The sequence below is a fragment of the Bacillus tequilensis KCTC 13622 genome, from assembly GCF_000507145.1.
GTDB lineage: Bacteria > Bacillota > Bacilli > Bacillales > Bacillaceae > Bacillus > Bacillus tequilensis.
On record NZ_AYTO01000034.1, the window covers coordinates 287,404 to 401,362 of the forward strand.

Annotated in this window: 130 protein-coding genes, 1 tRNA gene, 1 pseudogene and 1 riboswitch (1 of these 133 cut by a window edge); of the genes and pseudogenes, 104 read left to right on the forward strand and 28 right to left on the reverse strand. The window is 43.9% G+C overall.

Annotation, left to right across the window (positions count from 1 at the left end; all coding sequences use genetic code 11):
- The 6 genes from V756_RS0112955 to V756_RS0112985 all read left to right on the forward strand — a co-directional run.
- Positions 1-180, forward strand: partial view of a YaiI/YqxD family protein gene (locus V756_RS0112955; RefSeq protein ID WP_024715019.1) — the 3' end only. The gene continues 315 nt to the left of window position 1, outside the view; 180 of the gene's 495 nt are visible here — the last part of the coding sequence; its start codon lies off the left edge, out of view; it ends in the stop codon at positions 178-180.
- Positions 181-213: 33 nt separating this feature from the next.
- On the forward strand, positions 214-2,025 hold the full coding sequence (gene dnaG, locus V756_RS0112960) for a DNA primase (RefSeq protein ID WP_024715020.1): 1,812 nt from the start codon (positions 214-216) through the stop codon (positions 2,023-2,025).
- Between the two features lie 198 nt (positions 2,026-2,223).
- Positions 2,224-3,339, forward strand: coding sequence for an RNA polymerase sigma factor RpoD (gene rpoD, locus V756_RS0112965; protein ID WP_003226225.1), 1,116 nt, complete (start codon positions 2,224-2,226; stop codon positions 3,337-3,339).
- A 330-nt stretch (positions 3,340-3,669) separates the two neighbouring features.
- A complete protein-coding gene (gene cccA / locus V756_RS0112970) occupies positions 3,670-4,032 on the forward strand; it encodes a cytochrome c550 (RefSeq protein WP_024715021.1) in 363 nt (120 codons plus the stop codon).
- A 259-nt stretch (positions 4,033-4,291) separates the two neighbouring features.
- Complete coding sequence (gene trmK / locus V756_RS0112980; RefSeq protein WP_024715022.1) at positions 4,292-4,942, forward strand: tRNA (adenine(22)-N(1))-methyltransferase TrmK; 651 nt, start codon at positions 4,292-4,294, stop codon at positions 4,940-4,942.
- Positions 4,935-6,056, forward strand: a complete 1,122-nt coding sequence (locus tag V756_RS0112985; protein WP_024715023.1) for a Nif3-like dinuclear metal center hexameric protein — start codon at positions 4,935-4,937, stop codon at positions 6,054-6,056. Before trmK ends, V756_RS0112985 begins: the two co-directional genes overlap by 8 nt.
- Before the next feature lie 22 nt (positions 6,057-6,078).
- Here the strand turns inward: V756_RS0112985 and V756_RS0112990 are convergent, their stop codons facing one another.
- Positions 6,079-7,023 (reverse strand): 4-hydroxy-3-methylbut-2-enyl diphosphate reductase, encoded by a 945-nt coding sequence (locus V756_RS0112990; RefSeq protein ID WP_024715024.1) that lies wholly within the window; start codon positions 7,021-7,023, stop codon positions 6,079-6,081.
- Positions 7,024-7,145: 122 nt separating this feature from the next.
- Positions 7,146-7,880 carry a VrrA/YqfQ family protein gene (gene vrrA, locus V756_RS0112995; RefSeq protein ID WP_024715025.1) on the reverse strand — a complete coding sequence of 245 codons (735 nt, stop codon included), beginning with the start codon at positions 7,878-7,880 and terminating at the stop codon, positions 7,146-7,148.
- Between the two features lie 167 nt (positions 7,881-8,047).
- On the opposite strand from vrrA, the gene cshB reads away from it, so the two are divergent.
- Positions 8,048-9,364, forward strand: a complete 1,317-nt coding sequence (gene cshB, locus V756_RS0113000; protein ID WP_024715026.1) for a DEAD-box ATP-dependent RNA helicase CshB — start codon at positions 8,048-8,050, stop codon at positions 9,362-9,364.
- 9 nt (positions 9,365-9,373) lie between these two features.
- The gene (locus V756_RS0113005; protein ID WP_024715027.1) at positions 9,374-10,267 is read left to right on the forward strand and encodes a deoxyribonuclease IV; all 894 of its coding nucleotides are present in this window, start codon (positions 9,374-9,376) and stop codon (positions 10,265-10,267) included.
- A gap of 29 nt (positions 10,268-10,296) precedes the next feature.
- Here V756_RS0113005 and V756_RS0113010 read toward each other — a convergent pair whose 3' ends face one another.
- Positions 10,297-10,551, reverse strand: a complete 255-nt coding sequence (locus V756_RS0113010) for a DUF2624 domain-containing protein (RefSeq protein ID WP_024715028.1) — start codon at positions 10,549-10,551, stop codon at positions 10,297-10,299.
- A 114-nt stretch (positions 10,552-10,665) separates the two neighbouring features.
- On the opposite strand from V756_RS0113010, the gene V756_RS0113015 reads away from it, so the two are divergent.
- Together V756_RS0113015 and zur are read left to right on the forward strand one after the other, a co-directional pair.
- The gene (locus V756_RS0113015; protein WP_024715029.1) at positions 10,666-11,547 is read left to right on the forward strand and encodes a YitT family protein; all 882 of its coding nucleotides are present in this window, start codon (positions 10,666-10,668) and stop codon (positions 11,545-11,547) included.
- A 137-nt stretch (positions 11,548-11,684) separates the two neighbouring features.
- The gene (zur, locus tag V756_RS0113020) at positions 11,685-12,122 is read left to right on the forward strand and encodes a zinc uptake transcriptional repressor Zur (RefSeq protein WP_024715030.1); all 438 of its coding nucleotides are present in this window, start codon (positions 11,685-11,687) and stop codon (positions 12,120-12,122) included.
- Positions 12,123-12,176: 54 nt separating this feature from the next.
- On the opposite strand, the gene V756_RS0113025 is transcribed toward zur, so the two are convergent.
- Positions 12,177-12,758: a nucleotidase gene (locus V756_RS0113025; protein ID WP_024715031.1), complete on the reverse strand. Its 582-nt coding sequence runs from the start codon at positions 12,756-12,758 to the stop codon at positions 12,177-12,179.
- A 133-nt stretch (positions 12,759-12,891) separates the two neighbouring features.
- Here V756_RS0113025 and V756_RS0113030 point away from each other — a divergent pair, with 133 nt between their 5' ends.
- On the forward strand, positions 12,892-13,281 hold the full coding sequence (locus V756_RS0113030) for a DUF308 domain-containing protein (protein ID WP_081719858.1): 390 nt from the start codon (positions 12,892-12,894) through the stop codon (positions 13,279-13,281).
- Positions 13,282-13,305: 24 nt separating this feature from the next.
- Here V756_RS0113030 and ispG read toward each other — a convergent pair whose 3' ends face one another.
- From ispG to V756_RS0113045, 3 genes are all read right to left on the reverse strand, one after another.
- A complete protein-coding gene (gene ispG / locus V756_RS0113035) occupies positions 13,306-14,439 on the reverse strand; it encodes a flavodoxin-dependent (E)-4-hydroxy-3-methylbut-2-enyl-diphosphate synthase (protein ID WP_081719859.1) in 1,134 nt (377 codons plus the stop codon).
- Positions 14,440-14,556: 117 nt separating this feature from the next.
- Positions 14,557-14,859 carry a protein YqfZ gene (gene yqfZ / locus V756_RS0113040; RefSeq protein ID WP_024715034.1) on the reverse strand — a complete coding sequence of 101 codons (303 nt, stop codon included), beginning with the start codon at positions 14,857-14,859 and terminating at the stop codon, positions 14,557-14,559.
- Positions 14,860-14,953: 94 nt separating this feature from the next.
- Entirely contained in the window at positions 14,954-15,715 is a 762-nt protein-coding gene (locus tag V756_RS0113045) for a DUF1189 domain-containing protein (RefSeq protein WP_024715035.1), read from the reverse strand.
- 111 nt (positions 15,716-15,826) lie between these two features.
- Between V756_RS0113045 and V756_RS0113050 the strand changes: the two genes are divergently transcribed.
- The 9 genes from V756_RS0113050 (at position 15,827) to pstB (V756_RS0113090) (ending at position 25,325) form a co-directional block, all read left to right on the forward strand.
- Positions 15,827-16,309, forward strand: coding sequence for a DUF456 domain-containing protein (locus V756_RS0113050; RefSeq protein ID WP_024715036.1), 483 nt, complete (start codon positions 15,827-15,829; stop codon positions 16,307-16,309).
- Positions 16,310-16,489: 180 nt separating this feature from the next.
- A complete protein-coding gene (sodA, locus tag V756_RS0113055) occupies positions 16,490-17,098 on the forward strand; it encodes a superoxide dismutase SodA (RefSeq protein ID WP_024715037.1) in 609 nt (202 codons plus the stop codon).
- 105 nt (positions 17,099-17,203) lie between these two features.
- Positions 17,204-18,496, forward strand: a complete 1,293-nt coding sequence (locus tag V756_RS0113060) for an MFS transporter (RefSeq protein WP_024715038.1) — start codon at positions 17,204-17,206, stop codon at positions 18,494-18,496.
- Between the two features lie 112 nt (positions 18,497-18,608).
- A complete protein-coding gene (gene pbpA / locus V756_RS0113065; protein WP_024715039.1) occupies positions 18,609-20,762 on the forward strand; it encodes a penicillin-binding protein 2A in 2,154 nt (717 codons plus the stop codon).
- 154 nt (positions 20,763-20,916) lie between these two features.
- Complete coding sequence (locus V756_RS0113070) at positions 20,917-21,819, forward strand: phosphate ABC transporter substrate-binding protein (protein ID WP_024715040.1); 903 nt, start codon at positions 20,917-20,919, stop codon at positions 21,817-21,819.
- A 69-nt stretch (positions 21,820-21,888) separates the two neighbouring features.
- Positions 21,889-22,818 (forward strand): phosphate ABC transporter permease subunit PstC, encoded by a 930-nt coding sequence (pstC, locus tag V756_RS0113075; RefSeq protein WP_024715041.1) that lies wholly within the window; start codon positions 21,889-21,891, stop codon positions 22,816-22,818.
- Complete coding sequence (pstA, locus tag V756_RS0113080; protein WP_024715042.1) at positions 22,818-23,702, forward strand: phosphate ABC transporter permease PstA; 885 nt, start codon at positions 22,818-22,820, stop codon at positions 23,700-23,702. The genes pstC and pstA overlap by 1 nt, the downstream gene beginning before the upstream one ends.
- 20 nt (positions 23,703-23,722) lie before the next feature.
- Entirely contained in the window at positions 23,723-24,532 is an 810-nt protein-coding gene (gene pstB, locus V756_RS0113085; protein ID WP_024715043.1) for a phosphate ABC transporter ATP-binding protein PstB, read from the forward strand.
- Between the two features lie 10 nt (positions 24,533-24,542).
- Positions 24,543-25,325 (forward strand): phosphate ABC transporter ATP-binding protein PstB, encoded by a 783-nt coding sequence (gene pstB, locus V756_RS0113090; protein ID WP_024715044.1) that lies wholly within the window; start codon positions 24,543-24,545, stop codon positions 25,323-25,325.
- A 29-nt stretch (positions 25,326-25,354) separates the two neighbouring features.
- On the opposite strand, the gene V756_RS0113095 is transcribed toward pstB (V756_RS0113090), so the two are convergent.
- Positions 25,355-25,819: an endolytic transglycosylase MltG gene (locus V756_RS0113095; protein WP_024715045.1), complete on the reverse strand. Its 465-nt coding sequence runs from the start codon at positions 25,817-25,819 to the stop codon at positions 25,355-25,357.
- Positions 25,816-26,169 (reverse strand): hypothetical protein, encoded by a 354-nt coding sequence (locus tag V756_RS0113100; protein WP_024715046.1) that lies wholly within the window; start codon positions 26,167-26,169, stop codon positions 25,816-25,818. Before V756_RS0113100 ends, V756_RS0113095 begins: the two co-directional genes overlap by 4 nt.
- Positions 26,170-26,348: 179 nt before the next feature.
- On the opposite strand from V756_RS0113100, the gene V756_RS0113105 reads away from it, so the two are divergent.
- From V756_RS0113105 to V756_RS0113155, 12 genes and pseudogenes are all read left to right on the forward strand, one after another.
- Entirely contained in the window at positions 26,349-26,819 is a 471-nt protein-coding gene (locus tag V756_RS0113105) for a hypothetical protein (RefSeq protein WP_024715047.1), read from the forward strand.
- The gene (locus tag V756_RS0113110) at positions 26,816-27,895 is read left to right on the forward strand and encodes a glycosyltransferase family 4 protein (RefSeq protein WP_024715048.1); all 1,080 of its coding nucleotides are present in this window, start codon (positions 26,816-26,818) and stop codon (positions 27,893-27,895) included. The genes V756_RS0113105 and V756_RS0113110 overlap by 4 nt, the downstream gene beginning before the upstream one ends.
- Positions 27,896-27,978: 83 nt before the next feature.
- Positions 27,979-28,128 carry a 50S ribosomal protein L33 gene (gene rpmG / locus V756_RS01000000122385; protein WP_003153056.1) on the forward strand — a complete coding sequence of 50 codons (150 nt, stop codon included), beginning with the start codon at positions 27,979-27,981 and terminating at the stop codon, positions 28,126-28,128.
- Between the two features lie 84 nt (positions 28,129-28,212).
- Positions 28,213-28,776: a 5-formyltetrahydrofolate cyclo-ligase gene (locus tag V756_RS0113115; RefSeq protein ID WP_024715049.1), complete on the forward strand. Its 564-nt coding sequence runs from the start codon at positions 28,213-28,215 to the stop codon at positions 28,774-28,776.
- A gap of 66 nt (positions 28,777-28,842) precedes the next feature.
- Positions 28,843-29,016, forward strand: a complete 174-nt coding sequence (yqgO, locus tag V756_RS01000000122390; RefSeq protein ID WP_032682100.1) for a protein YqgO — start codon at positions 28,843-28,845, stop codon at positions 29,014-29,016.
- An 87-nt stretch (positions 29,017-29,103) separates the two neighbouring features.
- Positions 29,104-30,615, forward strand: a complete 1,512-nt coding sequence (gene yqgP, locus V756_RS0113125; protein WP_024715050.1) for a rhomboid protease YqgP — start codon at positions 29,104-29,106, stop codon at positions 30,613-30,615.
- A 109-nt stretch (positions 30,616-30,724) separates the two neighbouring features.
- A pseudogene (locus tag V756_RS0113130) lies at positions 30,725-30,941 on the forward strand (YqgQ family protein).
- Positions 30,942-30,951: 10 nt separating this feature from the next.
- Positions 30,952-31,917, forward strand: coding sequence for a glucose kinase GlcK (glcK, locus tag V756_RS0113135; RefSeq protein ID WP_024715052.1), 966 nt, complete (start codon positions 30,952-30,954; stop codon positions 31,915-31,917).
- A gap of 115 nt (positions 31,918-32,032) precedes the next feature.
- Positions 32,033-33,949, forward strand: coding sequence for an LTA synthase family protein (locus V756_RS0113140; RefSeq protein ID WP_024715053.1), 1,917 nt, complete (start codon positions 32,033-32,035; stop codon positions 33,947-33,949).
- An 82-nt stretch (positions 33,950-34,031) separates the two neighbouring features.
- Complete coding sequence (locus V756_RS0113145) at positions 34,032-35,162, forward strand: M14 family metallopeptidase (RefSeq protein ID WP_081719860.1); 1,131 nt, start codon at positions 34,032-34,034, stop codon at positions 35,160-35,162.
- A 67-nt stretch (positions 35,163-35,229) separates the two neighbouring features.
- Positions 35,230-36,282 (forward strand): YqgU-like beta propeller domain-containing protein, encoded by a 1,053-nt coding sequence (locus V756_RS0113150; protein ID WP_024715055.1) that lies wholly within the window; start codon positions 35,230-35,232, stop codon positions 36,280-36,282.
- 2 nt (positions 36,283-36,284) lie between these two features.
- A complete protein-coding gene (locus V756_RS0113155; RefSeq protein ID WP_024715056.1) occupies positions 36,285-36,599 on the forward strand; it encodes an MTH1187 family thiamine-binding protein in 315 nt (104 codons plus the stop codon).
- A gap of 30 nt (positions 36,600-36,629) precedes the next feature.
- Here the strand turns inward: V756_RS0113155 and V756_RS0113160 are convergent, their stop codons facing one another.
- Positions 36,630-36,803 (reverse strand): DUF2759 domain-containing protein, encoded by a 174-nt coding sequence (locus tag V756_RS0113160; protein WP_014114408.1) that lies wholly within the window; start codon positions 36,801-36,803, stop codon positions 36,630-36,632.
- A gap of 157 nt (positions 36,804-36,960) precedes the next feature.
- Here V756_RS0113160 and V756_RS0113165 point away from each other — a divergent pair, with 157 nt between their 5' ends.
- Positions 36,961-37,596 carry an MBL fold metallo-hydrolase gene (locus V756_RS0113165; RefSeq protein ID WP_024715057.1) on the forward strand — a complete coding sequence of 212 codons (636 nt, stop codon included), beginning with the start codon at positions 36,961-36,963 and terminating at the stop codon, positions 37,594-37,596.
- Between the two features lie 39 nt (positions 37,597-37,635).
- Here V756_RS0113165 and V756_RS0113170 read toward each other — a convergent pair whose 3' ends face one another.
- On the reverse strand, positions 37,636-37,881 hold the full coding sequence (locus V756_RS0113170) for a DUF2626 domain-containing protein (RefSeq protein WP_003226300.1): 246 nt from the start codon (positions 37,879-37,881) through the stop codon (positions 37,636-37,638).
- A gap of 220 nt (positions 37,882-38,101) precedes the next feature.
- Here V756_RS0113170 and mgsR point away from each other — a divergent pair, with 220 nt between their 5' ends.
- On the forward strand, positions 38,102-38,479 hold the full coding sequence (mgsR, locus tag V756_RS0113175) for a transcriptional regulator MgsR (protein WP_032682101.1): 378 nt from the start codon (positions 38,102-38,104) through the stop codon (positions 38,477-38,479).
- A 66-nt stretch (positions 38,480-38,545) separates the two neighbouring features.
- Here the strand turns inward: mgsR and V756_RS0113180 are convergent.
- Positions 38,546-38,616: transfer RNA gene (locus V756_RS0113180), tRNA-Gln, on the reverse strand.
- Between the two features lie 86 nt (positions 38,617-38,702).
- On the opposite strand from V756_RS0113180, the gene rsbRD reads away from it, so the two are divergent.
- Positions 38,703-39,542: an RsbT co-antagonist protein RsbRD gene (rsbRD, locus tag V756_RS0113185; RefSeq protein WP_024715059.1), complete on the forward strand. Its 840-nt coding sequence runs from the start codon at positions 38,703-38,705 to the stop codon at positions 39,540-39,542.
- A gap of 48 nt (positions 39,543-39,590) precedes the next feature.
- Here rsbRD and V756_RS0113190 read toward each other — a convergent pair whose 3' ends face one another.
- Positions 39,591-40,919 carry a hemolysin family protein gene (locus tag V756_RS0113190; RefSeq protein ID WP_024715060.1) on the reverse strand — a complete coding sequence of 443 codons (1,329 nt, stop codon included), beginning with the start codon at positions 40,917-40,919 and terminating at the stop codon, positions 39,591-39,593.
- 142 nt (positions 40,920-41,061) lie between these two features.
- Here V756_RS0113190 and corA point away from each other — a divergent pair, with 142 nt between their 5' ends.
- From corA to V756_RS0113240, 9 genes are all read left to right on the forward strand, one after another.
- A complete protein-coding gene (gene corA, locus V756_RS0113195; protein ID WP_024715061.1) occupies positions 41,062-42,015 on the forward strand; it encodes a magnesium transporter CorA in 954 nt (317 codons plus the stop codon).
- A gap of 577 nt (positions 42,016-42,592) precedes the next feature.
- A complete protein-coding gene (comGA, locus tag V756_RS0113205; protein WP_024715062.1) occupies positions 42,593-43,663 on the forward strand; it encodes a competence protein ComGA in 1,071 nt (356 codons plus the stop codon).
- The gene (comGB, locus tag V756_RS0113210) at positions 43,650-44,687 is read left to right on the forward strand and encodes a competence type IV pilus assembly protein ComGB (RefSeq protein WP_024715063.1); all 1,038 of its coding nucleotides are present in this window, start codon (positions 43,650-43,652) and stop codon (positions 44,685-44,687) included. Before comGA ends, comGB begins: the two co-directional genes overlap by 14 nt.
- A 13-nt stretch (positions 44,688-44,700) precedes the next feature.
- Positions 44,701-44,997, forward strand: coding sequence for a comG operon protein ComGC (gene comGC / locus V756_RS0113215; RefSeq protein ID WP_024715064.1), 297 nt, complete (start codon positions 44,701-44,703; stop codon positions 44,995-44,997).
- Positions 44,987-45,418, forward strand: a complete 432-nt coding sequence (comGD, locus tag V756_RS0113220) for a competence type IV pilus minor pilin ComGD (protein ID WP_024715065.1) — start codon at positions 44,987-44,989, stop codon at positions 45,416-45,418. The genes comGC and comGD overlap by 11 nt, the downstream gene beginning before the upstream one ends.
- Positions 45,402-45,749 (forward strand): competence type IV pilus minor pilin ComGE, encoded by a 348-nt coding sequence (comGE, locus tag V756_RS0113225; RefSeq protein ID WP_024715066.1) that lies wholly within the window; start codon positions 45,402-45,404, stop codon positions 45,747-45,749. Before comGD ends, comGE begins: the two co-directional genes overlap by 17 nt.
- A gap of 25 nt (positions 45,750-45,774) precedes the next feature.
- Positions 45,775-46,158 carry a competence type IV pilus minor pilin ComGF gene (gene comGF, locus V756_RS0113230; RefSeq protein ID WP_024715067.1) on the forward strand — a complete coding sequence of 128 codons (384 nt, stop codon included), beginning with the start codon at positions 45,775-45,777 and terminating at the stop codon, positions 46,156-46,158.
- Positions 46,159-46,533 carry a competence type IV pilus minor pilin ComGG gene (gene comGG / locus V756_RS0113235; protein ID WP_024715068.1) on the forward strand — a complete coding sequence of 125 codons (375 nt, stop codon included), beginning with the start codon at positions 46,159-46,161 and terminating at the stop codon, positions 46,531-46,533. It begins immediately after the preceding gene.
- Between the two features lie 71 nt (positions 46,534-46,604).
- Complete coding sequence (locus tag V756_RS0113240) at positions 46,605-46,784, forward strand: YqzE family protein (protein WP_024715069.1); 180 nt, start codon at positions 46,605-46,607, stop codon at positions 46,782-46,784.
- Between the two features lie 41 nt (positions 46,785-46,825).
- Here V756_RS0113240 and V756_RS0113245 read toward each other — a convergent pair whose 3' ends face one another.
- On the reverse strand, positions 46,826-47,152 hold the full coding sequence (locus V756_RS0113245; RefSeq protein ID WP_081719861.1) for a YqzG/YhdC family protein: 327 nt from the start codon (positions 47,150-47,152) through the stop codon (positions 46,826-46,828).
- A gap of 268 nt (positions 47,153-47,420) precedes the next feature.
- Here V756_RS0113245 and tapA point away from each other — a divergent pair, with 268 nt between their 5' ends.
- The 3 genes from tapA (at position 47,421) to tasA (ending at position 49,588) form a co-directional block, all read left to right on the forward strand.
- The gene (tapA, locus tag V756_RS0113250) at positions 47,421-48,182 is read left to right on the forward strand and encodes an amyloid fiber anchoring/assembly protein TapA (RefSeq protein WP_024715071.1); all 762 of its coding nucleotides are present in this window, start codon (positions 47,421-47,423) and stop codon (positions 48,180-48,182) included.
- Positions 48,166-48,738 (forward strand): signal peptidase I SipW, encoded by a 573-nt coding sequence (gene sipW / locus V756_RS0113255; protein ID WP_081719881.1) that lies wholly within the window; start codon positions 48,166-48,168, stop codon positions 48,736-48,738. The genes tapA and sipW overlap by 17 nt, the downstream gene beginning before the upstream one ends.
- Before the next feature lie 64 nt (positions 48,739-48,802).
- On the forward strand, positions 48,803-49,588 hold the full coding sequence (tasA, locus tag V756_RS0113260; protein ID WP_024715073.1) for a biofilm matrix protein TasA: 786 nt from the start codon (positions 48,803-48,805) through the stop codon (positions 49,586-49,588).
- Between the two features lie 94 nt (positions 49,589-49,682).
- On the opposite strand, the gene sinR is transcribed toward tasA, so the two are convergent.
- The 4 genes from sinR to V756_RS0113280 form a co-directional block, all read right to left on the reverse strand.
- The gene (gene sinR / locus V756_RS0113265) at positions 49,683-50,018 is read right to left on the reverse strand and encodes a transcriptional regulator SinR (RefSeq protein WP_024715074.1); all 336 of its coding nucleotides are present in this window, start codon (positions 50,016-50,018) and stop codon (positions 49,683-49,685) included.
- Positions 50,019-50,051: 33 nt separating this feature from the next.
- A complete protein-coding gene (gene sinI, locus V756_RS0113270; RefSeq protein WP_024715075.1) occupies positions 50,052-50,225 on the reverse strand; it encodes an anti-repressor SinI in 174 nt (57 codons plus the stop codon).
- A 184-nt stretch (positions 50,226-50,409) separates the two neighbouring features.
- Positions 50,410-51,204 (reverse strand): YqhG family protein, encoded by a 795-nt coding sequence (locus V756_RS0113275; protein ID WP_024715076.1) that lies wholly within the window; start codon positions 51,202-51,204, stop codon positions 50,410-50,412.
- 20 nt (positions 51,205-51,224) lie between these two features.
- Positions 51,225-52,898 (reverse strand): DEAD/DEAH box helicase, encoded by a 1,674-nt coding sequence (locus V756_RS0113280; RefSeq protein ID WP_024715077.1) that lies wholly within the window; start codon positions 52,896-52,898, stop codon positions 51,225-51,227.
- 166 nt (positions 52,899-53,064) lie between these two features.
- Positions 53,065-53,166, forward strand: a riboswitch (glycine riboswitch).
- Between the two features lie 172 nt (positions 53,167-53,338).
- Here V756_RS0113280 and gcvT point away from each other — a divergent pair.
- From gcvT to gcvPB, 3 genes are read left to right on the forward strand one after another with little or no spacing between them, the layout of a single operon-like run.
- A complete protein-coding gene (gcvT, locus tag V756_RS0113285) occupies positions 53,339-54,427 on the forward strand; it encodes a glycine cleavage system aminomethyltransferase GcvT (protein WP_024715078.1) in 1,089 nt (362 codons plus the stop codon).
- A gap of 29 nt (positions 54,428-54,456) precedes the next feature.
- Positions 54,457-55,803, forward strand: a complete 1,347-nt coding sequence (gcvPA, locus tag V756_RS0113290) for an aminomethyl-transferring glycine dehydrogenase subunit GcvPA (RefSeq protein ID WP_024715079.1) — start codon at positions 54,457-54,459, stop codon at positions 55,801-55,803.
- The gene (gene gcvPB, locus V756_RS0113295) at positions 55,796-57,262 is read left to right on the forward strand and encodes an aminomethyl-transferring glycine dehydrogenase subunit GcvPB (RefSeq protein WP_024715080.1); all 1,467 of its coding nucleotides are present in this window, start codon (positions 55,796-55,798) and stop codon (positions 57,260-57,262) included. The genes gcvPA and gcvPB overlap by 8 nt, the downstream gene beginning before the upstream one ends.
- Before the next feature lie 35 nt (positions 57,263-57,297).
- Here the strand turns inward: gcvPB and V756_RS0113300 are convergent, their stop codons facing one another.
- Positions 57,298-57,678 carry a rhodanese-like domain-containing protein gene (locus tag V756_RS0113300; RefSeq protein ID WP_024715081.1) on the reverse strand — a complete coding sequence of 127 codons (381 nt, stop codon included), beginning with the start codon at positions 57,676-57,678 and terminating at the stop codon, positions 57,298-57,300.
- Positions 57,679-57,868: 190 nt separating this feature from the next.
- On the opposite strand from V756_RS0113300, the gene lipM reads away from it, so the two are divergent.
- The 3 genes from lipM to V756_RS0113315 all read left to right on the forward strand — a co-directional run bounded on the left by lipM (position 57,869) and on the right by V756_RS0113315 (position 60,232).
- Positions 57,869-58,705 (forward strand): octanoyltransferase LipM, encoded by an 837-nt coding sequence (lipM, locus tag V756_RS0113305; RefSeq protein ID WP_024715082.1) that lies wholly within the window; start codon positions 57,869-57,871, stop codon positions 58,703-58,705.
- Between the two features lie 99 nt (positions 58,706-58,804).
- On the forward strand, positions 58,805-59,233 hold the full coding sequence (gene mntR, locus V756_RS0113310) for a transcriptional regulator MntR (protein WP_024715083.1): 429 nt from the start codon (positions 58,805-58,807) through the stop codon (positions 59,231-59,233).
- Between the two features lie 123 nt (positions 59,234-59,356).
- Positions 59,357-60,232: a patatin-like phospholipase family protein gene (locus tag V756_RS0113315; RefSeq protein ID WP_024715084.1), complete on the forward strand. Its 876-nt coding sequence runs from the start codon at positions 59,357-59,359 to the stop codon at positions 60,230-60,232.
- Here V756_RS0113315 and V756_RS0113320 read toward each other — a convergent pair.
- Complete coding sequence (locus V756_RS0113320; RefSeq protein ID WP_024715085.1) at positions 60,229-60,624, reverse strand: SA1362 family protein; 396 nt, start codon at positions 60,622-60,624, stop codon at positions 60,229-60,231. The genes V756_RS0113315 and V756_RS0113320 overlap by 4 nt on opposite strands.
- 39 nt (positions 60,625-60,663) lie before the next feature.
- Positions 60,664-61,620, reverse strand: a complete 957-nt coding sequence (locus V756_RS0113325; protein WP_024715086.1) for a DUF1385 domain-containing protein — start codon at positions 61,618-61,620, stop codon at positions 60,664-60,666.
- Positions 61,621-61,848: 228 nt separating this feature from the next.
- Between V756_RS0113325 and V756_RS0113330 the strand changes: the two genes are divergently transcribed.
- The 28 genes from V756_RS0113330 to V756_RS0113465 all read left to right on the forward strand — a co-directional run bounded on the left by V756_RS0113330 (position 61,849) and on the right by V756_RS0113465 (position 84,962).
- The gene (locus tag V756_RS0113330) at positions 61,849-62,382 is read left to right on the forward strand and encodes a YqhR family membrane protein (protein ID WP_024715087.1); all 534 of its coding nucleotides are present in this window, start codon (positions 61,849-61,851) and stop codon (positions 62,380-62,382) included.
- An 87-nt stretch (positions 62,383-62,469) separates the two neighbouring features.
- Entirely contained in the window at positions 62,470-62,910 is a 441-nt protein-coding gene (aroQ, locus tag V756_RS0113335) for a type II 3-dehydroquinate dehydratase (RefSeq protein ID WP_024715088.1), read from the forward strand.
- 2 nt (positions 62,911-62,912) lie between these two features.
- Positions 62,913-63,974: an aminopeptidase PapA gene (papA, locus tag V756_RS0113340; protein ID WP_024715089.1), complete on the forward strand. Its 1,062-nt coding sequence runs from the start codon at positions 62,913-62,915 to the stop codon at positions 63,972-63,974.
- Between the two features lie 24 nt (positions 63,975-63,998).
- A complete protein-coding gene (gene efp, locus V756_RS0113345; protein ID WP_024715090.1) occupies positions 63,999-64,556 on the forward strand; it encodes an elongation factor P in 558 nt (185 codons plus the stop codon).
- Positions 64,557-64,700: 144 nt separating this feature from the next.
- Positions 64,701-64,982: a YqhV family protein gene (locus V756_RS0113350; protein WP_003226379.1), complete on the forward strand. Its 282-nt coding sequence runs from the start codon at positions 64,701-64,703 to the stop codon at positions 64,980-64,982.
- A gap of 74 nt (positions 64,983-65,056) precedes the next feature.
- Positions 65,057-65,980 (forward strand): stage III sporulation protein AA, encoded by a 924-nt coding sequence (spoIIIAA, locus tag V756_RS0113355; protein WP_024715091.1) that lies wholly within the window; start codon positions 65,057-65,059, stop codon positions 65,978-65,980.
- Complete coding sequence (gene spoIIIAB, locus V756_RS0113360; protein ID WP_024715092.1) at positions 65,974-66,489, forward strand: stage III sporulation protein SpoIIIAB; 516 nt, start codon at positions 65,974-65,976, stop codon at positions 66,487-66,489. Before spoIIIAA ends, spoIIIAB begins: the two co-directional genes overlap by 7 nt.
- A 22-nt stretch (positions 66,490-66,511) precedes the next feature.
- Positions 66,512-66,718, forward strand: a complete 207-nt coding sequence (gene spoIIIAC / locus V756_RS0113365) for a stage III sporulation protein AC (protein ID WP_003153142.1) — start codon at positions 66,512-66,514, stop codon at positions 66,716-66,718.
- 6 nt (positions 66,719-66,724) lie between these two features.
- Positions 66,725-67,126, forward strand: coding sequence for a stage III sporulation protein AD (gene spoIIIAD, locus V756_RS0113370; RefSeq protein ID WP_024715093.1), 402 nt, complete (start codon positions 66,725-66,727; stop codon positions 67,124-67,126).
- An 18-nt stretch (positions 67,127-67,144) separates the two neighbouring features.
- Entirely contained in the window at positions 67,145-68,344 is a 1,200-nt protein-coding gene (gene spoIIIAE, locus V756_RS0113375; protein WP_024715094.1) for a stage III sporulation protein AE, read from the forward strand.
- Between the two features lie 13 nt (positions 68,345-68,357).
- Positions 68,358-68,978 carry a stage III sporulation protein AF gene (gene spoIIIAF / locus V756_RS0113380; RefSeq protein WP_024715095.1) on the forward strand — a complete coding sequence of 207 codons (621 nt, stop codon included), beginning with the start codon at positions 68,358-68,360 and terminating at the stop codon, positions 68,976-68,978.
- Positions 68,971-69,660: a stage III sporulation protein AG gene (gene spoIIIAG / locus V756_RS0113385; RefSeq protein WP_024715096.1), complete on the forward strand. Its 690-nt coding sequence runs from the start codon at positions 68,971-68,973 to the stop codon at positions 69,658-69,660. Before spoIIIAF ends, spoIIIAG begins: the two co-directional genes overlap by 8 nt.
- Positions 69,661-70,317, forward strand: coding sequence for a stage III sporulation ratchet engulfment protein SpoIIIAH (gene spoIIIAH / locus V756_RS0113390; RefSeq protein ID WP_024715097.1), 657 nt, complete (start codon positions 69,661-69,663; stop codon positions 70,315-70,317).
- Between the two features lie 154 nt (positions 70,318-70,471).
- Positions 70,472-70,945: an acetyl-CoA carboxylase biotin carboxyl carrier protein gene (gene accB, locus V756_RS0113395; RefSeq protein ID WP_024715098.1), complete on the forward strand. Its 474-nt coding sequence runs from the start codon at positions 70,472-70,474 to the stop codon at positions 70,943-70,945.
- Positions 70,946-70,956: 11 nt separating this feature from the next.
- Positions 70,957-72,309, forward strand: a complete 1,353-nt coding sequence (gene accC / locus V756_RS0113400; RefSeq protein WP_024715099.1) for an acetyl-CoA carboxylase biotin carboxylase subunit — start codon at positions 70,957-70,959, stop codon at positions 72,307-72,309.
- A 20-nt stretch (positions 72,310-72,329) separates the two neighbouring features.
- Positions 72,330-72,737: a fatty acid biosynthesis protein YqhY gene (gene yqhY / locus V756_RS0113405; protein ID WP_024715100.1), complete on the forward strand. Its 408-nt coding sequence runs from the start codon at positions 72,330-72,332 to the stop codon at positions 72,735-72,737.
- A 263-nt stretch (positions 72,738-73,000) separates the two neighbouring features.
- Positions 73,001-73,396, forward strand: coding sequence for a transcription antitermination factor NusB (gene nusB / locus V756_RS0113410; RefSeq protein WP_003226401.1), 396 nt, complete (start codon positions 73,001-73,003; stop codon positions 73,394-73,396).
- A gap of 11 nt (positions 73,397-73,407) precedes the next feature.
- Complete coding sequence (folD, locus tag V756_RS0113415) at positions 73,408-74,259, forward strand: bifunctional methylenetetrahydrofolate dehydrogenase/methenyltetrahydrofolate cyclohydrolase FolD (protein WP_014114365.1); 852 nt, start codon at positions 73,408-73,410, stop codon at positions 74,257-74,259.
- Positions 74,260-74,394: 135 nt separating this feature from the next.
- Entirely contained in the window at positions 74,395-75,741 is a 1,347-nt protein-coding gene (gene xseA / locus V756_RS0113420) for an exodeoxyribonuclease VII large subunit (protein WP_024715101.1), read from the forward strand.
- Positions 75,738-75,992, forward strand: a complete 255-nt coding sequence (locus V756_RS0113425) for an exodeoxyribonuclease VII small subunit (RefSeq protein ID WP_003226409.1) — start codon at positions 75,738-75,740, stop codon at positions 75,990-75,992. The genes xseA and V756_RS0113425 overlap by 4 nt, the downstream gene beginning before the upstream one ends.
- The gene (locus tag V756_RS0113430) at positions 75,982-76,872 is read left to right on the forward strand and encodes a polyprenyl synthetase family protein (protein ID WP_024715102.1); all 891 of its coding nucleotides are present in this window, start codon (positions 75,982-75,984) and stop codon (positions 76,870-76,872) included. The genes V756_RS0113425 and V756_RS0113430 overlap by 11 nt, the downstream gene beginning before the upstream one ends.
- Before the next feature lie 178 nt (positions 76,873-77,050).
- Complete coding sequence (gene dxs, locus V756_RS0113435; protein ID WP_024715103.1) at positions 77,051-78,952, forward strand: 1-deoxy-D-xylulose-5-phosphate synthase; 1,902 nt, start codon at positions 77,051-77,053, stop codon at positions 78,950-78,952.
- Positions 78,949-79,794 carry a TlyA family RNA methyltransferase gene (locus V756_RS0113440; RefSeq protein WP_024715104.1) on the forward strand — a complete coding sequence of 282 codons (846 nt, stop codon included), beginning with the start codon at positions 78,949-78,951 and terminating at the stop codon, positions 79,792-79,794. Before dxs ends, V756_RS0113440 begins: the two co-directional genes overlap by 4 nt.
- A gap of 96 nt (positions 79,795-79,890) precedes the next feature.
- Positions 79,891-80,340, forward strand: a complete 450-nt coding sequence (argR, locus tag V756_RS0113445; protein ID WP_014114358.1) for an arginine repressor ArgR — start codon at positions 79,891-79,893, stop codon at positions 80,338-80,340.
- 35 nt (positions 80,341-80,375) lie between these two features.
- Positions 80,376-82,106 carry a DNA repair protein RecN gene (gene recN, locus V756_RS0113450; RefSeq protein ID WP_024715105.1) on the forward strand — a complete coding sequence of 577 codons (1,731 nt, stop codon included), beginning with the start codon at positions 80,376-80,378 and terminating at the stop codon, positions 82,104-82,106.
- Positions 82,107-82,278: 172 nt separating this feature from the next.
- Positions 82,279-83,559, forward strand: coding sequence for a SpoIVB peptidase (spoIVB, locus tag V756_RS0113455; protein ID WP_024715106.1), 1,281 nt, complete (start codon positions 82,279-82,281; stop codon positions 83,557-83,559).
- Positions 83,560-83,835: 276 nt separating this feature from the next.
- Positions 83,836-84,639, forward strand: coding sequence for a sporulation transcription factor Spo0A (gene spo0A, locus V756_RS0113460; protein WP_003226427.1), 804 nt, complete (start codon positions 83,836-83,838; stop codon positions 84,637-84,639).
- A 137-nt stretch (positions 84,640-84,776) separates the two neighbouring features.
- Entirely contained in the window at positions 84,777-84,962 is a 186-nt protein-coding gene (locus V756_RS0113465; protein WP_255210032.1) for a hypothetical protein, read from the forward strand.
- Positions 84,963-85,176: 214 nt separating this feature from the next.
- Here the strand turns inward: V756_RS0113465 and V756_RS0113475 are convergent, their stop codons facing one another.
- On the reverse strand, positions 85,177-86,295 hold the full coding sequence (locus V756_RS0113475) for an NADH-dependent flavin oxidoreductase (protein WP_024715108.1): 1,119 nt from the start codon (positions 86,293-86,295) through the stop codon (positions 85,177-85,179).
- A gap of 71 nt (positions 86,296-86,366) precedes the next feature.
- On the reverse strand, positions 86,367-86,501 hold the full coding sequence (locus V756_RS1000000123930; protein ID WP_003236876.1) for a hypothetical protein: 135 nt from the start codon (positions 86,499-86,501) through the stop codon (positions 86,367-86,369).
- Positions 86,502-86,826: 325 nt separating this feature from the next.
- On the opposite strand from V756_RS1000000123930, the gene yqiH reads away from it, so the two are divergent.
- The 9 genes from yqiH to prpB all read left to right on the forward strand — a co-directional run bounded on the left by yqiH (position 86,827) and on the right by prpB (position 95,452).
- Complete coding sequence (gene yqiH / locus V756_RS0113490; RefSeq protein ID WP_024715109.1) at positions 86,827-87,123, forward strand: lipoprotein YqiH; 297 nt, start codon at positions 86,827-86,829, stop codon at positions 87,121-87,123.
- Between the two features lie 19 nt (positions 87,124-87,142).
- A complete protein-coding gene (locus V756_RS0113495) occupies positions 87,143-87,760 on the forward strand; it encodes an N-acetylmuramoyl-L-alanine amidase family protein (RefSeq protein ID WP_024715110.1) in 618 nt (205 codons plus the stop codon).
- Positions 87,761-87,841: 81 nt separating this feature from the next.
- Positions 87,842-88,573, forward strand: a complete 732-nt coding sequence (locus V756_RS0113500; protein WP_024715111.1) for a glycerophosphodiester phosphodiesterase — start codon at positions 87,842-87,844, stop codon at positions 88,571-88,573.
- Between the two features lie 127 nt (positions 88,574-88,700).
- On the forward strand, positions 88,701-89,882 hold the full coding sequence (locus V756_RS0113505; protein WP_024715112.1) for an acetyl-CoA C-acetyltransferase: 1,182 nt from the start codon (positions 88,701-88,703) through the stop codon (positions 89,880-89,882).
- Positions 89,883-89,906: 24 nt separating this feature from the next.
- Positions 89,907-90,770 (forward strand): 3-hydroxybutyryl-CoA dehydrogenase, encoded by an 864-nt coding sequence (locus V756_RS0113510; protein WP_024715113.1) that lies wholly within the window; start codon positions 89,907-89,909, stop codon positions 90,768-90,770.
- Between the two features lie 28 nt (positions 90,771-90,798).
- Entirely contained in the window at positions 90,799-91,938 is a 1,140-nt protein-coding gene (locus tag V756_RS0113515) for an acyl-CoA dehydrogenase (RefSeq protein ID WP_024715114.1), read from the forward strand.
- Positions 91,939-91,970: 32 nt separating this feature from the next.
- Positions 91,971-93,089: a citrate synthase gene (mmgD, locus tag V756_RS0113520; protein WP_024715115.1), complete on the forward strand. Its 1,119-nt coding sequence runs from the start codon at positions 91,971-91,973 to the stop codon at positions 93,087-93,089.
- A 21-nt stretch (positions 93,090-93,110) separates the two neighbouring features.
- The gene (locus V756_RS0113525) at positions 93,111-94,529 is read left to right on the forward strand and encodes a bifunctional 2-methylcitrate dehydratase/aconitate hydratase (protein WP_081719882.1); all 1,419 of its coding nucleotides are present in this window, start codon (positions 93,111-93,113) and stop codon (positions 94,527-94,529) included.
- Positions 94,530-94,546: 17 nt separating this feature from the next.
- Entirely contained in the window at positions 94,547-95,452 is a 906-nt protein-coding gene (gene prpB / locus V756_RS0113530) for a methylisocitrate lyase (protein ID WP_024715117.1), read from the forward strand.
- A gap of 42 nt (positions 95,453-95,494) precedes the next feature.
- On the opposite strand, the gene V756_RS0113535 is transcribed toward prpB, so the two are convergent.
- Complete coding sequence (locus tag V756_RS0113535; protein ID WP_024715118.1) at positions 95,495-95,731, reverse strand: DUF2627 domain-containing protein; 237 nt, start codon at positions 95,729-95,731, stop codon at positions 95,495-95,497.
- A 152-nt stretch (positions 95,732-95,883) separates the two neighbouring features.
- On the opposite strand from V756_RS0113535, the gene V756_RS0113540 reads away from it, so the two are divergent.
- From V756_RS0113540 to V756_RS0113575, 8 genes are all read left to right on the forward strand, one after another.
- Positions 95,884-97,962: a sigma-54 interaction domain-containing protein gene (locus V756_RS0113540; RefSeq protein WP_024715119.1), complete on the forward strand. Its 2,079-nt coding sequence runs from the start codon at positions 95,884-95,886 to the stop codon at positions 97,960-97,962.
- A gap of 123 nt (positions 97,963-98,085) precedes the next feature.
- The gene (gene yqiS / locus V756_RS0113545) at positions 98,086-98,985 is read left to right on the forward strand and encodes a phosphate butyryltransferase (protein WP_024715120.1); all 900 of its coding nucleotides are present in this window, start codon (positions 98,086-98,088) and stop codon (positions 98,983-98,985) included.
- An 11-nt stretch (positions 98,986-98,996) separates the two neighbouring features.
- Entirely contained in the window at positions 98,997-100,091 is a 1,095-nt protein-coding gene (gene bcd / locus V756_RS0113550) for a branched-chain amino acid dehydrogenase (RefSeq protein WP_024715121.1), read from the forward strand.
- 18 nt (positions 100,092-100,109) lie between these two features.
- The gene (buk, locus tag V756_RS0113555) at positions 100,110-101,201 is read left to right on the forward strand and encodes a butyrate kinase (RefSeq protein WP_024715122.1); all 1,092 of its coding nucleotides are present in this window, start codon (positions 100,110-100,112) and stop codon (positions 101,199-101,201) included.
- Between the two features lie 21 nt (positions 101,202-101,222).
- A complete protein-coding gene (gene lpdA / locus V756_RS0113560) occupies positions 101,223-102,647 on the forward strand; it encodes a dihydrolipoyl dehydrogenase (RefSeq protein ID WP_024715123.1) in 1,425 nt (474 codons plus the stop codon).
- Between the two features lie 21 nt (positions 102,648-102,668).
- Positions 102,669-103,661, forward strand: a complete 993-nt coding sequence (bfmBAA, locus tag V756_RS0113565; protein WP_024715124.1) for a 3-methyl-2-oxobutanoate dehydrogenase subunit alpha — start codon at positions 102,669-102,671, stop codon at positions 103,659-103,661.
- Positions 103,662-103,674: 13 nt separating this feature from the next.
- Positions 103,675-104,658: a 3-methyl-2-oxobutanoate dehydrogenase subunit beta gene (gene bfmBAB, locus V756_RS0113570; protein WP_024715125.1), complete on the forward strand. Its 984-nt coding sequence runs from the start codon at positions 103,675-103,677 to the stop codon at positions 104,656-104,658.
- A 21-nt stretch (positions 104,659-104,679) separates the two neighbouring features.
- Positions 104,680-105,951 (forward strand): dihydrolipoamide acetyltransferase family protein, encoded by a 1,272-nt coding sequence (locus V756_RS0113575; protein ID WP_024715126.1) that lies wholly within the window; start codon positions 104,680-104,682, stop codon positions 105,949-105,951.
- 59 nt (positions 105,952-106,010) lie between these two features.
- On the opposite strand, the gene bmrR is transcribed toward V756_RS0113575, so the two are convergent.
- The 3 genes from bmrR to V756_RS0113590 form a co-directional block, all read right to left on the reverse strand.
- Positions 106,011-106,847 (reverse strand): multidrug efflux transcriptional regulator BmrR, encoded by an 837-nt coding sequence (bmrR, locus tag V756_RS0113580; RefSeq protein ID WP_024715127.1) that lies wholly within the window; start codon positions 106,845-106,847, stop codon positions 106,011-106,013.
- A gap of 70 nt (positions 106,848-106,917) precedes the next feature.
- Entirely contained in the window at positions 106,918-108,087 is a 1,170-nt protein-coding gene (gene bmr, locus V756_RS0113585; RefSeq protein WP_024715128.1) for a multidrug efflux MFS transporter Bmr, read from the reverse strand.
- Between the two features lie 99 nt (positions 108,088-108,186).
- On the reverse strand, positions 108,187-109,080 hold the full coding sequence (locus V756_RS0113590) for a YegS/Rv2252/BmrU family lipid kinase (RefSeq protein ID WP_024715129.1): 894 nt from the start codon (positions 109,078-109,080) through the stop codon (positions 108,187-108,189).
- A gap of 160 nt (positions 109,081-109,240) precedes the next feature.
- On the opposite strand from V756_RS0113590, the gene brxB reads away from it, so the two are divergent.
- The 6 genes from brxB (at position 109,241) to V756_RS0113620 (ending at position 113,798) form a co-directional block, all read left to right on the forward strand.
- Positions 109,241-109,678, forward strand: coding sequence for a bacilliredoxin BrxB (gene brxB, locus V756_RS0113595; RefSeq protein ID WP_024715130.1), 438 nt, complete (start codon positions 109,241-109,243; stop codon positions 109,676-109,678).
- A 269-nt stretch (positions 109,679-109,947) separates the two neighbouring features.
- Positions 109,948-110,715, forward strand: a complete 768-nt coding sequence (artP, locus tag V756_RS0113600) for an arginine ABC transporter substrate-binding protein ArtP (RefSeq protein ID WP_024715131.1) — start codon at positions 109,948-109,950, stop codon at positions 110,713-110,715.
- Positions 110,716-110,797: 82 nt separating this feature from the next.
- Positions 110,798-111,457 (forward strand): arginine ABC transporter permease ArtQ, encoded by a 660-nt coding sequence (gene artQ / locus V756_RS0113605; RefSeq protein ID WP_024715132.1) that lies wholly within the window; start codon positions 110,798-110,800, stop codon positions 111,455-111,457.
- Entirely contained in the window at positions 111,450-112,172 is a 723-nt protein-coding gene (artM, locus tag V756_RS0113610) for an arginine ABC transporter ATP-binding protein ArtM (RefSeq protein WP_024715133.1), read from the forward strand. Before artQ ends, artM begins: the two co-directional genes overlap by 8 nt.
- A gap of 72 nt (positions 112,173-112,244) precedes the next feature.
- Positions 112,245-113,213, forward strand: a complete 969-nt coding sequence (locus V756_RS0113615; RefSeq protein WP_024715134.1) for an aromatic acid exporter family protein — start codon at positions 112,245-112,247, stop codon at positions 113,211-113,213.
- A 51-nt stretch (positions 113,214-113,264) separates the two neighbouring features.
- Entirely contained in the window at positions 113,265-113,798 is a 534-nt protein-coding gene (locus V756_RS0113620) for a L,D-transpeptidase (protein ID WP_024715135.1), read from the forward strand.
- Positions 113,799-113,819: 21 nt separating this feature from the next.
- Here V756_RS0113620 and prli42 read toward each other — a convergent pair whose 3' ends face one another.
- Entirely contained in the window at positions 113,820-113,912 is a 93-nt protein-coding gene (gene prli42, locus V756_RS1000000123935) for a stressosome-associated protein Prli42 (RefSeq protein WP_019258837.1), read from the reverse strand.
- Positions 113,913-113,959: the final 47 nt, after the last annotated feature.

Here is a 113,959-nt window from a genome sequence, read left to right on the forward strand (position 1 = left end):
GGGCGTCTTTACAAAGAAGACACGATTGATTTTGCGCTTGAGAGCCGTCATTTTTCCGGCAAACAAAGGAGAAAAGGCATATACGCCAAAGGGCCTAAAAAATTAAATAAAGAAGATCGAGAACGATTTATTACACTGCTGCAAAAAATCCTGTCGAACGATGAAGGGATTTTGCACTAATACATCGAATAATGTACGACGGAGTGTTATAAGATGGGAAATCGCATACCAGATGAAATTGTGGATCAGGTGCAAAAGTCGGCAGATATCGTTGAAGTCATAGGTGATTATGTTCAATTAAAGAAGCAAGGCCGAAACTACTTTGGACTCTGCCCTTTTCATGGAGAAAGCACACCTTCGTTTTCCGTATCGCCCGACAAACAGATATTTCATTGCTTTGGCTGCGGAGCGGGCGGCAATGTTTTCTCTTTTTTAAGGCAGATGGAAGGCTATTCATTTGCCGAGTCGGTTTCTCACCTTGCAGACAAATACCAAATTGATTTTCCGGATGATATAACAGTCCATTCCGGAGCCCGGCCAGAATCTTCTGCAGACCAAAAAATGGCTGAGGCCCATGAGCTCTTGAAGAAATTTTACCATCATTTGTTAATAAATACAAAAGAAGGTCAAGAAGCGCTGGACTATCTGCTTTCCAGGGGCTTTACGAAAGAGCTTATTGATGAATTTCAGATCGGCTATGCTCTTGATTCTTGGGACTTCATCACGAAATTTCTCGGGAAGCGGGGCTTTAGTGAGGCGCAAATGGAGAAAGCGGGTCTCCTGATCAGGCGCGAAGACGGGAGCGGATATTTTGACCGTTTCAGAAACCGCGTCATGTTTCCGATCCATGATCATCACGGAGCGGTTGTCGCTTTCTCAGGCAGGGCTCTTGGCAGCCAGCAGCCTAAATATATGAACAGTCCTGAAACGCCGCTTTTTCATAAAAGCAAACTGCTTTACAACTTTTACAAGGCCCGCCTTCATATCAGAAAGCAGGAAAGAGCAGTCTTGTTTGAAGGGTTTGCCGATGTCATATCGGCTGTCAGCTCGGGTGTAAAAGAAAGCATAGCCACGATGGGAACCTCTTTGACAGATGACCATGTCAAGATACTGAGAAGAAATGTCGAAGAAATCATTCTTTGCTATGATTCTGATAAAGCCGGTTATGAAGCCACTTTAAAAGCTTCTGAGCTTCTGCAAAATAAAGGCTGCAAAGTCAGAGTTGCAATGATTCCTGACGGATTAGATCCTGACGATTACATCAAAAGGTTCGGCGGGGAAAAATTTAAAAACGACATTATCGACGCCAGTGTCACCGTGATGGCCTTCAAAATGCAATATTTCCGAAAAGGAAAGAACCTGTCCGACGAAGGAGATCGCTTAGCATATATTAAAGACGTACTGAGAGAAATCAGCGCGCTTTCAGGGTCTCTTGAGCAGGAAGTTTATGTGAAACAGCTTGCTTCGGAGTTTTCGCTTTCACAGGAGTCTTTAACCGAGCAACTGTCTGTTTTCAGCAAGCAAAACAAGCCTGCTGACAATAGCGGTGAAACGAAAACGCGGCGAGCGCATCTGACGACAAAAGCAAGGCAAAAGCGTCTGCGTCCGGCGTATGAAAATGCAGAAAGGCTGTTACTCGCCCACATGCTTCGAGATCGAAGCGTCATCAAAAAAGTGATTGACCGGGTAGGCTTTCAATTTAATATTGATGAGCACCGAGCATTAGCCGCCTATCTTTACGCTTTTTATGAGGAGGGAGCCGAGCTTACGCCTCAGCATCTGATGGCTAGGGTGACGGATGATCATATAAGTCAGCTCTTGTCTGATATTTTAATGCTTCAGGTTAATCAAGAGCTCAGCGAAGCCGAATTATCAGATTATGTAAAAAAAGTGTTGAATCAAAGAAATTGGTCAATGATAAAAGAAAAAGAGGCGGAGAGAGCCGAAGCCGAAAGGCAAAAAGATTTTTTGAGAGCTGCATCTTTGGCTCAAGAAATCGTTACATTGAACCGATCTTTAAAATAACCGCAAAATTGATGAGGAGCATGTATTGGCAATGATTCCTTGCGGAGGAGCAAATAGATCGCTTGACCTCATCATGAATTGTCATATCATTATTCGCACATTGTTAAAGGCAACTCACAAAGAAAACGCCTGAATGGACCGAATAAGAATCATACCGCTTATAGAATTCGTTGCAAGCTTTGGAAGGAGGGATCCATAATGGCTGATAAACAAACCCACGAGACAGAATTAACATTTGACCAAGTAAAAGAGCAATTAACAGAGTCTGGTAAAAAACGTGGTGTTCTGACATATGAAGAAATTGCCGAGCGTATGTCCAGCTTTGAAATTGAATCAGACCAAATGGATGAGTATTATGAATTTTTAGGTGAACAAGGTGTTGAATTAATTAGTGAGAATGAAGAAACAGAAGATCCTAATATTCAGCAGCTTGCCAAAGCCGAAGAAGAATTTGACCTTAATGACCTAAGTGTACCGCCTGGCGTCAAAATCAATGACCCAGTTCGTATGTATCTAAAGGAAATCGGCCGGGTTAACCTTCTTTCTGCAAAAGAAGAAATCGCCTACGCTCAAAAGATTGAGGAAGGTGACGAAGAATCTAAACGCAGATTGGCTGAAGCGAACCTGCGGCTTGTTGTCAGTATCGCAAAACGGTATGTCGGACGCGGAATGCTGTTCCTTGACCTGATCCAGGAAGGAAACATGGGTCTGATGAAAGCCGTTGAAAAATTTGATTACCGTAAAGGTTATAAATTCAGTACGTATGCTACGTGGTGGATTAGACAGGCGATTACTCGTGCTATTGCCGATCAGGCGAGAACGATCCGGATTCCCGTTCATATGGTTGAAACCATTAATAAATTAATCCGTGTACAACGTCAGCTACTTCAAGATTTAGGCAGAGAACCAACACCTGAGGAAATTGCGGAAGATATGGATTTAACACCTGAAAAAGTGCGTGAAATCTTGAAGATTGCCCAAGAGCCGGTATCTCTGGAAACGCCGATCGGTGAAGAGGATGACTCGCATCTTGGTGATTTCATTGAAGACCAAGAAGCTACTTCACCTTCAGACCACGCCGCATATGAGCTATTGAAAGAGCAGCTGGAAGATGTACTTGATACGTTAACTGATCGTGAAGAAAATGTATTGCGTCTTCGATTCGGTCTTGATGACGGCCGTACAAGAACTTTAGAAGAGGTCGGCAAGGTATTTGGAGTAACGAGAGAGCGTATTCGACAAATCGAAGCCAAAGCGTTGCGGAAACTAAGACATCCTAGCAGAAGTAAACGTTTGAAAGATTTCCTCGAATAAGATGGAACGGGTCGTGCAGATCCGTTCTTCTTTTTTTAAAAAAAGAGATATGGATAATATGCCTTTATTTTACTGAAAAATGATGTCATTTGCAAATGAACATTGTGGTAAAAAATTTCAAAATCTGTTTCCATATTTTCTATTGTAAGCGTATACAATACAATATACAATAGTATAAAAAGGATATTAGAGAAATAGGCATGTTTCTATTCAATTTTGTATAAAGTGTGAATAAAAAACTTTTGTACAGCAATCCATTTACTTTTTGTTAAAATAAGTTAGAATTAGAAGTGTTTACATAGGGGGAAGGATCAAAAAGGGGGAAGGGAAATGAAATGGAACCCGCTTATTCCATTTTTACTGATCGCTGTTTTAGGAATTGGTCTGACTTTCTTTTTTTCAGTAAAGGGGCTTGATGACTCTCGAGAGATTGCAAGCGGCGGAGAAAGCAAATCTGCTGAAAAGAAAGATGCAAACGCTTCACCAGAGGATATATACAAGGCAAACTGCATCACATGCCACGGTGAAAATTATGAAGGTGTTTCGGGTCCGAGCTTAAAAGGTGTAGGGGATAAGAAAGATGTCGCTGAAATTAAAACAAAAATTGAAAAAGGCGGTAATGGAATGCCTTCCGGTCTTGTTCCAGCCGATAAGCTGGATGATATGGCAGAGTGGGTATCAAAAATAAAATAAAAGATTATCTTTCTCCTTATATTGTACGTTCTCAGGCCGCCGAGATGATCTCGACAGCCTTTTATTTTTGTTTACCGTATGAGAGCATTTATCAAAATAAAGTATCTGAAAATCATTCGCTCAGCTTGGATTCCTGGCTGATTTTTTATATGATAGAAAAGGAAAAAATGATTGAGAAAAGTTGTGATGACAAGTGAATGAATTAAAATTATCTAAACGGTTGCAAACAGTAGCGGAGTACATACCGAAGGGGGCGGTGATGGCTGATATCGGGTCTGACCACGCTTACCTTCCTTGCTATGCGGTGCTGAATCATAAAGCAAGCGGGGCAATTGCCGGAGAAATAACAGACGGGCCGTTGTTGTCTGCTAAGCGGCAGGTTGAAAAATCCGGCTTGAGCACACATATTTCCGTAAGGCAGGGGGACGGCCTCGAAGTGATTAAAAAAGGTGAAGCCGATGCCGTTACGATTGCAGGAATGGGCGGGTCTTTGATTGCTCACATTTTAGAAGCGGGTAAAGACAAATTAACAGGGAAGGAACGGCTTATTTTGCAGCCGAATATTCATGCTGTTCATATCAGGGAGTGGCTTTATAAAGAAGGGTATGCACTGATTGATGAGGTAATCCTTGAGGAAGACGGAAAGTGCTATGAGGTGCTTGTCGCCGAAGCGGGAGACAGAGACGCGGCTTATGCGGATATTTCGGTAGCAGCCGGAATGCTCGTCGGCCCTTTCTTAGCAAGAGAAAAGAATGCTGTCTTCTTGAAAAAATGGACACAAGAGCTTCAGCATACACAAAACATTTATGAACAGATCAGCCAAGCTGCGAGTACAGAGCAAAATAAACAGAAATTAACGGAGCTCGCCGATCGAATGGAGCTGCTAAAGGAGGTTATTGATCATGGCTAAAAGCGTAAATGGGCAGCAGATTATCCAGCTGTTTGAACAATTTTCCCCGAAAGCCTATGCGGTTGAAGGTGATAAAATCGGCCTGCAAATCGGCACCTTAAACAAACCGATTAAAAATGTGATGGTTACACTTGATGTGTTGGAGAGTGTTATTGATGAAGCGATTGAAAAAGAGGTTGATTTGATCATTGCACACCACCCTCCGATTTTCAGGCCGCTAAAGCATATTGCAACAGACCAGCCTGCCGGAAGGCTCATTGAAAAGTGTTTGAAGCATGATATCGCTGTTTATGCAGCTCATACTAATTTAGACGTTGCGGACGGCGGCGTGAATGATTTGCTTGCTGAAGCATTAGAGCTGAGTGAGACGGATGTGCTGGCGCCTACTTATACTGATCCTCTAAAAAAGCTGGCCGTATACGTACCGAAGGAATATGAAGAGCAGGTCAGGGGAGCGCTCGGAAATGCCGGAGCCGGTCATATCGGCGAATACAGCCATTGTGCGTTTTCGTTTGAGGGAATCGGCAGCTTTAAGCCATTGGACTGCGCCAAGCCGTTTATCGGTGAAGTAGGGGAGCTTGAGCTTGTTCATGAAGTAAGACTTGAGACTGTGTTTCCTAAAAGCATCGAAAAAGCTGTAATAAAAGCAATGATAAAAAGCCATCCATATGAAGAAGTCGCTTATGATATCTATCCTGTCGAGCAGTCTCCCGCCGAAAAAGGACTTGGCCGTGTGGGAACCCTTAAAAATGAGATGACGCTCAAGGAGTTTGCTTTATTTGTGAAAGACAAGCTTGACGTCAATGGTGTCAGAGTAGTGGGCGATGCTGACAGTATGGTGAAAAAGGTAGCTGTTCTTGGCGGAGACGGAAACAAGTATATTCATCAGGCGAAACGAAAGGGCGCTGATGTTTACGTCACAGGAGATTTATACTTCCATGTGGCCCATGATGCAATGATGCTTGGCCTGAATGTGGTTGACCCGGGCCATTATGCGGAAAAAATCATGAAAGAAGGCGTCACGAGAAAACTGACATCAATGTGCAACGATAAAAAGCTTGATGTAAATATCTTTGTTTCTGAAACAGATACTAATCCATTTATGTTTCTATAAAAAAACTGAGGCTTTTGCAGCCTCAGTTTTTTGCTTTTACTTTCGGAAGTATTTTTTTGAGCGGTACATTGTGTTCAGTTGTCCAAGTTGACGGATCTTCATGTTCGTACTGCTCCAAAAAGCGAATGACTTCTTTTGTGATGGGCGTTGGTGTTGAAGCCCCCGCTGTAACCGCAACGGTATTCACGCCTTTTAGCCATTCGAGCTTTAATTCGCTTAAGTCGCCGATCCGGTATGCTTTTGTGCCGGCTATTTCCTCTGATACTTGAGCAAGCCTATTAGAATTGTTGCTTTTCGGGTCGCCGACAACGATTGTTAAGTCCGCTTTTTTCGCCTGCTCTGATACAGCTTCCTGCCGCACTTGAGTAGCGAGGCAAATCTCTTGGTGATATTCGACATGGGGATATTTTTCTTTAACAAGCTCCATGATGTCGTGAACATCCCATTGAGACATTGTTGTTTGATTCGTCACGATTAACTTCTCTGCTTGGATATTCAGGTTTTTCACATCTTCTTCTTTTTCAACTAAGTGAACGATCTCCGGCGCTACGCCAACGGCTCCTTCAGGCTCTGGATGCCCTTTTTTGCCGATATAGATTACGTGATATCCTTTTTCTTTCATCTCCAGAATTAAATTGTGAGTTTTCGTCACATCCGGACATGTCGCATCAATTGCGACTAATCCTTTTTCTTCGGCGATTCTTCTGACTTCGGGAGAAACACCGTGCGCAGTGTAAATGACGGTTCCTTTGTCAACCTGCTTTAGGATGTCCAGACGGTTAGCACCGTCCAATGTGAAAATCCCTTCCTCTTCAAAGGCATCAGTAACGTGTTTATTATGAACAATCATCCCGAGTATATAGATGGGCCTTGGCAAGCTTTTATCTAGTGCTGCGTTTTTGGCAATGACCATAGCATCAACAACGCCATAGCAATAGCCGCGCGGCGAAATTTTAATTACGTCCATTTTCGGTTGTCCTCCAATACTGAAGTGAGTAAAGGCAATATAAAAAGCCGTAATCAAACGGCTTTATTCTTGCATTCTTCTGATTTCATTATAGCCAATCTCACTTCAGATATCAAAGAATGTTAAATATATAATCTTGGTTTTGAACTGCCTGATGTTCTTTTCGGAGCAGGAGAAGCAGCTTCATTTTTCTTCGGGGCAGATGTTTTTGGTTCTTGTTCTTTATTGTCAGGTGTTTTTGATTTCTTTGGCAGAGAAGAACTTTTTGCTTTTGATTTTTTGTTTCCATCTGAGGTTTTTGTTTCATCCTCACCCTCTTTCTCTTTTTCTGTTGATTCTTCTGAATCTGTTTCTTTTTCACTTTCCTCATTGCTCTCTGTCTCTGTATCATCACTTTTACTTAATTGGCTGTACAGCTTCATTAATGACGGCAGATTGCGGACTAATGGGCCGTACTGCTGGATCATAGGGGTGACTTGCTGCGCCATGCCGAGCACTTTTTGCACATTCCCGAGCATACTTGATAAAGATGCAGGATTGGCGATATTTTGAATCCCTTGCAGGCCTGCACCTCCGCTCGCTGAGGCACCTGCTCCAGGAAAGCCGGCGCCCCCAGCGCCTCCTCCGCCGGGCAAGAACTTTGACAGCATTCCTTTTAAGCCTCCGCCTGCGCCATTTCTTGCTGCGGCATTTGCCTGAGGAAGAAATTGTCTGGCTTGCTGAAAACCTTGCTGCTGTGCTCCAAATGAAGGTCCTCGCATAGTAGGAAGTCCTCTACCCATCATTCGCTGATTTGGCATGGGGCGGGGCGGTCCGGGCCGTGGGAAATTTCTCATTGGCTGCTGCGGTGAAAACATACTTGTACCTCCTTTCAGCTCTCTCTGCTATTAGAATATGCATGGGCTGTGGTATTTGCTTTACAAAACTGAATAAACAAACGCCTTCCAAACGTGGTGTTTTTAAGCAAAATCGGGTATAATGTGATGATGGACACAGAATGTGCCGCTTTAAGGAGCTGGGAAAAATGAAAGAAACAAAATTTGAACTTTATGAATTGAAACCATTTATTATAGATGCAGTACACCGCCTTGGTTTTTACGAACCGACTGATATTCAGAAAAGGCTGATTCCTGCAGTGCTAAAAAAAGAAAGCGTCATCGGCCAGTCTCAGACGGGTACAGGAAAGACGCACGCTTATTTACTGCCTTTATTAAACAAAATCGATCCTGCTAAGGATGTCGTTCAGGTTGTCATTACGGCTCCGACAAGAGAGCTTGCTAACCAGATTCATCAGGAAGCGCTTAAAATCACCCAGGGTGAAGAAGGCAGTCAGATTCGCTCGAAATGTTTTATCGGAGGCACAGATAAACAAAAATCGATTGATAAACTGAAAACACAGCCTCATCTTGTTGTCGGTACGCCCGGACGGATTGCCGATTTAATCAAAGAACAGGCGTTAAGTGTTCATAAAGCGGGAGCTCTCGTCATTGATGAAGCTGATTTAATGCTGGACATGGGATTTATTGCAGATGTAGATTACATTGGTTCCCGTATGCCTGAGGATTTGCAGATGCTGGTATTCTCTGCGACCATTCCGGAAAAGCTGAAACCATTTTTGAAGAAATATATGGAAAATCCGAAATACGCTCACGTTGAGCCAAAACAGGTGACTGCTGCGAAGATTGAGCATATCCTCATTCCTTCAAAACATCGTGATAAGGACAAGCTCCTTTTTGACATTATGTCTCACCTGAATCCATACCTGGGCATTGTGTTTGCCAATACGAAAAACACTGCTGATCATATCGCTCAATATCTGACTGAAAAAGGTATGAAAATCGGGCTGCTGCACGGCGGTTTAACGCCTCGTGAACGGAAAAAAGTCATGAAGCAGATCAATGATTTGGAATTTACTTATATCATTGCAACTGACCTTGCCGCAAGAGGGATTGACATTAAAGGTATCAGCCATGTGATCAACTATGAGCTGCCGGATGATCTCGATTTTTATGTTCACCGTGTGGGCAGAACGGCTCGCGCCGGCTCATCAGGGCAAGCGATGACCATTTACGGGCTTTCTGATGAGGATGCATTAGCCAGACTTGAGAAAATGGGCATCGAATTTGATTACTTGGAGCTTGAAAAGGGCGAGTGGAAAAAAGGCGATGACCGCCAGCGCCGCAAAAAGCGTAAAAAAACGCCAAACGAAGCGGATGAAATTGCACATCGTCTCGTGAAAAAGCCGAAGAAGGTAAAGCCTGGCTATAAAAAGAAAATGAGCTACGAGATGGAGAAAATCAAGAAAAAACAGAGAAGAAACCAATCTAAGAAAAGAAAGTAGGGGAACCTGTTGCTGAGAATAGGCTCACACGTCTCTATGAGCGGAAAACATATGCTTCTGGCTGCAAGCCAGGAAGCAGTCTCTTATGGAGCGAACACGTTTATGATCTATACAGGCGCACCGCAAAATACGCGCCGAAAGAAAATTGAAGATTTGAATATAGAAGCTGGCCGGGCACACATGCAAGAAAACGGCATTGACGAGATTATTGTACACGCGCCTTATATTATTAATATTGGCAATACGACAAATCCGTCCACTTTTGAGCTTGGTGTCGATTTTCTTCGTTCTGAAATTGAGCGGACAGCGGCCATCGGAGCGAAGCAAATTGTTCTTCACCCGGGCGCTCATGTAGGAGCGGGAGCTGAAGCATGCATCAAGAAAATTATTGAAGGCTTAAATGAAGTAATTGATCCAAACCAAAATGTCCAGATTGCATTAGAGACAATGGCAGGAAAAGGATCAGAATGCGGCAGAAGCTTTGAGGAGCTGGCCCAGATTATCGAAGGCGTTACACACAATGAGCATCTCTCAGTGTGTTTTGACACATGCCATACACATGATGCCGGATATAACATTGTCGAAGACTTTGACGGAGTGCTGAATGAGTTCGATAAAACCGTCGGCATTGACCGTATTAAAGTGCTTCATATTAATGACAGCAAAAATGTCAAAGGCGCAAGAAAAGACCGCCATGAAAACATCGGCTTTGGCGAAATCGGCTTTGACGCACTGCAATATGTCGTTCACCATGAGCAGTTAAAAGACATCCCGAAAATCCTTGAGACGCCGTATGTAGGTGAGGATAAAAAGAACAAAAAGCCGCCATACCGTTTTGAAATTGACATGCTGAAAGAAAAACAATTTGATGACACATTGCTCGAAAAAATTTTACAGCAATAAAAAAATGGGGGGATAGATCCCCCGTTTTTTTAGCTTGTAAATTGTTTGAATAGTTCATTAACGGTTTGAGCTGTTTGTTTTGATGTGATCGCCTCTACTTGTTTCAGCAGCCGCATTCGTTCACTATCATTAAAGATATTCACGTTTTTCCCGTATAACAGTTTTGCTACTTCTGTGGCTTGCGTTCTTGTCAAACTGATTCCGTATTGTTTTGAGTACTTCAGCAGGTCGTCAGCAGTAGCCTGATTTAGCCGCTGTAAAATAATTCTTTGAAATAAAATCATCGCTCGTTCCACCTCCAGACTTAATGTATGGCAACTCAGTAAAATGTGTCAGTGTTTAATGGTAAAATAGATTTATAATGTATTAAAAATAGTTATTGCAGGAAAGGAGATTTTATGACCCCAACAAAACAACATAAGAGAGAAACATTTTTCCACTTTATTTTCAGGGTAGTCATGATTTTGGCAGGAGCTGCATCTGCGGCTGTAAGTATCGAATTGTTTTTAATCCCCAACGATTTTATTGACGGCGGGATTATCGGTGTATCGCTTATTTTAGACCACCTCTTTATATCAAACCCCTTTCTGAATTTCGCTTTTTTCGTTGTCGTTTTAAATATTCCTTTTATGATCTTCGGATATAAATATATCGGTAAGACTTTCCTTGTCTCTACAATGATTGGGATTGTCGGGCTTGCTGTTATTGAATCCTCGCTGCACAATGTAGATGCCATTACAACCCAGCCCATTTTGGCCACTGTGTTCGGAGGTCTTTTACTTGGCTTTGGAGTCGGGCTCGTGATTCGAAACGGAGGTTCAATGGATGGCACAGAAATTCTCGGTATTTTACTGACAAAAAAGCTGCCATTTTCAGTAGGTGAGTTTGTGATGATCATCAATGTATTCATTTTCATTTGGGCCGGTTTTGTCTTTGGACCCGAGCAAGCGATGTACTCTTTCATGACTTATTATATTGCAATGAAAACCATTGATGCCGTGATCCAGGGGCTTGATGAAACAAAAGCTGTCATTATTGTGTCGGATCAGTATGATGAGATATCCGACGCGATTTTGCACCGTCTTGGACGGGGAACAACAAAGCTGAAAGGGAAAGGCGGATATACGGACGAGGAGAAGGACGTGATTTACGCCGTTGTCACAAGGCTCGAAGTGACCAAGCTTAAATCAATCGTGTTTGAAGTTGATATTAATGCATTCATTACGATTATGAATACCCATGAGACACGGGGCGGGAAATTCAAAAACGCAATCCATTAGGCTTTCATTTACTTTTATTCACTTTATGGGTATAATTTTATCTGCAGTAAAGAAAATGGCTTGCTGGTCAGACAGCTGCCATTTTCTTTTTCATACATGTCATACGTTCTTAAGCAAAGTGAAAAGGGGGACCCTTCATGAACGTACAAGAAGCGCTGAACCTGCTGAAAGAAAACGGATATAAATATACAAACAAACGGGAGGATATGCTGCAGCTTTTTGCTGATTCAGACAAATATCTTACTGCTAAAAACGTACTGTCTGCATTAAATGATGATTATCCCGGCTTAAGCTTTGATACAATCTACAGAAACCTTTCTTTATATGAAGAACTTGGTATTTTGGAAACAACCGAGCTGTCCGGTGAAAAGCTCTTCCGATTTAAGTGTTCATTTACCCATCATCACCATCACTTTATTTGTCTTGCCTGCGGCAAAACAAAGGAAATTGAATCATGCCCGATGGACAAGCTTTGTGATGATTTAGATGGCTATGAGGTCAGCGGGCATAAATTTGAGATTTACGGCACATGTCCTGACTGTACAGCGGAAACCCTTGAAAACACTACTGCATAATGAATTGCGTATATAAAAGAAAAAAGGGGCCCAGTTTTAAAGTGGGCTCCTTTTTCAGTTATTGACACGTATAAAATAATGTTTGTTTTTGTTTATCCATTGAACGGCTTCCAGCCAGTTGTTTACTCTGGTGATGTTTGAATCAATCGGGAGCTGATTATAAGGAGAATTGAACAAAATCACCGGTATGCCGGCTTCTTTGGCAATCATCATGGCGTTTCCGTGATGATCTTCAAAAAACAAGTCGATGTTATGATTTCTGACTGCTTCAACTTTATGATGACCGCCAACGAGTTCGATGTGGTCGTAATGAATGTTTTGTCTGTCAAACCATTCATAAGTAATGTCTGTTAAATGAGTCCGTCTCGCTGTAATATAAATAAGCTTGTGCTCCTCTTTGAGGAGGTCAAGTGACTGTTTTGCATGCTGCGCAAGCAATGCTTCCTTATATATGATTGCTTCATGTTGATTCATCCAATCCCAAAATTCTTCCTGTGTAATATGTAACAGCTTTGTTAAATCATAATCCGTCATATCATTTAATGAAATGGAAAGATTAAACGAGCGGTTCAAATAAGGGACGAATGTATCCTGAGCCGTAATTGTGCCGTCAATATCTATTCCTAAGCGTAACATGCCCACACTCCTTCAGTTTCATCCCTTCAAGTGTAACATAAACAATTAACATTAACAGAAAAGTTTAGCAAACATGAATCAGGCAAAATAGATCAAACTATAAAAGCTCCTTTAATAAAAACAGAAGGGGGAATTGAAGGTGGCAAACGATTACGAAAATCGGAATAACAACAGCTACTATGTTGACCATGGTTCTGAGGGAACGAATATTACCCGCGACAATGATGGTTTTTTTGAGGAAACAGCTGCTGAAATCGCTGAGCCTTACCGAGCTGCTGACCGCAGCAATGACCGAGATAAAGGTCGCAGCGGCGGCAATGTCAATGAAGGACGGGGAATAGGATATATCGGTTTAGCCTTGTCCATTATTTCATTGTTTGTACTGCCTGTTTTATTGGGAGCTGCCGGTATTATTGTCGGCTATATCGCAAGAAGAAGAGGCGCCCAAGGCCTTGGCGCTTGGGCGATGGGCATCGGTGTCGTCTCATTAGTGCTTGGAATATTTATTATTCCATTTTTCTAACGCAAAAAGCTTGACGGGTTCCCGTCAAGCTTTTTGTGTCTCTTCTTTTAATTTTGCTTTTTCAGCTTCAAGCTTTGCATAGTGTTCCTCAGCAAGAATGTCAATTTCTTTCTTAAGTTCCTCTACCATTGTTTCCTCTGGAACCTTACGGACAATCTTCCCTTTCCGGAATAACAATCCTTCACCGCGCGCTCCGGCAATTCCGATATCAGCTTCTCTCGCTTCTCCGGGTCCGTTTACTGCACAGCCGAGAACAGCGACTTTAATCGGCGCTTTTATTTTAGAAATATATTCTTCCACTTCATTGGCAATGCTGATCAAATCAATCTCAATACGGCCGCAAGTCGGACATGAGATGAGCGTGGCAGCATTGGAGGCTAAGCCGAAAGATTTTAGAAGCTCCCTCGCTACTTTTACCTCTTCCACAGGATCTGCACTTAATGAAATACGCATGGTGTTACCGATGCCTTTGCTTAAAATCGCGCCGAGTCCAGCCGCGCTCTTTACTGTGCCGGCAAACAGCGTTCCTGATTCGGTGATCCCGAGGTGAAGCGGGTAGTCAAATGCTTTCGCCGCTTTTTCATAAGCCTCGATCGCAAGGTTAACGTCAGATGCCTTCATGCTGACAATAATATCGTGAAAATCGAGATCCTCAAGAATTTTAATGTGATGAAGTGCGCTTTCTACCATTCCGTCAGCAGTCGGATAACCGTATTTTTCTAAAATCCGTTTTTCGAGTGAACCGGCGTTGACACCGATTCTGATCGGAATCCCTTTTTCTTTCGCCGCTTTAACGACCGCTTCGACTTTTTCGCGGCGGCCGATGTTGCCTGGGTTGATTCGGATTTTATCTGCGCCGCCTTCAATAGCTTTTAACGCAAGCTTATAATCGAAATGTATGTCAACAACGAGCGGAATGGAAATCCGTTTTTTAATATCGGCAATGGCGTTTGCCGCCCGTTCATCCGGACATGCCACCCGGACGATTTGGCATCCGGCTTCAGCCAAACGGTTAATTTCCGCAACCGTAGCTTCTACATCATGTGTTTTTGTTGTTGTCATGCTTTGGATGACAACTTCATTGTTGCCGCCTATTGTTAAAGGTCCCACTTTGACGGGACGCGTTTTTGTACGATGTGTGATTTCACTCACTTGCAATCGCTCCTTAATTGTAGTTGCCGCTTCTAGATATAACAATTCTAGTATGGTTTAAGTGAATTTATTTTACAAATTACATTGTAACAGTGTCTTCGCCGAACTGACAAGAAATTAACGCTAATTAGGGTAGACTGGGAATTTGTACGCTGTTCCAGCTTGAATGGCGTTGGCTTTCACATTCGGATTCAGCGTTTCAAAATCCTTTACAATGTCGTCCGGTGAACCTGCTGATCCGACAATCGACATAACCGTATCACCCGGCTTTACCTTCACCGTTTTAAACGCAGGTTCCTGTGCAGCTGTTTTTGCTGATGCTTCATAGACAGGGAGGTCCTGAAAAGGTATCGTTCCAATTTTAAGGTCATAAAAAAGAATAAAAAGAATAAAAACAATGCTGCATACTAAAGTGAGACGCTTCATCGCTTTTCCTCCCGCATACGAAATTTTATACTATCGTATGCTTGTCCATTTGGATTCATGACAAAAGAAAAGAGACTGCGAATGCAGTCTCGGATTATACAGCAGCTTTTTTTGACGGAATCTCTTTTAAAACAAGGAATAGAATGACAAAGTTGACAAACCAGTTCAGCAAAAATTCACTTGGAACTGTCACTTCTAACGCACGCATGATCGTAAAGAATACAGTCGATAAGGTGACGGAATAGGCAGAAAGCCTCCAGAGCTGGTGATAGGACAGATGCTTTTTCTGTGAATTCTTAATGATTACTCCGATTAGCGCCAAGAATGATACTTCAATAAATTTTCCCGCGGCTGTTACGAGAAAAATGAGAATGGAAAGAACCGTTACGATCATCGTTTGATTTTGGTTTAAACCCGCAATAACGTCTTTTTTTGCCAAATCTGACGGCATCATGGAGTAAGGCATTTCTTGGGCTTGTCCGTCAATGGCCAACACAAATTTATCCTGAAGGATGCCGATCGCGTTTTGCTTCGCTTCAATTTGTTCGGTGCCGTAGGCGTCTGTCGGATCAAACACGATCACGAAACCATTTGCCTGTGATTCTGTGGCTTTTTTTTCATCCGTTTGAAGTTTGCCGTTTGAAATTGTGAAATCAGGGAAATCTTTGTTTACAACGGTTTTAAAACCGTTGATAGAATTTACGGTCCCTGCGCTTACATAATAAGCGGTAGGGATTGCAAAAAGGACAGAGAGCAAAAATACATAAAGAATCGCTTTCCCGATTCCTTGAAATCTTGTTTTTGCAATATCACGGGGAGAGTATGTACTTTTGATGAAAAGCTGAAATACATTCACTATCTTCACTTCCTAGCTATACTTAATATATGTTGCTTATTGTATCGTTGCCTACGTGTGAATACAAGGAAGACATGAAGAAGATAGATGAAGAAAGGGAGGATGGATGCTATGGATTTGTTGTATTGGCTGTTGATTGCGGCGGTATTTATCATCGCTTTTGTCGGGCTGGTGTACCCAATTATTCCGAGTGTCGTATTTATTGTTGCCGGCTTTATCTTGTACGGATTCTTGTTTTCGTTCAGTCCGTATTCTTATATGTTCTGGCTCGTTGAAGCCGTTTTTGCCGCAGTATTATTCGCCGCGGATTACGTGTCTAATTTGCTTGGAGTAAAAAGATTCGGCGGAAGCAAAGCCGCCATATGGGGAAGCACGATCGGTTTATTAATCGGGCCTTTCGTCATTCCGGTCGCAGGGATCATATTAGGTCCGTTTATCGGGGCTGTTTGTGCAGAACTTATCGTCCATCAAAAGGACGTAAAGTCAGCGTTTAAAATCGGTCTCGGCTCACTCATTGGTTTTTTGACAGGGGTTATCGCAAAGGGTATCATACAGCTTTTGATGATCGGATATTTTTTATGGACGGTCCTATAAGAATTGAGGGAGGCAGGTTTAATGGGGCGGATTATCGGTTAAAGTGAAATATGTTTGCTGAAATGGCCAACATGTGAGCTTTTTCATTGATTACAAAGCGTTCTTTTGTTACATTGAATGAAGAAAGGCTCGCTGTGAAGCGGCATTTCAGTACATATATATACTAAGGAGGAATTTATCATGTCTTACAAACTTCCAGAACTACCTTATGCGTACGATGCTTTAGAACCGCATATTGATAAGGAAACTATGACTATTCACCATACGAAACACCATAACACATACGTGACAAATTTAAACAAAGCGGTTGAAGGAAACACTGCCCTTGCAAACAAATCAGTTGAAGAGCTTGTTGCAGATCTTGATTCTGTTCCTGAAAACATCCGCACTGCAGTTCGCAACAACGGCGGCGGACACGCAAACCACTCATTATTCTGGACGCTTTTATCTCCAAACGGCGGCGGTGAGCCAACTGGCGCGCTTGCTGATGAGATCAACAGTGTATTTGGTAGCTTTGACAAATTCAAAGAGCAGTTCGCAGCTGCAGCAGCTGGACGCTTCGGTTCTGGCTGGGCATGGCTTGTTGTAAACAACGGCAAACTTGAAATCACAAGCACGCCAAACCAAGATTCTCCGCTTTCTGAAGGCAAAACGCCTATCTTAGGTCTTGACGTTTGGGAGCATGCTTACTACCTTAACTATCAAAACCGCCGTCCTGATTACATTTCAGCTTTCTGGAATGTTGTGAACTGGGATGAAGTGGCTCGCCTATACAGCGAAGCAAAATAATGACTAAAGCAAGGCCCTCAATCAGGGCCTTGTTTTTTTATGTCTTCTTTTTACATATCTCGGTTTGAGTGAGACAGACTAAGGGATAGTAAAGGGGAGTCAATAATGAGCAAACTAAAAAAAGTGATTGGCGATGTAGAAGTGAACAAAGGATTACTCTTTCTGCTGACCATTGGCGGGCTTTACTCGCTGGGAATTGCACTGTCCAATACATTTGTTAATGTGTATCTTTGGAAGCAGTCAGGGAAATTTATTGATTTGGCGATATATAATTTATCCATTGTGACAATGCAGCCGATAACCTTTTATTTGGCTGGACGGTTAGCCAAAAAAATAGACAGGGTGTTCATTTTAAGATTCGGTGTCATTTTTTTAGCTGCCTTTTATTTAAGTGTGCTTTTAGCCGGAGAAACGGCGGCCAGCCGGCTCGTGCTGATCGGCGCGGTGCTCGGAGTGGGCTATGGTTTTTATTGGCTTGCGTTTAACGTGCTGACCTTTGAAATAACAGAGCCGGATACGCGAGACTTTTTCAATGGATTTATGGGCATTCTGTCTTCCTCTGCAGGAATGATCGGCCCGATTGTAGCGGGATTTGTGATCTCAAGGCTTGAAAATAATACGGGTTATACAGTGATTTTCAGTCTCTCCCTCAGTTTATTTGCCCTGGCTGTCGTGATGAGCTTTTTCTTAAAACGGAGAGAATCGAAGGGACGTTTTATGCTGAGCAAAGTATTTGGAGAGCGCCATAGCAATATGAATTGGCGGAGAATTACGAATGCGCATTTTTTTCAGGGTTTGAGAGAAGGGATTTTTGTCTTTTTAATCAGTGTATTTGTATTTATTGAGACAAACAGCGAACTGGCCCTCGGAACATTCGGTCTTGTCAACTCAGCTGTTTCCTTCTTTGCCTACTACTTTGCATCCAGGCTGATTAAGAAAAAGGCGAGAAAAAAATCAATTCTGCTGGGCGGACTTATTCTGTATGGCGCGCTGTTTTTAATTTTGTTTCATATGAGCTTTACAACATTATTGACGTACGGCGTTTTTATTGCCATTGGTTATCCTCTGCTGCTCGTGCCATATGTGTCCCTGACTTATGATGTGATCGGCCGGGCGAGGCACGCCAGAAAAGCAAGAATTGAATATATCGTGCTGAGGGAACTGTTTTTAAACGCCGGCAGAATTGTCTCCATATTATTCTTTCTCCTAATCGTGGTTCTTCTTAAAGAGGATGTGGGAATCCCTTTGTCACTTGCGATATTGGGCATAGGACATCCGCTGATTTATTACTTTGTCAAGGATATCCGTTTTAAGGAGAAAGAAGAGGAAAATGAGACCATGGAAGAAGACGGCCAGAAACGGGTAACTGAACCGAATCTTTTAAAAGGAGAAAGATAATTTTTTGTCAAAAAGGGGTTATCTGTAGAAAAAAGTCGAAAAAACCTTTAAAATGAAAAATGGCACTCTTACTTGAGTGTCTTTTCTTTCTGTAAATAGAAAAGGTGATGTTATGAGGAGAAATAAACCAAAAAAACAAAATCATAAAGAGAAAAAGAAGTCGCTTCCGATCCGGCTGAATATTTTATTTTTGGCGGCCTTTGTTATATTTACTTGGATCATTGTGGAACTGGGCATCAAGCAGATCGTGCAAGGCGATGATTACAAAAATCAAGCCAATAAGCAGGAACAAAGTGAAGTCAGCTCGGCGGTACCGCGCGGGAAAATTTATGATCGAAACTTTAATGCTATTGTGACAAATAAGGCCTTAAATGCCATCACATACACCAGATCTAAATCGACCACGCAAGACCAGCGCTTAAAGATCGCAAAAAAGCTGTCTGATATGATTAAAGTCGATACAAAAAAAGTAACAGAACGGGATAAAAAGGATTATTGGATGTTGACCAGGCCGAAAGAAGCCAAAAATTTGATTACCTCTGAAGAAAGACAGAAGGTAAAAGACAAAAAACTATCTGATGACGATTTATATCAGCTCCAGCTGAAGCGGATAACTGATAAGCAGCTGAATGAGCTGACGGATAAAGACATGCAGATCCTCGCCATCAAAAGACAGATGGACTCAGGATATGCGTTGACCCCTCAATATATCAAAAATGAAGATGTATCAGCGAAGGAAATGGCAGTGGTGAGTGAACATTTAGACGATCTGCCGGGTGTTGATGTCACGTCAGACTGGGAACGTCAATACCCGTATAAGAATCTTCTCCGCTCAGTGCTTGGAAGTGTTTCCAGCTCTGATGAAGGCTTGCCGTCCAACTTGCTCGACCATTATCTGTCGCTTGGCTACAGCCGAAATGACAGGGTCGGAAAAAGTTATCTGGAATACCAATACGAAAGCCTGCTGCAGGGCCAGAAAGCAAAAGTGGAAAATATCACAGATTCAAAAGGCAATGTGACAGGAACGAAAACCGTATCTGAAGGCAAACCCGGTAAAGATCTCGTCCTTACGATTGATATTGATTTACAAAAATCAGTGGAAAAAATTATTGAAAAGAAACTTAAAGCTGCTAAAGCAAAACCGAGCACTGAATTGTTAGACCGTGCATTCGTTGTCATGATGGATCCAAGAAACGGTGAAGTACTGACAATGGCGGGTAAGCAGATTAAACGAGAAAATGGAGCCTATAAGTTTGATGATTATGCGTTAGGAGCCATGACTTCATCCTACGCGATGGGATCAGCTGTAAAAGGTGCAACTGTCTTGACAGGTCTTCAAACAGGAGCCATTAACCTAAATACAGTGTTTCAGGATGAACCATTGTATATTGGTAGCCAGGATAAAAATGGTAAAAAGTCATGGAAGAACTTAGGAGCAGTAAATATTCAAAGAGCCTTAGAGCAGTCTTCTAACGTCTTTATGTTTAAAACTGCAATCGCGCTCGGAAAAGGTGAATATAAACCGCATCAAGCTTTACCGATTGATACAGCGGCCTTTGATACATTCCGTAATTACTTCAGCCAATTTGGATTGGGAGTTAAAACCGGAATTGATCTTCCGAATGAAATGACAGGCTATAAAGGAACAAACAGACTGACGGGATTCTTGCTTGACTATGCGATCGGCCAGTACGATACGTATACACCGCTGGAACTGGCGCAATACGTCTCAACGATTGCAAACGGAGGCTATCGCTTGAAGCCTCAGCTTGTAAAAGAAGTCAGACAGTCAGATGCGAAAAAAGGAATCGGAGCTGTCGTTGAATCTGTTCAGCCTGAAGTGTTGAATAAAGTTGATATGAAGAGTAGCTATATTGAAGAAGTCCAAGCTGGATTTAGACGGGTTGCCACTAAAGGGACTGCTGCAACCCAATTGGCTTCAGCATCCTATAAACCAGCTGCAAAAACAGGCACAGCCCAATCATTCTATGACGGACCGGATAAATCAAAAGCAGGCACAAGCACTTATAATACGACACTTGTCGCTTATGCACCTGCTGATAATCCTGAGGTCGCTATTTCTGTCGTAGTTCCATGGACTTACATTGATTATAATGATAGATACTCCATTACTAACGAAATCGGCAGAGAAGTATTGGATAAATATTTTGAGCTGAAATCGAAGCAGGACAAAGAAGATACCCAGCAAAAAAATAAAAACAAAATTGAAGAAAAAGCAGAAAACACAACGTCTTCTGATCACTAAAAAGAAACGCTCACATGATGTGGGCGTTTTTTTTATACAAAAAAACGCACTGATTTACAAAACCTTAACATTCGGTTCAAACCCTTTTTACATAGAACCTTTACGCTATACGTGTAGGACAAATTACACATTATACGCAGGGGGAATTCAGGAAATGAAAAAAAACAAATGGATGCTTATGCTTCTGACGGCTGCTTTTATGATGATTGCAGCTGCATGCGGAAATGCAGGAGAAAAAGAAAAATCGAATAGCGATTCTGCAAAAGGAGAAGAAAAGGCATCAGGTTCTTTAACCATTTCTGGTTCATCGGCTATGCAGCCATTAGTACTCGCGGCCGCAGAAAAATTTATGGAAGAAAACCCTGATGCTGATATACAGGTACAGGCCGGCGGCTCTGGAACAGGGCTTTCTCAAGTGTCTGAAGGAGCTGTTCAGATCGGGAATTCAGACGTTTTTGCTGAAGAAAAAGAAGGTATTGATGCAAAAGCGCTTGTCGATCATCAAGTCGCAGTGGTTGGTATGGCGGCAGCTGTAAACCCTGATGCCGGTGTAAAGGATATTTCAAAAGATGAATTGAAAAAAATCTTCACTGGCAAAATCAAAAACTGGAAAGAGCTTGGCGGCAAAGACCAAAAGATTACGCTTGTAAACCGTCCTGATTCTTCTGGCACACGTGCCACATTTGTGAAATATGCGCTTGACGGAGAAGAACCTGCTGAAGGCATTACTGAAGATTCTTCTAACACTGTGAAAAAAATCATTGCTGATACTCCAGGAGCGATTGGATATCTTGCATTCTCATATTTAACAGATAACAAAGTTACTGCTCTATCTATTGACGGCGTAAAACCTGAAGCAAAAAATGTTGCAACTGGCGAGTATCCGATCTGGGCTTATCAGCATTCTTACACAAAAGGTGAAGCGACAGACCTAGCTGAAAAATTTCTTGATTACCTAAAGAGTAAAGACATTCAAGAAAGCATTGTGACAGACCAAGGCTATATTCCGGTTACTGATATGAAAGTGACACGCGATGCTAAAGGGAAGCAAAGCTGATCTAAATAAAAAGAGGAGTGCGGGGACAGCCGTTTCTCCTCTTAACACATTCATAGGAGTGTAAAATCAATGATAAACAATAGAGAAAATATGTCTGTGAGCGAGCGTTTAATCAGCTCAAGGCAAAATCGGCAATTGGATGAAGTCCGGGGAAGGATGATAGTGACAGCTTGTGCGTTGATTATGATTGCGGCATCTGTTGCGATTACCATTTTCCTCGGCGTTAAGGGGCTGCAATCTTTTCTTGTAAATGGTGTAAGCCCAATTGAATTCTTAACGAGTCTACATTGGAATCCTACAGATGCTGATCCGAAATATGGCGTGCTGCCATTTATTTTTGGATCATTTGCAGTAACGATTCTTTCTGCTCTCATTGCTGCGCCGCTTGGCATTGCAGGTGCGATTTTTATGACAGAAATTGCGCCGAATTGGGGAAAGAAAGTGCTGCAGCCGGTAATTGAGCTTTTAGTCGGCATTCCATCTGTTGTTTATGGATTCATAGGTCTTACAGTATTGGTGCCGTTTATTGCCCAGTTCAAATCGAGCGGAACAGGGCACAGTTTATTGGCGGGAACGATTGTCCTTTCCGTCATGATTCTGCCGACCATCACATCGATCTCTGCCGATGCAATGGCTTCTCTCCCAAAGAGCTTAAGAGAAGGTTCTTACGCGTTAGGTGCGACAAGATGGCAGACGATCAGAAAAGTACTTGTGCCTGCCGCTTTTCCAACATTAATGACGGCTGTTGTGCTTGGCATGGCACGGGCATTTGGTGAAGCTTTGGCTGTTCAGATGGTCATTGGAAATACAAGAGTATTGCCGGAAAGCCTGTTTGACACTGCTGGAACACTGACAACGATCATCACGCTGAATATGGGCCACACGACATACGGCAGCGTTGAAAACAATACGCTGTGGTCAATGGGGCTTGTGCTTCTGCTTATGTCATTCTTGTTCATCCTGCTTATTCGCTACTTGTCATCTAGGAGGAAAGTGTAATGAACCGCAAACTAACAGATAAATTGGCGACTGGAATGTTTGGTTTGTGCGCAGGCATCATCGCTGCAATTCTCGTAGGCTTGTTTTCTTATATTATGATAAACGGTGTTTCTCAGCTCAGCTTTGATTTTATTACGACAAAATCGAGCGCCATTGCAGCTGGAGGAGGAATACGCGACCAGCTGTTTAACTCCTTTTACATTTTGTTTATTACGATGCTGATTACAATCCCGCTCGGTGTGGGCGGCGGAGTGTTCATGGCCGAGTACGCGCCTGATAACAAAGTGACTGATTTTATCAGAACATGTATAGAGGTGCTTTCATCTCTTCCGTCTATTGTCATTGGGATGTTCGGATTATTGATGTTTGTTAACTTAACAGGCTGGGGGTATACGATCATAGGCGGAGCGCTTGCTTTGACTGTGTTTAACCTTCCTGTCATGGTGCGTGTCACAGAAGACGCGATCCGTTCAGTCCCTAAAGATCTGAAAGAGGCTTCTCTCGCTTTAGGTGTATCACGATGGCATACCGTCAAAACGGTTTTAATTCCAAGTGCGATCCCTTCTATCATCACAGGAGCCATTTTAGCGTCAGGAAGGGTGTTCGGGGAAGCGGCGGCTTTATTATTTACTGCCGGTCTGACAACGCCGCGTCTTCATTTTACAGAGTGGAACCCGTTTTCTGAAACATCGCCGCTTAATATTTTCAGACCCGCTGAAACACTGGCGGTCCATATTTGGAACGTAAATACGCAAGGAATGATTCCGGATGCTGAGGCGATCGCCAACGGAGGTTCTGCGGTGCTGGTGATTTCTGTTCTTGTGTTTAATCTCGCAGCGAGATGGCTCGGCACGATGATCTACAAAAAGCTTACGGCAAATTAGAACAGAAAGAGGCGAAAAACATGTCTGAACAAATGGTAAAAGAAAAGCCTGAGCATGCTGTTTTCATACCGAAGCAGCACCACGTGCTCCAAGTGGAAGATTTGTCTATTTTTTATGGGAATAAACAAGCGGTTCACCACGTGAATATGGAGATTGAAAAGAATGCGGTGACCGCTTTGATTGGGCCCTCAGGCTGCGGAAAGTCTACTTTTTTGAGAAATATTAACCGAATGAATGACTTAATTCCTTCTGCAAGAGCGGAAGGTAAAATCCTTTATGAAGGATTAAATATACTGGGCGGAAATATTAACGTGGTCAGCCTGAGAAGAGAAATCGGAATGGTTTTTCAAAAACCGAATCCTTTTCCGAAATCAATCTATGCGAATATCACACATGCATTAAAATATGCGGGAGAGCGGAATAAAGCTGTTTTAGATGAGATTGTGGAAGAAAGCTTAAGAAAAGCGGCGCTCTGGGATGAGGTGAAGGATCGTTTACATTCATCTGCACTCTCGTTATCAGGGGGCCAGCAGCAGCGTCTATGCATCGCGAGAACGCTTGCGATGAAGCCCGCCGTTCTTTTGCTGGATGAACCAGCTTCAGCTCTAGATCCGATTTCAAATGCAAAAATAGAAGAATTAATGACAGAACTGAAAAGGGAATATTCGATTATTATTGTCACGCACAATATGCAGCAGGCACTACGGGTTTCTGACCGGACGGCATTCTTTTTAAATGGCCAACTTGTAGAATACGGACAGACTGAACAGATTTTCACCAGTCCGAAACAGCAAAAGACAGAGGATTATATTAACGGGAAATTCGGATAGGAGGGCGGCAATGAGTATTGCTACTGAGGCTGTAATGAAACACGAAGTCTATCAAGTCAATGGAATGAACTTATGGTATGGACAGCACCATGCGTTGAAAAATATCAACTTGAGCATTCATGAACATGAGGTCACGGCGATCATCGGGCCATCAGGATGCGGGAAATCGACATTCATCAAAACCTTAAATTTAATGATTCAAATGACGCCGAATGTAAAGCTTGCAGGTGAGCTGAACTATAATGGCTGCAATATTTTAAAGGATAAAGTGGATATCGTCGATTTGCGAAAAAATATCGGTATGGTATTCCAAAAAGGGAATCCGTTTCCGCAATCTATCTTTGATAATGTCGCTTACGGTCCGAGAGTCCACGGCACCAAAAATAAAAAGAAGCTTCAAGATATTGTGGAAAAGTCATTAAAAGACGTGGCGTTATGGGATGAGGTGAAGGATCGTCTGCATTCATCTGCACTCTCGTTATCAGGGGGCCAGCAGCAGCGTCTTTGTATTGCAAGAGCACTTGCGACAAATCCTGATATTTTGCTGATGGATGAACCGACATCTGCACTGGACCCAATCTCAACGAGGAAAATTGAAGAGCTCATTCTTGAGCTGAAAAATAAATATACCATTGTCATCGTCACGCACAACATGCAGCAGGCAGCAAGGGTCTCTGATCAAACCGCCTTTTTCTACATGGGCGAGCTTGTAGAATCCGGAAATACCAATAAAATGTTCTCTACCCCGCAGGATCAAAGAACTCTCGATTATATTACCGGAAAGTTTGGGTAAAAAAAACAGGCTGACAATCAGCCTGTTTTTTATCGTGTTAACGTTTTTACGATCTTTTTGAAACTCATATCTGATTTCACTTTAAACTCGCCGGCGCGGATTTCTTTGTGATAGCCGGCATCAATGACATAGTCATTAAAGTCTTGGGCAGAGGAGATGATGCCTTCTTTTTCAAGAATAGCTGATACATCTGCAGTGCTCATGCCGTCTTTAATTTTGAGCTTGTACGTTTTTACTTTGTCTGTTTTCGCGTCTGAGCTGCTGTCATTGGTCAGTGATTTCTCTTTTGAATCGAGAAGTTTTTGATATTCATCACGGTTCACAGAAACCATTTTTTTAGAATCAAGGTAATTGTTCACGTCTTGTTCGGTTACTGTTTTATTTTCTTTTACAGCAGCGGCCTGATCTTCATCTGTCAGATAAAACACAGCTGCAAGGACGGCAGTCGCTAAAATGATGCCGCCGGCAAATGCTTGAATGCCCCGTTTTGTCATACGAGCACCTTCTCGTTATCTTTGATAATCGTATTTACGTCTTCCACTGATACATGTTCAGCTTTAGCAATCGCTTCAGCGGACATGCCGTTGTTATATTTAGAAAGTATTTGTTTAGCGACCTTTTGATTGATATCGCTATGCTTTGATTTGCGGATGACAAGGTTGGTTTCCAATAATTCTTCCTCAAGCACTGTCATTTTCTTTTTGAGCTTGTAAATTTCCTGCATCGCAGAAAGCTGCAGGGTTTCGAGTTCCTGTTCTACATCTTTCATCGGATCTCTTTGAGAATATGAGAATGCAATTAGCGCTATACTGACGATAAACAACGCAATAATAGCAATTTCCACGTTTCATCACCTTCTATTCTTTTTTTATCCTTCTTTTTTATACCATAAAACCAATGGATTCTAAAGGAATTCGCGAAAAAAACGAGATTTTGTCGAGAAATCTTTCTTTGCTTCCTCTCTATGTAATGGTTTAATAGGAACACTGAGTGAACGATAGGAAAGGAGAGTGTTAGAAGTCCATGGATAAATACCCATTTCTCTATAATATACGGCATAGGCTTTCTTTTTTTAGGGACACATTCGACATGATCATTCAAAACGCTCACACCTTGACCGTACGCTGGGAAATTTCAGAAGAAACAATGCGGCTTGCTGAAGCTATGCTTTTCGAAAAACCGCAGGACATGATAAAAGAATTGCGCGTTGTCATCAAAAGACAAGGCATCGAAGCCGTCAGGACAAAACGCACAACGTATGATAAAGGGGAATGGACGATGAGCCAGGCGGCTGGTGATGCAGTATACCGGGCTGAATACAGAATGGTAAATGCAATGAATGTCTCTCTCAAGCTCACCGATACAAAGGGCATTTATCTGGCTGGAAACGGGATTAGTGATATACACTGCTTTCAGAATGAGGACGCAAACACCAAGTGGGAGAAGCAATTTTCAGCCTACACCTGTTATGAGAGAGGGGAAAAAGAACGGTGAATATTCTCATGCTGTCCCTCGAACATCCTCATGAGCCGAAAAGCGGGCTTGGTGTCCATTTAAACCGTCTCATTTCTTATGTAAAGCCGTATATCAATGTTACCGTTTTTACGCCAAGCAGGAGGCTGGTTTCATATGCGCAGTTTGAAGATTTCATAGCTGATGCCAACTTTACATTGGTTCAGCACGTCTTATCCTGCAAGGAACGTTTCGATTTGATTCATGCCCATGACGACATGACAGCCCCTGCTGCTCATTATTTGAAAGAACAGTTTGGCCTTCCGCTTGCTGCGACAATCCACGGTCTTGAAAGTGAAAGGAAGAAGGCGTGCCGAGAAGCACCGCATCCATACAGACAGCAGACTGAACGGCTCCTTATAGAATCTGCTGATGAACTGATCGTGTTAAGCACATTTATGAAACAGGCTTTTGATCAGGCAGCACATAAAAAAATAACTGTTATCCCGAGTCCTGCATCTATGGAGGAAGAAAAGGGGGAACTGCCACGGAGCATGAATAGAAGGTTCTTATTTTCGTTTGGAAGGTTTGTTCCGGAAAAAGGGTTTTCCCAGCTGTTAAAGGTGTTTGCTGTTTTGAGGCGGCGTCAGCCTGACCTGCATTTGGTGCTGGCTGGGGAAGGGCCGTCTCTATCCTCCTATGAGAAATTATCTGCGGCATTGAACTTGAAGGAACGTGTTATCTTCCTGCCGTTTCTGCATAGAAGGGATATCAGAGCGTTGCTGTCTCAGTGTGAAATGTCAGTTTTCCCTAGTTTTTATGAGCCGTTTGGGCTTGCCGCGCAGGAAAGCATGGAACAAGGTGTGCTGACTGCCGTTTCTCAGTCGGGCGGTTTTTGTGACTACGCCGTTCATGACAAAACGGCAATTACCGTTGATTTTACTCGCGAGCAGGAAGCGGCTGATCTGCTGGACAGGGTATTGAAAGACCGGGAAAAGGCCCGCCGCATAAAAGAAGCCGGCAGACAACAAGTAATCAAACTCCACAATCCCCGGGTCATTACAGGATCATATTTGCAGCTTTATAGGAGAATCCTCAATAATTCAGCAATTCATTGAAAAACAGCCTAGCATTCCGTCGATTATAGTGGTATTATATATAAGTCTGAATAAGTAAATGATTTTAGTTTGGAGGGAAAATAATGCGCGTTAATATTACTTTGGCTTGCACTGAATGTGGTGAGCGTAACTATATTTCTAAAAAGAACAAACGCAACAATCCAGACCGCGTTGAATTTAAAAAATATTGCCCACGTGATAAAAAATCTACGTTACACCGTGAAACAAAATAACAGCCCAGCTGTTTGAGGTGTGAGAAAGAAGCCAGAGCTTTGAAAAAGGTTCTGGCTTTTTTCTATTCCAAGGGGGGATGAGAGATGAAATCACAAGTAAGAAAAAAAACGATAGAGGCACTATCTGCTGTATCAAATGAAGAGCTTCTTCAAAAAACCGCACGAATATACCAGGATTTATTTTCCATTCCTGAGTGGCAAAATGCCAGCACCATTGCCGTCACCATTTCCAGAGGTCTGGAAATACCGACTCGTCCCATAATTGAGCAGGCTTGGGAAGAAGGGAAACAAGTTTGCATTCCAAAATGCGACCCGGAAACGAAGAATATGCAATTTCGCACATATCAGACCGATGATCAGCTTGAAATCGTTTACGCCGGACTTCTTGAGCCGGTGATTGAAAAAACAAAAGAAGTAAAGCCCTCACAAATTGACCTGGTCATTGTTCCGGGCGTTTGTTTTGATACTGCCGGGTTTAGGATCGGCTTTGGCGGCGGATATTATGACCGTTATTTATGCGGGTATAAAGGGAAGACAGTCTCATTGCTTTTGGAGTGTCAGCTGTTTGCACATCTTCCCCGCCGGCCCCATGACATCCCGGTACATAAGCTGATAACAGAGAATCAAATGATTTCTTGTTTTTCATAACTTTCCTGCTCCTTATTCAAGAATAAATAAGAAAGAATAACAAATCCTATTGACAGGAGGGATATGATGAAAAAATTTATGATTTATGCCATTTTCGCCGTTTCTGCCGTCATGTTTTATCAAAACCGCTACCGGCTTATGAATACTGTACTCAGCCAGCCGGGAATCAGACGGTCTTTTATTCATCTCTTTTTAAGAATTCCGTTTATCCGCAATAAGTTTATACAGCAAGCTTTCTAAAATCCCGTCAAACGGGATTTTTTGCTTTTAGTAGGTGTTTTTTAGCGCCAGCTGTTATAATGAGAAAAAACCATTGGAGCGGTAAACATGTATTTGCTGGAGTATACATACTGGAACATCGCGGCTCACCTAGTGAATAGCGGGTATGGCGTCATACAAGCCGGTGAGTCTGATGAAATATGGATGGAAGCACCGGACAAGTCCTCTCATGATCTGGTTCGCCTTTTTAAGCATGACCTTGATTTCCGTCAAGAAATGGCAAGAGATATCGAAGAGCAGGCTGAACGGGTAGAGCAAGTCAGAAAGCAACTTGGCAGACGGAAGATGAAGCTGCTGAATGTATGTTTTTCACAAGAAGCCCCTGTCGATGACTGGGAAGAGATTGCCGAAAAGCCTTTTGAGAACGGAACTGTGTCAGTTGAACCGGCGATTGTGAGGGGGACAATGCTTCGTGATGACCTTCAAGCTGTTTTTCCATCATATCGTGCAGATGCCCGCGATTCGTTTGAAGACGCGCAAATGGCGAGAGAACGCTTCCTGTCGCTCGTGCTGAGACAAGAGGAACAGAGAAAAAAGGAAGCGGCGTTTTTTCAAAATGGAAAACCGATCTTTACATATGTATTCATTGCGCTTCAGATCTTGATGTTTTTCTTGCTTGAACGAAACGGAGGCAGCACAAATACGGAGACGCTGGTCGCCTTTGGAGCGAAGGAAAACAGCCTCATTGCAGCAGGAGAATGGTGGCGGCTTCTGACTCCGATCGTGCTTCATATCGGCATTGCGCATTTAGCGTTTAACACACTGGCTTTATGGTCGGTCGGTACAGCCGTTGAGCGGTTGTACGGATCGGGCAGGTTTCTGCTGATTTATCTGGCGGCTGGCATTACGGGTTCGATCGCAAGCTTTGTGTTCAGCCCGTATCCTTCAGCAGGAGCTTCGGGAGCCATATTTGGATGCTTAGGCGCATTGCTGTATGTCGCTTTGTCAAATCGGAAAATGTTTTTAAGAACAATTGGCACCAATATTATTGTCATTATTATCATTAACCTGGGCTTTGGTTTTGCAGTTTCGAATATTGATAATTCGGGACATATCGGCGGCTTGATTGGCGGCTTTTTCGCAGCAGCCGCACTTGGATTGCCAAAAGCCGGAGCCTTTGGAAAAAGAGTGCTGTCAGCGGTTTTGCTGATCGCTTTGACGGTCGTTTTTTTATATTACGGATTGCATTCGCCTTCTCATCAGGAGTCAGCGCTGATTCAGCAGGCAAGCGAGCTTTATCAGGAAGGAAAGTATGAAAAAGTAACGGAATTGCTGAATGGAGAAGCGGAGCAAAAAGATGCTTCAGTCGATCTGTTGAAAATTCTGGCTGTTTCAGATATTCAAATCGGCGAATATGACCAAGCGATTTCTCTTTTGGAAAGAGCAGTGAAAAAAGACCCTAAAGACCACGCCTCATATTATTATTTAGCCTCGTTGTATGCTGAAAAAAATGAGCTGGGTCAAGCTGAAAAGGCGATCAAATCGGCTCTGAACGTAAAGCCGAAGGAGCAGCACTACAAAGAGCTGCAGCAGCAAATTGAACACAGTAAAGAATCATAAACGGAAATGCCTAAGAGGGAGGCTTTGCTGTTTGTCAGGGGTTTCTACTTGACTGGCCGCTTCCATATGAATACGCTTAAGATAGTTAAAATCAAGAATGGTGAAGAAAATGAATACATTTTATGATGTGCAGCAGCTGTTAAAAACATTTGGCCACATCGTTTACTTTGGAGACAGAGAGCTTGAGATTGAGTTTATGCTAGATGAATTAAAGGAATTATACATGAACCACATGATTGAGAAGGAGCAGTGGGCCAAAGCCGTGGCTGTCCTTCGGAAAGAATTGGAACAAACAAAAAAACGAAAGAGATAGATGTAAAGGTTAAGGTGATAAAAATGGACGAAATATGGTTTGCAGGCATTGACCTGGGAGGAACGACGATTAAACTCGCTTTTATTAATCAATATGGTGAAATTCAGCATAAGTGGGAAGTCCCGACTGATAAAACCGGTGACACCATTACAGTTACAATCGCAAAAACAATCGACAGCAAACTGGATGAGCTGCAAAAACCGAAGCATATCCTCAAATACATCGGAATGGGCGCACCAGGCCCTGTAGATATGGCGGCAGGAGTCGTTTATGAAACGGTAAATCTGGGATGGGAAAACTATGCATTGAAAAATCATCTGGAGACAGAAACAGGCATTCCGACTGTTATCGAAAACGACGCGAATATAGCAGCGCTCGGAGAAATGTGGAAGGGAGCAGGTGACGGTGCAAAAGACGTCATTCTCGTGACACTTGGCACTGGAGTTGGCGGCGGCATTATTGCAAATGGTGAAATTGTCCATGGCATCAACGGCGCCGGCGGAGAAATCGGCCATATTTGCAGCATTCCTGAAGGCGGGGCGTCTTGCAATTGCGGTAAAACAGGCTGTATCGAAACGATTGCGTCAGCAACCGGAATTGTAAGAATTGCAAAAGAAAAAATAGCAAATGCTAAAAAGACGACACGTTTAAAAGCAACTGAACAATTGTCAGCGCGGGATGTGTTTGAAGCGGCGGGTGAAAATGATGAAATTGCCCTTGAGGTGGTTGATTATGTAGCCAAGCACCTTGGTTTGGTGCTAGGAAATTTGGCAAGCTCGCTTAATCCGTCAAAAATCGTTCTTGGCGGCGGTGTTTCGAGAGCCGGAGAACTGCTGAGATCAAAAGTCGAAAAAACATTCCGCAAATGCGCGTTTCCGCGGGCAGCCCAAGCAGCTGATATTTCAATCGCAGCACTTGGTAATGATGCCGGTGTTATCGGAGGCGCTTGGATCGCTAAAAATGAATGGCTGAAACACCAAAATTGTTAAAATTGTGTAAATGAAATTGATTTTTTGTTGTGCTCAGGTTAAGATTTAATTTGATGTGTTAATGAGAATGTTGGGAATAGACTGATTTTTTGAGCGTGCTGCATAGGAGGTTGAAATGCGAAAAACGTTTTTTTCGAAGATTTCATTTATGCTGATTGCCATTTTATTGATGTGGCTGAAAACGTATGCTGTTTACAAAACCAGTTTTCATATTAAAATCGACAATCTAACGCAGGAATTTATTCTGTTTATCAACCCATTGAGCTTTTTGCTGCTCATCTTTGGCTTTGGCCTTTTTTTAAAAGGCAAAAACAGAAATCGCTACATGATCGCGATGAGCTGTCTTGTTACGTTTGTATTGCTGGCTAATATGGTTTTTTACCGTTTTTACAATGATTTCTTAACCATCCCTGTCCTTTTTCAAACGAGCAATATGGGTGATCTCGGAAGCAGCATCGGAACACTTCTTGAGCCGACAGACCTCCTATTGGCTGTAGATATCGCTGTTTTAATATGGCTTCACATCCGGCAGAAAGCTTTTCAATCGGACATTCCCTCCACGAAAAATGAACGGGCCGCATATTTTCTATTCGTTGCGTCTGTTTATTTCTTCAATCTGGGGCTGTCTGAAGCGGAAAGACCTCAGCTGTTGACACGCTCATTTGACAGGGAAATGCTTGTTAAAAACATCAGCCTGTTTAATTTTCATATTTACGACGGTGTTCTTCAGTCAAAGCAGTCCGCACAAAGGGCGTTGGCTGACAGCAACAGCCTCACGGAAATTGAAAACTACGTAACCGCTAATGCGAAAGATGGCAACAAAAGCTTGTTCGGCGCTGCAAAAGGAAGAAACGTCATTCTTGTATCCTTAGAGTCGACGCAAAGCTTTGTGATCAATGAAAAGGTGAATGGAGAAGAGATCACGCCTTTTCTGAATGACTTTATTAAACAGAGCTATAACTTTACTAATGTTTACCACCAAACCGGCCAGGGGAAAACATCGGATTCTGAATTTATCGTGGACAATTCATTGTATCCGCTTGGACGAGGCGCTGTATTTTTTACAAATGCAGGAAATCGATATATGGCTGCACCTGAGATATTGAAAAAAAACGGTTATTACTCTGCGGTGCTTCATGCTAATAATAAAAGCTTTTGGAATCGTGACTTAATGTACGACTCGTTTGGATATGATTCGTTTTTTGATATTCAGTCGTATGACGTAACCGACAAAAATTCAGTCGGCTGGGGGCTTAAGGATAAAGAATTTTTTGAGCAGTCTTCAGAGCTGATGAAAAATCTGCCTCAGCCGTTTTACTCGCGGCTGATCACACTGACGAACCACTTCCCGTTTGATCTTGATGAAGAGGATCATTTGATTGATGAATATGATTCAAGCAGCCAGACGCTAAATAAATATTTCCCGACAGTGCGCTATCAGGATGAGGCGCTGAAACGGTTTATCGAAAAGCTGAAGGAAGACGGGCTATACGACAACTCTATCATCGTATTGTACGGTGATCATTACGGAATATCGGAAAACCACAATGAAGCGATGGGGCAATTTTTAGGGAAAGAGATTACACCGTTTGAAGAAGTGCAGCTCCAAAAAGTGCCGCTTGTCATTCATATTCCCGGGATGACCGATAAAAAGCCGCAAACCATTGAAACAGTAGGCGGACAGATTGATATCAGGCCGACGCTGATGAATCTTTTAGGAATTGACACGAAAGATCACATTCAATTCGGCAATGACCTGCTTTCAGATGAAAAACTGGACTTTACGGTGCTTCGGGACGGGAGCTTTATTACGGATCAGGTCGTTTACACAGATGGTGCTTGTTATGACAAAGAGACCGGAAAGCCGCTAAAAGAGGCAAAACAATGTGATGCCTTTGCCGATAAAGCGAAACAGGAGCTATCACTTTCCGATGAAATCATTTATGGGGATTTGTTACGCTTTTATGATCAGAAACGGCTGGACAATACGCCGAAACGAAAAGAAAAACAAATGCTAGATCAGGCATCATAACCACAATGTCTCCCGCATCAAAGTGAGCGGGAGGCTTTCTTTTTTTAAACACGCTGTCATATAGTAACAAAAAAGGGGGATAATGATGGCGTTTATTACGGTGAAACCTGAGATCAAGCACAATTTAGCCAAAGTGGCGAGAGAGCTGGAGATAGACGAGGAATTGCTTAACATTGCAAATCGCTTTGCACAGAAAGATCAATTGTATTGTCCTGGTTACATTATAGAAGAGCAGAACGACAAGGAGCTGCAAACCATTGAGGACATAAAGAGCTTTTTGCAGCCTTGGCAGCTGGACCTTTCTGATAGCTGGGTGAAGCAAGAAAAAATCTATGATCATTCAGCTGTTGAAAAGGAGATAAAAAAGATCATTGATGTGTTTCCGTTTGTTTCATGCCGGGAAATCGGCCGTTCTGTACTCGGCAGGCCAATCTGGGAGCTGAAGACTGGCGGGGAGCATGCCGCAAAAAAGGTCCATATGAACGCCTCATTTCATGCGAATGAGTGGATTACAACGTCCGTTCTGCTGAAATGGTTTAAGGAATACTGTATGTCATTATGCTGCGGCTCTTCTTTTTTCGGCTTTTCTCCCATGAAGCTGTTCAGCAGCACTTCCTTGTCTCTTGTGCCTCTTGTTAATCCGGATGGCGTTGATCTTGTCTTAAACGGAGCAGAAAGTATGGGGGCCAGGAAGGATGAGCTCGAAAGGCTAAATGGCCATCGTCCGAATTATAATGAATGGAAGGCGAATATAAACGGGGTCGATTTAAATAAACAATTTCCGTCGCTATGGGAAATTGAAAAATACCGCAAACCGACAGAGCCGAGCTACCGTGATTTTCCGGGAATTTCTCCGCTTACGGAGCCGGAATCCATTGCGATGTACCGGCTGATAATGGAGAATCCGCCTGACAGACTGCTGGCTCTCCATACTCAGGGAGAAGAAATTTATTGGGGCTATAAAGGACTTGAGCCTGAAGAATCTGCTGCTGTCATAGAGGATTTTGAGAAGGTAAGCGGGAACATTTATAAAGGAATAAGGGATATAGACAGCTATGCTGGATTTCGCGATTGGTTTATTCACCATTATTTTAAAGAAGGGTATACGGTGGAACTTGGAAAGGGGCAAAATCCTTTGCCGTTTCAGCAGTTTTCACATATTTATAACGCGACAAACGGCATTTTGTGGAGAGCGTTATTTTTTCATGAGTAACTGAAACTTTTTCTTTTTTCTGCCGAAGTAAATATGAGACAATAAAAGATGATCGGGGGGAAGGCTGATGAGATCAGTTTGTTTCATTCTGCTGTCAGCGTTGCTGTTTAGTTTGTCGGCATGCGAACCATCTCATCAGCAGCAACAAGCATCAGCGGCAAAAGATGAGGAAAAAGATATCATACCGCTTTCCGCGGAAAAAGCGGACGGAGCGGAAGGATGGCTTAATGACAGCACCATTTTATATACCGCGTCTGATCCAACGAAAACGGAGCTTTATACGTACCGCATCTTTACCGGGAAAGCGAAAAAGCTCTATCAAACAAATGGCCAGATCGTTGATGTTCAAATCAATCCAAGGAAGCAGATGATTCTGCTGCAAATCACACACAGCCATAAGACTGCAGTGGTTTTGCTTAATGCAAAGGGAGAGCTGCTCTACCAAAAAGATTATGAAACGTATGAGCTGGAGGCTGCTTGGAATCAATATGACCCTTATCAAATGATGGTTACGGTATTCTCTGAAAACTGGGACTTCCATACATATCAGGTGAATGCTAAAAAAGACGAGTCTAACCTAAGTCCGGTACAGGTTCCGTTTATTCATTGGACATCGAAAAACACATTTGATTATGTAAAAGAGGGAAGAGATGACAAGTCAGGCTCTTTATATACGTTTGATACAGAAACGAAAACGGAACAGAAGCTTGAGGATGACGTTCTTTTCTTGGATTCTTTCCATCAAATGAGTTTTACTGTCAAATCAGATTCCGAAGAAAAAGGGATGTATCAGTTTAAAACACCGCAAACAAAATATCCAGTTACAGTGGAATGGCCGCTCCAAACGAAATATACTAGTTTGGCTCCGATGGAGTATGACTATGATGAAGGAGAAGGCCTGTTTTATACGTTTAAGGAAAGCGGCGATGCGTATAAGCTCGCAGCTGTCAATGTGGCAACGGGGAAGGCTAAAGATCTTTTCTCTTTGCCGGAAATGGAGCCGATTCAAATATCTCCGAACGGGAAATATGCATTATACGGCTTTCATTTTGAGCAGATTATGTTATTGAAATCACATGAAACGAAGCAACTCATCATTGATCACAAGGAGATGGAATAACGATGGCTATCGCAGATGTAACCATTATCCCAATCGGTACGGAAACACCTAGTGTCAGTGCTTATGTGGCCGATGTGCAAAAGATTTTAGAAGGGTATAAAGCTGAAGGGAAAATCAAATATCAGCTGACACCTATGAATACGCTGATCGAGGGAGAACTGAGTGACCTTTTCACAGTCATTCAGGCTATTCACGAAGCGCCGTTTCAACAAGGGCTGCACAGAGTGGCAACTAACATCCGCATCGATGACAGGCGTGACAAAAAAACAACGCTTAAAAGCAAAATAGAAAGTGTCAATAAACATTTACAGCAATAAAATAAACCTGTATCCGATCGGATACAGGTTTTAATGTGCGGTTGGATAGCCGCTGTTTATCACCGTCATCACGGTAAACCAGCCAAAGACAAATAAAGTGGCTCCGGCCAATAAAAATCCAAGTATATTTCTATTCTTCACAGAACGCAAGACTCCCCATAAAGCGAAAAGAGCGACAAGGCCGAAAATCACGACAAGTAACATTACGCAGCCCCCTTTTACATTGAAAAACCTGCAATTCTTTCCAGTTTTATTCTACCTGTTTTTTATAGGTTTGTCGATAGCGTTTTCATTGCGATTGATTGAATCTTTTTTCAAAAACCTTCATAATAGGAGGATAAAAAAGAAAAAGGTGATAAAAGTGAAATGGAGACGAATGCCGGTAGGGCCGATTCAAGCGAACGCATATTTTCTCATCAGTGATGATCAATGCCTGATTTTTGATCCGGGCGGTGAAGGAAATAAAATCAATCAATACATAAAAGAAAAAGGGCTGACGCCTTTAGCCATTTTACTTACACATGCCCATTTTGACCATATTGGGGCATTAGACGAAGTGAGAGAAAAATGGAATATCCCTGTTTACCTGCATCAGAATGAAAAGAATTGGCTTACGGACGCCTCTTTAAACGGCTCCGGCATGCTGCGGGGGATAGAAGTCACAGCTAAGCCCGCAGACCATCTGATTGAAGGAGACGGTGAACTGAATATCGGGCCGTTTCATTTGAAAACATTATTTACGCCGGGACATTCGCCAGGCAGTGTTTCTTACTATGTGAAGGATGCAGACTTGGTGATCTCTGGAGATGTCCTGTTTCAAGGCGGCATAGGGCGTACAGATTTAATAGGCGGTGATCAAGAGACGCTGCTGACGTCCATTCATGAAAAACTGCTTACGCTGCCGGAGGACACGCTGGTGTTAAGCGGTCATGGCCCTGAAACAGACGTGCGGACAGAGCAGGATCAAAATCCGTTTTTAAATGGGTTTTCACTGTAAAAAAAGAGACAAACCGATAAGGTTTGTCTCTTTTTGCATTTAATGCCCTCCGCCGCCGGGCACCATAATAAAAATCGAGTAATATGTAAAGCCGGCGAAGAAGATCGTTAAATAGGCGCCAAAAATATAAATATACATGCGTTCAGTTAAGTTCAAATACGATAGGAATACAAATAAGATCGTCTGACCAAAAAATAAAAGGGAAGCATCTTTCATATCACCCAAATAAAACATGACTGCAAAAATTCCTGTCCAAAATCCTAACACCCGGAACATGCGATTCATTTTTATCCCCTCCCGAGAGTCCCTCTGATGTTTATTATAATAGATCGCATCTAAAAATGTAAACATTTTCATTACTTATATACAAATGGAATTTATATTTCTATTATATGAATGATTTTTTTAAAATAACTCAAAAAAACTTTTCCTAAATGGTTTAAATGAAAAATGATCCGGGTAGTTATTCTACAAAGAGATGGTTAACTGAGGAGGAAAAAAACGAATGGAACAAATCATTTTTTACTCATATCCAAGCTGTACGTCATGCCGGAAAACAAAACATTGGCTAAAGGCGCATCAAATTGAATTTAATGAACGGCACTTATTCAGAGAAACTCCCACTGTAGAAGAATTAAAGTACATTTTATCGTTAACGACAGAGGGAATCGATGAAATTTTAGCAACAAGAAGCCAGACATTCAAAAATTTGAACTTAAACATTGAAGAGATGACGGTAAATGAGGTGCTGGAACTTTTAGTTGATAAGCCGAAGCTTTTGAGACGGCCGATTCTTGTGGACAACAAAAAACTGGTGATTGGTTATAATCCGGGAGAACTGTTGAAATTATCAAAAAAGAAAACGGTTCATCAATCTGCATGATGAAAAACCGAAGATCCGCTGATTTAGACGAATCAGCTTATCTTCGGTTTTTCACCTGTTCAGAAACTGGGCTAGCTGGATTCGAACCAACGATCACGGAGTCAAAGTCCATTGCCTTACCGCTTGGCTATAGCCCAATGATGTAAACATAGTATGTGCTGAGGCAGACGCGTTATACACATATGAAAATATATTTTCAAAAGACAGGAGGGAGCTCATTAAGATGATGGCTCTTGATCAGCATATAACAGAGCATAAAGAAGATATTATAAAACAATGGCTGGAAGCTTGCACGGCAAAAGGAAGCCGGCTGCATTCCGCTAAAGATCAGCAAAAATTAGAAAAAAAGTTAAAAGACCAGCATGAAGCATTAGTGACCATCGTGGCGAAATCCCTTAGAAAGGCAGAAGGCGTAAAGGATGAGCTCAATCGATGGTCTCTTCAATGCGCCAGAGACCGTGCCGTTCATGAAGTGACTGTAACAGAAAGTGTCGGTCAGTTTAACGCGTTCAGGCAGATCATGTTTGAATGGATTTTGAAATTCAGCGAAGCGTCTTCTCAGGAGAACAGCATTCGGAATATGTATGAGTGGAGCAGGATGTTGAACCAAACCATTGATGAGATCATCGAAGTGTTTACTGAAGAGTATCACCAGGTCACCATGATCCAATTAAACGCGCAAAAAGAAATGATTAATGAATTGAGTGCGCCGATTATTCCGATAACTGAGGGGGTAGGGATCCTTCCGCTTGTCGGTGAAATTGATACGTACAGAGCGAGAACGATTTTGGAATCGGTGCTGCAACAATGTTCGGCGTTAAAGCTCTCGTATTTGTTTTTAGATATTTCAGGCGTACCCATCGTCGATACAATGGTGGCCTATCAAATTTTTAAAGTGATTGACAGCACCAAACTGCTTGGCATTGAGACGATTATTTCAGGAATCAGGCCGGAAATTGCCCAAACTGTGGTGAAGCTTGGTCTGGATTTTTCGAATGTGAAAACCGAGCAAAGTCTCGCTAAAGCCTTGGCCAATAAAGGATTTAAGATAGAAGAGCGTTGATGGCGTTCATTTATCTTGTAATAAAGAAGCTGAACAGCCACCTTCAGGCTATTCAGCTTTTTTAACTTCTATAAATGAAATGTGGTGGCTGTCGATATCTTTTACCTTAAAAGAGTAGCCGTCATAGTCAATGATACTTTCAGGCTCGGCGTCTATGTTTTGTGTCAGAAACCAGCCGCCCAAGGTATCCACTTCTGTATCTGATAAATCTGTTCCAAGCAGGTTGTTTACATCGCTGATTAATAATTTTGCGTTTAATAAGTAGTGATCCTTTCCAAGCTCGCGAATAGGAGGCACTTCATCCGCATCAAATTCATCGCGGATTTCTCCAACAATTTCTTCGATAATATCCTCGACAGTGACCAAACCGGAAGTCCCGCCATATTCATCAATGAGGATGGCCATATGAGTGCGTTCCTTTTGCATTTTCACCAGTAATTTATAAACAGGAATCGTCTCAATCACGTGGATAACAGGTTGAATGAAAGGTTCGATTTGCTGTTTTTTGAGTGAAAAATCTTTCGTCAGCATGGAAAACAGCACTTCTTTCATATTGATTACACCGATGACGTTATCTTTATCCTCTTTAACGACTGGGTACCGTGTATATTTTGTTTGCTTCACTGTTTCCTTCAGATGAGGAATGGAATCTTCATCAAGTGACAAACTGACCATCTCATTTCGCGGCACCATGATTTCCTTTGCCATCCGTTTGTCAAACGTGAAGATATTATTCATATATTTCAATTCACTTTTTCTGATTTCACCGCTTTTATAGCTTTCAGCCAAAAGAACCCGCAGCTCTTCCTCCGTATACGCCAGTTCGTGCTCTGATGCAGGCTTCAGTCCAAACGCCCCTGTTATCAACCGGGCAGAGTGGTTCAGCAGCCAAATGAATGGAAACATGATCTTATAAAACCAAATAAGCGGTTTGGCGAATAGCAAGGTAATGCTTTCAGCTTTTTGAATGGCGAAGCTCTTTGGCGCCAGCTCTCCGATGACAACATTTAAATACGTCACCGCTAAAAAGGCGATGACAAGTGAAAGAAGATGAGTAAGCGACTCATTTAACCCTGCTTTATGAAAAAGCGGCCGAAGCATGGTTTGCACAGTCGGTTCCCCAAGCCAGCCCAGTCCTAAAGCTGCGACTGTGATGCCCAGCTGGCAAGCTGATAAATATTCATCAAGGTGAGTGATGACATGCTTTGCTGCTTTAGCGCCTTTCTTGCCTTTAGCAACAAGCTGATCAATTCTCGATCGCCGGACTTTTACGATCGAAAATTCTACGGCAACAAAAAATCCTGTTAACAAAATGAGAATAGCGACTGCTAGTAAATTGATAAATTCCAAAATAACTGCCTTCTCCAAGGAAGGCATGCACCTCCCTTTTCCGATGTCTTTCTACATTCCATACCACCGCAAACTGCTCACAAAACATGTGTTAAAGAGGCTGATTGGTTTAGTAATGCTTTTCTTGGGCAATTAAAGAATAAAGAACAAAAGTTTGGAGGAGCTTGTTATGAAGGCACATACGGGAAAGGATTGGTTTTGGTACCAAATGGGCCCGCAGGAAAGAAATAAGGCAAGAGATCTGATCCATTTTTCTCACTGGCCTCAATGTGAAAAGTGGTTTGAAAATAATCATCATATTAATTTTTTGCGAGTAGACACGACTGAAACGGATAATGAAGCGGTATTTGGCTCGATTGTATATGATCAGGGGCTTGGTGAGGAAAAAGACCATACCGTTTTTCACTTTTATATTACCAGACAATATTTCTTTACCATTAACTTTGATTTTTCGATTTTGAAGGGGATCAAGGGAAAACAAGTTGTTCAGCAAATGGAAAGAGCCGACAATGCGATAGAGGGATTTTTGATTCTTCTCGGGGAGTTAATGAATGCGTACCTAATCGGTGTTGATGAATTTGAAGTAAAGCTGAGAAAGCTAAGATGGCAAATCAAAGACGACAATAGCAAAAGCATTTTAAACCGCGTTCATCTTCTGCGCCATGAGCTGATGATCTGGAAAAACTTAATCCTAAGCGCTAAAAAAATTGAAATGGCGTTGAAAGAAACCTTTTTGCCGGAAAATGAAGAAAAAAAGGACTATCAGCGAACCCGCCTGAAAATCGACAGGGGATTTACATACATCAGTGAATTTGAAGGAGAGCTTAACAATCTGCTGCATTCAGAGGAAGTCATTACCTCTCACAGGGGAAATGAAATTGTAAAAGCACTGACCATTTTCACAACGCTTTTTACGCCGATTACAGCACTGGGCGCTCTCTGGGGGATGAACTTTTCAGTGATGCCTGAGCTAAATTGGAAATACGGATATCTCTTTTCTCTCTTATTGATTATCACGTCTACGGTTCTCATCTACCTATATTTGAAGAAGAAAGGCTGGACGGGAGATATGCTGCAGGAACGGAAGGAGAAAAAGAAATCTCGTAAAAGGCGGATACTGTAGAGTATTTGATTTTTTGTGCAGTGAATAAAAAATAAATCGAACCCGGTAAAGGAGGAGTGGGTAGAATGCTGTAAACCAACCGCTTCAACTGCAATATCGGTTCTATTCATGGGACACTTCAAAGGATTGTTTCTGACCGGGATACTGTGACGAGATGCTTAGCTGAAAATTAGATGAATGCAAAGCAAGTGACATCATGAGGGGTGATATCGTATCCATATTATGGAATAACACCCAAATCCGCGGTTTACCCGATTCTTGAAAACGAACGAATTGCAGGCATTGTTGCATTAGGCGATCTTTCCGTTAAGAAAGATACTGATCAAAAAAACGGAGAAGCATTAAGCGAAATTTCAAATCAGCATAATAAAAGATGAAGTGAAGCAGGCGTGATGATGATCATGCCTGCTTTTTGGAGAAAATAATGAAATCAAGCAGGTCATGTAGCTAAAAACCATCTTTTCTTCCATCAGAAAATGATTTTTCGTCATATAACACCTTCAGGAAATCACTTTTTCCCAGTTTGATTATGGGTTCTTCTTTTTCTACAATACGAATTGAAAGGAGGGGAATCAATTTGGATTCAATAGAAAAGATAAGCAGAACCTTGATTGAAGAGGCATATATAACGAAGGCTTCTGATATTCATATTGTGCCGAGGGAGCGTGACGCTATCATTCATTTTCGAGTGGATCATGCCTTGCTGAAAAAAAGGAACATGAAAAAAGAAGAGTGTGCAAGACTGATTTCCCATTTTAAATTCCTCTCAGCAATGGACATAGGAGAAAGACGAAAACCGCAAAATGGCTCCCTTACGCTAAAGCTTGAAGAGGGACATGTTCATTTAAGAATGTCAACGCTCCCCACAATTAATGAAGAAAGTCTCGTAATCAGAGTGATGCCTCAATACAATATCCCTTCAATAGACAGACTGTCACTATTTCCAAAGACAGGAGCCACCTTACTCTCTTTCTTAAAACATTCCCACGGCATGCTCATTTTTACCGGGCCGACTGGTTCGGGCAAGACCACCACATTATATGCTCTCGTTCAATATGCAAAAAAACACTTTAATCGAAATATTGTCACACTGGAGGACCCTGTTGAAACAAGGGACGAGGATGTTCTTCAAGTACAGGTGAATGAAAAAGCAGGCGTGACCTATTCCGCAGGGCTGAGAGCGATTTTGCGCCATGACCCGGATATGATTATTTTAGGTGAGATCAGAGACGCGGAAACCGCTAAAATTGCTGTGCGGGCAGCGATGACGGGGCATCTGGTGCTGACGAGCCTTCATACGAGAGATGCGAAGGGCGCGATTTACAGGCTGCTTGAATTCGGCATCAATATGAATGAAATCGAACAGACTCTCATTGCAATAGCTGCTCAGCGTTTAGTTGATTTAGCTTGTCCGTTTTGTGAAAACGGTTGTTCATCGGTGTATTGCCGCCAGTCACGGAACACCAGGAGAGCAAGTGTTTATGAGCTCCTTTACGGAAAAAATCTTCAGCAATGCATTCAGGAGGCAAAAGGAAATCATGCAAATTACCAATATCAAACACTCCGTCAAATTATCCGAAAAGGAATTGCGCTTGGCTACTTGACGACCAACAACTATGACCGGTGGGTTTATCATGAAACAGATTAGAAAAACTTGGACGTTAAAGGATCAAGCACAGTTATTAAAGCGGCTCGGTGAAATGACGGCGGGCGGATATACACTTCTGGATGGATTGCATCTGATGGAACTCCAGATGAATAAGAGGCAGGCTGATGCCTTGGCTGACGCGGTCACACGTTTGAGGGAAGGGGCTCCGTTTTATCAAGTATTACAGAGCTTGTCATTTCATAAGGAAGCCGTAGGTATTTGTTATTTTGCTGAAACACATGGAGAACTGCCTGCTTCCATGATCCAGAGCGGAGAGCTGCTAGAACGAAAAATGGCACAGGCGGATCAGATGAAAAGGGTGTTGCGGTATCCGCTTTTCCTCATCTTTACTGTTGCTGTCATGTTTTATATATTACAGTCGATCATCATTCCTCAGTTTTCCGGTATTTATCAATCGATGAATATGGAAACCTCACATTCAACTGACATGCTTTTTGCTTTTTTTCAGCATTTTGATCTTGTGATCATTTTGCTGGTTCTTTTTGCAGCAGGTATCGGGCTTTATTATTGGCTTGTGTTTAAGAAAAAATCACCTGCCCGGCAAATGCTTATTTGTATCAGGTTACCTTTGATTGGACAACTGATCAGGCTGTTTAACAGCTACTTTTTTTCTTTGCAGCTAAGCAGCCTTTTACAATCAGGTCTCTCCATTTATGACAGCCTTAACGCATTTAAACATCAAACGTTCCTCCCTTTCTACCGCAGCGAGGCCGAACAGGTGATTGAACGGCTGAAAGCTGGTGAATCAATTGAAGCCGCTATTTGTAAAAGTCCTTTTTATGAAACTGATTTTTCAAAAGTCATATCTCACGGACAGCTGAACGGCCGTCTTGATCGGGAGCTGTTCACATACAGCCAGTTCATATTGCAGCGGATGGAGCACAAGGTGCAAAAATGGACAGGCATCCTGCAGCCGATCATTTATGGGTTTGTTGCAGCAATGATCGTCATTGTGTATTTATCTATGCTTTTGCCCATGTATCAGATGATGAATCAAATGTGAAAGGAAGAGGCTGATGAACGAAAAAGGATTTACACTTGTTGAAATGCTGATTGTGCTCTTTATTATTTCGATATTGCTTTTAATTACGATACCGAACGTCACAAAACATAACCAAACCATTCAGAAAAAGGGCTGTGAAGGCCTGCAAAACATGATTAAGGCCCAAATGACCGCATTTGAGCTCGATCATGAAGGGCGAACACCGAGCCTGGCTGATTTGCAGTCAGAGGGTTATGTGAAAAAGGATGCAGTTTGTCCAAACGGGAAGCGCATTATCATCAGTGGCGGAGAAGTTAAGGTTGAACATTAAATTAAACGAGGAGAAGGGATTTACTCTTTTAGAAAGCTTGCTTGTGTTAAGTCTCGCCTCTATCCTCTTGATTGCCGTGTTTACCACACTTCCTCCTGTTTATGCTAATACTTCTGTTCGTCAGGCTGCATGGCAGCTAAAAAACGACATTATGCTTGCGCAGCAGACTGCAATGTCCACTCATCAAAGAACAAACATTCTCTTTCAGAGAAACAATTATCAATTAGTCATGGGTGATACGGTAATTGAACGGCCGTATGCATTGGGACTTTCTATAGAACCACAGACATTAAAAGACCGTTTGGAATTTAATGAGAAAGGTCACCCGAATTCAGGCGGAAAAGTAAGAGTAAAAGGACATACTGACTATGACATAACAGTTTATTTAGGGAGCGGGAGAGTCAATGTGGAGAGAAAATAAAGGCTTTTCTACAATTGAAACAATATCTGCACTAAGCCTGTGGCTGTTTCTGCTGCTGACAGTCGTTCCTTTATGGAACAAGCTGATAGCCGATGAAAAAATGGCAGGATCTCGTGAAATCGGCTACCAGATGCTGAATGAAAGCATTAGCAAATATATGATGACTGGTAAAGACACTGCGCCAAAAACGGTTACAAAAAACAATATTAATTATGAAATGAAGTGGGAGGAGGAGGGGGAGTATCAAAACGTGTGCATCTCAGCATCAGTTTATAAAGAAAAACCATTTTGCCGCAGCATTCTGCGGACAGACTGGCTATACGCTTCTTAACGTCTTGTTTTCACTTTCCGTCTTTTTGCTCATATCAGGTTCGTTAGCTGCTATCTTTCAGCTGTTTTTGTCACGACAGCAGGAACATGACGGTTTCACACAGCAAGAATGGATGATATCGATGGAACAGATGATGAATGAGTGCAAGCAGTCACACGCTGTTAAGACATCCGAGCATGGGAGCGTGCTGATCTGCACCAATCTGTCCGGCCAAGATATCCGTTTTGAAACCTATCATTCCATGATAAGAAAAAGGGTAGATGGTAAAGGGCATGTTCCGATTCTAGATCATATTACAGCCATGAGAGCTGATATTGAAAATGGGGTTGTTTTGCTCAACATTAAGAGTGAGAACGAAAAAATGTATCAAACTGCTTTTCCGGTTTACCCGTATTTAGGAGGAGGATAAATGTACCGCACGAATGGGTTTATTTATCCAGCTGTTCTGTTTGTCTCCGCACTTGTATTGCTCGTTGTGAACTTTACTGCTGCTCAATATGTTTCACGCTGCTTGTTTGAAAAGGAAACAAAAGAATTTTACACAGGAGAGAATTTGCTTCAAAATGGCGCTCTTCTGTCAATTCGGCATGTTCTTGAACAGAGGAAAGGGCAACAGGGTTCACAGCAGTTTACATATGGGCAGGTATCTTATCGTATTCACGATACGACCAAAAAAGAGCAAAAAGAAATCAGCCTAAGAGCGTTGACGGAGTCTGGAACAGAAAGAACTGCACAGATCGTGTTTGATCAAAAGCAGAAAAAACTGCTGAACTGGACAGAATAAAGCAGAGAAAAGAGTATAAAAAAAGTCATGTGAGCCGACACTTTATAATAATTGAATGATGAGGTGATCACGTGAAAACGAATGATTATGTCAAATATATGACTCAGCAATTTGTCAAATATATAGATACCCCGAGGGATGAGCGGAAAGAACGAAAAGAGGTTCGGAAAGAAATAAAAACGCCTGTTTCACAGCACTGGTTCGGTATTTTGCCCTATGGTTTCAAGCTATGGCTGAAGCGGAAAAAATAATAGCGAATATAACGAGTAAGGTCCTTCAACAATGGAGGACCTTATTGATATTCTTCTAATATGGCAATTTTATTAACTTTTTGGCTGTAGGGATCGAATGAAATTGTCACAAAAACGCCGAATTCCTTTGATCCTTCCCTCAGCGTTAAGTGATATTGCTTCACGGCTTCATCTTTTCTTTTGCGGTCCCATACCTTTTGTTTGAACAGTACCTGTGCGAGCGGGTACCTTTTTTTTGCTTCTTTTACTGCAAGAGCTTCCCATTTGGACATGTGGCGGGCGGTTACAAGCGGTGTTTCTTCTGCGTGAGCGGCAGCGGTGCCGAAAACGAGAAGAGAAAGACAAATCACACATTGTTTGATCATCATGCTGTCACCCTTTCTTTGTTTATGATTACCAAATCAAAAATCGATATGCATTTCGTTTTCCGTTTGTAGTTCCAAAAATTTCAAAAAATAAAAAGGTGAGCAATATGGAGCAAGACTTTGTAATATGGCGGAAATATTCTTTTTAACGAACAAAATGAACGATTTTGGTGGTTTTCAATCGATTAATCGTTGATTATACTCTAGTTGCTAGGTTCTTTAAAGAGAACGATTGTCATATCCAGTGACAGTGTTTTACAGGGGGTAAGATATGTTTCGATTGTTTCGCAATCAGCAACAGGCAAAAACGAAACAGAAAGTTCTGCTTATGTTTCAGCTTTCAGTCATTTTCAGTCTGACTGCTGCGATATGCTTACAATTTTCCGATGATACAAACGCCGCTTTTCATGATATTGAAACATTTGACGTCTCGTTTCAAACGTGTACAGACTTTCAGCATACAGATAAAAGCTGCCATTATGATAAACGCTGGGATCAAAGTGATTTGCACCTATCAGATCAAACGGATACGAAAGGCACTGTATGCTCACCTATCGCTTTATTTGCTGAGCTCGAAAATACAGGTGAGAAACTTAGCAAATCAAAGTGGAAGTGGGATCTTCATAAGCTGAAGAATGCCCGCAAACCGTTAAAGGATGGGAACGTAATCGAAAAAGGATTTGTTTCCAATCAAATTGGCGATTCACTTTATAAAATTGAGACGAAGAAAAAAATGAAACCTGGCATTTATGCATTTAAAGTATATAAACCGGCCGGCTACCCAGCAGACGGCAGTAATTTCGAGTGGTCGGAGCCTATGACGATTGCAAAGTGCGATGAAAAACCGACAGTCCCGAAAAAAGATACGAAGGCTGCCGTCAAAAAGAAGAAGGAAACAGCACAAAAAGATAGACAAGAAAAACCAAATAAAGAAGATACCTCTCAAGAAGCAGTAACAGATGAAAAAGAAGCCAAATCAGTTCAGAAAGAAAGTGGTGAAGAAGATGAAAAAAGCAATGAAGCTGATCAGTAATATTCTCTACGTGATCATCTTTACTCTCATTATTGTGCTGACACTTGTCGTGATTTCAACACGTTCATCCGGGGGGGAGCCCGCAGTGTTTGGATACACGATGAAATCAGTTCTGTCAGGTTCGATGGAGCCGGAGTTCAACACAGGGGCCTTAATATTGGTTAAAGAAATCACTGATGTGAAGGATCTCCAAAAGGGTGACGTTATTACATTTATGCAGGATGCAAATACAGCGGTCACCCACAGAATAGTTGACGTGACGAAGCAAGGAGACCATTTGTTATTTAAAACAAAAGGGGACAATAACGCGGCAGCTGATTCAGAGCTTGTATCAGACGAAAATGTCCACGCGCAATATACAGGTTTTCAGCTTCCGTATGCGGGTTACATGCTTCATTTTGCCAGTCAGCCGATCGGGACTGCTGTTTTATTGATAGTCCCCGGCGTGATGCTGCTGGTGTACGCTTTTGTGACGATCACAAGCACGATTAGAGAAATTGAAAGAAAGACAAAAGCCTTGGAAACAGATACAAAGGACAGCACGATGTCTACTTAACATCAGTTGTAAACCTGGCAACAGGTTTCGATATAATATCATTTTAATAAAAGGGGAGTTTGCCATGAGTATGAAAAAGAAATTAAGTTTAGGAGTAGCTTCTGCGGCGCTAGGATTGGCTTTAGTTGGAGGAGGAACTTGGGCAGCATTTAACGACATTAAATCAACGGATGCTGCTTTTGCATCAGGTACGCTTGATTTATCTGCTAAAGAAAATTCAGCGAATGTTAACCTGTCAAATCTTAAGCCGGGAGACAAATTGACAAAGGACTTCCAATTTGAAAATAACGGCTCTCTTGCGATCAAAGAGGTGTTAATGGCACTGAATTATGGTGAATTTAAAGCAAACGGGGGCAGCAATACATCTGCAGAAGATTTTCTCAGCCAGTTTGAAGTGACCTTATTGACAGTTGGAAAAGAGGGCGGAAATGGATACCCGAAAAATATTATTTTAGATGATGCCAATCTAAAAGACTTGTATTTGATGTCCGCCAAGAATGATACAGCGGCTGCTGAAAAAATCAAAAAACAAATTGATCCTAAGTTCTTACATGCAAGCGGTAAAGTCAATGTAGCAACAATTGACGGTAAAACCGCTCCTGAATACGATGGTGTTCCAAAAACACCGACTGATTTCGATCAGGTTAAAATGGAGATCAAATTTAAAGATGACAAAACAAAAGATGAAAAAGGGCTAATGGTTCAAAATAAATACCAGGGCAACTCTATTCAGCTTCACTTCTCGTTTGAAGCGACACAATGGAATGGTTTGACAATTAAAAAGGAACATACGGATAAAGACGGTTACGTGAAGGAAAATGAAAAGGCGCACAGTGAGGATAAAAATTAATAGCAGCATTAAAAAAGAGACGGCCCGGTATATCATATACCGGGCTGTTTCTGTGTTTATTGACAAAAGAGGAGTTAGCGCCTCTGCTCAGGCACTACTCCTCTTTTTGGGATTTTTTCCATTTTTGATAATCTAAAAATTCACGAAATTGTTTTTTCGATACCCCGGATGTCATTGCATCCCGAACCAATTTCTCCCATTCACTATCTAATTGACCATCGTATTCGGTTTCATGTTTCTCATCGAGCAAAGTATGAACCGAGACGTCCAGAACAGCGGAGACTTTTTCGAGAAATTGAATGGAGGGGTTCGTTTGTAGATTTCGTTCTATTGAGCTTAAATAAGACTTCGCTACCCCAGCCTTTTCGGCTAGTTCTGATAGTGAGTAGCCTTTTTCTTTACGGTATTGTTTAATACGCTGGCCAATCAATGTCATCACCTTCCTTGTGATATTATAGCACATTCAGAAAGGATTTACGGTATGACTTCTAGCTGCCGGACCAGGATGAGAAGACTTTTTGTTTAAAAGTAAATATTTTCGTATTTCTTCAGGGCTGATATTTGCCTCTTTGGCTTTCAGCATTAATTCAACCCATTCTTGATCTAATTCGAAGTGCTCTTGTTTTGCATTTTTCATGCAGTTTCTCCTCCTAAAATACTTGTTTATGTATTTCAGCCAGTCCGGCCATGCCTCATTGTATGCCTTCATTGGTCTCTGGAAGTCATTTCCCATTAAATTGCCAGAATTTTTTTCCAATATATCTTTATTATAAACGCATTTTTTCAAAAAAAACGAGAATGATGTCGAATGGTAAAAAAAGTTAGCCTGACATATTACTTTGCAAATAAAATAATCCGCCATTTTCAATTCCAACTGATATCTTTGGTTGATACAAGGCTTTCAGCGCCTGTTTTTCCAGATGATACTCTTCTGGTTTTTCTTCTATATGCTCATAAAACTTGTCAAGCAATATCATATCGTTTTTCCACCTGGTTACCGCCTGCTCTGCCCAGTCTGACGGCTCCTGCATGGCGGATTTGGCAATATAATTTTCCATCCGTTTAAGGCCGCTTTCTGGTTTGATCATAGGTGATATGGTGAAGCAATAATCACATATTTGAGACGTGAGTGAAAGCTGTGTCAGCTTGCTTTGAAAGTCTTCAATGATGGTTCCAGAGACTAGGTGAAGACCTAGTGACAATAGCTTATCCTTTTTCATGTCGGACTGGTATGAAATCGTGACGTTTATACCAAGCCAAGGCTGAAGTGGGACTTTAGCTCCGACTGATTCAATTTTCTCATACATTCTGGTAAATCTCCCATTTTGTTTAACTGCTTTAAATATTTGAAAGAGACGGGGCGCCCCAAAATAAATAAATTCTCCGTCTAGGTCTTTTGGTGTGTTTTCTTTATCTGTAATAAAAGTGATTTTCATCGGATTCGGATCGCCGCCAGTCTTCTCGCGCCAGTGCCAGTAGAAAGGGCGGTTCATGATTTGTTTGTCCATTTCAACTGTAAGCTGTACTGTCATATAGCCTAAGCTTTGATCGATGATTTGGCAGCTGTTTGCTTGGAAAAAACGCAGCAGAAAATCGTGAACCTCTTGCTGTCTCACTCGTAAAACCTCCTCACAGGCTAAGATCCTCTTTTTTCAGCAGGCTGATGTTCTTTATAAGATAAAAATGAGGTTAAGTTATCCATTTTTATTTTCATTTCTTCTTCAGTTGCTGAATGGTACAAAATGTCGTGCAGGTGCTCTTCAAAATTGTTCACTTGAATTTTCGTTAAAATATCATCAAGTTCACCGACCACTTTTTCAAACAAATGAATTTTCTCATATAACAGCTTTAAAATATGCTCCTCCACCGTATGTTTTGTCGCCATGTTATAAATGTGCACGTCACGCTCCTGCCCGAGCCTGTGGATTCTTCCGATTCTCTGCTCCAGACGCATCGGATTCCATGGTAGGTCATAGTTGATCATGTGATTGCAAAATTGCAGGTTGATTCCTTCACCGCCGGCTTCAGTTGCAATCAGAACTTGGATTTTCCCGCGGAAAAGATCCTTCATCCAGTCTTTTTTCCCGCGTTTAAATCCGCCTCTGAACGGCACAGAACTGATGCCGTTTTGCTGTAGAAACCATTGCAGGTAAATCTGGGTTGCCCGGTATTCTGTGAAAATGATGACCTTATCGTCTATCTTTTTGATCAGGTCAACCACTTGAAGCGCTTTAGAGTTTTGTGTCACTTGATTGATGCGATCTATTAAAATCGATATGGTGTGCTCATCAATGGCTGGTGCTTGTTTGTCTTTTTGATCGAGCATTTTTTTCAGCGTCATATAGACTGCTTCTCTGCTCGAACAGCACTCCCTTTGCAAGGTCATAATCGAGAACATGCTGGCCGGCTTGTTGCTGGCTTCCTTCAGACTGGAAATCTCATCGTAAAGCGCCTGCTCCGTTGGAGAAAATTCGATTGGCACTGTTTCAACATGACGCTGTTTCCAATTCAGTCCGGTGTCATGCCGCCTGTTGCGGATCATCACCTTATTCACAAGATCTTTTAAATGCTCATGCGCTTCTAAACTGGATTTCTTCTTGGCGAACTCTTCCTGAAAGTGATTCTGGCTGCCTAAATGGCCCGGCTTTAATAAGGACACTAAATTGAAAATTTCTTCGATACGATTTTGGATCGGCGTCGCGGTAAGAAGCAGGCAATATTTTTTTACGAGATTCTGGACGAATTCATAGTTCTTCGTTTTGCTGTTTTTCAGTTTGTGCGCCTCATCAATAATGACGAGATCGTATGGGATTGACAGGACGATTTCACGGTGGGGCGAACGCTTTGCGGTGTCGATTGATGAGACGACAATATCGCATTGCTCCCACACATAGCTTTTCTTTTGTTCAACAGCCGGGATCAAAAATTTTTCCTGAAGCTCTTTGACCCACTGTGAGACAAGGGAAGCAGGCACAAGGATCAATATTTTTTTTGCTAAACCGCGAATCATGTATTCTTTTAGAATCAGGCCGGCTTCAACAGTTTTCCCGAGACCCACCTCATCTGCTAAAATTGCTTTCCCGTTCATTTTTTCAACCACTTTTTGCGCCACCTCAAGCTGGTGGGGGAGCGGTGTAAAGGAAGGCAGGTATAAAGGGGCCCGTAAGCCTTCAAATTCAGGAATGGCTAATGTTTTCTGGATTTCCGCAGAAAGCTTGTACAGTTCCCAGTTCGCCCACGGTCCATCATTTTTTAGTTTTTCGGCGAATTCTTCAGGCCATTTTGCATCGTAGATCATTTCTGTGTCCATTGCTTTGAAACCGCCTTTCTTATTCTTCGATTCTTAAAATGAACAATATAGAAAATCTGCCCAAATTGCTGTTGCCCAGCATATCATGATGATGGTAGGATATGAGTATGTATTTGATGTAAGATATTGCTATAGTATGTCCATAACAGCATGAAAATATGAGCGGATGACAGCAAGGGGAGAGACCTGACCGAAAAACTCGGGATACAGGCGCCGAAGGAGCAAACTGCGGAGTGAATCTCTCAGGCAAAAGAACTCTTGCTCGACGCAACTCTGGAGAGTGTTTGCGTGAATGCGCAAGCCACCAAAGGGGACGTCTTTGCATATGCAAAGTAAACTTTCAGGTGCCAGGACAGAGAGCCTTCATTTTATATGAGGTGTTTCTCTGTCCTTTTTTGTATCGTTTTTTAGCTGCACCGTTGAAAAAGGGGAGGAATTTGATGCTGAAAAGAACGCCGTTATTTGAACTGTATAAAGAATATGGAGGGAAAACAATTGATTTCGGAGGCTGGGAGCTTCCTGTTCAATTTTCTTCTATAAAAAAGGAACACGAGTATGTCCGGACTGCGGCCGGACTGTTTGATGTTTCTCATATGGGAGAAATCGAAGTGTCCGGAAACGACAGTCTGTCATTTTTGCAAAAGCTGCTGACAAATGACATTTCCGCATTAACGCCGGGCCGTGCGTTATATACGGCGATGTGCTATCCGGATGGCGGAACCGTCGATGATTTACTTGTCTATCAAAAAGGAGAGAACCGCTATCTGCTTGTCATTAATGCTTCTAATATAGATAAAGACCTGGCATGGATGAAAGAACATGCAACAGGTGATGTGCAGATTGATAATCAGTCAGATCAAATTGCGCTCTTGGCTGTTCAAGGGCCGAAAGCAGAAACAATTTTAAAAAAACTGACAGCATCAGAGGTGTCTGCTTTAAAGCCGTTTTCGTTTATTGATGATGCTGATATCAGCGGCTGCAAAGCACTCATTTCGCGCACCGGCTATACGGGTGAGGACGGGTTTGAAATTTACTGCCGTGCTCATGATGCAATGCATTTGTGGAAGCAAATCATTGATGCGGGTGAGGACTACGGACTGATTCCATGCGGACTCGGCGCACGTGATACGCTCCGGTTTGAAGCGAAGCTCCCGCTCTACGGCCAGGAGCTGACACGGGATATTACACCGATTGAAGCAGGTATAGGCTTTGCCGTAAAGCACAAAAAAGAGTCTGACTTTTTCGGTAAGTCAGTATTGAGTGAACAGAAAGAAAACGGGGCGAAGCGGAAGCTTGTCGGCCTTGAAATGATTGAAAAAGGAATACCGCGGCACGGGTATGAAGTGTTCCATAATGGTGATTCCGTCGGAAAGGTGACAACAGGCACGCAGTCACCGACATTAGGGAAAAACGTCGGCCTTGCCCTAGTTGCTGCGGAAGCGAGTGAAATCGGGACAGTTGTAGAGGTGGAGATTCGTACAAAATTAGTAAAAGCAAAGGTTGTCAAAACACCATTTTATAAACGCTAATATTTTTTCTTGGGGAGAGGAGTCAACACATGAAGCACCGTTATTTGCCCGCAACAGAAAAGGATAAACAGGAAATGCTCGCTGCTATCGGCGTAAGCGGCATTGATGAATTATTTGCTGATATACCGGAAAACGTCAGATATAAAAAAGAGTATCAAATCAAAAAAGCGAAATCAGAAACAGAATTAACAAAAGAACTGACAAAGCTGGCCTCTAAAAATCGTGATACCGTGCAACACGCATCTTTTTTAGGAGCGGGTGTATATGACCATTATCAGCCTGTCATTGTGGATCATGTCATTTCACGCTCTGAGTTTTATACCGCGTATACGCCTTATCAGCCGGAAATTTCACAAGGGGAGCTTCAGGCCATTTTTGAATTCCAAACGATGATCTGTGAACTGACAGGAATGGATATCGCCAACTCCTCTATGTATGATGGCGGTACAGCCTTGGCGGAAGCGGCAATGCTTGCTTCAGGTCACACGAAAAAGAAAAAAATTGTTGTGTCAAAAACTGTGCATCCTGAATCGAGAGAAGTGCTGAAAACATACGCAAAAGGTCAGTATATTGAAGTCGTTGAAATTCCCGCTCCAGATGGCGTTACTGATCTTGATGCTTTGCGCCAAAATGTTTGCGAGGATACAGCCGCAGTGATCGTTCAGTACCCGAATTTTTTTGGCCGGATCGAGCCGTTAAAGGATATTGAACCTATCGCTCACCAAGGGAAATCCATGTTTATTGTGTCATCCAACCCGCTTGCGCTAGGCCTTCTCACGCCGCCGGGCAAGTTTCAGGCTGATATCGTCGTCGGTGATGCGCAGCCTTTCGGTATTCCTTCAGCTTACGGCGGCCCGCATTGCGGATTTTTTGCCGTCACCAAAAAATTAATGAGAAAGGTGCCTGGCCGCCTCGTTGGACAAACGGTAGACGAAAATGGGAAAAGAGGCTTTGTGCTTACTTTACAAGCTAGGGAGCAGCATATCCGCCGGGATAAAGCAACATCAAACATCTGCTCGAACCAAGCTTTAAATGCGTTGGCAGCTTCTGTGTCCATGACTGCTCTCGGGAAAAACGGGGTAAAAGACATCGCCCGCCAAAACCTTCTAAAAGCCAGCTACGCAAAGGAAGAAGCAAAAAAAGCAGGCCTTACCGTGATATTTGACGGTGCGATGTTTAATGAATTTGTCATCAAACTGAATGAACCGGTGAAAGCTGTGAACCACCGTTTGCTGGCAAAAGGCATCATCGGCGGATATGATCTTGGGCTGACGTATCCGGAGCTGGACTGTCATATGCTGATTGCTGTCACGGAGCTGAGAACAAAAGAAGAAATTGACGCACTCATTCAGGAATTGGGGGATCGCCATGAGTAATCAGGATCAGGCACTTATATTTGAACTTTCCAGAGAAGGCCGTATCGGCTACAGTCTGCCGGAGCTCGATGTACCAGAAATCAAATTGGAGGACCTCCTGTCAGACACCTATATCCGTGACGAGGACGCAGAACTGCCGGAGGTGTCCGAGCTGGATATCATGCGCCATTTTACAGCGCTTTCCAAACGTAATCACGGGGTGGATTCCGGATTTTACCCGCTCGGTTCCTGCACGATGAAATACAATCCGAAAATAAATGAAAAAATTGCGCGCATTCCTGGATTTGCTGCGATACATCCTTTACAGGACGAGGACACGGTGCAGGGTGCTTTAGAGCTTTTATATGATTTAAGCAGGCACCTTGAGGAAATTACGGGTATGGATGAAGTCACGCTTCAGCCCGCTGCCGGAGCGCACGGTGAATGGACGGGGCTGATGATGATCCGGGCCTATCATGAAGGGCGCGGCGATTTTAAGCGGACGAAGGTCATCGTTCCTGATTCTGCGCACGGGACGAATCCTGCTTCAGCGACAGTAGCAGGCTTTGAAACCATAACGGTGAAATCAAATGGAAATGGGCTTGTCGATCTGGAGGATTTAAAAAGAGCGGTGAATGAAGAAACTGCGGCTCTTATGCTGACGAATCCGAACACGCTCGGCTTGTTTGAGGAACAGATCACCGAGATGGCGGACATTGTTCACCAAGCGGGCGGAAAACTGTACTATGACGGTGCGAATTTAAATGCCGTTTTAAGTAAAGCGAGACCGGGGGATATGGGGTTTGACGTGGTGCATCTCAACTTGCATAAAACATTCACCGGACCTCATGGAGGCGGTGGCCCGGGTTCAGGTCCTGTCGGTGTAAAAAAAGACCTGATTCCTTACTTGCCAAAACCAGTTTTAATCAAAAAAGAAGACCGCTTCACGTTTGATCATGACCGCCCTCATGCGATCGGCCGCGTGAAGCCGTATTACGGCAACTTCGGCATCAATGTCAGAGCGTATACGTACATTCGCTCCATGGGGCCTGACGGGTTAAAGGCTGTTACTGAGAACGCAGTGTTAAACGCTAACTATATGATGAGAAAGCTTGCGCCTTATTACGATCTTCCATTTGATCGCCATTGCAAGCATGAATTTGTTTTGTCAGGGAAGCGGCAGAAAAAGCTGGGGGTGCGTACGCTTGATATAGCAAAACGGCTGCTTGACTTCGGCTATCATCCGCCGACGATTTACTTCCCTCTTAATGTTGAAGAATGTATCATGATTGAGCCGACCGAGACGGAATCAAAGGAAACACTGGATGCGTTTATCGAGGCTATGATTCAAATCGCAAGGGAAGCGGAGGAAAATCCGGAGCTTGTCCAAGAGGCGCCTCATACGACGATTGTAAAAAGAATGGATGAAACAAGAGCGGCGAGGCAGCCGGTGCTTAGATACGAAGCGGAAAAGAGTTAAATAAAAACAGCTGTCTGTTAGACAGCTGTTTTTATTTAGTTCTTCGCTTTAATCTTTCCGCCCCACTTTTTAAAGCCGCCTTTTAAGTTGTAAATCTCAGTGCAGCCGTTTTTGCGCAGGGTTTGTGCCGCGCGTCCGCTACGGACACTGTTTTGGCAGTACAGGTAGACAGGCTTGTCCGGACGGATTTCGTTTTTTCTCTGTTTCAGCTGGGAAAGCGGAATGTTGCGTGCACCTAAAATGTGTCCGCCCTCAAACTCGTTCGGTTCACGAACATCAATGAGCTGTGCTTTTCGGTAACCCGCGCGGAATTCTTCTTCCGTAAGTGTTTTCATAATTCGCTGCTGATACACATATGAAGCAATCATATAGACGAGAAACGCAGCAAAAATAATTAAAACGATCATATTAGACAATGTGATTCTACTCCTTTAGCATATAAAATCAAAACCTTGCTTCTTAAAACAAGGCCATAGAGCCGTTTTCGACAAATACTATTATAGTAAAGCACGGCGTGATTGTCATCCATAATGGAACGAAAATATTTTTCATTTTCCCGGCAGTTTGATAAACTGATTCTATTAAAACGGTAAGGAAGGTCTCAAAATGGAAAAAGAAACTTGGCGGTTTATAGACTCAGGCAACGCAAGTCCGGCATTCAATATGGCGCTTGATGAAGCGCTTTTATATTGGCATAGCGAAAAGAAAATTCCTCCGGTTATCCGTTTTTACGGCTGGAATCCGGCGACACTTTCTGTAGGGTATTTTCAAAATATTAAAAAGGAAATCAATTTTGAAGCAGTACATAAGTATAATCTCGGATTTGTCAGACGCCCGACCGGCGGAAGAGGTGTGCTGCATGATCAGGAATTGACATACAGCGTGATTGTTTCAGAAGAGCATCCCGAAATGCCGGCGACTGTTACTGAGGCATACCGGGTCATTTCAGAAGGCATACTCCAAGGCTTTAGAAATCTCGGCCTGGACGCTTACTTTGCCATCCCGAGAACTGAAAAAGAAAAAGAAAGCTTAAAAAATCCGCGGTCATCTGTTTGTTTTGACGCGCCTTCGTGGTATGAGCTGGTGGTCGAGGGACGCAAGGTAGCAGGTAGCGCGCAAACGAGACAAAAAGGCGTGATTCTCCAGCACGGCTCCATTCTGCTTGATTTGGATGAGGATAAGCTGTTCGATCTGTTCTTGTATCCGAGTGAAAGAGTCAGAGAACGCATGCAGCGCAATTTCAAAAATAAAGCGGTTGCCATTAATGAACTCACTGAAAAGCGGGTAACGATGGATGAGGCCCGTAAAGCATTTAAAGAAGGGTTTGAAACAGGACTTAACATTCTGTTGGAGCCGTACGAGCTATCTGGGGAGGAACTTGATTTTGTTCATCATTTGGCAGAAACAAAATACGCCTCAGATGAATGGAATTATAAGCGGTAAACAGGGCTTTTGGCCTGCCGGGCATCCTTGTTTTTTCAAGTTCATTAGTGTAAACTTGTAATGGTTTATAAAGTTAAGGTGCTTTTTGGGAGGGTTTCGATGACAACACCAAGTATGGAAGATTATATTGAACAGATTTATATACTGATTGAAGAAAAAGGATATGCACGGGTTTCTGATATCGCAGAAGCATTGGCAGTCCATCCCTCCTCTGTAACAAAAATGGTTCAAAAACTAGATAAAGACGAATATTTAATTTATGAAAAATATCGCGGTCTCGTGTTAACGTCTAAAGGGAAAAAAATAGGCAAACGGCTGGTATACAGACATGAATTGCTTGAGCAGTTTTTAAGAATCATTGGTGTTGATGAAGAGAAAATATATAACGATGTCGAAGGAATCGAACATCATTTAAGCTGGAACAGCATTGATCGCATCGGAGATCTTGTGCAATATTTTGAAGAAGATGATGCTCGTAAAAAAGATCTGAAATCAATCCAAAAGAAAACAGAACATCATAATCAGTAAAAAGACGGTCTCAAAGGAGGCCGTCTTTTTTGATGCGTGCGCCGCATGTCATTCGTTGGTCTATTTCTTCGCGTATTTTCTTAAAATGATAGTACACGATCGGATGGAGGGGGAGGGAATGAGATGTATATTGACGGCGTGTTTTCCGGCGGCGGAGTAAAAGGCATTGCGCTCGCAGGCGCTTATGAAGCGCTTGAGGAAAAAGGATTTCGCTTTAAAAGGATTGCGGGTACAAGCGCGGGCGCCATTATCGCCGCTTTCATTGCGTCAGGTTACACCAGTAAGGAAATCCGCGCTTTGATTGAAGAAGTGGAAGGAGAGAAATTGCTGGACCAGAGATACTCATGTCTCCCCTTAAAAATGCTCCAGTGGGTGTCCATCTACTGGCGTCTCGGCTTATACAAAGGCGACACGATGGAAAAGTGGATTGCTGATCTGTTAAGAGCGAAAGGCATAAGGGTTTTTGGTGATTTGCCAAAAGGGTCCCTGCGCCTTATCGCTTCTGATTTGACAAACGGCACCATGATTGTTTTGCCGGACGATTTAGTCCGTTACGGGTTAAATCCTGATATGTTCCCGGTTGCCAGAGCGGTCAGAATGAGCTGCAGCATTCCGTATTTCTTCGAACCGATCAAGTTAAAAACGGCAACAGGCACCGCTACGGTTGTTGACGGAGGCGTGTTAAGCAATTTTCCAATCTGGCTGTTTTCAAAGGAAAGAAAGCGGCCTGTAATCGGTGTAACGCTTGCGCCGCGGGAAAGAGAGCGCCCGAAAAAAAATATCCGCAACGCTTTCGAGCTGTTTGGCGCCCTGTTTGAAACGATGAAGGATGCACATGACGCAAGGCATATTGCGTCACGCTATGAACAAAACATCATTTTTCTCCCTGTTGATGACGTAATGGCGACGGAATTTCATTTAACACAACAAAAAAAGCTAGCCCTGATTGAGCTAGGTAAAAGACGGACAGAGCTATTTTTAAAACAGTGGACCTATTAAAAAAGCGCTCTGTTTTTCTTTTTATTCTTTTTCCCTTCTATAACAGTCAGCTGAGTCTGGCTTTTCTTCTTGAGAATCATCGGTTTAGGCTTGCTGGCGCTCGGAACGCTTCGCAGGTGGCTGACACGCCCCTTATGTCCGGCACGGTGCTTTGCTTTTTGTTCTTTCATTCGGCGCCGCGATTGTTTCGCCGCTTTTTTGAAGGCTGCCCCTTCGCTGCCCGCATTTCGATTCATTACATATTTCATAATAAAATAAATAATGATGCCTGCCACGATGACGGTTACCGCCATTTTTGCCAATTCTCCGGGATTGGTTACCAGCACATAGAGGAACCCGAACGCTCCCAGCGCAATCAATACAGCAATAATAGGTTGTACACGATGATTCATAACTGTCCACCTCCGAAAGTAATAGCAGGGCAACGGATACTAGATGACGTTGTGAGAAGGCTTCTGATTTTGCTCAGATATGTCTTCCAGTCTGAGAAGCTCGTTAAAGCTTTCGATGGCAACTTCAACCTGGTCATCCTTAGGTTCTTTTGTTGTTAACAGCTGAAGCCAGAGACCGGGGTAGCCAAGAAATTTCAGTCCGGGAATATCACGAACTTTGTTTGTCAGCTGCAGAACTTCAAATGATATGCCGAGTACGACCGGTATCAGTGCAACACGATCTATAACACGCAGCCAAAGCGGATCTGTCGGAACAAGCAAATAGACAAACATGCCGACAATAATCGTAAATAAGATAAAGCTTGATCCGCAGCGGTAATGAAGCCGGGATTGGTTTTGAACATTCCCCACTGTAATTGGCAAATTCTGTTCATAACAGTTTATGACTTTATGTTCGGCTCCATGATATTGAAACACTCTTTTAATGAGCGGTGTCATGGACAGAAAGTAAATGTAGCCGAGCAGCAAAATCAACTTAAACAGGCTTTCAACCGCGATTTGCGCTGTGTCTGATGAAAAAATCGGCCTTGTCAGTTCAGCTAAGAAAACGGGAACCAATGTAAATACGAATTTACTGAACAAAAATGATAAGACGCCGATTACCGCAAGGCTGAGATACATAGACAGCCCGGAGGATTTTTTTTCTTCCTGCTCAAGTGTCCCGTCCTCAGATGGATCGAGTCCGTAGCGTTCGCTTGAAAAATTCAAATGCTTTGTGCCGTTTGCGCTCGCTTCAATAATGGCCGCGATCCCCCGTAAAAACGGTATCTTTTTCACGATGTTCAGTTTCGGATTGTGTTTGCGGGAAAGCTTAAAGAAGTCAATGCTTCCATCCGTTCTTCTAATAGCCGTAACGTAATGATGCTTTCCGCCAAACATAACGCCTTCCACAACTGCCTGCCCGCCGTAAGCGGGCGGAATTTTATGTTTTGACATATTATCAACCTGCCTATTTCTTTAGGATTGCTAACCATTTCCTTTCACTCTATTGTACAGGAAACAGTGCTAAACCTCTAGATTGACAGGTTGAAAAATTGCCATAGCCTTGCTTTTTCTACATGCATTATACCCGTTATTTTCAAATTTTACTCACAGATGTCAAAAAGTGTGAGCTTTTTTATTGACATTTCATTTTTTGGGCACACTTTAACTGGAGGTGCCGAGATGACAAGCGAAAAAGATACAGAACAAAATGAAGAATTGAATGAGAAGCAAGGGCCGCCTGTTTCAATGGCCGGCAGGGTGGCTGCAACGGGTTTTTGCGGAGGTGTATTATGGAGTTTCATTGCTTATATCGCATATCTGTTTCATTTTTCTGAAATCAGCCCGAATATGATTTTGCAGCCGTTTGTTCTCGGAGAGTGGAAAAAACATGGACTGGGAACCATAATCAGCATTATTTTGATCGGAGTGATTTCGATTGGTGCAGCGTTTCTTTATTTTCTTCTATTGAAACGGTTAAAAACAATGTGGCCTGGTATTTTATACGGCTTGCTGCTTTGGCTGCTCGTGTTTTTTGTTTTTAATCCGATTTTTCCTAATGTGCGCGCGGTGACCGAACTGAAATCAGATACCATTATTACGACCATTTGCATCTATTTGCTTTACGGGCTGTTTGTTGGTTATTCCATTTCTTTTGAATACAACGAGCTGAATTCGGAAAAGCTGGCACGTGCGCTGGGAACGTATAGAGAATAGTGTATTATCCTTTTCCAGTATGATAAAATGTTCACGAGAAGTGAACATTTTTTACATGAGAAACCCTCGCGAAAAGGAGAGATTCATGTGCCTCATTTTTTGATTTTGAATGGACCGAATGTCAATCGGCTGGGAAAGCGTGAGCCGGAGGTATTCGGCCGCGGGACACTGACCGATATCGAAACAGATCTTTTTCATTTTGCTGAAGCCTTACATATCCAGCTTACTTTCTTCCAGTCAAACCATGAAGGCGATTTGATAGATGCGATACATGAGGCTGAGGAGCAATACGACGGGATTGTTCTGAACCCTGGCGCTCTGAGCCATTACAGCTACGCGATCAGAGATGCTGTTTCAAGCATCAGTCTTCCCGTGGTTGAGGTGCATTTATCAAACTTATACGCCAGGGAGGAATTCAGGCATCAGTCGGTCATCGCTCCGGTTGCGAAAGGGCAGATTGTCGGTCTTGGAGCTGAAGGCTACAAGCTTGCTGTTCGCTACTTATTAAGCCAGCAAGGGGGAGAATAAAGATGAAGCTAGAGAAATTAAGAAACCTGTTTGGACAGCTGGGTATTGACGGTATGCTGATTACAAGCAGCACAAATGTACGCTATATGACTGGATTCACTGGTTCGGCGGGCTTGGCTGTTATTTCAGGTGACAGGGCAGCGTTTATTACGGATTTTCGGTATACAGAGCAGGCGAAGGTTCAGGTAAAGGGCTTTGAGATCATTGAGCATGGCGGCAGCTTGATCCAGACTACGGCCGACACAATTGAAGTGTTCGGGATCAAGCGCCTCGGCTTTGAGCAGAACAGTATGACATACGGCACATACGCCTCATACAGCGCGGTTATCAGTGAGGCTGAATTAGTGCCTGTGGCTGAATCCGTAGAAAAGTTGCGCTTGATTAAGTCTAGTGAAGAGATTAAGATATTAGAGGAAGCTGCGAAGATTGCAGATGATGCCTTTAGACATATCTTGACGTTTATGAAACCCGGCATTTCTGAAATCGCTGTTGCCAATGAGCTGGAGTTTTATATGAGAAGTCAGGGGGCAGACAGCTCTTCTTTTGATATGATTGTCGCCTCAGGCCTTCGGTCAAGCCTTCCGCACGGTGTGGCCAGCGACAAACTGATTGAAAGCGGAGACCTCGTTACGCTTGATTTTGGCGCTTATTATAAAGGATATTGTTCTGATATTACCCGTACGGTCGCTGTAGGTCAGCCTAGTGATCAGTTGAAGGAGATGTATCAGGTCGTATTTGATGCTCAGGCACTCGGCGTCGCACATATCAAGCCGGGAATGACAGGAAAAGAGGCTGACGCCCTCACTAGGGATCACATTGCTGCAAAAGGCTACGGTGAGTATTTCGGCCATTCAACAGGGCACGGGCTCGGCATGGAAGTTCATGAATCGCCGGGATTGTCCGTCAGATCTTCAGCTATCCTTGAACCGGGCATGGTGGTCACAGTGGAGCCGGGCATTTACATACCAGAAACAGGCGGTGTCCGCATAGAAGATGACATCGTCATTACAGAAAACGGCAACCGGACAATCACCCATTCCCCAAAAGAACTTATTATTTTGTGATTGGAATATAGGAGGACATTAAACATGATTTCAGTTAACGATTTCCGTACAGGATTAACTATCGAAGTAGACGGCGGCATTTGGCGCGTCGTTGACTTCCAGCACGTAAAACCTGGTAAGGGCGCGGCGTTTGTCCGCTCTAAACTTCGCAACCTGCGCACTGGTGCAATTCAAGAAAAAACCTTCCGCGCTGGTGAAAAAGTAGCGAAAGCGCAAATCGAAACAAAAACAATGCAATACCTTTATGCAAACGGAGATCAGCACGTATTTATGGATACCTCTTCTTATGAGCAGCTTGAACTGGGCGCGGCTCAAATCGAAGAGGAATTAAAATACCTGCTTGAAAACATGTCTGTGCATATCATGATGTACCAAGATGAAACGCTCGGTATCGAACTTCCAAACACAGTTGAGCTGAAAGTTGTTGAAACCGAACCCGGTATTAAAGGTGATACGGCATCAGGCGGTACAAAACCTGCGAAAACGGAAACCGGCCTTGTTGTCAACGTGCCGTTCTTTGTGAACGAAGGCGACACACTTGTTGTCAATACATCAGACGGTTCTTACGTTTCAAGAGCATAGAAAGAAAAAAGAAGTCTGTTCCCAAATGGGAGCAGGCTTTTTTTTGTGCCCAAAAACAGAATCTTTCTTTTATACGAAAATGACAAGACTACTTCCGGAAGCTAGAGCATATCATATAAAAAAATGGGAGGTTGGGAGAGTGTCATGAAATTTTTGCTTGGAAACATCAATTCTACGGTTTTAACGATGGCCGGCTTGCGCGTTTTATCCTCTATGATTGAGCTGACGGCAGCGATTATCATGCTTGTGACAAACGATGTTCGGAAGGCGGTTGTGGTAAACAGCATTCTTGCTATTGTCGGTCCGCTGATATTTATCATCACCATGACTGTCGGAATCTACCAAATTGCCGGGCAGTTGTCGTATGCAAAGCTGATTCTGATTTTTACGGGTGTTGTTTTGATTTTAGCGGGTGTTCATAAATAAAGAGAGCTTGTCATAAAGTCTGCCTCACATCATACATTTTAAAGAAGCCGATCGGTAGAAAGGAGGAGGCTCTGTTGAATGAAATCGCTGAGGTTCTCCCTGAATCCATGAAAAACGCCCTTTCTGAAATACCGGAACATCAATGGCTGGAAATCGAAGAAGTCAGAATTCGCGTCAACCGCCCTGTTGAATTGACTCGAAAAGGACAACCTGTTTTTTTGTCCTATGCGGGCACGGTCGAGGATGCCCATCTGATCCTCAGCCGGCTCAGCAATTATAGTATGTATACGCTCGAGGAAGAGCTGAAGAAAGGATATGTCACGATCAGAGGCGGCCACAGAGTCGGACTGGCAGGCAGAGTCATTACGGAAAACGGAGGTGTGAAAGGCCTCCGTGACATCACATCTTTTAATATACGAATTGCCCGGCAAAAGCTGGGGATTGCGGAACCGCTGCTTCCATACTTATATCAAAACAGCTGGCGAAATACGCTGATTATCGGACCGCCGCAAACCGGTAAAACAACACTTCTCCGGGATCTTGCGAGACTCTCGAGCACCGGTAAAGACGGCATGTTGCCCGTGAAAACAGGAATCGTCGACGAAAGGTCAGAAATTGCCGGATGCCTGCGCGGCATTCCGCAGCATCAATTTGGACGGAGGGTTGACGTATTAGACGCCTGTCCGAAGGCTGAGGGGCTGATGATGATGATTCGTTCGATGAGTCCCGAGGTGATCATTGTCGATGAAATCGGGCGTATGGAAGATACAGATGCCCTTCTTGAGGCGCTCCATGCAGGTGTTTCAGTAATCGTATCGGCGCATGGCTGGAGCTTATCCGACCTGATGAAGCGGCCTTCATTGAAGCGTTTGTGGGAAGAAAGAGCCTTTGACCGCTATTTGGAATTATCGAGAGCAAAGGGGCCGGGCACAGTAAGCCGCATGTATGACAAAGATGGACATGTGCTGTCTGGGACGATGGATGTGAAGACATGCTGAAGCTGCTGGGCGCTGTATTCATTGTAGTAGCGACAACATGGACAGGTTTTGAGATGGCGAAGATTTATACGGAACGGCCGCGGCAAATCCGTCAGCTGCGTGCGGCGCTCCAATCCCTTGAGGCTGAAATCATGTATGGCCATACACCGCTGCATATTGCTTCACAGCAGATTGCCAAGCAGCTTGCACAGCCTGTTTCGGCTCTTTTTATTACGTTCAGTGATCAGCTGGACAAGGGAAGCGATTCCGCGAAAACAGCGTGGGAGCAAAGCTTAAAACAGGTGTGGAATGCCATGTCTCTGAAAAAAAACGAATACGAAGTGCTGAAGCAGTTTGGCGAGACGCTCGGTATTCATGATCGAATCTCGCAGCAAAAGCATATCAAGCTGGCGCTGACACATTTGGAAGCCTCGGAAGCGGATGCTGAACAGGCACAAGCAAAAAATGAAAAGATGATAAAAAGTTTAGGCTTTTTAGCAGGCTTGTTACTCATTCTTCTATTGATGTAAACGTGAGGGGAGCAAAAATAAAATGGGAGTAGACGTGAATGTCATATTTCAAATCGCCGGAGTGGGGATCGTAGTGGCATTTTTACACACGATTTTGGATCAAATGGGCAAAAAAGAATACGCCCAGTGGGTGACGCTGTTGGGTTTTATCTATATTTTATTTATGGTTGCCACGATTGTAGATGACCTTTTTAAAAAGATCAAAGCTGTGTTTTTATTTCAAGGATAGGGGGGCTTGCAGATTGACATTGTTCAAATTGTAGGTTTAGGGCTGATTGCCACCTTCCTTTCTTTAATTGTCAAAGAACAAAAGCCGACCTTTGCGTTTTTAATCGTCGTGTTTGCCGGCTGTGCCATTTTTCTTTATTTGGTAGACCAAATCTATGACATTATTCGAATGATAGAAAAAATCGCGATGAATGCAAATGTCAACATGGTTTATGTTGAGACGATTTTAAAAATTATCGGAATCGCCTATATTGCTGAATTCGGGGCCCAGCTCACCAAAGACGCCGGACAAGGGGCCATCGCTTCGAAAATAGAATTGGCGGGGAAAATTTTAATTCTCGTGATGGCTGTGCCGATTTTAACAGTCATTATCGAAACAATTCTCGGACTTATACCTTCTATGTCATAACCGAAAGGAGGCGGTAGATTGAAGCGTTTTCAATGGGCTTTTCTTCTGGTCGTGCTGCTCATAGCGGGACGAGCTGACATTGTACAAGCAGCCGGAGACGCCGAACAAACGGAAAACCATGCTGAAACGGCTGAGCAATTAGCGGAAAGGACAGCGGCCTCGCTTGAAACAGATAAGATCGGTGAATTTTGGAATGATATTATGACAGAGTACGGCGGACTGCTGCCGGAAAGCCAAAAAGGCAGCTTAATTGAGTTTATCAATGGCGATAAATCATTTTCACCGCAAGAATGGCTGAAAGCTCTCTTTTCTTATTTGTTCCATGAAGTGCTGGCCAATGGTAAGCTGCTGGGCACATTGATTTTGCTCACGATTTTTTGCGTCATCCTGCAGCTTCTGCAAAATGCGTTTCAACAAAGCACCGTCAGCAAGGTCGCCTACTCAATTGTGTATATGGTGCTGATTATCCTTGCGCTGAACAGTTTTCATGTGGCAATCAATTATGCAACAGAGGCCATTCAGACGATGACCAGCTTTATACTGGCGCTCATTCCGCTCCTCTTGGCGCTTTTGGCTTCCTCAGGCGGAGCTGTATCTGCTGCCTTCTTTCATCCTGTTATCCTCTTTCTGATGAATACGAGCGGTCTCTTGATTCAGAATATTGTCATGCCGTTGATTTTCTTATCAGCGATTTTAAGCATCGTCAGCACAATGACCGAGCAATATAAAGTCACGCAGCTGGCCAACCTGCTCAGAAATATCGCCATCGGAGCACTGGCCGTCTTTCTCACCATCTTTCTCGGCGTCATTTCTGTTCAAGGGGCTTCAGCTGCAGTGACAGACGGCATTACGCTCAGGACGGCTAAATTCATAACCGGAAACTTTATTCCTGTGCTTGGCCGAATGTTTACAGATGCGACAGATACAGTGATCAGCGCTTCCTTATTGCTGAAAAATACAGTAGGAATTCTCGGTGTCGCGATTTTGATCTGTATTGCGGCTTTTCCGGCAATCAAAGTGCTCTCCCTCGCTTTTATTTATAAGCTGGCAGCCGCAATTCTTCAGCCGCTTGGTGGCGGGCCCGTCATTACCTGCCTGGATGTTATCAGCAAAAGCGTGATTTATATTTTTGCCGCTCTCGCCATTGTGTCTCTCATGTTTTTTTTAAGCCTTACCGTCATAATCACAGCCGGAAACCTCACGATGATGATGAAATAAAGGAGGCTGGCAGATGAGTTTTTTAACTGAATGGCTTACCACCATCGTGTTGTTTATCCTATTTGCAATTGTGATCGACATGCTGCTGCCGAGCTCCAGCATGCAAAAGTACGCAAAAATGGTAGTCAGCCTGCTCTTGATTGTCGTCATGCTCACTCCGATTTTTAAGCTTTTCAATACAGACCCCGAAGTCATCTTTGAATACCTCACAAAAAACGGGCAGTCAGAGTCTGCCGATATAAAAAATCAAGTCAATTCAAAAAAAATAGAAATACAAGCTTCCCAGCGCGCATATATTTTAGAAGAAATGGCTGTCCAATTAAAACAGAAAGCGGAGGAGAGATTCAGTCATGATGAATACAAAGTAGGCCGCATCAAACTGATGGCGGGAGAAAAGGTAGATTCAGAAGAGGATATTAAAACAATCAGCGTGTACATGGCCCCGTCTTCTGAAAAAACAGTCCAAACGGTCGCGCCGGTCAACATTGATACAGATCACGCATACGTAACGAAAGAAGCAGCAGAACAAAAAGAAGCCAGACAAATCCAGTCACAGCTTGCGGACATTTGGGAAATCGGAAGTGAGAAAATTACGGTTCATATGGAAGGCGGGGAGAGTGTCGGCAATGAATAAAAACGGATTATGGAATGTTTTGAAAAAGCAGTTTCTCCCGGGGCAAACGAAGGACGGTGAAAAGCCGAAGCTGACCAAATATCATTACTTTCTGTTCGTTTTTGTTCTCGGAGTTTCCTTTATGCTTGTCAGCCAGCTGTTTTCTTCACCTGAGAAAACAGAAAGCGCCAAAACGATAACGGCCGTATCATCACAAGATGCCGCAGACGGCAAAGAGAAAACAGCCGAAGTGTTTAAAGCCTCTAAATCTGATAAACCTAAAGACTCGATCGATGACTATGAAAAAGAATACGAAAATCAGCTGAAGGAAATTCTTGAAACCATCATAGGTGTAGAGGATGTCTCGGTTGTCGTGAATGTTGACGCAACGTCGCTGAAAGTATACGAAAAAAACAAATCAAACAAAAATACAACCACTGAAGAAACAGACAAAGAAGGCGGAACAAGAAGTGTGACTGACCAGACATCAGAAGAGGAAATTGTCATGATCAAAAATGGCGATAAAGAAACACCCGTCGTCGTCCAAACGAAAAAGCCTGATATACGCGGTGTACTCGTTGTTGCTCAAGGAGTGGACAACGTTCAAATAAAACAAACCATTATTGAAGCGGTGACACGGGTCCTGGATGTTCCAAGCCACCGGGTTGCGGTTGCCCCTAAAAAAATAAAGGAGGATTCATAAATGCTCAAAAAACAAACCGTTTGGCTATTAACAATGCTCAGTCTTGTCGTGGTGTTAAGCGTCTACTATATCATGTCGCCGGAAAGCAAAAATACCGTGCAAATGCAAAGTGAAAAAAGCGCATCTGACTCAGGAGAGGTCGCAACTGAAAAAGCGCCTGTTAAACAAGACACGAAGGAAAAAAGCGGTACAGAAACTGAAAAAGGAAAAGAAGATGGAACAAAGGGCACGAAAGATTCATCAGCAGATAAGGAAACCTCCGCTGAAGCCAATGAAAAAGGAACTGTTGTAACAGAAACAGCCGACGATGATCTGTTTACGACATACCGCCTTGATTTAGAAGATGCCAGAAGCAAAGAAAGAGAAGAGCTGAACGCCATTGTGTCAAGCGATGACGCAACAGCAAAAGAAAAGAGCGCAGCATATGATAAAATGACGGCTCTCAGTGAAGTGGAAGGAACAGAAAAACAGCTTGAAACCCTTATTAAAACACAAGGCTACGAAGACGCGCTTGTTAATGCTGAAGGAGATAAAATCAACATTACAGTCAAATCAGACAAACACTCCAAATCGAAAGCGACAGCCATTATAGACCTTGTGGCAAAAGAAATTAAAACAATGAAAGACGTCGCTGTTACATTTGAGCCGTCTAAGTAAATAAGAGAAAAACACGCCCGCTTAAGCAGCGGGCTTTTGGCGTGACAATGATATTAGAGTTGAATTCAAAAGTCCGCTCCTGTAAGATAAACATAGTATGTACTTTTAGTAGTAACCTATAAAAAAGAAATTTCATACATAGGAGTGCGATTGAATGTTAAATATGAAAGAAATCCACGAGCTGATAAAAGCAATTGATGAGTCTACAATTGACGAATTCGTATATGAAAATGAAGGTGTATCCTTAAAACTGAAAAAACATGAAGCAGGAACTGTTCAAGTCATGCAGCAGGCACCTGCTGCACCTGTACAGGCACAGGCTCCGCAGGCGGTTCAGCAGCAAGCAGCGCCGGCACCTGCTCAAGAAGCACCGAAGCAAGATGAGAATTTGCATAAAATCACTTCACCAATGGTAGGGACGTTTTATGCATCTTCATCACCGGAAGCAGGCCCGTATGTAACAGCCGGTTCAAAAGTAAATGAAAACACAGTTGTCTGCATTGTAGAAGCGATGAAGCTTTTCAACGAAATCGAAGCCGAAGTAAAAGGTGAAATTGTTGAAGTATTAGCAGAAAACGGCCAGCTGGTTGAATACGGACAACCTCTATTTCTTGTGAAAGCAGAGTAAGGAGACTTAACATGATTAAAAAGCTATTGATCGCCAACCGAGGAGAAATTGCTGTCAGAATCATCAGAGCCTGCAAAGAGCTCGGAATTGAGACTGTCGCTGTTTATTCAGAAGCTGATAAAGATGCCCTTCATGTTCAAATGGCCGATGAAGCTTTTTGTATTGGACCGAAAGCATCAAAAGACAGCTATTTAAACGTTACTAATATTGTGAGTGTTGCGAAACTGACAGGCACGGACGCTATTCATCCGGGATATGGATTTTTAGCTGAAAATGCCGATTTCGCTGAATTATGTGAAGAAGTTAACGTCATATTTGTCGGCCCGAGTGCTGACGCCATTTCAAAAATGGGAACAAAAGATGTTGCGCGGGAAACGATGAAGCAGGCTGGCGTGCCAATCGTGCCGGGATCACAAGGAATTATAGAAAATGTGGAAGAAGCGGTTTCGCTTGCTAATGAAATTGGGTATCCTGTTATTATAAAAGCCACTGCAGGCGGAGGCGGAAAAGGGATCAGGGTTGCCCGCACTGAAGAGGAACTGATTAACGGCATTAAGATTACACAGCAGGAAGCCGCAACAGCATTCGGCAATCCAGGTGTATACATCGAAAAATACATAGAAGATTTTCGCCATGTTGAGATCCAGGTGCTTGCCGATAACTACGGAAATACCATTCATTTAGGGGAACGCGACTGCTCGATTCAAAGACGCCTGCAAAAGCTTTTGGAAGAATCGCCATCTCCTGCCCTTGATTCAGAAATCCGGGAGCAGATGGGAGATGCAGCGGTAAAGGCTGCAAAAGCGGTTGGCTATACAGGTGCTGGAACAGTTGAATTTATTTATGACTACAATGAACAGCGCTATTACTTCATGGAAATGAACACGAGAATCCAGGTAGAGCACCCAGTCACAGAAATGGTAACGGGAACTGATTTGATTAAGGAACAAATCAAAGTGGCATCGGGAATGGAACTGAGCCTCAAGCAAGAAGATGTTGAATTTGAAGGCTGGGCTATCGAATGCCGAATTAACGCAGAAAATCCAAGTAAAAATTTTATGCCGTCACCTGGTGAAATTAAAATGTACCTGCCTCCTGGCGGTCTTGGCGTCCGTATTGATTCAGCTGTGTACCCGGGCTATTCCATTCCACCGTATTACGACAGCATGATTGCAAAAGTAATCACATACGGAAAAACGAGGGATGAAGCGATTTCCCGCATGAAGCGCGCGTTAAGCGAATTCGTCATCGAAGGCGTTGAGACGACAATCCCGTTCCACTTAAAACTGCTTGAACACGAAACATTTGTGAGCGGAGAGTTTAATACGAAATTTTTAGAAACATATGATGTAATGGGCTCATAATTTTTATGGAGGTGAATTGAATGAAAGACAATAGCTTGCTTAAAATGGATCAAGAAGATACGCATTTGGGTAAGGTTGAGATTGCACCGGAAGTCATTGAAGTTATTTCCGGCATTGCAGCCTCTGAAGTTGACGGTGTTGCCGAAATGCGAGGAAACTTTGCGACAGGCGTCGTCGAACGCTTCGGTAAAGTGAATCATGGCAAAGGTGTCAAAGTCGACCTGGCGGATGACGGAATTACGATCGATGTTTACTGTGTCGTGTCATTCGGTGTTTCCATTCCGAAAGTTGCAGCGTCCGTTCAGGAAAACATTCGTCAAACCTTATTAAATATGACGTCTCTTGCGATTAATGAAATCAATATTCACATCGTCGGCATTCAATTTGACACAAAAGCCCAGGAAGTCCAAATCGACGAAGAAATGTAAATGGCTTAACACGAAACCAAGGGGAGGGCGGCCCTTTGGTTTTTTTACACGTTACCCTTTATTTCAAAGCATGAAGAAAGCCGGCTCAAGGCAGCCGAGTTTCTTCATGATCGTGAAATCCGAATGATCATATTAAGGTGTTTGAAAATATTCGGTAATAGGGCGGAAAACCTTGATTTCAATATGCGGATGCGAAAAAAATATGTTATGATCTCTTTGTGGCTTAACGACAAGCGGATAAAGAGGATCAAAGGAGAAAGAAAATGAAAAGAAGAACAGCAAGAGAAAAAGCTTTGCAGGCACTATTTCAAATTGATGTCAGCGATATTGCAGTGAATGAAGCCATCGAACACGCACTGGATGAAGAAAAAACAGATCCTTTCTTTGAACAGCTTGTACACGGGGTATTGGAACACCAAGTCCAGCTGGATGAAATGATCTCCAAGCATCTTGTGAATTGGAAGCTTGATCGGATTGCCAATGTTGACCGCGCGATTTTACGTTTGGCAGCATACGAAATGGCATATGCTGAAGACATTCCGGTGAATGTCTCTATGAACGAAGCAATTGAGCTGGCAAAACGGTTTGGTGATGACAAAGCGACAAAGTTTGTAAACGGGGTTCTTTCTAACATTAAATCTGATATTGAACAATCATAGGAGGAAAGAAAATGACTGCAACAATCATCGACGGAAAAGAAACGGCTAGAGAAAAACGCGAACAATTGGCAAAAGAGGTAGAAGAGCTTAAAAAGCAAGGCGTCACTCCAGGGCTTGCGGTTATTTTGATTGGAGATGATCCTGCTTCTCACTCTTACGTGCGAGGAAAGAAAAAAGCGGCTGAAACGATGGGAATGAATTTCAAGCTCGATCAATTTGACAGCAGCCTCACAGAAGCTGAACTGCTTTCCATTATCGATCAGTACAATCAAGATCCTGAGTTTCACGGCATTCTCGTTCAACTTCCGCTTCCAGACCACATTTCTGAAAAAGCGGTGATTGAACGTATCTCTCCTGATAAAGATGTAGACGGTTTTCATCCATTAAACGTAGGGAAAATGCTGCTTGGCGAAGATACGTTTCTTCCTTGTACGCCTCACGGAATTGTTGAGCTTTTGAAGAAAACCAATATTGACCTTTCCGGTAAAGAAGTTGTTGTAGTCGGCCGAAGCAATATTGTCGGCAAACCTGTCGGCCAGCTTTTATTAAATGAAAACGCGACGGTTACTTACTGTCATTCAAGAACAGAAAATATGACAGAACATACGAAAAAAGCGGACATCCTGGTGGTGGCAGTCGGCAGAGCCAATTTCATCAGCGCAGACCAGATCAAAGAGGGCGCTGTTGTCATTGACGTCGGTGTGAATCGTCTGGAAAGCGGAAAGCTTTGCGGAGACGTTGAATTTGAAGGGGCGAAGGAAAAGGCATCCTTCATCACGCCGGTTCCGGGCGGAGTAGGTCCGATGACCATCACGATGCTTGCGCATAATACTGTTAAATCTGCGAAACGTACGTTATCATAGATTATTGGAGATATTCACAGGCGAAATGTTTACCAGCCGTGAATATGAGCACGATACCCGCTTCTTCAGGCTCCTATGCCAGAGCGGGTTTTCTTTAGTTATGGTGCAGGAATGCTTATGAGAGGAGTTTGAGACATGGGCGAAACAGCGTATGTTACTGTCTCAGCGCTGACAAAGTATATAAAACGAAAATTCGATGTAGATCCTCACCTTGAAAATATTTGGATTAAAGGCGAATTATCGAATGTCAAAATACACACAAGAGGCCACATTTATTTCACATTGAAAGACGAAAACGCCAGAATGCAGTCGGTGATGTTCGCGAGGCAAAGCGAGCGTCTGCCTTTTAAGCCTGAAAACGGCATGAAGGTGCTGGTCAGAGGCGGAATTTCTGTATATGAACCGAGCGGAAACTATCAGCTATATGCCAAAGAAATGCAGCCTGACGGGGTCGGAGCGCTTTATTTAGCGTATGAAGAGCTAAAAAAGAAGCTTGCCGGAGAAGGTTTATTTGACGACCGTTACAAAAAACAAATCCCCGCATTTCCAGCCACAATCGGGGTTGTGACATCTCCGACGGGTGCCGCTGTCAGAGACGTCATTACAACTCTAAAAAGAAGATATCCCCTTGTAAAAGTCATTGTTCTTCCAGCGCTCGTACAAGGCGAAAATGCGAGCAGATCTATCGTAAAGCGCATAGAAGAGGCAAATGAAAAACAGATTTGCGATGTATTAATTGTCGGGAGAGGCGGCGGTTCGATAGAAGAACTGTGGGCGTTTAATGAAGAAATTGTAGCACGCGCGATCTTTGCATCCGGCATTCCGATTATATCGGCGGTCGGGCACGAAACGGACTTTACGATCAGTGATTTTGTCGCTGATATCAGAGCCGCAACACCGACAGGAGCAGCTGAGATTGCTGTACCGCATACCACTGATTTAATCGAACGGACAAAAACAGCGGAAGTCAGAATGACAAGAGCGATGCAGCAGCACCTTGGCCAGAAAAAAGAACGGATTCAATCGCTGCAATCCTCGTATGCCTTTCGTTTTCCAAAACGGTTGTACGCACAAAAAGAGCAGCAGTTTGATCTTGCTTATCAGCAGTTTCAGGCACAGCTTACCGCTCTTTTAGATCGAAAAAACAGACAGCTTGAGCGTGAAACATACAGATTAGAGGCCCTTCATCCTCATGAACAGCTGAAGCAAGCAAAAACACGCTACGAAGAACAAACAAACCAGCTGAAAAAAAATATGTCCATCCAAATGAAGCAGCTGCACTCCCAATTTCAATCCGTTCTTGGCAAGCTGAATGCGTTAAGTCCTCTTCAAGTGATGGAAAGAGGATACAGCTTGGCTTATAAAGAAGACGAACTCATTAAAAGTGTCAGTCAGATAGAAGAGAAGGACCAGCTTGAGGTCAAGCTGAAGGATGGCGTTGTGACCTGCGAAGTATTAGAAAAGAGAGGGGAAGAAAAATGACAGACGTGAAAAAAAATGAAAACATGACATTTGAAGAGGCGATGAAAGGGCTTGAGAGCATTGTGTCAAAGCTTGAAGAGGGCGATGTGCCTTTAGAGCAAGCAATTAACTATTTTCAGGAAGGAATGGCTCTTTCAAAAATGTGTCACGAAAAGCTGCAAAAAGTTGAAAAACAAATGGACTTCATTTTGAAAGAAGACGGCGAACTGGCACCTTTTAGTGTTCAGGAGGAAGACGAAGGTGACAAATAATTTAACGAGCTTTCTGGCGGAGCGGAAAGAAACGATTGAAAAACAGCTTTATGTCTATACAGAAAAGCTTGATATGCCGGACTCATTAAAAAAATCTATGCTCTATTCCCTTGAGGCTGGAGGAAAGCGGCTGCGTCCTCTCATTGTACTGGCCGTTTTAAACGCATATGGTAAAGGTGAAAAAGACGGTATACCGGTCGGATGTGCCGTTGAAATGATTCATACGTATTCGTTAATTCATGATGATCTTCCTTGTATGGATGATGACGATTTGCGCCGCGGGAAGCCGACAAACCATAAAGTGTTTGGTGAAGCGACAGCGGTATTAGCGGGTGACGGGCTTCTAACAGAAAGCTTTAAGCTGATCACCTCCCACGTGTCAGACGAGGTGTCAGCAGAGAAGCGCCTTCGGCTTGTGAATGAACTGATTTCAGCGGCAGGCACTGAAGGCATGGTCGGGGGACAAGTAGCTGATATGGAAGCGGAAAACCGTCAAGTTACGCTTGAGGAACTCGAATCCATTCATGAGCGGAAAACGGCCAAACTCCTTGGTTTTTGCATAATCGCCGGTGCTATTTTGGCGGATGCGCCTGAGGAAGACATCGAAACGCTGCGTACCTTCAGCAGCCACATTGGAATTGGCTTTCAAATCAGAGACGACATTTTAGATCTAGAAGGCAGTGAAGAGAAAATCGGCAAGCGAGTCGGCTCGGATACAACAAACGACAAATCGACGTACCCGTCACTCCTGTCACTGGAAGGGGCCAAACATAAATTGGATGTTCATATAAAAGAGGCGAAGCGTTTGATCGGCGGGCTCTCTCTTCAAAAAGACCTTTTATATGAGCTTTGTGATTTAATTGCGGCAAGAGATCATTAAAACGATCCTAATTTGAAGCGGCTGCACGAGATATGGTAAAATGTAAGCAGTTTATATGAAAAGTGAAAAGGAAAAGTGCGTTTGTCTTTTTTTATGTCTGAGATTGGCCATTGGCAGCTCGGCATACGGAAGACATGTATCATTGCAGAAATTCATGCTGAAAGTGAGTTGATCCGCTTTGGATCTTTTATCAATACAGGACCCGTCGTTTTTAAAAAACATGTCCATTGATGAATTAGAAAAATTAAGTGATGAAATCCGTCAATTTTTAATTACAACTTTATCTGCTTCCGGCGGCCACATCGGTCCAAACTTAGGTGTCGTTGAGCTTACTGTTGCATTGCATAAGGAATTTAACAGCCCGAAAGACAAATTTTTATGGGATGTAGGCCATCAATCGTATGTCCATAAGCTGCTGACAGGACGCGGAAAAGAATTTGCGACGCTTCGCCAGTACAAAGGGCTTTGCGGATTTCCAAAGCGGAGTGAAAGCGAGCATGATGTGTGGGAAACCGGACACAGCTCAACTTCTCTTTCAGGCGCGATGGGAATGGCAGCAGCTCGTGATATTAAGGGAACGGATGAATTTATTATTCCGATCATTGGGGACGGCGCGCTGACCGGCGGAATGGCGCTTGAAGCCCTGAATCATATCGGCGACGAGAAAAAAGACATGATTGTCATTCTAAATGACAATGAAATGAGTATTGCACCGAATGTGGGCGCCATTCATTCTATGCTTGGGCGGCTGCGCACTGCCGGAAAATACCAGTGGGTGAAAGATGAGCTCGAATATTTGTTTAAAAAGATTCCGGCAGTTGGAGGCAAACTTGCCGCCACGGCGGAACGTGTCAAAGACAGCCTGAAATACATGCTCGTATCCGGAATGTTTTTTGAGGAGCTTGGTTTTACGTATTTAGGCCCGGTGGACGGACATTCTTACCATGAGCTGATTGAAAATCTTCAATACGCCAAAAAAACGAAGGGCCCTGTTCTCCTGCATGTCATCACGAAAAAAGGGAAGGGGTACAAACCGGCTGAAACCGATACGATCGGTACATGGCACGGGACCGGCCCTTATAAAATTAATACCGGTGACTTTGTAAAGCCGAAAGCCGCAGCTCCATCATGGAGCGGCCTTGTCAGCGGCACTGTGCAGCGAATGGCACGCGAGGACGGACGGATTGTAGCCATTACGCCGGCTATGCCTGTCGGCTCAAAGCTTGAAGGCTTCGCGAAGGAATTCCCTGATCGCATGTTCGACGTAGGAATCGCAGAACAGCATGCCGCAACGATGGCAGCAGCTATGGCAATGCAGGGAATGAAACCATTTTTGGCGATTTATTCAACCTTCCTGCAAAGAGCGTATGACCAAGTGCTTCACGACATCTGCCGCCAAAATGCCAATGTGTTTATTGGAATAGACCGTGCAGGACTCGTAGGCGCGGACGGAGAGACACATCAAGGCGTGTTTGATATTGCGTTTATGCGCCACATTCCAAACATGGTCTTAATGATGCCGAAAGATGAAAACGAAGGACAGCATATGGTTCATACCGCACTCAGCTATGACGAAGGCCCGATTGCGATGCGTTTTCCGCGGGGAAACGGACTCGGCGTAAAAATGGATGAACAGCTCAAAACGATTCCGCTTGGGACGTGGGAAGTGCTGCGCCCGGGAAACGATGCTGTCATCTTAACATTTGGAACAACGATCGAAATGGCGCTTGAAGCTGCTGAAGAGCTGCAAAAAGAAGGCCTCTCCGTGCGCGTTGTGAATGCGCGTTTTATTAAGCCGATTGATGAAAAGATGATGAAGAGTATCCTAAAAGAAGGCTTGCCGATTTTAACGATTGAAGAAGCGGTCTTAGAAGGCGGTTTCGGAAGCTCGATTTTAGAATTTGCTCATGATCAAGGTGAATATCATACACCAATCGATAGAATGGGCATTCCCGATCGATTTATCGAACACGGAAGTGTAACGGCGCTACTTGAAGAAATTGGACTGACAAAACAGCAGACGGCAAACCGCATTAGATTAATGATGCCGCCGAAGACACACAAAGGAATTGGATCATGACGTCAAAGAAAGAACGATTAGATGTATTACTAGTAGAAAGAGGGCTGGCCGAGACGCGGGAAAAAGCCAAGAGAGCCGTTATGGCGGGGATCGTCTATTCAAACGAAAACCGCTTGGACAAGCCTGGGGAAAAGATTGACCGCGACCTTCCTTTAACGGTTAAAGGAAACCCGCTGAAATATGTAAGCAGAGGCGGTTTGAAGCTTGAAAAAGCGCTGAAGGAGTTTCCCGTCTCTGTGAAGGACAAAATCATGATTGATATTGGCTCTTCCACTGGCGGTTTTACGGACTGCGCCCTGCAAAATGGAGCGAAACAGTCATATGCAGTAGATGTAGGCTACAATCAGCTTGCATGGAAGCTCAGACAGGATGAACGGGTCGTCGTGATGGAACGGACGAACTTCCGTTATGCAACACCGGCAGACTTTACTAAGGGCATGCCGGAGTTTGCCACAATTGATGTGTCCTTTATTTCACTGCGGCTCATCCTGCCCGTTCTCAAAACATTGCTTGTACCGGACAGCGACTGCATGGCTCTTGTTAAGCCGCAGTTTGAAGCGGGACGGGAATCAGTCGGCAAAAAAGGGATTGTCAGAGACCCTAAAGTGCATGCTGATGTTCTGAAGCGAATGATCAGTTTTTCTGCGGCTGAAGGCTATATCTGCCAAGGCCTGTCATTTTCACCGATTACGGGAGGAGACGGAAATATCGAATTCCTCCTTCATTTGCATTGGCCGGGAGAAGGACAGGAAGGACAGGAGCTGTCGGAAGAAGAGATCAATCGCGTTGTTGAAGAGGCGCATAAGACGTTAAAAGAAAAAAAAGCAGATGTACCGGAATAATAGGGCGCTATTATTCCTTTTTTCTGCATTCATGTACAATTTGCAGAGAATCATATAACATAAAAGAACAGATAAGCTGGAAATAGAGGTGCTTACATGAACAAAGGCCAGAGGCATATTAAAATCAGAGAGATCATTACAAGCAATGAAATCGAAACGCAGGATGAATTGGTCGACATGCTGAAGCAGGATGGATACAAAGTAACACAAGCCACGGTTTCACGTGATATTAAAGAACTTCACCTTGTGAAAGTGCCTACGAATAACGGCTCATACAAATACAGTCTTCCGGCAGACCAGCGTTTCAACCCGCTGTCCAAGCTGAAGCGGGCATTGATGGACGCATTTGTGAAAATAGACTCAGCAAGCCATATGATTGTGCTGAAAACGATGCCAGGCAACGCTCAGGCAATCGGGGCGCTGATGGATAACCTGGACTGGGATGAAATAATGGGGACCATTTGCGGAGATGACACGATTTTAATTATTTGCCGGACTCCTGAAGATACAGACGGCGTAAAAAACAGGCTGCTTGAGCTGCTGTAAGAGAAATCTAACAAAGATAAGAGGTGTAATGCTGTTTGTTAGCTGAACTATCGATTAAAAACTTTGCCATTATTGAGGAACTGACGGTTTCTTTTGAACGAGGGCTTACGGTATTAACAGGAGAAACCGGAGCCGGCAAATCCATTATCATAGACGCCATTTCTCTTTTAGTCGGCGGCCGCGGATCATCTGAATTTGTCAGATATGGAGAGGCAAAAGCCGAGCTTGAAGGGCTGTTTCTATTGGAGAGCGGCCATCCCGTTTTTGGTGTATGCGCTGAGCAGGGAATCGACGTTTCAGACGAAATGATTGTCATGAGAAGGGATATCAGCACGAGCGGAAAAAGTGTTTGCCGTGTGAATGGCAAGCTTGTCACGATTGCCTCGCTAAGAGAGATCGGAAGGCTTTTATTAGATATTCACGGGCAGCACGATAACCAGCTGTTAATGGAGGACGAAAATCATCTCCAGCTTTTGGACAAGTTTGCCGGAATCGAAGTGGAAAGCGCACTCCAAGCGTATCAGGAAGGGTATCAGCGGTATATGAAGCTCCTTAAAAAGCTAAAGCAGCTTTCTGAAAGCGAACAGGAAATGGCCCATCGACTGGATCTGATTCAATTTCAGCTGGAAGAAATTGAATCGGCAAAGCTTGAGCTTAATGAAGATGAACAGCTCCAAGAAGAACGCCAGCAAATTTCAAACTTTGAGAAGATCTATGAATCGCTGCAAAATGCATATAACGCGCTGCGCAGTGAGCAGGGCGGACTGGATTGGGTCGGAATGGCATCAGCGCAGCTTGAAGATATATCGGATATTAATGAACCGCTTAAAAAACTGTCCGAAAGTGTTTCGAATTCTTACTATCTTCTGGAAGACGCTACATTTCAGATGAGAAATATGCTGGATGAGCTTGAATATGATCCGGATAGGCTGAACTATATTGAAGCTCGTCTCAATGAGATGAAACAGCTGAAGCGAAAATACGGTGCAACTGTTGAGGACATTTTAGAATATGCTTCTAAGATTGAAGAAGAGATTGACCAAATAGAAAACAGGGACAGCCATCTTCAAACTTTGAAGATGGAGCTTGACTCAGTCGGCAAAGATGTTGCAGTGGAAGCGGCAAATGTTTCGCAAATTCGGAAAGCATGGGCAAAAAAACTGGCTGATGAAATTCATCGGGAATTAAAAAGCCTGTACATGGAAAAATCAACGTTTGATACGGAGTTTAAGGTCAGAACAGCGTCTCACAATGAGGAGGCGCCGGTTGTAAACGGCCAGCCTGTTCAGCTGTCTGAACAAGGGATTGATTTGGTGAAGTTTTTAATTTCAACCAATACAGGCGAACCATTGAAATCTCTTTCGAAAGTTGCTTCCGGCGGAGAGCTGTCACGGGTCATGCTTGCCATAAAAAGCATTTTTTCTTCTCAGCAGGACGTGACATCGATTATTTTTGATGAAGTCGATACCGGTGTAAGCGGCAGAGTCGCACAGGCAATCGCTGAGAAGATCCACAAAGTGTCAATAGGATCACAAGTGCTGTGTATTACACATTTGCCTCAGGTAGCGGCCATGGCAGATACGCATCTTTATATTGCGAAGGAATTAAAAGACGGCAGAACGACGACCCGTGTCAAGCCGCTTTCTCACCAGGAAAAGGTGGCGGAAATCGGGCGCATGATTGCCGGAGTCGAAGTGACAGACTTAACAAAACGCCATGCGAAAGAACTTTTAAAACAAGCGGATCAAGTCAAAACAACAGGGTAAGCTGCGCGAGAAGCGCAGCTTATTTTTTTCGCACACATCCATTCGTTCATCAGTATATCCAATGTTTTTCTTTATATGACAGTTATAAATAAGCCGTCGGAAGGCAAAATTAAATGATGTAGCAGCAAGTCAAAGAAGGTGTGGGATAGGAGCGAGGAGAGTGAAGTAGTGAATGCCCGATAACATCAGAAAAGCAGTAGGTTTAATTCTCCTTGTTTCGTTATTAAGTGTAGGTTTATGCAAACCGCTAAAAGAGTATTTACTGATTCCAACGCAAATGAGAGTATTTGAAACGCAAACACAAGCGATTGAAACGGGTTTATCAGTAGACGCTCATGCACAAGAATCGTCAGAAGCGTTTACAGTTAAGAAAGACCCGCATGAAATCAAGGTGACAGGCAAAAAATCAGGGAAGTCTGAATTAGTATATGATTTAGCCGGATTTCCCATTAAAAAAACAAAAGTGCAAGTTCTTCCTGATTTAAAGGTCATACCCGGCGGACAATCAATCGGTGTAAAACTTCATTCCGTCGGTGTTCTCGTCGTCGGATTTCACCAAATCAATACAAGTGAAGGTAAGAAATCTCCGGGCGAAACGGCCGGTATTCAAGCAGGCGACATCATTATCGAGATGAATGGACAGAAAATTGAAAAAATGAATGATGTTGCCCCATTTATCCAGAAAGCCGGTAAAACTGGGGAATCGTTAGACTTGCTGATTAAACGTGAGAAACAGAAAATCAAAACAAAGCTCATTCCGGAAAAAGATGAAGCTGAAGGCAAGTACAGAATTGGTTTATACATCAGGGATTCTGCCGCTGGCATCGGCACCATGACCTTTTATGAACCAAAAACAAAAAAATACGGAGCACTTGGCCACGTGATTTCCGATATGGACACAAAGAAACCAATCGTAGTGGAGAATGGAGAAATCGTTAAATCCACTGTAACATCCATTGAAAAAGGGACAGGCGGAAATCCGGGAGAAAAACTGGCGCGATTTTCCTCAGAACGCAAAACGATCGGCGATATAAACAGAAACAGCCCATTTGGCATTTTCGGCACACTGCATCAGCCGATTCAAAACAACATTTCAGATCGAGCATTGCCGGTTGCGTTTTCTACTGAAGTCAAAAAAGGGCCTGCTGAAATTTTAACGGTCATTGATGACGACAAGGTAGAAAAATTTGATATAGAAATCGTCAGCACAACGCCGCAAAAATTCCCTGCGACAAAAGGAATGGTTTTAAAAATAACTGATCCAAGGCTGTTGAAAGAAACAGGCGGGATCGTACAGGGAATGAGCGGAAGTCCGATCATTCAAAATGGAAAAGTGATCGGCGCTGTCACCCATGTATTTGTAAATGATCCGACAAGCGGCTATGGCGTTCATATTGAATGGATGCTGTCAGAAGCGGGAATCGATATTTACGGAAAAGAAAAAGCAAGCTGACTGCCGGAATTTCCGGCAGTTTTTTTGTTTTGATCCCTCTTCACTTCTCAGAATACATACGGTAAAATATACAAAAGAAGATTTTTCGACAAATTCACGTTTCCTTGTTTGTCAAATTTCATTTTTAGTCGAAAAACAGAGAAAAACATAGAATAACAAAGATATGCCACTAATATTGGTGATAATGATTTTTTTTAGAGGGTATATAGCGGTTTTGTCGAATGTAAACATGTAGCAAGGGTGAATCCTGTTAACTACATTTGGGGAGGAAGAAACGTGGAGAAAATTAAAGTTTGTGTTGCTGATGATAATCGAGAGCTGGTAAGCCTGTTGAGTGAATATATAGAAGGACAGGAAGACATGGAAGTGATCGGTGTTGCCTATAACGGACAGGAGTGCCTGTCGTTGTTTAAAGAAAAAGATCCCGATGTGCTCGTATTAGATATTATTATGCCGCATTTAGACGGACTTGCGGTTTTAGAGAGGCTAAGGGAATCAGATCTTAAGAAACAGCCGAATGTCATTATGCTGACAGCCTTTGGGCAGGAAGATGTCACGAAAAAGGCCGTCGATTTAGGCGCGTCCTACTTTATTCTCAAACCGTTTGATATGGAAAACCTTGTCGGACATATCCGCCAGGTCAGCGGAAATGCCAGCAGTGTGACGCATCGTGCGCCATCATCCCAAAGCAGCATTATACGCAGCAGCCAGCCTGAACCAAAGAAGAAAAATCTCGATGCGAGCATCACAAGCATTATCCATGAAATCGGAGTCCCAGCACATATTAAAGGTTATCTCTATTTACGCGAAGCAATCTCAATGGTATACAATGACATCGAATTGCTCGGCAGCATTACAAAAGTCCTCTATCCAGACATTGCCAAAAAATTCAACACAACTGCAAGCCGTGTAGAAAGAGCGATTCGCCATGCGATTGAAGTGGCATGGAGCAGAGGAAACATTGATTCCATCTCCTCACTGTTCGGTTATACCGTCAGCATGACAAAAGCTAAGCCGACCAACAGCGAGTTTATTGCGATGGTTGCGGATAAGCTGAGATTAGAGCATAAGGCTTCTTAAGCGTGAACATATGAAGTGATAATTAAATCAAACGTCTTTTATTTATTGGTTTGCACTGATAAATAGGAGGCGTTTTGTTTTTGCGGACATTTGTTATGATAGGTGTGGAATGAAAAATTTATTTTCCGTAAGGAGCGATGCTTGTGTTTGAAAAGTATGGATTGGTGATTGCACTATTTATTCTTGCGCTTTGCGTCAATTCGAACATCATGACAGAATCACGAATACTCGGCATGTTTATCGACTTTATCTCATTTACGGTCATGGTTTCATGTGTCCTCGCTGCTTGGAGAATCAAAACCAAACAATCAGAATCAAATTGAAACCTTCCTCCTCTAAAATCGTAAGTAAGGTGTATTTTATTTAAAGGAGACGTATGAATGAAAAAGAAAAAAACAAGAAAGCGTGATGGGCTTTTCCTAGACTTTCTTTTCGAAGCGGGTGGGGAACTCATACTTTTATTGTTTAGATGTGTACATAAACTATTTATATAAAGGGAAAAAAGACTGCCGAATCCGTTTCGGCAGTCTTTATATATTAGTCTTTATAAGGCACCCAGCCAGACGTGTTTACAATCGCTTGCCACAGCGGTTCAGGCAAGTGATATTTTTCTTTATCTGTGCCTTTGATCACTGTTTCGATTTGTTTTTCCCGGCCATCTTTTACTTTTACAGCCCAGTCAGGGTCAACTAAAATTTCGCGTCCCATAGCGACTAGCGGAATGCCGTTTTCGATCACAGCCAGTGCGTCATCTGCAGAATGAATGGAACCGACAGCGATCAGCGGCACTTTGTTTCCGACACGTTCTTTCAATAAATCCATGCGTGTGCGAGTTGGATCTGCGCCGCGGCGCGCTTTTGAGTTCACATCCATCAGTGAGATATGAAGGTAATCCAATTCTTTATCCCCTAAAGCGTCAACAAGCGTAAAGGTTTCAGTCATTGTCAATCCTGGTGTCTCAGGTTCTTCAGGAGACAGACGGTAGCCGACTAAGAATGCACCCTTCGCATGTTCTGCAATGGCTTTTTTGACTTCATCGACAATAGCAAGCGGGAAGGCTAATCGTTTTTCGTCGCTTCCTCCCCAGCGATCTGTGCGTTGATTGGTTTTCGGAGAATAAAACTGCTGAATCAAATAGCCGTTTGCACCGTGAATTTCAACACCGTCAAAGCCGGCTTCAATAGCGCGTCTTGTTGCTTCTCCAAATGCCTTTACAATGTTTTCCGTTTCCTCTTCTGTTAAGGCGCGGGCGATTTTCTTGCCGTTATCAAACACGTCACTTGGTGCTACAACATCTTGTTGTGGGACGAGCTCAGGCGGGCATTCAATGCCGCCGTGATGAATTTGCACAACTGCTTTAGCGCCTTGTGCCTGAATGGCTTGTGCTAATTTTTTCAAACCTGAAATGTTGGAATCATCATGGATGGCCGGCTGTCCGGGAAAAGCTTTTCCGTCAGGTGTGACATTTGCGCATGCTGTAATCACCATTCCCATCTCTTTTGAGCGGGGAATGATATAGTCAAGCTCTGCATCAGATATCGAGCCGTCATCATTAGATGAATAATGAGTCATGGGTGCTACTGTGATCCGGTTGTCGATTGTAACGCCGCTTTTAAACGTAAACGGTTCAAAGAGCGGTTTATACTTAGGGTTCATTTCATCATCTTCTTTCGTTAGATTCGCACATATTCTAGCCTATATGTAAAAATTAATGCAAATGATCTGCTTCACCGGCTGAATATCTTGAGTACAGAGTGATGTTTTCTTCGCTCTTTTTCAGGAGCTTTGTAGCCGCCGCTGATTTGGTGGCCAATGGTGCAAGTGATGACCGCTGCAGCGAGCAGCAGAACGAATTTTTTCATGGCTGTAACTTCTTTCTGTAAAGTGAATATCCTTTAAAAGGTTACGCCTCGCTGATTCAGCCGTCAAACGATTTGCTCGCATATTCCTCACATTTTTTAAAATGAATAAAAAGTTGCTTCTTTCCGTTAATTTTTTCAAATATGCGCCTCAATTAGAGCGATCCTCATAGACAAATACGATTGCTTTCTTTCTAACAACAGGAAATGATCAGGTCGTATAGCCCCTTTGAAAAATGTGGAACCGCAGTGCGGGCTTCCACACCTGCTTTACAAATCTGCCATTCTGGTCAAAGATAAAAGCCAAACATCAGGAAGAGGTGATCATGTGAAACAAACGGTTCTTTTGCTGTTTACTGTGCTCCTTCTCTCAGGGTGCAGTGTTGCAAGTGCGGATGACTCAGCCCCGAGGTTTACCGAAGAGGGAAAATACATTGGCTCTGCTGATCCTCATACGATCGCTGTTTCTCTGAATGGAGAAGAAACTATGATTCAAGTTCCGAAAAATAAGCGTGATGAATGTGAATCACTGCCAGGTCACACAAATGTCCAGGTGAAATATATCAAAAAGGATAATGGAACCTTACAGCTGGAAGATATTCAGCTGCAGAGGAATGCATCATAAAAAGACCGGGGGGAGAAAGTTGAGAATGTTATGGAGGAGTTTGGCGATATGCGGATTGGCTCTGACGCTCGCGCCTTGTGCTCAAGCGGCGGAGCCGATAAAAGGGAAAACAGTTTACATTGATGCCGGACACGGCGGGGAAGACAGCGGAGCAGTCGGGAACGGGCTCTTTGAAAAGGATATAAATTTAGCTGTTTCCGAGCAGGTGACGGACAAGCTGAAAGCGGAGGGGGCTAATCCTGTTGCGTCCAGGTCTGACGATCATTTTCTGACCTTGGAGGACAGAGTGGCAAAAGCAAGTGCCAATCAGGCCGATCTTTTTGTCAGCATTCATGTGAATTCAGGGGTTGCTTCAGCGTCTGGAACAGAAACATATTTTCAGTCTGACTATGAAGCGGAAAGCAGCCGGCGTCTGGCAGCCAATATTCAGTCGCAGCTCGTCTCATCCTTACAGACGAGAGACAGAGGCGTAAAAGAATCAGGCTTTTACGTCATTACATATTCTCAAATGCCGAGTGTTCTCGCGGAGCTTGGATTTATCACAAACAGCTCTGATGCGGACAAGCTCGGAAACGAAGGTTACCAGCAAAAGGCAGCGGATGCGATTGTCAATGGCATTGATTCTTATTACGATTAGAAGATTGTTACAGCCTTAATCCTAGAGTGGAAACGCCGAAATCAGTATAATAGAGAAAACTGTAGGGCTTGAGGTGAAACGATGACAAAGATTTTTGCCCATCGAGGGGCATCAGGTCAATATCCCGAAAATACAATGCTTGCATTTGAAAAAGGAATTGAAGCAGGGGCGGACGGAATAGAGTTTGATGTACAGCTGGCAAAAGACGGACGAATTGTTGTGATCCATGATGAAAGGCTCGATCGGACGACATCACTCAAAGGATTCGTAAAGGATACAGCGTATGATGTGATAAAAACGGCGAATGCGGCCGCAAACCACCACCATACGTACAGTGATACCAAAGTGCCGCTGCTTGAAGACGTGCTCTTTTGGGCAGAGAAAAAGCATTTTCTCCTCAACATTGAATTAAAAAACAGCGTGATCCGCTATGAGGGAATGGAGGAAAAAGTACTTGAGGAAGTGAAGCGGTTCCATTTAGAGGAAAGGGTCATCCTATCTACGTTTAATCATGAAAGCTTGGCGCTATGTGCCCGGCTTGCTCCTCATATCGAAAGGGCGGCATTAACTTCAGATGTGCTTTATCAGGCTGATCGGTATATCACATCAATTCCGGCTTCCGGCTATCACCCGAGACTGAACAGTCCGGCTGCAGCTGATGATGTACTGAAGAAAATGAGGAACAGTTCGATCAAGGTCAGACCGTATACGGTCAATCGGCCGGAAGATATGAAACGCCTCATCGAAGCGGGGGCAGACGGCATTTTCACCGATTTTCCTGCAAAGGCTGTGGCCATGCTGAAAAATGAATAGTTGTTTCAGAGGAAGGCTGTTCGCTCAGCCTTCTTTTTTCATTCATTCATGCCCGCTTCAAAGCATACATTCATAGAAGACAACTAGAAATTGTAAGCGCTGTCTATTTTCTGAATGAGGTGAAAACATGAGAAAAACAGTCATTGTAAGTGCCGCAAGAACGCCATTTGGCAAATTCGGCGGAGCATTGAAAGAGGTGAAAGCTGTCGAGCTTGGGGGCATTGCGATGAAGGAGGCGTTACATCGGGCCGGAGTATCTGGAAATGAGGTGGAAGGAACTGTCATGGGCATGGTTGTTCAAGCAGGTTCAGGACAGATCCCTTCCCGACAGGCTGCCCGTCTGGCTGGAATGCCGTGGGGTGTGCCGTCAGAAACGCTGAATAAAGTCTGCGCATCCGGACTGCGCGCCGTCACATTATGTGATCAAATGATCCGGGCGCAAGATGCGGACATTCTTGTCGCCGGAGGAATGGAAAGCATGAGCAATATTCCGTATGCCGTTCCCGCCGGGCGCTGGGGAGCGCGGATGGGGGACGGTGAGCTTAGGGACTTAATGGTATATGACGGATTAACGTGCGCGTTTGATGAGGTGCATATGGCTGTTCACGGAAATACAGCAGCCCGGGAATATGGAATTTCACGCCGGGAGCAGGATGAATGGGCGCTAAGAAGTCATGTGCGGGCAGCTAAGGCAGCTGATGAAGGGAAGTTTCAGGATGAAATTGTTCCCGTCAGCTGGATCGACCGAAAAGGAAAACCAAACACGGCAGAAATGGATGAAGCGATCCGCCGTGACACAAGTATGGATCAGCTTGCGACACTTTCTCCGATTTATACAAGTGACGGTTCTATCACAGCCGGCAATGCTCCCGGGGTCAATGACGGAGCCGGCGCGTTCGTGCTGATGTCTGAGGACAAAGCTGCTGAGCTTGACAAACGGCCTCTGGCTACAATTCTTGATTTTTCAACGACGGGATTGCCCGCGCACGAACTGGCGGCAGCCCCGGGATTCGCAATGAACCAACTCTTGAAAAACAATGGGTTAGCCGTCCATGATATTGACTTGTTTGAAGTAAATGAAGCGTTTGCTTCTGTTGTTTTGACATGCGAAAAAATTGTCGGTTTCGACCTGGAAAAAGTAAATGTAAACGGCGGGGCGATCGCGCTTGGCCACCCGATCGGCGCAAGCGGGGCGAGAATTCTCATGACGCTCGTTTACGAATTAAAGCGTCGGGGAGGGGGACTGGGTGTTGCCGCCATTTGCAGCGGTGCGGCTCAGGGAGACGCCGTCTTGGTGCAGGTTCATTAAAACATGATGAAAAAGGGGATTTGAATGAAAATCAAACAAATGATGGTAGCTGGCGCAGGCCAGATGGGAAGCGGAATCGCGCAAACAGCTGCCAGCGCGGGCTTTTATGTGCGGTTGTATGACGTAAATTCTGAGGCTGCGGAGGCAGGGGTAAAGCGGCTGAAGAAACAGTTAACCCGTGATGCCGAGAAAGGAAGAAAGACTGAAGCGGAAGTGAAGGGTGTAATCAGCCGTATTTCGATTTCTCAAACGCTTGAAGAGGCGAAGCATGCGGACATTGTGATAGAAGCTATCGCAGAAAATATGGCGGCTAAAACCGAGCTGTTTAAAACACTGGATCGCATTTGCCCGCCACATACGATTTTGGCCAGCAATACGTCCTCCTTGCCTATTACAGAAATTGCTGCGGTGACAAACCGGCCTGATCGAGTCATCGGCATGCATTTTATGAATCCCGTTCCCGTGATGAAGCTGGTTGAATTGATTCGCGGCTTGGCTACGTCAGAAGAAACGGCTTCAGATGTTAAGGGATTAGCGGAAAAAATGGAAAAAACAGCGGTAGAAGTCAATGATTTTCCGGGGTTTGTTTCCAACCGAGTGCTTCTTCCGATGATTAATGAAGCCATCTATTGTGTGTATGAGGGGGTGGCAAAGCCTGAGGCGATAGACGAGGTGATGAAGCTGGGCATGAACCATCCGATGGGCCCGCTTACTTTAGCGGATTTTATCGGGCTGGATACGTGTTTGTCGATTATGGAAGTTCTTCATTCCGGCCTAGGTGATTCCAAGTACCGTCCTTGCCCGCTGCTCCGCAAATACGTCAAAGCGGGCTGGCTTGGCAAAAAGAGCGGGCGCGGCTTTTATCAATATGAGGAGAGGACTTCCTGAAAGTCAATTCCATCCGGGGGTGGCCGAGTTGTATGTAACCCAAGAGCAAGTCATGATGCGAAAAATGGTGCGTGATTTTGCCCGAAAAGAAATTGCTCCCGCTGCGGAAATTATGGAGACAACGGACGAATTTCCGTTTCAGCTGATCGAAAAAATGGGTAAGCACGGCCTGATGGGGATACCGGTGCCGGAACGATACGGCGGCGCTGGGGCGGATGTTGTTTCTTATATTTTGGCGATTCATGAGATTTCCAAAATCAGCGCGGCTGTCGGCGTCATTCTTTCCGTTCATACCTCGGTCGGCACAAATCCGATTCTGTATTTCGGAAACGAAGAACAAAAAATGAAATATATACCAAATCTCGCGTCAGGAGAACATGTGGGTGCATTTGCGCTGACGGAGCCTCATTCAGGATCGGATGCTGGAAGCCTCCGCACAACGGCAATCAAAAAGAACGGCAAATACTTATTAAACGGATCGAAAATATTCATTACTAACGGCGGAGCAGCCGATATCTATATCACGTTTGCTTTAACGGCTCAAGATCAAGGCAGGCACGGGATTTCGGCTTTTATTGTTGAAAAAAACACACCCGGCTTTACCGTTGGAAAAAAAGAAAGAAAGCTGGGGCTTTATGGCTCTAATACGACGGAACTGATGTTTGATAACGCAGAAGTGCCTGAAGAGAATTTGCTTGGCAAAGAAGGTGATGGCTTTCACATTGCCATGGCGAATTTAAATGTCGGCCGCATCGGCATTGCGGCACAGGCGCTCGGAATTACAGAAGCGGCTCTTGATCATGCCGTAAATTATGCGAAGCAGCGAGTGCAATTTGGAAGGCCAATCGCAGCCAATCAAGGCATATCTTTTAAGCTGGCTGATATGGCGACTAGGGCTGAGGCGGCAAGGCATCTGGTTTACAACGCCGCAGACCTTCATAACCGCGGGCTGGCCTGCGGAAAAGAAGCGTCAATGGCTAAACAATTTGCTTCAGACACAGCAGTGAAAGCGGCGTTAGACGCCGTCCAAATTTTCGGCGGATATGGCTATATGAAGGATTATCCGGTTGAGCGGCTGCTTCGCGACGCAAAGGTAACGCAAATCTATGAAGGGACGAATGAGATTCAAAGACTGATTATTTCCAAGCATCTGCTTGATGGAACCTGATTGACAAAAAACGCAAAACGGGGGTTGAGGATATGGAGGAGAAACAGCGATATTCTCCGGGATTGGACGGTGTCATTGCGGCAGAAACGCACATTTCTTATCTTGACACGCAGTCCAGCCAGATTTTGATAAGAGGCTATGACTTGATGGAACTTTCTAAAACAAAAAGCTACCTGGAGCTTGTCCATTTATTGCTGGAGGGCCGGCTTCCCGCAGAAAGTGAAACGAAAACGCTGGAAAGAAGCATAAACAGCGCATCAAATCTGCCGGCTGATATTCTCCGACTGCTTGAGCTGCTCCCTGTGCACACGCATCCGATGGATAGCCTGCGTACCGGCCTGTCGGCACTTGCCGGCTATGATCGGCAAATTGATGATCGGTCTCCTTCCGCAAACAAAGAACGCGCTTATCAGCTTCTCGGGAAAATGCCTGCCCTCACTGCTGCCAGCTACAGAATCATCAATAAAAAAGAGCCGATTCTTCCGCAGCAAACCCTATCCTACAGTGCGAATTTTCTATACATGATGACAGGGAAATTGCCGTCCTCACTGGAAGAACGAATCTTTGACCGGTCGCTCGTCCTGTACAGTGAGCATGAGATGCCGAATTCAACCTTTGCGGCAAGGGTCATCGCTTCTACACATTCGGATCTTTATGGCGCTTTGACAGGGGCTGTCGCCTCCCTGAAAGGAAACCTTCACGGTGGAGCAAACGAAGCTGTGATGTATATGCTTTTGGATGCGGAAACAACGTCCGATTTTGAACAGCTTCTGCAAACAAAACTGAAAAGAAAAGAAAAAATTATGGGATTCGGCCACAGAGTGTATATGAAAAAAATGGACCCGAGAGCACTCATGATGAAAGAGGCACTCCAGCAATTATGCGACAAAGCCGGTGACCATCGTTTATACGAGATGTGTGAGGCAGGCGAGCGGCTGATAGAGAAAGAAAAAGGGCTTTATCCGAATTTAGATTACTACGCTGCACCGGTGTATTGGATGCTCGGCATACCGATTCCTTTGTATACGCCTGTCTTTTTCAGCGCGAGAACGGCCGGTTTATGCGCCCATGTCATTGAACAGCATGCCAATAACCGTCTCTTTCGCCCTCGTGTCAGCTATTTGGGCCCGCGTCAACAGGCGAAATCTTAAATGATGAAAGGAACTGGTAGAATGCTAAAAACGGATCACGTCATTGAAGAAATCACTGACTATGTGCTAGAGAAAGAGATTACAAGTTCTGAGGCGTTTACAACAGCCGGGCATGTGCTGCTGGATACGCTGGGCTGCGGGATTTTGGCGCTCCGTTATCCTGAATGCTCAAAGCTGCTCGGCCCGATTGTTCCCGGAACAATTGTGCCGAATGGAAGCAAAGTGCCGGGAACGTCATATGTTCTCGATCCGGTAAGGGCTGCATTTAATATCGGCTGCATGATCCGCTGGCTCGATTACAACGATACGTGGCTGGCGGCGGAGTGGGGGCATCCGTCTGATAATCTGGGAGGAATCCTTGCTGTTGCTGATTATGTATCGAGAGTAAGGCTGTCTGAAGGAAAAGAGTCTTTAACGGTACGCGACGTACTTGAAATGATGATCAAAGCACACGAAATTCAAGGTGTGCTCGCGTTAGAAAACAGCTTAAACCGAGTTGGCCTTGATCATGTGCTGTTTGTCAAAGTTGCGACAACCGCTGTTGCAGCAAAGCTATTAGGCGGCGGGAGAGAAGAAATCAAAAATGCACTTTCGAACGCATGGATTGATAACGCAGCCTTGAGGACATACAGACATTCACCGAATACAGGCTCGCGCAAATCGTGGGCGGCAGGGGACGCAACGAGCAGAGGCGTTCATTTGGCGCTGATGGCGTTAAAAGGAGAAATGGGTTATCCGACTGCTTTGAGCGCACCGGGGTGGGGCTTCCAAGATGTTTTATTCAATAAACAAGAGATCAAACTCGCCCGTCCGCTCGATGCTTATGTTATGGAAAATGTGCTGTTTAAAGTGTCATATCCTGCGGAATTTCATGCTCAGACAGCAGCCGAGTGCGCTGTCATACTTCATCCGCAGGTAAAGGACCGGGTTGATGAGATTAACCGTATTGTGATCAGAACACACGAATCCGCTATCCGAATCATTGATAAAAAAGGACCGCTTCACAATCCGGCGGACCGTGACCACTGCCTCCAATACATCACAGCGATCGGTTTGCTGCTTGGTGATATCACCGCGCAGCATTATGAGGCTGAGACGGCAAGTGATCCGAGAATCGATCAACTTCGTAATAAAATGGAAGTGACTGAAAATAAAACATATACCGAGGATTATTTGAAACCCGATAAGCGTTCGATTTCAAATGCCGTACAGGTTCATTTTAAAGATGGAACAAGCACGGAAATGGTGGAATGTGAATTTCCGCTAGGCCATCGTTTTCGAAGAGACGAGGCGGTGCCGAAACTGCTGGAAAAGTTTTCTGCCAATCTCAAAGCCCATTTTGCTGATAAACAGCACAAACACATTTATGAGCGCTGTACCAGCTATGAGACATTACAAACGATGCGCGTCAATGAATTTGTAGATATGTTCTGCGTATAAAAAAGGAGGTTTGCGTCATGTCGTGGATCGTCAATAAGCAATCGTCACAAGAGGAGCTTGCCGGGCGCTTCCGCAAGCTAATGTCAGCGCCGGACATTCTTCAAATCCCCGGTGCCCATGACGGGATGGCCGCCTTGCTTGCGAAGGAGGCCGGTTTTTCTGCTATGTATTTGTCTGGTGCGGCATATACAGCCAGCAGGGGGCTTCCTGATTTAGGAATCATCACGTCGGCAGAGATGGCTGAGCGAGCCAAAGATCTTGTACGTGCAGCTGATCTCCCTCTGCTTGTTGATATCGATACGGGATTTGGCGGTGTGTTAAATGCCGCCCGAACCGCCCGTGAGATGTTTGAAGCGAGGATTGCCGCCGTTCAAATAGAAGACCAGCAGCTCCCGAAAAAATGCGGGCATTTAAATGGCAAACAGCTCGTTCCGACAAAGGAAATGGCGCAAAAAATAAAAGCGATCAAGCAAGCGGCACCCTCCCTTATCGTTGTTGCCCGTACAGATGCCAGGGCGCAGGAAGGGCTTGATGCCGCGATGAAACGGTCAGAGGCTTATATGGAGGCTGGAGCGGACGCGATTTTCCCTGAAGCGCTTCAGGCGGAGAACGAATTCCGCCAGTTTGCCGAGCGCATCTCCGTTCCGCTCCTTGCGAATATGACCGAGTTTGGGCAAACGCCGTATTATCGCGCCGAAGAATTCGAAGATATGGGGTTTCAGATGGTGATTTATCCTGTCACGTCGCTTCGGGCGGCGGCAAAAGCTTATGAGCGGATGTTTCGTTTGATGAAGGAGAGCGGCTCACAAAAAGAAGGCCTTCACGATATGCAGACACGAAAAGAACTGTACGATACGATTTCCTATTATGACTATGAAGCGTTAGATAAAGCGATCGCCAAGACCGTTTTGCCTGATGAATAGTTTCGAGCAAAAAAGCCGGAGAACACTCCGGCTTTTTTGCTGCTATCGTTTTCTGAATCGCGGGCTGACTTGATTGCGTTTTCTGTCTCTGTATAAAATGAACCCGGCCAGCACATAAAGGCCGAACGCAAAAAAGATGAATCCTGACAAAGCTTGGAGCCAAAGAGCTGCAAACGGCTTTATTGTATGGCCGAAAAGCGAATCCCTCATCAGCTTAATGCCTAAGGCGGAAATGGCGCCGGGGAGGACTAATATCAAAAGCGCAAGAAGTCGGCTCATCCTCAGAAAACCCCTTTATCTTTATATTTCCTTTATTGTCCAGTGGAAAAAATATTTTGTCAAGAGAAGAAAACGTGGTAACATAGGGTTGTGCAAATTATTGCAACGGAATAAATAGGTGTGCAAATTTTTTCATATAAAGGGGTAACGGGATGCAAAAGGTACTGATTGTAGGTGCCGGTAAAAGGGGAACGGCGTTATTACATATGCTGATCAAAACAGCCATCATAGAGATCATTGCCGTTATTGACAAAGACCCCGAGGCGCCGGGATTGAAAGAAGCAAAACAGTATGGGATTGCCGTTTCATCTGATTGGAGACCTTACATACAGCAAAAACCGGATATCGTCATTCATACGGCCGGCGATCAAGCGGTGTTTGACGAACTCCTGCAGGAAAAGCATGAAGAGACCATTGTCATGCCGGGAAAAATGGCGTACATCGTTTTTCAGTTGATGGAAGAAAAGCAGCACCTGATTCAAATGCTGAAAGAGCAAACATACAAACACGACAGAATTTTTAACTCCACCCATGACGGGATGATTTTTATTGATATCAATGAAGAAATCATTCTTTTTAACCATATGGCTGAAAAAATAGTCGGGAAAAAGCGTGAGGAAGTGATCGGGAAACCGATAAAAGAAGTCATTCCGAGCACGGAGATGCCGCGGATTTTAAAAACAAGAGTGCCTGAATATAACCAGAAGCAGCTTTTAGACGATCATTTGCAAATTGTAACGACAAGGCTGCCGATTATTGATGAAGGCGGACGCCTGCTCGGGGCGCTTTGTGTATTTAAAGATATCACAGACGCGGTCGAACTGGCAGAGGAAGTGACCAACTTAAAGCAGGTCCGTACGATGCTTGAGGCGATTATTCAATCCTCCGATGAAGCGATTTCTGTCGTTGATGAAAACGGCATCGGCCTCTTGATCAATAAAGCGTATACGAAAATGACGGGGCTTTCTGAAAAAGAAGTCATCGGCAAGCCAGCAAGCACCGATATTTCTGAAGGCGAAAGCATGCATTTAAAGGTGCTGGAAACAAGACGCCCTGTCCGCGGTGTCAGAATGAAGGTCGGCCCGAATAAAAAAGAGGTCATCGTCAATGTAGCGCCGGTGATTGTGGACGGGATTTTGAAGGGCAGCGTCGGTGTGATTCACGATGTGTCCGAAATTAAAATGCTGACAGCTGAGCTGGACCGCGCCAGACAAATCATTCGCACGTTAGAAGCAAAATACACTTTTGACGACATTATCGGCAAAAGCGAGCAAATGCTGGTGGCGCTTGAGCAGGCAAAGCTCGGGGCGAAAACGCCGGCAACCATTTTGCTGCGCGGAGAATCAGGAACGGGAAAAGAACTGTTCGCCCATGCCATCCATAACGAAAGCGATCGGAAATACAATAAATTTATTCGCGTGAATTGTGCAGCCCTTTCTGAAAACCTGCTCGAATCAGAATTGTTCGGCTACGAGGATGGAGCATTTTCGGGAGCGAAACGCGGCGGCAAAAAAGGCTTATTCGAGGAAGCGAATAATGGCAGTATTTTCTTAGATGAGATCGGCGAGCTGACACAAAATATGCAGGCGAAATTGCTCCGCGTCCTTCAAGAGAAGGAAATCGTCAGAGTGGGCGGCGCGAAAGCAATCCCTGTCAACGTCAGAGTGATTGCTGCTACAAATGTAAATATTGAAAAAGCGATGGCGGATGGAATGTTTCGCGAGGACCTGTATTACCGGATTAATCGCTATCCGATCTCGATCCCGCCTTTGCGGCAGCGGCTGGAGGACATTGAGGCACTCAGCGTCAGGCTTATTCAAAAGATTAACAGGGATTATGGCAGGAATGTAAAGGGGCTTACAAAGCAAGCCCTGCGTGCCTTATCCGCTTACCACTGGCCCGGCAATGTCCGCGAACTGGAAAATGTCCTTGGACGAGCCATGATTTTTCTGAATCCGCATATGGAATGGATTGAAAAAGATCACTTGCCTGTATTCGAACTTAAGCAAACAGAAAGCGTCACAGAACAGGGGACAGGCTTTGATTTTCCGGATATTGAAGGTGAAAAGCTGTCTGTTGCAGTAGAAAAATTTGAAGCGCATTTGATCCAGCAAACGCTCGAAAAGCATCATTTTAACAGGACAAAAACAGCGAAAGCTCTCGGTGTCAGCATTCGGAACTTATATTACAAAATGGATAAATACGGCCTTGCAAATGAAGGCATGCAATAATTTGCAGAATAAACGCAAGCATCTGCACGAGTCTTCAATACATCAGGTATGACAGCGCAGCGGGGAGCTGGCATGGAACTTGCATAATAAAAGGCGGAGTCGAAATAAGAAAGGTGGTAACAGATGAAGCTGAAAGATTTGATCGGCAAAGCGTCGATGTACAAAAACAAGACCATTGCGGTTGCCCATGCTGAGGATGAGGAAGTGATCCGGGCTGTAAAGCTGGCAGCCGAGCACCTATCCGCCCGTTTTTTGTTAACGGGGGACAGCAAAAAGCTGAACGAGCTGACAGCATCCATGCAAGGCCATCAAGTGGAAATCGTTCATGCCAACACACCTGAGGAATCGGCAAAATTAGCCGTTCATGCTGTCCATCACAAAACAGCGGACGTTTTAATGAAAGGAAATGTACCGACTTCTGTTTTGCTTAAAGCGGTATTGAACAGACAGGAGGGCCTTCGGTCATCCAATATCCTTTCCCACGTGGCTGTGTTTGATATACCGGATTTTGACAGATTGATGCTTGTGACAGATTCGGCAATGAATATTGCCCCTTCGCTGGAAGAGCTTCGGCACATTTTGCAAAATGCCGTTTATGTGGCCCGTGCGGTAGGGAACAATATGCCAAAAGCAGCTGCTCTGGCAGCGGTCGAAACGGTGAACCCGAAAATGGAAGCGACAATGAATGCAGCCGCTCTTGTTCAAATGTGCAAAAGAGGCCAGATCAAAGGCTGTATTGTTGATGGCCCGCTTGCTTTGGATAACGCAGTATCACAAATTGCCGCAGCCCAGAAAAACATTTCAGGAGACGTAGCGGGCAGCGCTGATATCCTTCTCGTCCCAACAATTGAAGCCGGCAATATTTTATATAAATCACTGATTTATTTTGCGAAGGCCAGTGTGGCGGCAGTGATTTCAGGAGCTAAAGCGCCGATTGCCTTAACGAGCAGAGCGGACTCCGCTGAAAATAAACTGTATTCGATTGCGCTGGCGATATGCGCATCTGAAGAATACACACACTAGGAGGAACAAACATGGAACTTTTTAAATATATGGAGAAATATGATTACGAACAATTGGTATTCTGCCAAGATGAACAATCAGGCTTAAAAGCGATTATCGCGATTCATGATACAACACTAGGTCCTGCGCTTGGCGGAACAAGAATGTGGACATATGAAAATGAAGAAGCGGCAATTGAAGATGCGCTCAGGCTGGCAAAAGGCATGACCTATAAAAACGCGGCGGCAGGCTTAAACCTTGGCGGCGGAAAAACAGTCATTATCGGCGATCCGCGCAAAGATAAAAATGAAGAAATGTTCCGCGCGTTTGGCCGTTTTATTCAAGGACTGAACGGCAGGTACATTACAGCTGAAGATGTGGGCACAACGGTTGAGGATATGGACATCATTCATGATGAAACAGACTATGTCACAGGGATTTCACCTGCCTTCGGGTCTTCCGGAAATCCATCCCCGGTTACGGCGTATGGAGTGTACAGAGGAATGAAGGCAGCAGCTAAAGCCGCTTTCGGAACCGACTCTCTTGAAGGAAAAACCATCGCTGTGCAAGGGGTGGGGAACGTGGCCTACAACCTATGCCGCCACCTGCATGAAGAAGGGGCGAATTTAATCGTTACGGATATCAACAAACAATCCGTACAGCGTGCAGTTGAAGATTTTGGCGCCCGTGCCGTCGATCCGGAAGAGATTTATACACAAGACTGCGATATTTATGCGCCGTGCGCGCTTGGTGCGACAATCAACGATGACACCATTAGACAGCTGAAGGCAAAAGTCATCGCGGGTGCGGCAAACAATCAATTAAAAGAAACACGCCATGGCGATCAAATTCACGAAATGGGCATCGTGTACGCACCGGATTATGTCATTAACGCGGGCGGCGTCATTAACGTGGCAGATGAGCTAAACGGCTATAATGCAGAACGCGCATTGAAGAAAGTTGAAGGCATTTACGGCAATATTGAGCGAGTGCTTGATATTTCTCAGCGTGACGGCATTCCGACGTATTTAGCGGCTGACCGCTTGGCAGAGGAACGGATTGAACGCATGCGTCGCTCAAGAAGCCAGTTTTTGCAAAACGGCCACAGTGTATTAAGCAGACGTTAAGAAATTGAACTGGGGGTTATGGAAGTGCTACATGAGGAAAAGCGCATTCTCACAATTAATCCAGGCTCAACTTCAACGAAAATTGGTGTTTTTCATAACGAACGTAGCATTTTTGAAAAAACATTGAGACACGACATTGAAGAGCTGCAGCGATTTGACCATATTATTGATCAGTATGAGTTTCGAAAATACCAAATTCTTGAAACGCTTCATGAACAAGGAATCAATATCTCAAAGTTTGATGCAGTCTGTGCCAGAGGCGGCCTTATCCGGCCGATTGAAGGCGGAACTTACGAAGTGAATGATGACATGATTGAGGACTTGAAAAGCGGCTATGCCGGCCAGCATGCTTCTAATCTCGGCGGCATTATCGCGCGGGAAATCGCTGACGGCCTGAACATCCCTTCATATATCGTCGATCCTGTTGTCGTAGATGAAATGTCAGAGCTCGCAAAAATCTCAGGCATGCCTGAGATTGAACGGAAAAGCATTTTCCATGCGTTAAACCAAAAAGCTGTCGCCCGTAAGGCGGCAGCCTCTCTTGGCAAACGGTATGAGAATACAAAATTGATTGTTACCCATATGGGCGGCGGTATTACAATTGGCGTCCATGACCATGGGCGAGTGGTCGATGTCAACAACGGCCTTCACGGAGAGGGGCCATTCAGTCCTGAACGTGCAGGAACAGTGCCTGCGGGCGACCTTATCAATTTATGTTTTTCAGGACAGTATGCAAAAGAAGAAATGATGAAAAAATTGGTTGGCACTGGCGGGCTTTTCGGCTATCTCGGTACGAATGAGGCAGAAAAAGTGGCACAAATGATTCAGAGAGGCGATGAAAAAGCACGCTTCATTTTTGATGCCATGGCATATCAGGTAGCGAAGGAAATTGGGGCAGCCAGTGCTGTTTTAAAAGGTGAAGTGGAAGCGATTGTGCTGACGGGAGGCCTTGCGTACGGCAAAAGCTTTGTTTCCAGTATCAGATCATACATAGATTGGATTTCAGATGTTTTCGTCTATCCGGGAGAAAATGAATTGCAGTCTCTGGCGCAAGGGGCACTCAGGGTATTGCTGGGCGAAGAGCAATCTAAACAATATCGTATTGAATAGACAGACGAGGAGTGAGTCACCATGGCAACTGAGTATGATGTAGTCATATTGGGCGGTGGTACCGGCGGTTATGTCGCGGCCATCAGAGCCGCTCAGCTCGGCTTAAAAACAGCCGTTGTAGAAAAGGAAAATCTCGGAGGAACATGTCTGCATAAAGGCTGTATCCCGAGTAAAGCGCTGCTTAGAAGCGCAGAGGTATATCGGACAGCCCGTGAAGCTGATCAATTCGGAGTGGAAACGGCTGGCGTATCCCTCAACTTTGAAAAAGTCCAGCAGCGTAAGCAAGCTGTTGTTGATAAGCTTGCGGCCGGCGTGAGTCATTTAATGAAAAAAGGAAAAATCGACGTGTATAACGGATATGGGCGTATCCTCGGTCCGTCAATCTTCTCTCCGCTGCCGGGAACGATTTCTGTAGAACGGGGAAATGGCGAAGAAAATGATATGCTGATCCCGAAACAAGTCATCATTGCAACAGGATCAAGACCGAAAATGCTTCCGGGCCTTGAAGCGGACGGCGAGCATGTCATGACTTCGGATGAGGCTCTCCAAATGGAGAAGCTCCCTAAATCGATCATCATCGTCGGAGGAGGCGTTATTGGGATTGAGTGGGCGTCTATGCTTCATGATTTTGGCGTGAAGGTTACGGTTATTGAATACGCGGACCGCATATTGCCGACTGAAGATCAAGACATTTCAAAAGAAATGGAAAGTCTTCTGAAGAAAAAAGGCATTCAGTTCGTCACAGGGGCAAAAGTGCTGCCTGACACAATGACAAAAACGCCGGATGACATTAGCATACAGGCTGAAAAAGCTGGAGAAACGGTTACCTACTCCGCAGAAAAAATGCTCGTTTCCATCGGCAGACAGGCAAATATCGAAGGCATCGGCATCGAAAACACCGATATTGTCACTGAAAATGGCGTCATTTCAGTTAATGAAAGCTGCCAAACGAAGGAATCTCATATTTACGCAATCGGAGACGTGATCGGGGGCCTTCAGTTAGCACACGTTGCATCACATGAAGGAATCATTGCCGTCGAGCACTTTGCGGGCCTCAATCCGCACCCGCTTGAGTCAGCACTTGTACCGAAGTGCATCTACTCAAGCCCTGAAGCTGCCAGTGTCGGCTTAACCGAAGAAGAGGCAAAGGCGAACGGACATAATGTCAAGATCGGCAAATTCCCATTTATGGCCATTGGAAAAGCGCTTGTATACGGAGAAAGCGACGGATTTGTAAAAATTGTGGCTGATTGTGATACCGATGATATCCTTGGCGTGCATATGATCGGCCCGCATGTCACTGACATGATTTCAGAAGCGGGGCTTGCCAAAGTGCTGGACGCGACGCCATGGGAGATTGGACAAACGATTCATCCGCATCCAACGCTTTCTGAAGCAATTGGAGAAGCAGCGCTTGCCGCAGACGGCAAAGCCATTCATTTTTAAAAGCATAAAGGAGGGGCTTGAATGAGTACAAACCGACATCAAGCACTAGGGCTGACGGATCAGGAAGCCGTTGATATGTATAGAACCATGCTGTTAGCAAGAAAAATCGATGAAAGAATGTGGCTGTTAAACCGCTCTGGCAAAATCCCGTTCGTGATCTCTTGTCAAGGACAGGAAGCTGCACAGGTAGGAGCTGCTTTCGCTCTTGACCGCGAGATGGATTATGTACTGCCGTATTATAGAGACATGGGCGTTGTGCTGGCGTTTGGCATGTCGGCAAAGGACCTAATGATGTCCGGGTTTGCTAAAGCGGCAGATCCGAACTCAGGAGGCCGTCAAATGCCGGGGCATTTCGGGCAAAAGGAAAACCGCATCGTGACAGGATCATCTCCGGTTACAACGCAAGTGCCGCACGCAGTCGGCATTGCACTGGCGGGACGGATGGAGAAAAAGGATATCGCAGCCTTTGTTACGTTTGGTGAGGGCTCTTCGAACCAAGGCGATTTCCATGAAGGGGCAAACTTTGCCGCTGTCCATAAGCTGCCGGTTATTTTCATGTGTGAAAACAATAAGTACGCAATCTCAGTCCCATACGATAAGCAAGTCGCATGTGAGAACATTTCCGACCGTGCTGTAGGCTATGGGATGCCTGGCGTAACCGTGAATGGAAACGACCCGCTGGAAGTTTATCAAGCGGTCAAAGAAGCGCGTGAACGGGCGCGCAGAGGAGAGGGCCCGACATTAATTGAAACCATTTCTTACCGCCTTACACCGCATTCCAGTGATGACGATGACAGCAGCTACAGAGGCCGTGAAGAAGTAGAGGAAGCTAAAAAAAGTGACCCTCTGCTTACTTATCAAGCTTACATAAAAGAAATAGGCCTGCTGTCTGATGAGACAGAACAAACCATGCTGGATGAAATCATGGCAATCATCAATGAAGCGACAGATGAAGCGGAGAACGCTCCTTATGCAGCTCCTGAGTCAGCGCTTGATTATGTGTATGCGAAGTAGGGAGGAAGAACAAATGTCAGTAATGTCATATATTGATGCAATCAATTTGGCGATGAAAGAAGAAATGGAACGAGACCCTCGCGTTTTCGTCCTTGGGGAAGATGTAGGAAGAAAAGGCGGTGTGTTTAAAGCCACAGCCGGACTTTATGAACAGTTCGGAGAAGAGCGCGTGATGGATACGCCGCTTGCTGAATCAGCGATCGCCGGAGTCGGTATCGGAGCGGCTATGTACGGCATGAGGCCGATTGCCGAAATGCAGTTTGCCGATTTTATTATGCCGGCGGTCAACCAAATTATCTCCGAGGCTGCTAAAGTCCGTTACCGAAGCAACAATGACTGGAGCTGCCCAATTGTCGTCAGAGCGCCATACGGCGGAGGCGTGCACGGGGCACTTTATCATTCTCAATCAGTCGAAGCGATTTTCGCCAATCAGCCCGGACTGAAAATTGTCATGCCTTCAACGCCGTATGACGCGAAAGGACTCTTAAAAGCCGCGGTTCGTGATGAAGATCCGGTGCTGTTTTTTGAGCATAAACGCGCGTACCGTCTCATAAAAGGAGAGGTTCCGGCAGATGACTATGTCCTGCCGATCGGCAAGGCTGATGTAAAACGGGAAGGCGACGACATCACGGTGATCACTTATGGCCTGTGTGTCCACTTCGCACTACAGGCTGCAGAACGTCTCGAAAAAGATGGCATTTCAGTGCATGTAGTTGATTTAAGAACAGTCTATCCGCTTGATAAAGAAGCCATCATCGAAGCCGCATCCAAAACAGGTAAAGTCCTTTTGGTCACAGAAGATACAAAAGAAGGCAGCATCATGAGTGAGGTGGCCGCGATTATATCCGAGCATTGTCTGTTCGACTTAGACGCGCCGATCAAACGGCTTGCAGGTCCTGATGTTCCGGCTATGCCTTATGCGCCGACAATGGAAAAATACTTTATGCTCAACCCTGATAAAGTGGAAGCGGCGATGAGAGAATTAGCGGAGTTTTAAAGACGTAAGGAGGATACAATCATGGCAATTGAACAAATGACGATGCCGCAGCTTGGAGAAAGCGTGACAGAGGGGACGATCAGCAAATGGCTTGTCGCCCCAGGTGATAAAGTGAACAAATACGATCCGATCGCGGAAGTCATGACGGATAAGGTAAATGCAGAGGTTCCGTCTTCTTTTAGCGGGACGATTACAGAGCTTGTTGGCGAAGAAGGCCAGACTCTGGAAGTCGGGGAAGTGATTTGTAAAATCGAAATAGAAGGCGCAGATCCGGCCGAACAAAAACAGGAGCAGCCAGTGGCATCAGCAGCTGAGACGCCTGTCGCAGAAAGCAGCGCCGAAGCAAACGATCAGCCCAATAAAAAGCGCTACTCGCCGGCTGTACTTCGTTTGGCCGGAGAGCATGGCATTGATCTTGATCAAGTGACAGGAACAGGTGCCGGCGGCCGCATTACGCGAAAAGATATTCAACAAGTCATTGAAACAGGCGGCGTGCAAGAACGTGCTGAGGAGCCGAAGACAGCAGCTCCCGCATCAGAAGCTGGACCAAAACCGGAGCCGAAGGAAGAAATTTCATATCCTGCGTCTGCCGCCGGAGATCAAGAAATCCCAGTTACAGCTGTAAGAAAAGCGATTGCTTCTAATATGAAACGGAGCAAAACAGAAATTCCGCATGCTTGGACGATGATGGAAGTTGATGTCACAAACATGGTGGCATATCGCAACAGTATAAAAGATTCCTTCAAAAAGACAGAAGGATTTAATTTAACGTTCTTCGCCTTTTTTGTAAAAGCAGTCGCTCAGGCGTTAAAAGAATTCCCGCAAATGAATAGCATGTGGGCGGGCGACAAAATCATTCAGAAAAAGGATATCAATATTTCAATCGCGGTTGCCACAGAGGATTCTTTATTTGTTCCTGTGATTAAAAACGCTGATGAAAAAACAATTAAAGGCATTGCGAGAGAAATTACGGATCTCGCCAAAAAAGTAAGAGAAGGAAAACTTTCAGCAGACGACATGCAGGGAGGGACGTTTACCGTCAACAACACAGGTTCGTTCGGATCTGTTCAGTCGATGGGCATTATCAACTACCCTCAGGCTGCCATCCTTCAGGTGGAATCTATCGTCAAACGCCCGGTAGTCATGGAGCATGGCATGATTGCTGTCAGAGACATGGTCAATCTGTGCCTGTCCTTGGATCACAGAGTGCTGGACGGCCTTGTGTGCGGTCGATTCTTGGGACGGGTAAAACAAATTTTAGAATCGATTGACGAGAAAACGTCAGTTTACTAAATAGCAGAAAGAGCATTTTTTGAAACATACATTCAAAAAATGCTCTTTTTCTATAGAGGTTATTCAGCAATTCGGATTTTCATTTCAACCCGATATTCTTCTTGTTTTTTCGGTGAGTAATGAATCGGTATGATTAACTCGTAGACATCACTGACAACAGTCAATTGGCGGTCAGTGACATACTTGATAAGCTTCTGTAAGTTGAGAAAATAATGCTCAGGTGAAAAGTTATATGCGATACAAACATACCTGCCCTTAGGAATTGTTGTGATTTCCATATCCGGCGTAATCGCAGAAATTTGTTTATTCGTTAATACAGGCGTGAAGATATGCCGGTACTTCATTTCATCAATGCTGGTGTACGGCTGAAACGAGAAAGTGGCGCCGTAGCTGTTGTTTGTAAATCCATCTGCTGATTCAATAAATTTTTTCAATTTGCTATAGGAGGCGTTGAGCACATTTTCAGGCCCGATTCCATCTGCCTCTGTTTGAATGATGCGTGTTTCTTCTTCATCTAAAAGAAACACCTCGCCGAGCGCGGGAAATTCCATCTGCCGTTTCATTCGCTTTTTTACCATTGCGATGGTTTGCTCCAATGCTGATAAAAAGTCTAATTTCTCCCTGATTTGCTTCTCCTGCTCCGAATAAAAAGCAAACAGTTCTTCCATTTCTAAGTCCTGTGCCTTTTTCATCTCTTCTAAAGGTGTGCCGATGTATTTCAATGATTTGATCAAATCCAGATGAATGAGCTGAGAATCAGTATAATAGCGATAGCTGGTATCCGGATCGACGTAGGCCGGTTTAAATAAATCAATTTTATCATAGTAACGGAGCGCCTTAATTGACACGTTTGCCAGTTTTGAAACTTCTCCAATTGAATAATAAGATTCCTCCATGCCATCACTCCTTCTATATCAGTATAATAAAGAAGCGCATTCTTTGCAGTATACAAAGAATACGCTTTTATCATGTGCTGGCTTTTGCATGTGCAGGCGCTTTCCAAGCAATGGTCAGCGCAATGCCTATGGCTAAAGAAACTGTTGCAAAGTAGAATGGATAGTTTACATCAATATCGAACATCATTCCGCCGATAATAGGCCCGAATACATTGCCGATGCTTGTAAACATTGAATTCATACCGCCGGCAAACCCCTGTTCATTTCCCGCAATCTTTGACAGATAAGTCGTTACCGCAGGACGCATGAGATCAAATCCGACAAACACGGTGACTGTAACTAGCAGAATCGCAGCATAAGAATTCACGATTGTCATCAAGAATACCAGACTCGTCGAGAGAAGTAAGCTGTACCGAATTAAATGAATTTCGCCAAACCATCTTGTAAAGCGATCGAATAAGACGACTTGTGTAATGGCGCCAACAATCGCTCCGCCTGTAATCATAATGGCGATGTCGCTTGCCGTAAATCCGAATTTATGGTCAACGAATAACGCGAATAACGATTCAAATGACGCTAAACCGAAAGACGAAATCAGGATAATAAGAAAAGCAATGAAATACATAGGGGCAAAAATCCGTTTAAAGCCTGTTTTCTGCCCCGTTAGTTCCTGATTCTCTGGATTTCGCTCCGGCTCGCGCAGCGTGAAGATTGATAAAATGGCTGCCAGCAATGCAAAGGCCGCCGCAAAGAAAAAGGGGAGGCGGGAATGGATTTCCGCCAAAAATCCCCCGATCCCGGGGCCGATAATAAAGCCTGTTGAAATGGCTGCTGACATATATCCGAGCGCTTTCGGCCGTGTTTTAATGGTCGTGATATCTGCGATAAAAGCCGTGACCCCGGGCATAATGAAGGCCGCGCTGATACCGCCGAGCATACGGGATATAAACAGCATCTCAACTGTTTTTCCGATGCCGAATAATAACTCCGAAACACTAAAGAAAAACAGGCCGATCACGATCATGATTTTACGTCCAAAGCGGTCAACCCATCGGCCGGCTATTGGTGAAACAATGAGCTGTGTAACAGCGAAGCAGGCGACCATATAGCCCACCGCGGTACCCGATAAATGCAATTCATTCATAATGGTAGGTGTTACCGGAATGACAAGTCCGATCCCCAAAAAAGCAATAAATAAATTGATCAATAATATGGTTAAGGTGATATTTTGTTTCTCCATGTGACTTCCCCTTTTTTAAAGTGTATCCCTTATACTGTAAAGCCTCCTCTTAGGGGAGAGTCAACGGATTTGCAAAATCTTTCTAAGCGCGCAAGACAGTTATTCATTTGCAGGAACAAGCATGTCGATGTGCTGCGGCAGGACTTGAATCACCGCGGGCGTATGTGTATAAACTTCTCCATCCATATCAGCCTTTTTGACCGTATCTGTTTCAATTTCGATACGGGAGGCCTGAATATAAGACAGCTCTCCGGAAAAACGGTCAATTGTGCCCTGTTCCATGCTCATCAGCTCCCGCAATGCAGTCAGGCTGGTGTTGCGGCAGATGAGGATATCGAGTAAGCCGTCTTCTATACTGGCATCAGGCAGAGGAATTCGATTCGTTCCAATGTATTGGCCGTTCATAACGAGCAGCATAACGGCTTCTTCTTTAATTTCTTCTCCGTCAATTGTTAATGTCATTGGAAATGATGCAGCAGATGAGACGCTTCGTAAAGCACTAGTAAAATAGCTGATTTTTCCCAATAATGCTTTTTCCGTTTCGTTAATTTGATTTGACGTTTCTGTAATCAAGCCGATCCCCCAGAAATTTAAAAAGTAGCGGTCATTCATCTGACATACGTCTATGCGTGTTTTTTTTCCTGACACAAGTGCTTCTGCCGCTTTTGCGAGGTTTTGAGGGATGCCGAGCACTCTCGAAAAGTCATTGCAAGTGCCGCCTGGCAAAATCCCGACTGCTGGCCTTTTTTCTAAAGCACTGATGCCGTTTATGCATTGATGGACCGTGCCGTCGCCGCCGAGAATAAAGACGGTGCCGACAGTATCATCAATGGATTGGCAAAAATGATAGGCGTCGTCTTCTTGCTTTGTCTGTTTAATGATCACCTCATCTAAAGATTGTGATAATACCGGCACCACAGTCCCTAATGCTTTTTCTATATTTTTGTTGCCGGCATTTCCGTTATGAATCAGTAATGCTTTCCGGTGGCTCATAAAAACTGCTCCTTTATTTTTACATCTGGTAATATCATCCCCTTTTTCTCTCAGCAGTAAACGGAAAGCGAAAAAAGTGCACGGCCAAGCAATGTCATTTGCCGATATGGGCGTTTCCTTGCTATCATAGGAACAGATGATGAAAAAGGAGAGGTCTTCATTGAATATGGACTTTAATTTATTTATGAATGATATTGTCCGCCAGGCGAGACAAGAAATTACAGCTGCCGGATACACTGAGCTGAAAACAGCTGAAGAGGTGGATGAGGCACTTGCGAAAAAAGGCACGACGTTAGTCATGGTAAACTCTGTTTGCGGATGCGCCGGAGGAATTGCGAGACCTGCAGCATACCATTCGGTTCACTATGATAAAAGACCTGATCAGCTCGTTACCGTTTTTGCCGGACAGGATAAAGAAGCGACAGCGCGAGCGCGTGACTATTTTGAAGGTTACCCGCCATCTTCTCCGTCCTTTGCGATTTTGAAAGACGGAAAAATCATGAAAATGGTAGAGCGCCATGAAATTGAAGGCCATGAACCGATGGCGGTTGTGGCAAAGCTGCAAGAAGCCTTTGAAGAATATTGTGAAGAAGTATAAGACGAAAAACCCGGAGCCTTTTAGGCACCCGGGTTTTTTTATGCATAAAATTCCAGATGAACATGAATAAATATTAAGAGATTATACAATTTTATTGTACAATGAATCTATTTTTATCTCGTATGATCAAAAAAGAGAGCACTAGAAAAATAAGCTTGAAGATAATTTTTAAAAATAGTATTGCATAAAAATAAGAAACTGTTTAAAATACAAATTAACGAATAAATATTCAAACACACTAAACGTAATGAATATGGGGGAAATGGATCATGAAAAAATGGCTCTTATTACTTGTGGCTGCCTGCATCACTTTAGCACTATCCGCTTGCGGGTCAAGCAACTCTGGTTCAGGTGAAGGCAAGAAAAAAATTATAATGGGCACTTCGGCGGATTACAAACCGTTTGAATATAAAGAAGGCGATAATATTGTCGGCTTTGATGTGGATTTGGCAAAAGCGCTTGCGAAGAAGACTGGGTATGAAATTGAAGTTCAGGATATGGACTTCAACAGCTTAATCACAGCGCTGAAATCAAAACAGGTGGATCTGGTTCTGTCAGGAATGACACCGACGCCTGATCGTAAAAAACAAGTTGATTTTTCCGATGTGTATTACACAGCGAACCATATGATTGTCAGCAAAAAAGACAGCGGCATTTCATCTCTGAAAGACCTGAAAGGAAAAACAGTCGGCGTTCAGCTGGGTTCTATTCAGGAAGAGAAGGGGAAACAGCTTTCTGCGGAATATGGTTTTAAAACAGAAGACCGCAACAGAATTTCCGATCTGGTACAGGAAATCAAATCAGACCGCTTTGATGCCGCGATTATCGAAGACATGGTAGCAGAAGGGTATTTCAAATCAAATGACGACCTGCAAGGGTTTGTAATTCCTGATGCGAAAGCGGAGGAAGCCGGCTCAGCGATTGCTTTCAGAAAAGATAGTCAACTGACAGACAAATTCAATAAAGCACTCAAGGAAATGAAAGAGAACGGAGAGCTTGAGAAATTGAAGAAGAAATGGTTCACTGGCGAGAAGTAAAAAAAGCGGCTCAACTTTTTTCGTTGAGCCTTTTTATTGAATAGGAAAATCTTTTTTCCTGTAAGAAAAGGAGACAAAGACTATGAATTTGGATTTTACAGCAACGATCCCCCAAATTCCTTTTATATTAGAAGGCTTGGCAATTACGTTGAAAATTGTCATTGTATCAGCCATTATCGGACTTATATTGGGTATTGTGCTAAGCTTATGCAAGATCAGCACGTTTCGTCCGCTGATCTGGATCGCTGATTTTTATACATCAGTGTTCCGCGGTACACCTTTAGTGCTGCAGCTTATGATTGTCTATTTCGGGCTTCCTCAGCTGCTCGGCTTTCAAATTGACCAGTTTTGGGCTGCGGTTGTTGCACTGTCATTGAATTCCGCCGCTTATGTATCGGAAATTATCAGAGCCGGAATCAATGCCATTGATAAAGGGCAAAAAGAGGCGGCTGTCGCACTGGGTGTCCCATACGGCAAAATGATGAAGGATCTGCTTTTGCCGCAGGCCTTCAAAAATATATCACCTGCAATTGTGAATGAATTAATTACGTTAACAAAAGAATCGGCGATCGTCACTGTCATCGGGCTTGGTGATGTTATGAGACGCGCATATCAAGCTGGCGCAGCCACTTATAATTACCTTGAGCCGCTCATTATCGCCGGATTGATTTATTATGTGCTTGTCCTGATTTTAACGTTTATCGGCAAGGCTGTAGAAAGGAAGCTGAAATCCAATGATTAAGGTTGAAAAGCTGTCAAAATCATTTGGGAAACACGAAGTATTAAAACATATATCAACAACGATCGCTGAAGGTGAAGTTGTTGCCGTAATCGGTCCCTCTGGCTCAGGCAAATCAACATTTCTTCGCTGTTTAAACCTGTTGGAAAAGCCTAACGGCGGAACCATTACAATCAAAGATAAGGAGATCACGAAGCCGAAAACCAACACATTAAAAGTCCGGGAAAACATCGGAATGGTTTTTCAGCATTTTCATCTTTTTCCGCACAAAACGGTTCTCGAAAACATCATGTACGCGCCTGTCAATGTCAAAAAGGAGCCAAAACAGACTGCACAGGAAAAAGCCGAAGAGCTGCTCCGCAAAGTCGGTTTGTTCGAAAAGAGAAATGACTATCCAAACCGTTTATCAGGCGGGCAAAAACAGCGTGTCGCCATCGCCCGGGCTCTTGCGATGAATCCGGACATCATGCTGTTTGACGAGCCGACCTCTGCACTTGATCCGGAGATGGTCAAAGAAGTGCTCCAGGTGATGAAAGAGCTGGTCGAAACCGGCATGACTATGGTGATTGTCACGCATGAAATGGGCTTCGCAAAAGAAGTGGCAGACCGAGTGCTGTTTATGGATCAAGGAACGATTGTCGAGGACGGCAATCCGAAAGAATTTTTTCTTGCGCCAAAATCCAAAAGAGCGCAGGACTTTTTAGAGAAAATATTATAGAATATAGAAAAAAGAAGAAGGCTGATGGCTTCTTCTTTTTTATTGAAGAAACAAATAGAAATGGAGTCCGACATGTTTAAAATTGGTTACCGCACAATAAAGACAGCGCTTGGAACGGCTTTGGCTATTTATCTAAGCCAGCTATTGCATTTGCAAAACTTCGCTTCAGCAGGAATCATCACCATTTTGTGCATTCAAATCACACAAAAACGGTCGCTTCAGGCGTCATGGGCCCGCTTTGCGGCATGCTGTCTGGCAATTGTTTTTTCTTATCTCTTTTTCGAGCTGATTGGCTATCATCCGTTTGTGATCGGAGCCCTTCTCTTGATATTCATTCCGATAACGGTCCTGTTAAAAATTAACGAGGGAATTGTCACCAGTTCCGTTATTATCCTTCATTTATACATGTCCGGCGGCATTACGCCTGCGTTCATTTGGAATGAATTTCAGCTGATTACGGTTGGCATCGGTGTCGCTCTATTGATGAACTTGTATATGCCGAGCCTGGACCGGAAGCTGATTGCCTATCGAAAAAAAATAGAGGATAACTTCGCTGTCATTTTCGCAGAAATAGAGCGGTATTTGTTAACTGGTGAGCAAGATTGGAGCGGAAAAGAAATTCCGGAAACGCACCGGCTCATTTCGGAGGCGAAAAACCTGGCATACCGAGATGTGCAAAACCACATTCTGCGCTACGAAAACCAGCATTATCATTATTTTAAAATGAGAGAAAAGCAATTTGAAATTATCGAACGCCTTCTTCCTAAAGTGACTTCGATCTCGATTACGGTAGATCAGGGGAAAATGATCGCTGAATTTATTCACGATTTGCGGGAAGCGATACACCCGGGAAACACGGCGTACAAATTTTTGAAAAGACTTGCTGACATGAGAAAAGAATTTGAAGAGATGCCGCTTCCGGCGACTAGAGAAGAATTTGAAGCACGAGCCGCTCTCTTCCATCTTCTCGGGGAAATGGAACAATATCTAGTCATCAAAAGTTATTTCAAAGGAATAAAAGCACAAAAATCACTCGCATGATTCGCATGAGCTCCTCCTTCATTGGTCAACCTAATGAAAAAGGAGGAGCTCATGCGTTTTTTCTTATATTCGATTTTTATGATGATGATTTCACCGATTTGGCCGCTTGGCGAAAACCCGCTTCCGGGCGATCCGTATGTCATTGTCAACAAGAGAACAAACGAACTGGCTGTCATCCTCGACAATAAAGTAGAAGGCGTGTATAGCGTGGCGACCGGAAAAACAGGCGATCTGACCCCTGAAGGAGAATTTTCGGTAACGGTAAAAGCGGCGAATCCTTACTACAGAAAGAAAAATATTGAAGGGGGAGCTCCTGACAACCCGCTTGGGGCAAGATGGATCGGCTTTGACGCGAAAGGAACAGACGGCCGGATTTACGGAATTCATGGGACGAACCGGGAAGAATCAATAGGGAAATTTGTGTCTAACGGCTGTGTCCGTATGCATAATGATGATGTCGTTCATCTGTTTCAAATGCTTCCGGTGGGGACGAGAGTGCTGATTACGGACGACTCCCGCTCTTTTGAAGAGGTTGCTATCGAGCATAAAGCTTTGATAAAAAAGCAGGATGTTCCTATTCAATAAGGCCCGCCTGCTTTTTTATCGTTAGAAAAACATAACGATTCCTGAGAGTACAGTTGAAAGAATAAAAACTCCCAAAATCACGATCAAAACGCTTTTCATCAGTTTTTGAGACATGATTTCACTCCTTAGACAATCTGTTTATATTTTAGCGTGTTTTGAAT

Coding starts and splice junctions, on each gene's coding strand:
- dnaG (WP_024715020.1), top strand. CDS start 214: ATGGGAAATCGCATACCAGATGAAATTGTGGATCAGGTGCAAAAGTCG.
- rpoD (WP_003226225.1), top strand. CDS start 2,224: ATGGCTGATAAACAAACCCACGAGACAGAATTAACATTTGACCAAGTA.
- cccA (WP_024715021.1), top strand. CDS start 3,670: ATGAAATGGAACCCGCTTATTCCATTTTTACTGATCGCTGTTTTAGGA.
- trmK (WP_024715022.1), top strand. CDS start 4,292: ATGGCTGATATCGGGTCTGACCACGCTTACCTTCCTTGCTATGCGGTG.
- V756_RS0112985 (WP_024715023.1), top strand. CDS start 4,935: ATGGCTAAAAGCGTAAATGGGCAGCAGATTATCCAGCTGTTTGAACAA.
- V756_RS0112990 (WP_024715024.1), bottom strand. CDS start 7,023: ATGGACGTAATTAAAATTTCGCCGCGCGGCTATTGCTATGGCGTTGTT.
- vrrA (WP_024715025.1), bottom strand. CDS start 7,880: ATGTTTTCACCGCAGCAGCCAATGAGAAATTTCCCACGGCCCGGACCG.
- cshB (WP_024715026.1), top strand. CDS start 8,048: ATGAAAGAAACAAAATTTGAACTTTATGAATTGAAACCATTTATTATA.
- V756_RS0113010 (WP_024715028.1), bottom strand. CDS start 10,551: ATGATTTTATTTCAAAGAATTATTTTACAGCGGCTAAATCAGGCTACT.
- V756_RS0113015 (WP_024715029.1), top strand. CDS start 10,666: ATGACCCCAACAAAACAACATAAGAGAGAAACATTTTTCCACTTTATT.
- zur (WP_024715030.1), top strand. CDS start 11,685: ATGAACGTACAAGAAGCGCTGAACCTGCTGAAAGAAAACGGATATAAA.
- V756_RS0113025 (WP_024715031.1), bottom strand. CDS start 12,758: ATGTTACGCTTAGGAATAGATATTGACGGCACAATTACGGCTCAGGAT.
- yqfZ (WP_024715034.1), bottom strand. CDS start 14,859: ATGAAGCGTCTCACTTTAGTATGCAGCATTGTTTTTATTCTTTTTATT.
- V756_RS0113050 (WP_024715036.1), top strand. CDS start 15,827: ATGGATTTGTTGTATTGGCTGTTGATTGCGGCGGTATTTATCATCGCT.
- sodA (WP_024715037.1), top strand. CDS start 16,490: ATGTCTTACAAACTTCCAGAACTACCTTATGCGTACGATGCTTTAGAA.
- V756_RS0113060 (WP_024715038.1), top strand. CDS start 17,204: ATGAGCAAACTAAAAAAAGTGATTGGCGATGTAGAAGTGAACAAAGGA.
- pbpA (WP_024715039.1), top strand. CDS start 18,609: ATGAGGAGAAATAAACCAAAAAAACAAAATCATAAAGAGAAAAAGAAG.
- V756_RS0113070 (WP_024715040.1), top strand. CDS start 20,917: ATGAAAAAAAACAAATGGATGCTTATGCTTCTGACGGCTGCTTTTATG.
- pstC (WP_024715041.1), top strand. CDS start 21,889: ATGATAAACAATAGAGAAAATATGTCTGTGAGCGAGCGTTTAATCAGC.
- pstA (WP_024715042.1), top strand. CDS start 22,818: ATGAACCGCAAACTAACAGATAAATTGGCGACTGGAATGTTTGGTTTG.
- pstB (WP_024715043.1), top strand. CDS start 23,723: ATGTCTGAACAAATGGTAAAAGAAAAGCCTGAGCATGCTGTTTTCATA.
- pstB (WP_024715044.1), top strand. CDS start 24,543: ATGAGTATTGCTACTGAGGCTGTAATGAAACACGAAGTCTATCAAGTC.
- V756_RS0113095 (WP_024715045.1), bottom strand. CDS start 25,819: ATGACAAAACGGGGCATTCAAGCATTTGCCGGCGGCATCATTTTAGCG.
- V756_RS0113105 (WP_024715047.1), top strand. CDS start 26,349: ATGGATAAATACCCATTTCTCTATAATATACGGCATAGGCTTTCTTTT.
- rpmG (WP_003153056.1), top strand. CDS start 27,979: ATGCGCGTTAATATTACTTTGGCTTGCACTGAATGTGGTGAGCGTAAC.
- V756_RS0113115 (WP_024715049.1), top strand. CDS start 28,213: ATGAAATCACAAGTAAGAAAAAAAACGATAGAGGCACTATCTGCTGTA.
- yqgO (WP_032682100.1), top strand. CDS start 28,843: ATGAAAAAATTTATGATTTATGCCATTTTCGCCGTTTCTGCCGTCATG.
- yqgP (WP_024715050.1), top strand. CDS start 29,104: ATGTATTTGCTGGAGTATACATACTGGAACATCGCGGCTCACCTAGTG.
- glcK (WP_024715052.1), top strand. CDS start 30,952: ATGGACGAAATATGGTTTGCAGGCATTGACCTGGGAGGAACGACGATT.
- V756_RS0113140 (WP_024715053.1), top strand. CDS start 32,033: ATGCGAAAAACGTTTTTTTCGAAGATTTCATTTATGCTGATTGCCATT.
- V756_RS0113145 (WP_081719860.1), top strand. CDS start 34,032: ATGATGGCGTTTATTACGGTGAAACCTGAGATCAAGCACAATTTAGCC.
- V756_RS0113150 (WP_024715055.1), top strand. CDS start 35,230: ATGAGATCAGTTTGTTTCATTCTGCTGTCAGCGTTGCTGTTTAGTTTG.
- V756_RS0113155 (WP_024715056.1), top strand. CDS start 36,285: ATGGCTATCGCAGATGTAACCATTATCCCAATCGGTACGGAAACACCT.
- V756_RS0113160 (WP_014114408.1), bottom strand. CDS start 36,803: ATGTTACTTGTCGTGATTTTCGGCCTTGTCGCTCTTTTCGCTTTATGG.
- V756_RS0113170 (WP_003226300.1), bottom strand. CDS start 37,881: ATGAATCGCATGTTCCGGGTGTTAGGATTTTGGACAGGAATTTTTGCA.
- mgsR (WP_032682101.1), top strand. CDS start 38,102: ATGGAACAAATCATTTTTTACTCATATCCAAGCTGTACGTCATGCCGG.
- rsbRD (WP_024715059.1), top strand. CDS start 38,703: ATGATGGCTCTTGATCAGCATATAACAGAGCATAAAGAAGATATTATA.
- V756_RS0113190 (WP_024715060.1), bottom strand. CDS start 40,919: ATGCCTTCCTTGGAGAAGGCAGTTATTTTGGAATTTATCAATTTACTA.
- corA (WP_024715061.1), top strand. CDS start 41,062: ATGAAGGCACATACGGGAAAGGATTGGTTTTGGTACCAAATGGGCCCG.
- comGB (WP_024715063.1), top strand. CDS start 43,650: ATGAAACAGATTAGAAAAACTTGGACGTTAAAGGATCAAGCACAGTTA.
- comGC (WP_024715064.1), top strand. CDS start 44,701: ATGAACGAAAAAGGATTTACACTTGTTGAAATGCTGATTGTGCTCTTT.
- comGE (WP_024715066.1), top strand. CDS start 45,402: ATGTGGAGAGAAAATAAAGGCTTTTCTACAATTGAAACAATATCTGCA.
- comGG (WP_024715068.1), top strand. CDS start 46,159: ATGTACCGCACGAATGGGTTTATTTATCCAGCTGTTCTGTTTGTCTCC.
- V756_RS0113245 (WP_081719861.1), bottom strand. CDS start 47,152: ATGATGATCAAACAATGTGTGATTTGTCTTTCTCTTCTCGTTTTCGGC.
- tapA (WP_024715071.1), top strand. CDS start 47,421: ATGTTTCGATTGTTTCGCAATCAGCAACAGGCAAAAACGAAACAGAAA.
- sipW (WP_081719881.1), top strand. CDS start 48,166: ATGAAGCTGATCAGTAATATTCTCTACGTGATCATCTTTACTCTCATT.
- tasA (WP_024715073.1), top strand. CDS start 48,803: ATGAGTATGAAAAAGAAATTAAGTTTAGGAGTAGCTTCTGCGGCGCTA.
- sinI (WP_024715075.1), bottom strand. CDS start 50,225: ATGAAAAATGCAAAACAAGAGCACTTCGAATTAGATCAAGAATGGGTT.
- V756_RS0113280 (WP_024715077.1), bottom strand. CDS start 52,898: ATGGACACAGAAATGATCTACGATGCAAAATGGCCTGAAGAATTCGCC.
- gcvT (WP_024715078.1), top strand. CDS start 53,339: ATGCTGAAAAGAACGCCGTTATTTGAACTGTATAAAGAATATGGAGGG.
- gcvPA (WP_024715079.1), top strand. CDS start 54,457: ATGAAGCACCGTTATTTGCCCGCAACAGAAAAGGATAAACAGGAAATG.
- gcvPB (WP_024715080.1), top strand. CDS start 55,796: ATGAGTAATCAGGATCAGGCACTTATATTTGAACTTTCCAGAGAAGGC.
- lipM (WP_024715082.1), top strand. CDS start 57,869: ATGGAAAAAGAAACTTGGCGGTTTATAGACTCAGGCAACGCAAGTCCG.
- mntR (WP_024715083.1), top strand. CDS start 58,805: ATGACAACACCAAGTATGGAAGATTATATTGAACAGATTTATATACTG.
- V756_RS0113315 (WP_024715084.1), top strand. CDS start 59,357: ATGTATATTGACGGCGTGTTTTCCGGCGGCGGAGTAAAAGGCATTGCG.
- V756_RS0113320 (WP_024715085.1), bottom strand. CDS start 60,624: ATGAATCATCGTGTACAACCTATTATTGCTGTATTGATTGCGCTGGGA.
- V756_RS0113325 (WP_024715086.1), bottom strand. CDS start 61,620: ATGTCAAAACATAAAATTCCGCCCGCTTACGGCGGGCAGGCAGTTGTG.
- V756_RS0113330 (WP_024715087.1), top strand. CDS start 61,849: ATGACAAGCGAAAAAGATACAGAACAAAATGAAGAATTGAATGAGAAG.
- papA (WP_024715089.1), top strand. CDS start 62,913: ATGAAGCTAGAGAAATTAAGAAACCTGTTTGGACAGCTGGGTATTGAC.
- efp (WP_024715090.1), top strand. CDS start 63,999: ATGATTTCAGTTAACGATTTCCGTACAGGATTAACTATCGAAGTAGAC.
- V756_RS0113350 (WP_003226379.1), top strand. CDS start 64,701: ATGAAATTTTTGCTTGGAAACATCAATTCTACGGTTTTAACGATGGCC.
- spoIIIAB (WP_024715092.1), top strand. CDS start 65,974: ATGCTGAAGCTGCTGGGCGCTGTATTCATTGTAGTAGCGACAACATGG.
- spoIIIAC (WP_003153142.1), top strand. CDS start 66,512: ATGGGAGTAGACGTGAATGTCATATTTCAAATCGCCGGAGTGGGGATC.
- spoIIIAF (WP_024715095.1), top strand. CDS start 68,358: ATGAGTTTTTTAACTGAATGGCTTACCACCATCGTGTTGTTTATCCTA.
- spoIIIAG (WP_024715096.1), top strand. CDS start 68,971: ATGAATAAAAACGGATTATGGAATGTTTTGAAAAAGCAGTTTCTCCCG.
- spoIIIAH (WP_024715097.1), top strand. CDS start 69,661: ATGCTCAAAAAACAAACCGTTTGGCTATTAACAATGCTCAGTCTTGTC.
- accB (WP_024715098.1), top strand. CDS start 70,472: ATGTTAAATATGAAAGAAATCCACGAGCTGATAAAAGCAATTGATGAG.
- accC (WP_024715099.1), top strand. CDS start 70,957: ATGATTAAAAAGCTATTGATCGCCAACCGAGGAGAAATTGCTGTCAGA.
- yqhY (WP_024715100.1), top strand. CDS start 72,330: ATGAAAGACAATAGCTTGCTTAAAATGGATCAAGAAGATACGCATTTG.
- nusB (WP_003226401.1), top strand. CDS start 73,001: ATGAAAAGAAGAACAGCAAGAGAAAAAGCTTTGCAGGCACTATTTCAA.
- folD (WP_014114365.1), top strand. CDS start 73,408: ATGACTGCAACAATCATCGACGGAAAAGAAACGGCTAGAGAAAAACGC.
- xseA (WP_024715101.1), top strand. CDS start 74,395: ATGGGCGAAACAGCGTATGTTACTGTCTCAGCGCTGACAAAGTATATA.
- V756_RS0113425 (WP_003226409.1), top strand. CDS start 75,738: ATGACAGACGTGAAAAAAAATGAAAACATGACATTTGAAGAGGCGATG.
- V756_RS0113440 (WP_024715104.1), top strand. CDS start 78,949: ATGACGTCAAAGAAAGAACGATTAGATGTATTACTAGTAGAAAGAGGG.
- argR (WP_014114358.1), top strand. CDS start 79,891: ATGAACAAAGGCCAGAGGCATATTAAAATCAGAGAGATCATTACAAGC.
- spoIVB (WP_024715106.1), top strand. CDS start 82,279: ATGCCCGATAACATCAGAAAAGCAGTAGGTTTAATTCTCCTTGTTTCG.
- V756_RS0113465 (WP_255210032.1), top strand. CDS start 84,777: ATGCTTGTGTTTGAAAAGTATGGATTGGTGATTGCACTATTTATTCTT.
- V756_RS0113475 (WP_024715108.1), bottom strand. CDS start 86,295: ATGAACCCTAAGTATAAACCGCTCTTTGAACCGTTTACGTTTAAAAGC.
- V756_RS1000000123930 (WP_003236876.1), bottom strand. CDS start 86,501: ATGAAAAAATTCGTTCTGCTGCTCGCTGCAGCGGTCATCACTTGCACC.
- V756_RS0113500 (WP_024715111.1), top strand. CDS start 87,842: ATGACAAAGATTTTTGCCCATCGAGGGGCATCAGGTCAATATCCCGAA.
- V756_RS0113505 (WP_024715112.1), top strand. CDS start 88,701: ATGAGAAAAACAGTCATTGTAAGTGCCGCAAGAACGCCATTTGGCAAA.
- V756_RS0113510 (WP_024715113.1), top strand. CDS start 89,907: ATGAAAATCAAACAAATGATGGTAGCTGGCGCAGGCCAGATGGGAAGC.
- mmgD (WP_024715115.1), top strand. CDS start 91,971: ATGGAGGAGAAACAGCGATATTCTCCGGGATTGGACGGTGTCATTGCG.
- V756_RS0113525 (WP_081719882.1), top strand. CDS start 93,111: ATGCTAAAAACGGATCACGTCATTGAAGAAATCACTGACTATGTGCTA.
- prpB (WP_024715117.1), top strand. CDS start 94,547: ATGTCGTGGATCGTCAATAAGCAATCGTCACAAGAGGAGCTTGCCGGG.
- V756_RS0113535 (WP_024715118.1), bottom strand. CDS start 95,731: ATGAGCCGACTTCTTGCGCTTTTGATATTAGTCCTCCCCGGCGCCATT.
- V756_RS0113540 (WP_024715119.1), top strand. CDS start 95,884: ATGCAAAAGGTACTGATTGTAGGTGCCGGTAAAAGGGGAACGGCGTTA.
- yqiS (WP_024715120.1), top strand. CDS start 98,086: ATGAAGCTGAAAGATTTGATCGGCAAAGCGTCGATGTACAAAAACAAG.
- bcd (WP_024715121.1), top strand. CDS start 98,997: ATGGAACTTTTTAAATATATGGAGAAATATGATTACGAACAATTGGTA.
- buk (WP_024715122.1), top strand. CDS start 100,110: ATGGAAGTGCTACATGAGGAAAAGCGCATTCTCACAATTAATCCAGGC.
- lpdA (WP_024715123.1), top strand. CDS start 101,223: ATGGCAACTGAGTATGATGTAGTCATATTGGGCGGTGGTACCGGCGGT.
- bfmBAA (WP_024715124.1), top strand. CDS start 102,669: ATGAGTACAAACCGACATCAAGCACTAGGGCTGACGGATCAGGAAGCC.
- bfmBAB (WP_024715125.1), top strand. CDS start 103,675: ATGTCAGTAATGTCATATATTGATGCAATCAATTTGGCGATGAAAGAA.
- V756_RS0113575 (WP_024715126.1), top strand. CDS start 104,680: ATGGCAATTGAACAAATGACGATGCCGCAGCTTGGAGAAAGCGTGACA.
- bmrR (WP_024715127.1), bottom strand. CDS start 106,847: ATGGAGGAATCTTATTATTCAATTGGAGAAGTTTCAAAACTGGCAAAC.
- bmr (WP_024715128.1), bottom strand. CDS start 108,087: ATGGAGAAACAAAATATCACCTTAACCATATTATTGATCAATTTATTT.
- V756_RS0113590 (WP_024715129.1), bottom strand. CDS start 109,080: ATGAGCCACCGGAAAGCATTACTGATTCATAACGGAAATGCCGGCAAC.
- artP (WP_024715131.1), top strand. CDS start 109,948: ATGAAAAAATGGCTCTTATTACTTGTGGCTGCCTGCATCACTTTAGCA.
- artQ (WP_024715132.1), top strand. CDS start 110,798: ATGAATTTGGATTTTACAGCAACGATCCCCCAAATTCCTTTTATATTA.
- artM (WP_024715133.1), top strand. CDS start 111,450: ATGATTAAGGTTGAAAAGCTGTCAAAATCATTTGGGAAACACGAAGTA.
- V756_RS0113615 (WP_024715134.1), top strand. CDS start 112,245: ATGTTTAAAATTGGTTACCGCACAATAAAGACAGCGCTTGGAACGGCT.
- V756_RS0113620 (WP_024715135.1), top strand. CDS start 113,265: ATGCGTTTTTTCTTATATTCGATTTTTATGATGATGATTTCACCGATT.
- prli42 (WP_019258837.1), bottom strand. CDS start 113,912: ATGTCTCAAAAACTGATGAAAAGCGTTTTGATCGTGATTTTGGGAGTT.